The organism is Geodermatophilus amargosae (assembly GCF_041028265.1).
Taxonomy (GTDB): domain Bacteria; phylum Actinomycetota; class Actinomycetes; order Mycobacteriales; family Geodermatophilaceae; genus Geodermatophilus; species Geodermatophilus amargosae_A.
This window is the reverse complement of sequence record NZ_JABGCW010000013.1, coordinates 1-112,642: the sequence shown is the minus strand read 5'-3', so window position 1 is coordinate 112,642 and position 112,642 is coordinate 1. Positions and strand designations below refer to the sequence as shown.

General features: G+C 76.3%; 111 protein-coding genes, 1 pseudogene and 3 riboswitches (1 of these 115 cut by a window edge). Of the genes and pseudogenes, 61 read left to right on the top strand and 51 right to left on the bottom strand.

All coding sequences use genetic code 11. From position 1 onward, the window contains the following. A protein-coding gene (locus HLV61_RS16465; RefSeq protein WP_369257328.1) for a hypothetical protein crosses the window boundary here: on the bottom strand, positions 1-275 show its 5' portion. It extends 31 nt beyond the left edge of the window; 275 of the gene's 306 nt are visible here — the first part of the coding sequence; it begins with the start codon at positions 273-275; its stop codon lies off the left edge, out of view. A gap of 196 nt (positions 276-471) precedes the next feature. Here HLV61_RS16465 and HLV61_RS16460 point away from each other — a divergent pair, with 196 nt between their 5' ends. Genes HLV61_RS16460 through HLV61_RS16435 form a run of 6 tightly spaced genes read left to right on the top strand, consistent with a single transcriptional unit; the run spans position 472 to position 5,738 of the window. Then, the gene (locus tag HLV61_RS16460) at positions 472-1,383 is read left to right on the top strand and encodes an aldose epimerase family protein (protein ID WP_369257326.1); all 912 of its coding nucleotides are present in this window, start codon (positions 472-474) and stop codon (positions 1,381-1,383) included. 1 nt (position 1,384) lies between these two features. Further along, the gene (locus tag HLV61_RS16455) at positions 1,385-2,095 is read left to right on the top strand and encodes an MOSC domain-containing protein (protein WP_369257324.1); all 711 of its coding nucleotides are present in this window, start codon (positions 1,385-1,387) and stop codon (positions 2,093-2,095) included. Between the two features lie 16 nt (positions 2,096-2,111). After that, a complete protein-coding gene (locus HLV61_RS16450; RefSeq protein WP_369257323.1) occupies positions 2,112-2,327 on the top strand; it encodes an RNA-binding S4 domain-containing protein in 216 nt (71 codons plus the stop codon). Next, a complete protein-coding gene (locus HLV61_RS16445) occupies positions 2,324-3,787 on the top strand; it encodes an RNB domain-containing ribonuclease (protein WP_369257321.1) in 1,464 nt (487 codons plus the stop codon). The genes HLV61_RS16450 and HLV61_RS16445 overlap by 4 nt, the downstream gene beginning before the upstream one ends. Further along, positions 3,784-4,980 (top strand): pyridoxal phosphate-dependent aminotransferase, encoded by a 1,197-nt coding sequence (locus tag HLV61_RS16440; protein ID WP_369257319.1) that lies wholly within the window; start codon positions 3,784-3,786, stop codon positions 4,978-4,980. The genes HLV61_RS16445 and HLV61_RS16440 overlap by 4 nt, the downstream gene beginning before the upstream one ends. After that, positions 4,977-5,738 carry a nitrilase-related carbon-nitrogen hydrolase gene (locus HLV61_RS16435; protein ID WP_369257317.1) on the top strand — a complete coding sequence of 254 codons (762 nt, stop codon included), beginning with the start codon at positions 4,977-4,979 and terminating at the stop codon, positions 5,736-5,738. The genes HLV61_RS16440 and HLV61_RS16435 overlap by 4 nt, the downstream gene beginning before the upstream one ends. Here HLV61_RS16435 and HLV61_RS16430 read toward each other — a convergent pair. Further along, positions 5,735-6,775 (bottom strand): PRC and DUF2382 domain-containing protein, encoded by a 1,041-nt coding sequence (locus tag HLV61_RS16430; RefSeq protein WP_369257315.1) that lies wholly within the window; start codon positions 6,773-6,775, stop codon positions 5,735-5,737. The two genes, HLV61_RS16435 and HLV61_RS16430, sit on opposite strands and share 4 nt — an antisense overlap. 125 nt (positions 6,776-6,900) lie before the next feature. On the opposite strand from HLV61_RS16430, the gene HLV61_RS16425 reads away from it, so the two are divergent. The 3 genes from HLV61_RS16425 to HLV61_RS16415 all read left to right on the top strand — a co-directional run bounded on the left by HLV61_RS16425 (position 6,901) and on the right by HLV61_RS16415 (position 10,740). Beyond that, the gene (locus tag HLV61_RS16425) at positions 6,901-8,523 is read left to right on the top strand and encodes a CYTH and CHAD domain-containing protein (protein ID WP_369257313.1); all 1,623 of its coding nucleotides are present in this window, start codon (positions 6,901-6,903) and stop codon (positions 8,521-8,523) included. 161 nt (positions 8,524-8,684) lie between these two features. Next, on the top strand, positions 8,685-9,935 hold the full coding sequence (locus HLV61_RS16420) for a metallophosphoesterase (protein WP_369257311.1): 1,251 nt from the start codon (positions 8,685-8,687) through the stop codon (positions 9,933-9,935). Positions 9,936-9,999: 64 nt separating this feature from the next. Further along, entirely contained in the window at positions 10,000-10,740 is a 741-nt protein-coding gene (locus tag HLV61_RS16415; protein ID WP_369257309.1) for a GntR family transcriptional regulator, read from the top strand. On the opposite strand, the gene HLV61_RS16410 is transcribed toward HLV61_RS16415, so the two are convergent. Next, a complete protein-coding gene (locus HLV61_RS16410; protein ID WP_369257307.1) occupies positions 10,727-11,860 on the bottom strand; it encodes a phosphotransferase in 1,134 nt (377 codons plus the stop codon). The genes HLV61_RS16415 and HLV61_RS16410 overlap by 14 nt on opposite strands. Before the next feature lie 162 nt (positions 11,861-12,022). Between HLV61_RS16410 and HLV61_RS16405 the strand changes: the two genes are divergently transcribed. The 3 genes from HLV61_RS16405 to HLV61_RS16395 all read left to right on the top strand — a co-directional run bounded on the left by HLV61_RS16405 (position 12,023) and on the right by HLV61_RS16395 (position 13,330). Then, positions 12,023-12,493: a MarR family winged helix-turn-helix transcriptional regulator gene (locus HLV61_RS16405; protein WP_369257305.1), complete on the top strand. Its 471-nt coding sequence runs from the start codon at positions 12,023-12,025 to the stop codon at positions 12,491-12,493. Then, entirely contained in the window at positions 12,490-12,951 is a 462-nt protein-coding gene (locus HLV61_RS16400; protein WP_369257303.1) for an SRPBCC family protein, read from the top strand. Before HLV61_RS16405 ends, HLV61_RS16400 begins: the two co-directional genes overlap by 4 nt. A 115-nt stretch (positions 12,952-13,066) precedes the next feature. After that, a complete protein-coding gene (locus HLV61_RS16395) occupies positions 13,067-13,330 on the top strand; it encodes a GlsB/YeaQ/YmgE family stress response membrane protein (RefSeq protein ID WP_369257301.1) in 264 nt (87 codons plus the stop codon). Between the two features lie 24 nt (positions 13,331-13,354). On the opposite strand, the gene HLV61_RS16390 is transcribed toward HLV61_RS16395, so the two are convergent. Then, a complete protein-coding gene (locus tag HLV61_RS16390; protein WP_369257299.1) occupies positions 13,355-13,993 on the bottom strand; it encodes an MBL fold metallo-hydrolase in 639 nt (212 codons plus the stop codon). A 119-nt stretch (positions 13,994-14,112) separates the two neighbouring features. On the opposite strand from HLV61_RS16390, the gene HLV61_RS16385 reads away from it, so the two are divergent. Then, positions 14,113-14,379: a hypothetical protein gene (locus HLV61_RS16385; protein WP_369257297.1), complete on the top strand. Its 267-nt coding sequence runs from the start codon at positions 14,113-14,115 to the stop codon at positions 14,377-14,379. Between the two features lie 96 nt (positions 14,380-14,475). On the opposite strand, the gene HLV61_RS16380 is transcribed toward HLV61_RS16385, so the two are convergent. Beyond that, positions 14,476-15,273 carry an enoyl-CoA hydratase-related protein gene (locus HLV61_RS16380; protein ID WP_369257295.1) on the bottom strand — a complete coding sequence of 266 codons (798 nt, stop codon included), beginning with the start codon at positions 15,271-15,273 and terminating at the stop codon, positions 14,476-14,478. A 140-nt stretch (positions 15,274-15,413) separates the two neighbouring features. Here HLV61_RS16380 and efeU point away from each other — a divergent pair, with 140 nt between their 5' ends. The 5 genes from efeU to HLV61_RS16355 all read left to right on the top strand — a co-directional run bounded on the left by efeU (position 15,414) and on the right by HLV61_RS16355 (position 22,472). Continuing rightward, complete coding sequence (gene efeU / locus HLV61_RS16375) at positions 15,414-16,361, top strand: iron uptake transporter permease EfeU (RefSeq protein WP_369257293.1); 948 nt, start codon at positions 15,414-15,416, stop codon at positions 16,359-16,361. Then, positions 16,354-17,499, top strand: coding sequence for an iron uptake system protein EfeO (gene efeO, locus HLV61_RS16370; protein ID WP_369257291.1), 1,146 nt, complete (start codon positions 16,354-16,356; stop codon positions 17,497-17,499). Before efeU ends, efeO begins: the two co-directional genes overlap by 8 nt. A gap of 94 nt (positions 17,500-17,593) precedes the next feature. After that, complete coding sequence (gene efeB / locus HLV61_RS16365; RefSeq protein WP_369257289.1) at positions 17,594-18,901, top strand: iron uptake transporter deferrochelatase/peroxidase subunit; 1,308 nt, start codon at positions 17,594-17,596, stop codon at positions 18,899-18,901. A 258-nt stretch (positions 18,902-19,159) separates the two neighbouring features. After that, positions 19,160-20,893: a protein kinase domain-containing protein gene (locus tag HLV61_RS16360; protein ID WP_369257287.1), complete on the top strand. Its 1,734-nt coding sequence runs from the start codon at positions 19,160-19,162 to the stop codon at positions 20,891-20,893. Between the two features lie 19 nt (positions 20,894-20,912). Beyond that, positions 20,913-22,472 (top strand): protein kinase domain-containing protein, encoded by a 1,560-nt coding sequence (locus HLV61_RS16355; RefSeq protein ID WP_369257285.1) that lies wholly within the window; start codon positions 20,913-20,915, stop codon positions 22,470-22,472. 33 nt (positions 22,473-22,505) lie between these two features. Here the strand turns inward: HLV61_RS16355 and HLV61_RS16350 are convergent, their stop codons facing one another. Further along, positions 22,506-23,249: a hypothetical protein gene (locus HLV61_RS16350; protein WP_369257284.1), complete on the bottom strand. Its 744-nt coding sequence runs from the start codon at positions 23,247-23,249 to the stop codon at positions 22,506-22,508. Between the two features lie 199 nt (positions 23,250-23,448). Here HLV61_RS16350 and HLV61_RS16345 point away from each other — a divergent pair, with 199 nt between their 5' ends. From HLV61_RS16345 to HLV61_RS16315, 7 genes are all read left to right on the top strand, one after another. Further along, positions 23,449-24,732, top strand: a complete 1,284-nt coding sequence (locus tag HLV61_RS16345; protein WP_369257282.1) for a competence/damage-inducible protein A — start codon at positions 23,449-23,451, stop codon at positions 24,730-24,732. A 40-nt stretch (positions 24,733-24,772) separates the two neighbouring features. Then, positions 24,773-25,168, top strand: coding sequence for an SRPBCC family protein (locus HLV61_RS16340; protein WP_369257280.1), 396 nt, complete (start codon positions 24,773-24,775; stop codon positions 25,166-25,168). Between the two features lie 183 nt (positions 25,169-25,351). After that, entirely contained in the window at positions 25,352-26,980 is a 1,629-nt protein-coding gene (locus HLV61_RS16335; protein ID WP_369257278.1) for an acyl-CoA dehydrogenase family protein, read from the top strand. Between the two features lie 120 nt (positions 26,981-27,100). Continuing rightward, a complete protein-coding gene (locus HLV61_RS16330) occupies positions 27,101-29,200 on the top strand; it encodes a putative bifunctional diguanylate cyclase/phosphodiesterase (RefSeq protein ID WP_369257276.1) in 2,100 nt (699 codons plus the stop codon). A gap of 211 nt (positions 29,201-29,411) precedes the next feature. Then, positions 29,412-30,101 (top strand): NYN domain-containing protein, encoded by a 690-nt coding sequence (locus tag HLV61_RS16325; protein ID WP_369257274.1) that lies wholly within the window; start codon positions 29,412-29,414, stop codon positions 30,099-30,101. 40 nt (positions 30,102-30,141) lie between these two features. Beyond that, entirely contained in the window at positions 30,142-30,378 is a 237-nt protein-coding gene (locus HLV61_RS16320; RefSeq protein ID WP_163477540.1) for a hypothetical protein, read from the top strand. Between the two features lie 81 nt (positions 30,379-30,459). Continuing rightward, positions 30,460-31,110, top strand: a complete 651-nt coding sequence (locus HLV61_RS16315; protein ID WP_369257271.1) for a PilZ domain-containing protein — start codon at positions 30,460-30,462, stop codon at positions 31,108-31,110. Between the two features lie 6 nt (positions 31,111-31,116). Here the strand turns inward: HLV61_RS16315 and HLV61_RS16310 are convergent, their stop codons facing one another. After that, entirely contained in the window at positions 31,117-31,641 is a 525-nt protein-coding gene (locus tag HLV61_RS16310) for an ATP-binding protein (protein ID WP_369257269.1), read from the bottom strand. 117 nt (positions 31,642-31,758) lie between these two features. Here HLV61_RS16310 and HLV61_RS16305 point away from each other — a divergent pair, with 117 nt between their 5' ends. Beyond that, the gene (locus HLV61_RS16305; RefSeq protein ID WP_369257267.1) at positions 31,759-32,454 is read left to right on the top strand and encodes an ANTAR domain-containing protein; all 696 of its coding nucleotides are present in this window, start codon (positions 31,759-31,761) and stop codon (positions 32,452-32,454) included. Here the strand turns inward: HLV61_RS16305 and HLV61_RS16300 are convergent. Beyond that, positions 32,451-33,431 carry a nucleoside hydrolase gene (locus HLV61_RS16300; protein WP_369257265.1) on the bottom strand — a complete coding sequence of 327 codons (981 nt, stop codon included), beginning with the start codon at positions 33,429-33,431 and terminating at the stop codon, positions 32,451-32,453. The two genes, HLV61_RS16305 and HLV61_RS16300, sit on opposite strands and share 4 nt — an antisense overlap. Before the next feature lie 32 nt (positions 33,432-33,463). Continuing rightward, complete coding sequence (locus HLV61_RS16295; protein ID WP_369257263.1) at positions 33,464-34,828, bottom strand: APC family permease; 1,365 nt, start codon at positions 34,826-34,828, stop codon at positions 33,464-33,466. 337 nt (positions 34,829-35,165) lie between these two features. Here HLV61_RS16295 and HLV61_RS16290 point away from each other — a divergent pair, with 337 nt between their 5' ends. Together HLV61_RS16290 and HLV61_RS16285 are read left to right on the top strand one after the other, a co-directional pair. Beyond that, entirely contained in the window at positions 35,166-36,035 is an 870-nt protein-coding gene (locus tag HLV61_RS16290; protein WP_369257261.1) for a hypothetical protein, read from the top strand. An 861-nt stretch (positions 36,036-36,896) separates the two neighbouring features. After that, positions 36,897-38,978 carry a SpoIIE family protein phosphatase gene (locus tag HLV61_RS16285; RefSeq protein WP_369257259.1) on the top strand — a complete coding sequence of 694 codons (2,082 nt, stop codon included), beginning with the start codon at positions 36,897-36,899 and terminating at the stop codon, positions 38,976-38,978. Positions 38,979-38,990: 12 nt separating this feature from the next. On the opposite strand, the gene HLV61_RS16280 is transcribed toward HLV61_RS16285, so the two are convergent. The 6 genes from HLV61_RS16280 to HLV61_RS16255 form a co-directional block, all read right to left on the bottom strand. After that, a complete protein-coding gene (locus HLV61_RS16280; RefSeq protein ID WP_369257257.1) occupies positions 38,991-39,398 on the bottom strand; it encodes an ATP-binding protein in 408 nt (135 codons plus the stop codon). Positions 39,399-39,514: 116 nt separating this feature from the next. Next, a complete protein-coding gene (locus HLV61_RS16275; RefSeq protein WP_369257255.1) occupies positions 39,515-40,111 on the bottom strand; it encodes a thiamine phosphate synthase in 597 nt (198 codons plus the stop codon). After that, entirely contained in the window at positions 40,108-40,935 is an 828-nt protein-coding gene (locus HLV61_RS16270) for a thiazole synthase (protein WP_440284890.1), read from the bottom strand. The genes HLV61_RS16275 and HLV61_RS16270 overlap by 4 nt, the downstream gene beginning before the upstream one ends. A gap of 2 nt (positions 40,936-40,937) precedes the next feature. Beyond that, the gene (thiS, locus tag HLV61_RS16265; RefSeq protein WP_369257253.1) at positions 40,938-41,138 is read right to left on the bottom strand and encodes a sulfur carrier protein ThiS; all 201 of its coding nucleotides are present in this window, start codon (positions 41,136-41,138) and stop codon (positions 40,938-40,940) included. Next, the gene (gene thiO / locus HLV61_RS16260; RefSeq protein WP_369257251.1) at positions 41,129-42,280 is read right to left on the bottom strand and encodes a glycine oxidase ThiO; all 1,152 of its coding nucleotides are present in this window, start codon (positions 42,278-42,280) and stop codon (positions 41,129-41,131) included. The genes thiS and thiO overlap by 10 nt, the downstream gene beginning before the upstream one ends. Beyond that, positions 42,277-43,608, bottom strand: a complete 1,332-nt coding sequence (locus HLV61_RS16255) for a purine-cytosine permease family protein (protein ID WP_369257250.1) — start codon at positions 43,606-43,608, stop codon at positions 42,277-42,279. The genes thiO and HLV61_RS16255 overlap by 4 nt, the downstream gene beginning before the upstream one ends. Then, positions 43,598-43,710, bottom strand: a riboswitch (TPP riboswitch). Its footprint overlaps the gene before it by 11 nt. 76 nt (positions 43,711-43,786) lie before the next feature. On the opposite strand from HLV61_RS16255, the gene HLV61_RS16250 reads away from it, so the two are divergent. The 5 genes from HLV61_RS16250 (at position 43,787) to thiD (ending at position 47,354) form a co-directional block, all read left to right on the top strand. After that, positions 43,787-44,392 (top strand): TenA family transcriptional regulator, encoded by a 606-nt coding sequence (locus tag HLV61_RS16250; protein ID WP_369257248.1) that lies wholly within the window; start codon positions 43,787-43,789, stop codon positions 44,390-44,392. After that, positions 44,389-45,030, top strand: a complete 642-nt coding sequence (locus HLV61_RS16245) for a TenA family protein (RefSeq protein WP_369257246.1) — start codon at positions 44,389-44,391, stop codon at positions 45,028-45,030. Before HLV61_RS16250 ends, HLV61_RS16245 begins: the two co-directional genes overlap by 4 nt. Further along, positions 45,023-45,120: riboswitch (TPP riboswitch) on the top strand. (Overlaps the previous gene by 8 nt.) After that, the gene (thiM, locus tag HLV61_RS16240; RefSeq protein ID WP_369257244.1) at positions 45,113-45,898 is read left to right on the top strand and encodes a hydroxyethylthiazole kinase; all 786 of its coding nucleotides are present in this window, start codon (positions 45,113-45,115) and stop codon (positions 45,896-45,898) included. (Overlaps the previous riboswitch by 8 nt.) Further along, on the top strand, positions 45,895-46,530 hold the full coding sequence (gene thiE / locus HLV61_RS16235; protein ID WP_369257242.1) for a thiamine phosphate synthase: 636 nt from the start codon (positions 45,895-45,897) through the stop codon (positions 46,528-46,530). The genes thiM and thiE overlap by 4 nt, the downstream gene beginning before the upstream one ends. Next, positions 46,527-47,354, top strand: a complete 828-nt coding sequence (thiD, locus tag HLV61_RS16230; protein ID WP_369257240.1) for a bifunctional hydroxymethylpyrimidine kinase/phosphomethylpyrimidine kinase — start codon at positions 46,527-46,529, stop codon at positions 47,352-47,354. The genes thiE and thiD overlap by 4 nt, the downstream gene beginning before the upstream one ends. On the opposite strand, the gene HLV61_RS16225 is transcribed toward thiD, so the two are convergent. Then, entirely contained in the window at positions 47,351-47,953 is a 603-nt protein-coding gene (locus HLV61_RS16225; RefSeq protein ID WP_369257238.1) for a TetR/AcrR family transcriptional regulator, read from the bottom strand. The two genes, thiD and HLV61_RS16225, sit on opposite strands and share 4 nt — an antisense overlap. A 62-nt stretch (positions 47,954-48,015) precedes the next feature. On the opposite strand from HLV61_RS16225, the gene HLV61_RS16220 reads away from it, so the two are divergent. Next, positions 48,016-48,921 carry an alpha/beta fold hydrolase gene (locus HLV61_RS16220; RefSeq protein ID WP_369257236.1) on the top strand — a complete coding sequence of 302 codons (906 nt, stop codon included), beginning with the start codon at positions 48,016-48,018 and terminating at the stop codon, positions 48,919-48,921. A gap of 81 nt (positions 48,922-49,002) precedes the next feature. Here HLV61_RS16220 and HLV61_RS16215 read toward each other — a convergent pair whose 3' ends face one another. The 3 genes from HLV61_RS16215 to HLV61_RS16205 form a co-directional block, all read right to left on the bottom strand. Continuing rightward, a complete protein-coding gene (locus HLV61_RS16215; protein WP_369257234.1) occupies positions 49,003-50,301 on the bottom strand; it encodes an Nramp family divalent metal transporter in 1,299 nt (432 codons plus the stop codon). A gap of 207 nt (positions 50,302-50,508) precedes the next feature. Continuing rightward, complete coding sequence (locus HLV61_RS16210) at positions 50,509-51,138, bottom strand: superoxide dismutase (protein WP_369257232.1); 630 nt, start codon at positions 51,136-51,138, stop codon at positions 50,509-50,511. Further along, positions 51,027-51,581: a hypothetical protein gene (locus tag HLV61_RS16205; RefSeq protein WP_369257230.1), complete on the bottom strand. Its 555-nt coding sequence runs from the start codon at positions 51,579-51,581 to the stop codon at positions 51,027-51,029. Before HLV61_RS16205 ends, HLV61_RS16210 begins: the two co-directional genes overlap by 112 nt. Positions 51,582-51,656: 75 nt before the next feature. On the opposite strand from HLV61_RS16205, the gene HLV61_RS16200 reads away from it, so the two are divergent. The 3 genes from HLV61_RS16200 to HLV61_RS16190 all read left to right on the top strand — a co-directional run bounded on the left by HLV61_RS16200 (position 51,657) and on the right by HLV61_RS16190 (position 53,519). Next, complete coding sequence (locus HLV61_RS16200) at positions 51,657-52,175, top strand: VOC family protein (RefSeq protein WP_369257228.1); 519 nt, start codon at positions 51,657-51,659, stop codon at positions 52,173-52,175. Between the two features lie 74 nt (positions 52,176-52,249). Next, positions 52,250-53,053 carry an SDR family NAD(P)-dependent oxidoreductase gene (locus tag HLV61_RS16195; RefSeq protein ID WP_369257226.1) on the top strand — a complete coding sequence of 268 codons (804 nt, stop codon included), beginning with the start codon at positions 52,250-52,252 and terminating at the stop codon, positions 53,051-53,053. A gap of 22 nt (positions 53,054-53,075) precedes the next feature. Then, positions 53,076-53,519 (top strand): GNAT family N-acetyltransferase, encoded by a 444-nt coding sequence (locus HLV61_RS16190; RefSeq protein ID WP_369257224.1) that lies wholly within the window; start codon positions 53,076-53,078, stop codon positions 53,517-53,519. Here the strand turns inward: HLV61_RS16190 and HLV61_RS16185 are convergent. Further along, on the bottom strand, positions 53,503-53,949 hold the full coding sequence (locus HLV61_RS16185; RefSeq protein WP_369257222.1) for a rhodanese-like domain-containing protein: 447 nt from the start codon (positions 53,947-53,949) through the stop codon (positions 53,503-53,505). The genes HLV61_RS16190 and HLV61_RS16185 overlap by 17 nt on opposite strands. Before the next feature lie 127 nt (positions 53,950-54,076). Between HLV61_RS16185 and HLV61_RS16180 the strand changes: the two genes are divergently transcribed. Further along, entirely contained in the window at positions 54,077-54,742 is a 666-nt protein-coding gene (locus tag HLV61_RS16180) for a GntR family transcriptional regulator (RefSeq protein WP_369257220.1), read from the top strand. Continuing rightward, a complete protein-coding gene (locus HLV61_RS16175; protein WP_369257218.1) occupies positions 54,726-55,748 on the top strand; it encodes a 1-aminocyclopropane-1-carboxylate deaminase in 1,023 nt (340 codons plus the stop codon). Before HLV61_RS16180 ends, HLV61_RS16175 begins: the two co-directional genes overlap by 17 nt. Positions 55,749-55,766: 18 nt before the next feature. Here the strand turns inward: HLV61_RS16175 and HLV61_RS16170 are convergent, their stop codons facing one another. From HLV61_RS16170 to HLV61_RS16155, 4 genes are all read right to left on the bottom strand, one after another. Further along, positions 55,767-56,225, bottom strand: a complete 459-nt coding sequence (locus HLV61_RS16170) for a hemerythrin domain-containing protein (RefSeq protein ID WP_369257216.1) — start codon at positions 56,223-56,225, stop codon at positions 55,767-55,769. Between the two features lie 153 nt (positions 56,226-56,378). Beyond that, positions 56,379-57,077, bottom strand: coding sequence for an alpha/beta fold hydrolase (locus HLV61_RS16165; protein WP_369257215.1), 699 nt, complete (start codon positions 57,075-57,077; stop codon positions 56,379-56,381). After that, positions 57,074-57,280, bottom strand: coding sequence for a hypothetical protein (locus HLV61_RS16160; protein WP_369257213.1), 207 nt, complete (start codon positions 57,278-57,280; stop codon positions 57,074-57,076). Before HLV61_RS16160 ends, HLV61_RS16165 begins: the two co-directional genes overlap by 4 nt. A 37-nt stretch (positions 57,281-57,317) precedes the next feature. Beyond that, on the bottom strand, positions 57,318-58,340 hold the full coding sequence (locus HLV61_RS16155; protein ID WP_369257211.1) for an NADP-dependent oxidoreductase: 1,023 nt from the start codon (positions 58,338-58,340) through the stop codon (positions 57,318-57,320). Positions 58,341-58,441: 101 nt separating this feature from the next. Here HLV61_RS16155 and msrA point away from each other — a divergent pair, with 101 nt between their 5' ends. The 3 genes from msrA (at position 58,442) to HLV61_RS16140 (ending at position 61,218) form a co-directional block, all read left to right on the top strand. Next, positions 58,442-59,095, top strand: coding sequence for a peptide-methionine (S)-S-oxide reductase MsrA (gene msrA, locus HLV61_RS16150; RefSeq protein WP_369257209.1), 654 nt, complete (start codon positions 58,442-58,444; stop codon positions 59,093-59,095). Positions 59,096-59,173: 78 nt separating this feature from the next. Next, positions 59,174-60,091, top strand: coding sequence for a haloalkane dehalogenase (locus HLV61_RS16145; protein WP_369257207.1), 918 nt, complete (start codon positions 59,174-59,176; stop codon positions 60,089-60,091). Positions 60,092-60,102: 11 nt separating this feature from the next. After that, on the top strand, positions 60,103-61,218 hold the full coding sequence (locus tag HLV61_RS16140) for a class I SAM-dependent methyltransferase (protein WP_369257205.1): 1,116 nt from the start codon (positions 60,103-60,105) through the stop codon (positions 61,216-61,218). A gap of 5 nt (positions 61,219-61,223) precedes the next feature. Here HLV61_RS16140 and HLV61_RS16135 read toward each other — a convergent pair whose 3' ends face one another. From HLV61_RS16135 to uraD, 6 genes are read right to left on the bottom strand one after another with little or no spacing between them, the layout of a single operon-like run. Beyond that, positions 61,224-61,661, bottom strand: coding sequence for a GNAT family N-acetyltransferase (locus tag HLV61_RS16135; protein ID WP_369257203.1), 438 nt, complete (start codon positions 61,659-61,661; stop codon positions 61,224-61,226). 2 nt (positions 61,662-61,663) lie between these two features. Next, entirely contained in the window at positions 61,664-62,158 is a 495-nt protein-coding gene (locus HLV61_RS16130) for a phosphoribosyltransferase (RefSeq protein WP_369257201.1), read from the bottom strand. A 25-nt stretch (positions 62,159-62,183) separates the two neighbouring features. Beyond that, on the bottom strand, positions 62,184-63,089 hold the full coding sequence (gene pucL, locus HLV61_RS16125; protein WP_369257199.1) for a factor-independent urate hydroxylase: 906 nt from the start codon (positions 63,087-63,089) through the stop codon (positions 62,184-62,186). A 55-nt stretch (positions 63,090-63,144) separates the two neighbouring features. After that, positions 63,145-64,065: an arginase family protein gene (locus HLV61_RS16120; protein ID WP_369257197.1), complete on the bottom strand. Its 921-nt coding sequence runs from the start codon at positions 64,063-64,065 to the stop codon at positions 63,145-63,147. An 11-nt stretch (positions 64,066-64,076) separates the two neighbouring features. Continuing rightward, positions 64,077-64,394, bottom strand: a complete 318-nt coding sequence (gene uraH / locus HLV61_RS16115; RefSeq protein WP_369257195.1) for a hydroxyisourate hydrolase — start codon at positions 64,392-64,394, stop codon at positions 64,077-64,079. Next, the gene (gene uraD, locus HLV61_RS16110; protein WP_369257193.1) at positions 64,391-64,891 is read right to left on the bottom strand and encodes a 2-oxo-4-hydroxy-4-carboxy-5-ureidoimidazoline decarboxylase; all 501 of its coding nucleotides are present in this window, start codon (positions 64,889-64,891) and stop codon (positions 64,391-64,393) included. The genes uraH and uraD overlap by 4 nt, the downstream gene beginning before the upstream one ends. A gap of 45 nt (positions 64,892-64,936) precedes the next feature. Here uraD and aceB point away from each other — a divergent pair, with 45 nt between their 5' ends. The 5 genes from aceB to HLV61_RS16085 all read left to right on the top strand — a co-directional run bounded on the left by aceB (position 64,937) and on the right by HLV61_RS16085 (position 74,583). Beyond that, a complete protein-coding gene (gene aceB, locus HLV61_RS16105; RefSeq protein WP_369257191.1) occupies positions 64,937-66,508 on the top strand; it encodes a malate synthase A in 1,572 nt (523 codons plus the stop codon). Continuing rightward, on the top strand, positions 66,508-67,803 hold the full coding sequence (locus tag HLV61_RS16100) for a DUF6986 family protein (RefSeq protein WP_369257189.1): 1,296 nt from the start codon (positions 66,508-66,510) through the stop codon (positions 67,801-67,803). Before aceB ends, HLV61_RS16100 begins: the two co-directional genes overlap by 1 nt. Positions 67,804-67,824: 21 nt before the next feature. Further along, positions 67,825-72,906, top strand: a complete 5,082-nt coding sequence (locus HLV61_RS16095; protein ID WP_369257187.1) for a SpoIIE family protein phosphatase — start codon at positions 67,825-67,827, stop codon at positions 72,904-72,906. A gap of 100 nt (positions 72,907-73,006) precedes the next feature. Continuing rightward, positions 73,007-74,047 (top strand): anti-sigma factor RsbA family regulatory protein, encoded by a 1,041-nt coding sequence (locus tag HLV61_RS16090; protein WP_369257185.1) that lies wholly within the window; start codon positions 73,007-73,009, stop codon positions 74,045-74,047. Positions 74,048-74,079: 32 nt separating this feature from the next. Next, positions 74,080-74,583 (top strand): MarR family winged helix-turn-helix transcriptional regulator, encoded by a 504-nt coding sequence (locus tag HLV61_RS16085; RefSeq protein WP_369257183.1) that lies wholly within the window; start codon positions 74,080-74,082, stop codon positions 74,581-74,583. Between the two features lie 19 nt (positions 74,584-74,602). On the opposite strand, the gene HLV61_RS16080 is transcribed toward HLV61_RS16085, so the two are convergent. After that, positions 74,603-75,616 carry an ATP-dependent DNA ligase gene (locus HLV61_RS16080; RefSeq protein ID WP_369257181.1) on the bottom strand — a complete coding sequence of 338 codons (1,014 nt, stop codon included), beginning with the start codon at positions 75,614-75,616 and terminating at the stop codon, positions 74,603-74,605. 145 nt (positions 75,617-75,761) lie between these two features. On the opposite strand from HLV61_RS16080, the pseudogene HLV61_RS16075 reads away from it, so the two are divergent. Next, positions 75,762-75,956 (top strand): annotated as a pseudogene (locus HLV61_RS16075) (hypothetical protein); the annotation flags it as partial. A gap of 97 nt (positions 75,957-76,053) precedes the next feature. Further along, complete coding sequence (locus HLV61_RS16070) at positions 76,054-76,188, top strand: hypothetical protein (RefSeq protein WP_369257180.1); 135 nt, start codon at positions 76,054-76,056, stop codon at positions 76,186-76,188. Positions 76,189-76,202: 14 nt separating this feature from the next. On the opposite strand, the gene HLV61_RS16065 is transcribed toward HLV61_RS16070, so the two are convergent. Then, the gene (locus HLV61_RS16065; protein ID WP_369257178.1) at positions 76,203-76,736 is read right to left on the bottom strand and encodes an NUDIX domain-containing protein; all 534 of its coding nucleotides are present in this window, start codon (positions 76,734-76,736) and stop codon (positions 76,203-76,205) included. Positions 76,737-76,783: 47 nt separating this feature from the next. Between HLV61_RS16065 and HLV61_RS16060 the strand changes: the two genes are divergently transcribed. Then, positions 76,784-77,269, top strand: coding sequence for a J-domain-containing protein (locus HLV61_RS16060; RefSeq protein ID WP_369257176.1), 486 nt, complete (start codon positions 76,784-76,786; stop codon positions 77,267-77,269). Positions 77,270-77,352: 83 nt separating this feature from the next. On the opposite strand, the gene HLV61_RS16055 is transcribed toward HLV61_RS16060, so the two are convergent. Further along, on the bottom strand, positions 77,353-77,721 hold the full coding sequence (locus HLV61_RS16055) for a nuclear transport factor 2 family protein (RefSeq protein WP_369257174.1): 369 nt from the start codon (positions 77,719-77,721) through the stop codon (positions 77,353-77,355). A gap of 38 nt (positions 77,722-77,759) precedes the next feature. Further along, positions 77,760-78,158, bottom strand: coding sequence for a hypothetical protein (locus HLV61_RS16050; RefSeq protein WP_369257172.1), 399 nt, complete (start codon positions 78,156-78,158; stop codon positions 77,760-77,762). Positions 78,159-78,245: 87 nt separating this feature from the next. On the opposite strand from HLV61_RS16050, the gene HLV61_RS16045 reads away from it, so the two are divergent. Together HLV61_RS16045 and HLV61_RS16040 are read left to right on the top strand one after the other, a co-directional pair. After that, positions 78,246-79,097 (top strand): helix-turn-helix domain-containing protein, encoded by an 852-nt coding sequence (locus HLV61_RS16045; protein WP_369257170.1) that lies wholly within the window; start codon positions 78,246-78,248, stop codon positions 79,095-79,097. Then, positions 79,094-79,261, top strand: coding sequence for a hypothetical protein (locus HLV61_RS16040; RefSeq protein ID WP_369257169.1), 168 nt, complete (start codon positions 79,094-79,096; stop codon positions 79,259-79,261). The genes HLV61_RS16045 and HLV61_RS16040 overlap by 4 nt, the downstream gene beginning before the upstream one ends. A 46-nt stretch (positions 79,262-79,307) precedes the next feature. Here HLV61_RS16040 and HLV61_RS16035 read toward each other — a convergent pair whose 3' ends face one another. Both HLV61_RS16035 and HLV61_RS16030 read right to left on the bottom strand, forming a co-directional pair. Then, positions 79,308-81,191 carry a hydantoinase B/oxoprolinase family protein gene (locus HLV61_RS16035; RefSeq protein WP_369257167.1) on the bottom strand — a complete coding sequence of 628 codons (1,884 nt, stop codon included), beginning with the start codon at positions 81,189-81,191 and terminating at the stop codon, positions 79,308-79,310. Further along, on the bottom strand, positions 81,188-83,263 hold the full coding sequence (locus HLV61_RS16030) for a hydantoinase/oxoprolinase family protein (RefSeq protein ID WP_369257165.1): 2,076 nt from the start codon (positions 83,261-83,263) through the stop codon (positions 81,188-81,190). The genes HLV61_RS16035 and HLV61_RS16030 overlap by 4 nt, the downstream gene beginning before the upstream one ends. Positions 83,264-83,506: 243 nt before the next feature. Between HLV61_RS16030 and HLV61_RS16025 the strand changes: the two genes are divergently transcribed. Beyond that, positions 83,507-90,280: a DUF7507 domain-containing protein gene (locus tag HLV61_RS16025; protein WP_369257163.1), complete on the top strand. Its 6,774-nt coding sequence runs from the start codon at positions 83,507-83,509 to the stop codon at positions 90,278-90,280. Positions 90,281-90,468: 188 nt separating this feature from the next. Next, positions 90,469-91,338, top strand: coding sequence for a GGDEF domain-containing protein (locus tag HLV61_RS16020; protein WP_369257161.1), 870 nt, complete (start codon positions 90,469-90,471; stop codon positions 91,336-91,338). Here the strand turns inward: HLV61_RS16020 and HLV61_RS16015 are convergent. Next, a complete protein-coding gene (locus HLV61_RS16015; protein WP_369257159.1) occupies positions 91,335-91,769 on the bottom strand; it encodes a DUF1707 SHOCT-like domain-containing protein in 435 nt (144 codons plus the stop codon). The genes HLV61_RS16020 and HLV61_RS16015 overlap by 4 nt on opposite strands. A 56-nt stretch (positions 91,770-91,825) precedes the next feature. Continuing rightward, positions 91,826-92,242, bottom strand: coding sequence for a MarR family winged helix-turn-helix transcriptional regulator (locus tag HLV61_RS16010; protein WP_369257157.1), 417 nt, complete (start codon positions 92,240-92,242; stop codon positions 91,826-91,828). 64 nt (positions 92,243-92,306) lie between these two features. Between HLV61_RS16010 and HLV61_RS16005 the strand changes: the two genes are divergently transcribed. Next, positions 92,307-94,166: an ABC transporter ATP-binding protein gene (locus HLV61_RS16005; RefSeq protein ID WP_369257155.1), complete on the top strand. Its 1,860-nt coding sequence runs from the start codon at positions 92,307-92,309 to the stop codon at positions 94,164-94,166. Positions 94,167-94,193: 27 nt separating this feature from the next. Here the strand turns inward: HLV61_RS16005 and HLV61_RS16000 are convergent, their stop codons facing one another. From HLV61_RS16000 to HLV61_RS15990, 3 genes are read right to left on the bottom strand one after another with little or no spacing between them, the layout of a single operon-like run. After that, the gene (locus tag HLV61_RS16000; RefSeq protein ID WP_369257153.1) at positions 94,194-95,291 is read right to left on the bottom strand and encodes a winged helix DNA-binding domain-containing protein; all 1,098 of its coding nucleotides are present in this window, start codon (positions 95,289-95,291) and stop codon (positions 94,194-94,196) included. A 39-nt stretch (positions 95,292-95,330) separates the two neighbouring features. Continuing rightward, complete coding sequence (locus HLV61_RS15995; protein WP_369257151.1) at positions 95,331-96,161, bottom strand: SDR family oxidoreductase; 831 nt, start codon at positions 96,159-96,161, stop codon at positions 95,331-95,333. A gap of 45 nt (positions 96,162-96,206) precedes the next feature. Continuing rightward, entirely contained in the window at positions 96,207-97,112 is a 906-nt protein-coding gene (locus HLV61_RS15990) for a diguanylate cyclase domain-containing protein (RefSeq protein WP_369257149.1), read from the bottom strand. Between the two features lie 201 nt (positions 97,113-97,313). On the opposite strand from HLV61_RS15990, the gene HLV61_RS15985 reads away from it, so the two are divergent. Beyond that, the gene (locus tag HLV61_RS15985; RefSeq protein WP_369257147.1) at positions 97,314-97,868 is read left to right on the top strand and encodes a GNAT family N-acetyltransferase; all 555 of its coding nucleotides are present in this window, start codon (positions 97,314-97,316) and stop codon (positions 97,866-97,868) included. Positions 97,869-97,871: 3 nt separating this feature from the next. On the opposite strand, the gene HLV61_RS15980 is transcribed toward HLV61_RS15985, so the two are convergent. After that, positions 97,872-99,077, bottom strand: coding sequence for an EAL domain-containing protein (locus HLV61_RS15980; protein WP_369257145.1), 1,206 nt, complete (start codon positions 99,075-99,077; stop codon positions 97,872-97,874). Between the two features lie 172 nt (positions 99,078-99,249). Between HLV61_RS15980 and HLV61_RS15975 the strand changes: the two genes are divergently transcribed. Both HLV61_RS15975 and HLV61_RS15970 read left to right on the top strand, forming a co-directional pair. Then, on the top strand, positions 99,250-99,885 hold the full coding sequence (locus HLV61_RS15975) for a dihydrofolate reductase family protein (protein WP_369257143.1): 636 nt from the start codon (positions 99,250-99,252) through the stop codon (positions 99,883-99,885). 165 nt (positions 99,886-100,050) lie between these two features. Continuing rightward, positions 100,051-100,809 carry a thioesterase family protein gene (locus HLV61_RS15970; protein WP_369257141.1) on the top strand — a complete coding sequence of 253 codons (759 nt, stop codon included), beginning with the start codon at positions 100,051-100,053 and terminating at the stop codon, positions 100,807-100,809. Positions 100,810-100,818: 9 nt separating this feature from the next. Here the strand turns inward: HLV61_RS15970 and HLV61_RS15965 are convergent, their stop codons facing one another. Beyond that, positions 100,819-101,499 carry a response regulator transcription factor gene (locus tag HLV61_RS15965; RefSeq protein ID WP_369257139.1) on the bottom strand — a complete coding sequence of 227 codons (681 nt, stop codon included), beginning with the start codon at positions 101,497-101,499 and terminating at the stop codon, positions 100,819-100,821. Continuing rightward, complete coding sequence (locus HLV61_RS15960) at positions 101,496-102,641, bottom strand: sensor histidine kinase (protein ID WP_369257138.1); 1,146 nt, start codon at positions 102,639-102,641, stop codon at positions 101,496-101,498. Before HLV61_RS15960 ends, HLV61_RS15965 begins: the two co-directional genes overlap by 4 nt. 196 nt (positions 102,642-102,837) lie before the next feature. Between HLV61_RS15960 and HLV61_RS15955 the strand changes: the two genes are divergently transcribed. Together HLV61_RS15955 and HLV61_RS15950 are read left to right on the top strand one after the other, a co-directional pair. After that, positions 102,838-103,707, top strand: a complete 870-nt coding sequence (locus HLV61_RS15955) for an ABC transporter ATP-binding protein (protein ID WP_369257136.1) — start codon at positions 102,838-102,840, stop codon at positions 103,705-103,707. A gap of 28 nt (positions 103,708-103,735) precedes the next feature. Then, on the top strand, positions 103,736-104,557 hold the full coding sequence (locus HLV61_RS15950; protein WP_369257134.1) for a hypothetical protein: 822 nt from the start codon (positions 103,736-103,738) through the stop codon (positions 104,555-104,557). 104 nt (positions 104,558-104,661) lie between these two features. On the opposite strand, the gene HLV61_RS15945 is transcribed toward HLV61_RS15950, so the two are convergent. From HLV61_RS15945 to HLV61_RS15935, 3 genes are read right to left on the bottom strand one after another with little or no spacing between them, the layout of a single operon-like run. Next, positions 104,662-105,618 (bottom strand): HNH endonuclease signature motif containing protein, encoded by a 957-nt coding sequence (locus HLV61_RS15945; protein WP_369257132.1) that lies wholly within the window; start codon positions 105,616-105,618, stop codon positions 104,662-104,664. Positions 105,619-105,642: 24 nt separating this feature from the next. Then, a complete protein-coding gene (locus HLV61_RS15940; RefSeq protein WP_369257130.1) occupies positions 105,643-106,797 on the bottom strand; it encodes an acyl-CoA dehydrogenase family protein in 1,155 nt (384 codons plus the stop codon). Continuing rightward, complete coding sequence (locus tag HLV61_RS15935) at positions 106,794-107,660, bottom strand: hypothetical protein (RefSeq protein WP_369257128.1); 867 nt, start codon at positions 107,658-107,660, stop codon at positions 106,794-106,796. The genes HLV61_RS15940 and HLV61_RS15935 overlap by 4 nt, the downstream gene beginning before the upstream one ends. A gap of 71 nt (positions 107,661-107,731) precedes the next feature. Here HLV61_RS15935 and HLV61_RS15930 point away from each other — a divergent pair, with 71 nt between their 5' ends. After that, complete coding sequence (locus HLV61_RS15930) at positions 107,732-108,823, top strand: alkene reductase (RefSeq protein ID WP_369257126.1); 1,092 nt, start codon at positions 107,732-107,734, stop codon at positions 108,821-108,823. Between the two features lie 51 nt (positions 108,824-108,874). Here HLV61_RS15930 and HLV61_RS15925 read toward each other — a convergent pair whose 3' ends face one another. The 4 genes from HLV61_RS15925 to HLV61_RS15910 form a co-directional block, all read right to left on the bottom strand. Further along, positions 108,875-109,507: a transglycosylase SLT domain-containing protein gene (locus tag HLV61_RS15925; protein WP_369257124.1), complete on the bottom strand. Its 633-nt coding sequence runs from the start codon at positions 109,505-109,507 to the stop codon at positions 108,875-108,877. Between the two features lie 247 nt (positions 109,508-109,754). Further along, positions 109,755-109,911: riboswitch (cyclic di-AMP (ydaO/yuaA leader) on the bottom strand. A gap of 234 nt (positions 109,912-110,145) precedes the next feature. Then, complete coding sequence (locus tag HLV61_RS15920; protein ID WP_369257122.1) at positions 110,146-110,577, bottom strand: VOC family protein; 432 nt, start codon at positions 110,575-110,577, stop codon at positions 110,146-110,148. Next, complete coding sequence (locus HLV61_RS15915; RefSeq protein ID WP_369257120.1) at positions 110,568-111,440, bottom strand: TcmI family type II polyketide cyclase; 873 nt, start codon at positions 111,438-111,440, stop codon at positions 110,568-110,570. Before HLV61_RS15915 ends, HLV61_RS15920 begins: the two co-directional genes overlap by 10 nt. Further along, on the bottom strand, positions 111,437-112,642 hold a 1,206-nt coding region (locus tag HLV61_RS15910; protein WP_369257118.1), incomplete at its 5' end, for a cytochrome P450 family protein. The genes HLV61_RS15910 and HLV61_RS15915, both read right to left, overlap by 4 nt.

Below are 112,642 nucleotides of genomic sequence, written 5' to 3'. Positions count from 1 at the left end.
CGCCGACACCAGCCCGGCGTCGTGCGCCTCGCCCAACGCGGGCAGGTGCTCCGGCACCGGCCGTTGCCCACCAGCCGGGAGGCCTCGGCCGGCGAGAGCCGGCAGTGCCCGCGCAGCCAGGAGGCCATCGACCTCTGTCCGTCGCGCTCGGGCGCCTGGGACAACTCCGCAGCGCGCACGGAACGCGCCAGCCGGGCGTCGATCCGGTTGCGCTCGGCGACCAGCGCGGCGACGGCGTGGAGGACGTCGCCGCCGACCAGGTCACCCGAACACACGTACGAGGTCTCCCGCCGAGGATGCGCCCCCGCGACCTGGATCCGCAGCTCAGAACGCTGTCCCCGGATCCAGGAGGGACCTCGACGCCGCCAGACGGTCGCCGGTCGCGAGCGGCCGGTCCGCGGAGGACACGGCCCGCGCCGCTGGGCTGTGCCGCCTCGTCTGTGGTGGGGTGGGCCGGTGAGCGTCCCGCCCATGACCGCCTGGCCGTCCACCGAGCCGGCGGAGGTGGAGCTGGTCAGCGGCGGCGCCCGCCTCGCCGTCGACCTGCGCGGGGGAGGGCTGCGGGCCCTGACCGTCGGCGGCTGGGAGGTCCTCGACGGCTATCCCGCCGGCACGGTGCCCGCCGGGCGGCGCGGAGGCGTCCTGCTGCCCTGGCCCAACCGGCTCCGCGACGGGCAGTGGGCCTGGGAGGGCCGGCAGCTGCAGCTCGACGTCGCCGGACCCGGCAAGCCCGCCGCGCACGGCCTGGTCACCTGGCAGTCGTGGTCGGTGCTCGCCCGCCACGCGGACGCGGTCACGGTGGGCACCGTCGTCGAGGCACGGCCGGGCTATCCCTTCCGCCTGGCGGCGGCCGTCGACTCCGCCCTCGCACCCGGCCGGCTCACCGTCACCGTCCGGGTCCGCAACGCCGGCGACCGGCCCGCCCCCTTCGGCGTCGGCATGCACCCCTACCTCTCCGTCGGCGCTCATCAGGACGGCGGCATCGGCGACGCCGAGCTCACCGTCCCGGCGCGCACCGCCCTCGACCTCGACGGCGGCCTGCCCACCGGCACCCGCCGGCCCTTCGACGGCGCCGTCGGCCGGATCGGCGAGCGCGCCCTCGACGACGCCGTCACCGACCTCGAGCGTGACGACGACGGCTGGGCGCGCGTCCGGCTGCGCGGCGCCGCCGGGGCGCTGGAGCTCGCCGTCGACCGCTCCTGGCCGTGGCTGCAGGTCTACAGCGGCGACACGCTCCCGGAGGGGCAGCGGCGCCGCAGCCTCGCCGTCGAGCCGATGACCTGCCCGCCCAACGCGCTGGCCGACGGCGTCGACCTCGTCGTCCTCGACCCCGGCCAGAGCTGGGCGGGGACGTGGACGCTCTCGTGGACCGCGGGGGCCTGAGGTGCACGTCCAGGAGCTGTGGCGCTACCCGGTGAAGTCGCTGCAGGGCGAGCGGGTCGACGTCGCCGACGTCGGCCCCGAGGGCCTGGCCGGCGACCGCCGGTGGGCGCTGTTCGATGCGTCCACCGGCCACGGCCTCACCGCCCGCCGCCTGCCGGACCTGCTCTTCGCCTCCGGCCGGCTGCGCGCCGACGGCCGCGCGGAGGTGGTCCTCCCCGACGGCACGGTCACCGGCGACGACGCCGTCCTGTCCGACTGGCTGGGGCAGGCCGTGGCCCTCCGCGCGGCCGCGGACGTCCAGGGGCCGCGGCAGTACCTGGACCCGGTCGACGACGAGGACGGCGGGCCCTGGGACGCCTGGGAGGGGGCGTCCGGCTCGTTCCACGACAGCTCGCGCATCCGCGTCTCGCTGGTCTCCACCGGCACCCTCGGCACCTGGGACCGGCGGCGGTTCCGCGCCAACGTGCTGCTGACCGGGGAGGGCGAGGACGACCTGGTCGGGTCGGCCGTCCGGCTGGGGACGGCGGTGCTCGACGTCGTCAAGCCGGTCAGCCGCTGCGTCATGGTCACCCGCCCGCAGCCCGGCGGCATCGGCCGCGACAACGGCGTCCTCAGGACCATCCACCGGGAGCGCGGCGGCGCGCTGGCCGTCGGCGCCCTGGTGCCGGTGCCCGGCCGGGTGGCGGTCGGCGACGCGCTCGAGCGGCTCTGAGGGCACCATCGGGGTCGTGCGCACCGTCGAACTGCGCCCCGGCGAGGAGTCCATCCGCCTCGGGCAGCTGCTCAAGCTCGTCGACGCCGTCCCGACCGGCGCCCAGGTGAAGGACGTGCTGGTCACCGGCGACGTCCGGGTCAACGGGGAGCCGGAGGACCGCCGCGGCCGGCAGGTGCGCCGGGGCGACGTCGTCACGATCGCCGGTGCCGACGACGTGCGTGTCGCGTGACGGCCTCGGCGGGTTCCACGTGGAACGAGGACCGGATCCCCTTCACGGTGCCGCGCTGGCCGGAGGCCGCTCTCGCCGGGCCGGACTTCGACGCGATCCGTGCGGAGTTCGACGTCCCCGAGGACTTCCCGCCCGACGTGCTCGCCGAGGCCGAGCGGGTCGCGGCGGACCTGCCGCTGCCCGACCTCGACGCCACCGACCTGCCGCTGGTCACCGTCGACCCGCCGGGCAGCCGTGACCTCGACCAGGCCGTGCACCTCGCCCGGGAGGACGGCGGCTACGTCGTCCGCTACGCGATCGCCGACGTCGGCGCGGTGGTGGCGCTCGGGAGCGCGCTCGACGCCGAGGCCCGGCGCCGGGGCCAGACCCTCTACAGCCCCGACCGGCGCACGCCGCTGCACCCGCCGGTCCTGAGCGAGGGCGCGGCCAGCCTGCTGCCCGGCGAGGTCCGCGCCGCCGCGCTGTGGACCATCCGGCTCGACGCGGACGGCGGGGTGCGGGCGGTCGACCTGCGCCGCGCCCGCGTCCGCAGCCGCGCCCAGCTCGCCTACCCCGACGTCCAGGCGCAGGCCGACGGCGGCGCCCTGCCCGACCCGGTCGCCCTGCTGCCCGAGGTCGGCCGGCTGCTCGAGCAGGGCGCGGCCGCCCGCGGCGCGATCGAGCTGGGCACTCCCGAGCAGCAGGTGGTGCACGGTCCCGACGGCGGCTGGACGCTGGTCGCCCGCGCCGACCTCCCGGTCGAGGGGTGGAACGCGCAGATCTCGCTGCTCACCGGCCGGGTCGCGGCCCGGCTCATGCTCGACGGCGGCGTCGGCGTGCTGCGCACCCTGCCGCCGGCCCGCCCGGAGGACGTCGAGCGGCTGCGCCGGCTGGCCCCCGCGCTCGGGGTCGACTGGCCGGCCGGGGCCGGGGCGGGGCAGGTGCTCGCCGGCCTCGACGTCGCCGACCCCCGCTCCGCGGCGTTCCTGGAGGAGGCCGTCGCCCTGCTGAGGGGCGCCGCCTACACCCCGTTCGACGGCGCCCCGCCGGAGCAGAGCGGCCACGCCGGGGTGGGCTCGACGTACGCGCACGTCACCGCGCCGCTGCGCCGGCTGGTCGACCGCTTCGCCACGGAGGTCTGCCTCGCGCTGGCCGCCGGCCGCGAGCCCGACCCCGCGCTGCGCGCCGTCCTGCCGGAGCTGCCCGGGCTCATGGCCGCCTCCGACCGGCGCACCCGGTCGGTCGAGCGGGCCGCCGTCGACGCCACCGAGGCGTGGCTGCTGGCCGGCCGCGAGGGGGCGCTGTTCGACGCCGTCGTGGTCGACGCCGACGGCGATCGCGGCACCGTCGTCCTCCCCGAGCCGGCGATCCGCGCCCGCTGCGCCGGCACCGCGCTGGAGCCCGGCTCCCGCGTGCGGGTGCGGCTCACCGAGGCCGACGTCGCCCGCCGGTCGGTGCGGTTCGAGGTGGCCGGCGCGTGAGCGGGGAGCCGTACCTCGCCGAGCGCCTGCAGGGCTTCGGGACGACGGTGTTCGCCGAGATGAGCGCCCTGGCGGTGGCCACCGGCTCGATCAACCTCGGCCAGGGCTTCCCCGACACCCCCGGGCCGGCCGAGGTCCTCGACGTCGCCCGCGCCGCGATCGGCACGATGGCCGACCAGTACCCGCCCGGCCCCGGCACCCCGGAGCTCCGGGCGGCGATCGCCGCGCACGTCGAGCGCTTCCGCGGCCTGACCTACGACCCGGACACCGAGGTGCTGGTCACCGCCGGCGCCACCGAGGCGCTCAGCGCCGCGATGCTCGCGCTGGTCGAGCCCGGTGACGAGGTGGTCGTCTTCGAGCCGGTCTACGACAGCTACGCCGCGGCCGTGGCGATGGCCGGCGGCGTCCTCCGCCCGGTGCCGCTCACCCCGCCGCCGGCCGACCCGGGAGGCGCGGCCTGGACGTTCGACCCGGCCGACCTGCGCGCGGCCGTCACCCCGCGGGCGAGGCTGCTGCTGCTCAACACCCCGCACAACCCCACCGGCAAGGTCTTCCGCCGCGCCGAGCTGGACCTGGTGGCCGAGGTGGTCCTCGAGGCCGGTCTGCTGCTGGTCACCGACGAGGTCTACGAGCACCTGGTCTTCGACGGCGCGGCGCACGTCTCGCCGGCCACGCTGCCCGGACTGCGCGACCGGACGCTGGTGGTCGGCAGCGGCGGCAAGACGTTCAGCACCACCGGCTGGAAGGTCGGCTGGACCTGCGGGCCCGCGCCGCTGGTGGCCGCCGTCCGCACCGCCAAGCAGTTCCTCACCTACGTCAACGCCGGGCCGTTGCAGCCGGCGGTCGCCGCGGGCCTGGCCCTGCCGGACGCCTACTTCACCGGGATCGCCCGGGACCTGCAGCGGCGCCGCGACGTCCTGGTGGCGGGGCTGCGCGCGGCCGGCCTCCCCACGATCAGCCCGGAGGCCACCTACTTCGCGACGGTCGACGTCCGCGGGGTGCAGCCCGACGGCGACGGCCTGGCGTTCTGCCGCGCGCTGCCGGAGCGGGCCGGCGTGGTCGCGGTCCCGGCGGGGGTCTTCTGGACGGCGGGGCACGCGCACCTGGGCCGCCACCTCGTCCGGTTCGCCTTCTGCAAGCGCGACGAGGTGCTCGACGAGGCGGTCGCCCGCCTGGGGAGGATGGCGGCATGAGGTTCGGCGTGGTCCAGCACGACATCGTCTGGGAGGACCGGGAGGCCAACTACGCCCGGCTGGCGCCCCAGGTGGCCCGCGCGGCCGCCGCGGGAGCGGGGTTCGTGCTGCTCAGCGAGACGTTCTCGACCGGCTTCTCCATGACGCCGGGCATCGGGGAGCCCGAGGACGGCCCGTCGGCGGCCTTCCTGCGAGAGCAGGCCGCCGCGCACGGCGTGTGGGTGGCCGGCACCTGCCCGGAGATCGCGCCCGGTGCGGACCTGCCCTACAACTCCTTCGTCCTCGCCGGCCCCGACGGCACGGTGCACCGCTACCGCAAGCTGCACCCGTTCACCCACGGCGGCGAGGCTGAGCGCTACCGCGCCGGTGACGGCCCGGTGACGGTGACGATCGGCGGCCTGCGGGTCACCCCGTTCACCTGCTACGACCTGCGCTTCGCCGACGTCTTCTGGGCCGCCGCGCAGACCACGGACGTCTACCTGGTGACGGCGAACTGGCCCTCGACCCGCCGGCACCACTGGACGACGCTGCTGCGGGCGCGCGCCATCGAGAACCAGGCCTACGTGGTGGCCTGCAACCGGGTGGGCACCGGCGGCGACGGCCTGCACCACGCCGGCGACAGCCGGGTGGTCGACCCGATGGGCGAGGTGCTGGCCGCCGCCGCGGGTGGCGAGACGCTCGTGCTGGCCGACGTCGACGCCGCCGAGGTCACCGCCACCCGCGACCGGTTCGCCTTCCTCGCGGACCGCAGGGGCTAGCGGACCTGCGGGGACGTCGCCTGCGGGGACGTCGCCTGCGGGGACGTCGCCTGCGGGGAAGTCGCCTGCGGGGAAGTCGTCTGGTCGACGACGATCTGCTCCCGCTGCACCTGCTCGGTGATCCGCTCCTGGCCCTGCACGACCTCCGTGGTCAGCCGCACCCGCTCGACCGGCACGACCTCGACCGACACCACCGGGCGCTCGGCGTGCAGCACGATCTCCGCGGGCAGCCCGCCCGGGCCCGTGCCACCCGCCTGCACCGTCCCTCCCGTGGCGCCGTCCTGCAGCGTCCCGGTCCCGGCCTCGTACCCACCGCGGGCGGGGGACAGGGACTCACCGGGCACGTCGGGAGCGTCGAGCGGCACGTGCTCCACGCGGATCTCCTCGCGCCGGATCGGCACGGTCACCTGCACCTCCTCGGTGACCACGTACTTGACCAGCCGCACCCGCGTGGCCGCGACCTGCTCGGTCCCGACCCGCAGCCGCTCCTCGCTGCGGGTCATGGCGCCGTCGGTGGGGGTGGTGTCGGGCACGGCGTGCCGCGCCGCGCCCTCCGCGACGGGCGGTGGGGCGGCCTGCTCGGTGGTGGTGCGCATGCCGGCGGCCGGCACCGGGACGGGCCGGGTGCCCGCGTCGGCCACCGCCGTCTCCCCGCCCGCCGCAAAGGCGCTGCTGTCCGGGGCCCCACCCACGGGAGCGCCGGTCTGCGGAGCGCCGGCCTGCGTGCCGCCCGTCAGCCCGTAGTGCTCGCGCAGCGCGGTCTCCTCCTCGGGCCCGAGGTGGTCGCCGCCGGTGACGGGGGCGTGCTTCACGGTCTCCTTGTGCACCGGCACGGTGAGGACGCCGTCGTCGAAGGTGGCCTGCGTGGCCGGGACGATGGAGTGCTTCGTGCCGAACAGCCCGGTGCTCACGGCCACCCAGGTCGGTGCGCCGGTGCGGTCGTCGACGAAGAAGCTCTCGACGGTGCCGATCTTCTCGCCGTCGGGCCCCTGGACCGTGCTCCCGATCGCCGCGGACAGGTCTCGCTCGCTCAACACGCTGCTCGCCTCCTCCGTCGACGCCACGGTCTGGCGTCTTCCGCCGGGGAGTGCCCGGTCCGGAGTGCCGCGACACCCCTGGCACGCCTACGGTCGATCCCGACGATCACGACGAGGAGGCCGACGTGGGCAGCGGACAGATCGAGGTCGAGCGCAAGTTCGAGGCCGGACCGGACGTCGTCCTGCCCGACCTGACGACCGTGGACGGCGTGACGTCGGTCGGGGGCCCGGTCACCCACGAGCTCGACGCCACCTACTACGACACCCCGGACCTGCGTCTGGCCCGCTCCCGGATCACCCTGCGCCGGCGCACCGGCGGCACCGACGCCGGCTGGCACCTCAAGCTGCCGACCGCCGTCGCCGGCTCCCGCCGGGAGCTGCACGCGCCGCTGGGCACCCGGCGCACGCTCGTGCCCCGCGCGGTCACCGAGCCGGTGACCGCCGTGCTCCGCGGCGTCCGGCCGGGACCGGTGGCCACCCTGCAGACGACGCGGCAGGTCACCCACCTGCTCGGCGACGGCGGCACGGTGCTCGCCGAGGTCGCCGTGGACACGGTGACCGGTACGGCGCTGGCGCCCGACCCCGAGACCCCCGCGACCGTCACGACCTGGCGCGAGATCGAGGTGGAGCTCGTCGAGGGGGACGAGGCGCTGCTCGACGGCGTCACCGCGGCCCTGGCCGGCGTCGGCATCCGCCCCTCCGACGTGCCCTCCAAGCTCACCCGCGTGCTCGCCGACCGGCTGGCGGCGGTGACCCCGGTGCCCGCCGCCCCGCCCGCCGCGGACGCGGGTGCGCAGGGCGGGAAGAAGGGCAGGAAGGGCAGGAGGAAGCAGGCGGAGGCCTCCGGGCCGACCGCCGCCGCGGCCGTGCTCGGCGCCCTGCGCAACCAGGTCCGGGCGCTGCAGACCGCCGACATCGGCGTCCGCACCGGCGACCCCGAGGGCGTGCACGACCTGCGCGTGGCCTGCCGCCGGCTGCGCAGCATCCTCGCCGCGTTCCGGTCCGTCCTCGACCGCACCGCCACCGACCCCGTGCGCGACGAGCTGCAGTGGATCGGCGCCGCGCTCTCCGGCGCCCGCGACGGCGAGGTGGCCCTCGAGCACCTGAAGTCCGTCGTGGCCGCCCAGCCGGTCGTGCTGGTCCGCGGCCCGGTGGCCGCACGGCTGCAGCAGACCGAGGTCGCCGACGTCGAGCGGGGCCGCAAGGCGGCGGTGCGGGCGCTGTCGGACAAGCGGCACCTGGCGCTGCTCGACACGCTCGACGCCCTGCTGACCGACCCGCCGCTGGCCGGAGCCGCCGGTGAGCCCGCGCGCACCGTCCTCGCCGACGCCGTCAAGCGCAGCGGGAAGCGGCTGCAGGCGCGCATCGACGAGTCACGGGCGCACGAGGCCGACGACCCGGGCGCCCACGAGGAGGAGTCCGAGCACGCCCTGCACGAGGTGCGGAAGGCGGCCAAGCGGGTCCGGTACACCGCCGAGGTGGCCGCGTCGCTGCTCGGGGCGCCGGCCGAGGCCCTGGTGGCCTGCATGAAGGAGGTGCAGGACGTGCTCGGCGAGGCCCAGGACACCGTCGTCGCCCGGCAGTGGTGCGTGCGGCTGGCCACCGCCGCCGTCGGGGCGGGGGAGGACACGTTCACCTACGGCCGGCTGCACGCGCTGGAGGAGATGCGCGCCGAGCACGCCGACCAGCGCTTCTGGGCGCTCGAGCCCACCCTGCGTGCCGCGGTGAAGGCGGCCGCGAGGGCCTGACCGGGCGTACCGGCCGGCCCGGACGGGAACGTCCGGGCCGGGCCGAACGTCTCCCCTGACCGGGGCCGTCCCCGCCTCCACACCCCCGAGCCGGAACGAGGCCCGTCCTGTCCCTGATCGCGCTGCTGGGTTTCGGCACGGTCGTCCTGGTCGCCCTGCTGGTGCTCCACGGCTACCTCTGGTGGCGCCTGGTCCGCGGCACCACCCGGCCGGGACGGGCGCGGCGGCTGCTCACCTGGCTCACCGTCGTCCTGCTCCTGCTGCCCGCCGCCGCGGTGCTGCTGCGCCGCACCCTGTCCCTGGAGGCACAGGAGCCCCTGGCCTGGGTGGGCTTCACCTGGCTCGGCATCGCCTTCTACGCCTTCCTCACGCTGCTCGCCCTCGAGCCGGTGCGGCTGCTGCTGCGCCGGTGGTCCCGCCATGACGACGCAGTGGGAAGCCGCCCTGCGGGGCGTTCCGCCGGATGGGGCCCGGAGGCCTCCGCGAGGGAGGACGGGAGCGGCTCCACGCTGCTGGGGGACGGCACCGGGCCGCGGCGCGATCCGGAGGATCGCGTCGTCGTCGACCCCGCCCGGCGCCTGTTCCTCGCCCGCTCCCTCGCGGTCACTGCCGGCGCGGTGGCGCTCGGCACGGCGGGCACCGGCCTCTACCTGGCCAACTCCGCCCCGGTCGTGCGGCGCGTGCCGATCACCCTGCCCCGGCTGGACCCGGCCCTCGACGGGCTGCGCATCGTCACCTTCTCCGACGGCCACCTCTCGGCCACCTACGGCGGGCGGCGCTTCGAGCGGCTGGTCGAGACGGTGAACGCCCAGCGTCCCGACGTCGTCGCGATCGTCGGCGACCTGGTCGACGGCGAGGTCGACGAGCTCCGCGAGGAGGTGGCCCCGTTGGCGGACCTGGTGAGCGATCAGGGCGTCTACTTCGTCACCGGCAACCACGAGTACTTCGTCGACACCACCGCGTGGCTGCGGCACCTGTCCAGCCTCGGCGTCGACGTGCTGCGCAACGAGCGGGTCCCGATCACCCGCGGCGGCGCCTCCTTCGACCTCGCCGGCGTCGACGACCGCACCGCGGCGTCCTCCGGCCTCCCGGGCCACGGTGCGAGCGTCGACGCCGCCCTCGACGGCCGCGACGACGCCGTCCCGGTGGTGCTGATGGCCCACCAGCCGGTGCAGGTCGAGCAGGCGCGGGCCGCCGGGGTGGACCTGCAGCTGTCCGGTCACACGCACGGCGGGCAGCTGTGGCCCTTCGACTACGCCATCCGGCTCGACCAGCCCGCCGTCGAGGGGCTGTCCCGGCACGGCGACACGCAGCTCTACGTCACCTCCGGCGCCGGCTACTGGGGTCCGCCGATGCGGATCGGCGCCCGCCCGGAGGTCACCGTGGTGGAACTCCGGGCACCGCGCGGGTGAACGCGAGAGACGTCTCATACGACATGACGTCCGCAGACGTCTTCCCCCGCCTAGGCTGGCGGCCGTGACGGCAGCGACGGCGGGACCGAAGTACCTCTCGGTCCGGGAACACCTCCGCCGCCGCGTGGCCGCGATGCCGGAGGGCGCCCTGCTGCCCCCCGAGCCCACGCTGTGCGCGGAGTACGGCGTCAGCCGGATCACCCTGCGCCGCGCCGTCGACGGGCTGGTCGCCGACGGCCACCTCGTCCGCGAGCAGGGCCGGGGCACCTACGTCACCCGGCCGGCCATCCGGCACGAGTACCGCGAGAGCTTCGTCCACCGCATCGCCGGCTGGAGCTCGGTGATGGCCGAGCAGGGCGCGCAGGTGGGCACCGCGGTCCTGCAGCAGCGGGTGGTCCCCGCGCCCGCGACGGTCGCCGCCGAGCTCTCCCTCGACGTCGCCGAGGACGTCGTCGAGCTCGAGCGGCTCCGCAGCGTCGACGGCGCGCCCAACCACGTCGCGCACAGCTTCCTGCCCGCGGAGCGCTACCCGCGGGCCGCCGAGGAGGACTTCAGCGAGGGCTCGCTGTACGACTTCCTCCGGCGGGAGTACGGCGCCGACCTCGCGCACGCCCGCATCGTCGTCGACGTCGGCACCGCCGCGCCCGACGAGGCCGACCTGCTGCGGATCCCCGCCGGCTCCCCGCTGCTCGTCGTCCGCACCACCGTGCGCGACAGCGCGGGGAACCCGCTGGTGCACAGCTTCTCCCGGCTGCGGCCCGACGTGAGCCAGGTCGAGTTCGAGGTCTCGGTCACCGGCCGCTGAGCGGTGCCGGCCGGCGCTGCAGGTCCAGCACCATCCGCACGAAGCCGGCCCGCTCGACGGCGTGGGCGAGCAGCTCGTCGGTGACCGGTGCCCCCAGGTGGTCCAGCGGCAGGCTGGTGCACGGGTACCGGATGAGCGCCGCGGCGACCGCGGCGCGGTACAGCCGGTCGGCGGGCACCTCGAGCCCCTCGGCCGCCAGCCCGTCGGCGTGGGCGGCGACGGCGGCCTCGAGCAGCTCGGGCACCTCGTCGGCCGGCGCGGTCCCGGCCTCGGCCCGGCCGAAGACCAGCGGGACGACGTCGAACCCGGCCGGCGCCGGCGTGGCGGTGCCCCAGTCGAGCAGCACGAACGTGCCCGGCTCGGCCGGAGGGCGCAGGAGGTTGGCCGGGGTCGCGTCCCCGTGCGCGGGCAGCTCGGGCACGCAGCCCAGCTCGCCGACCAGGTCGGGCACGCGGCCGGCCAACGCCGCCAGGTCGGGACGCAGCCCGGCCACCTCGGGCAGGCACATCGCCGGGTGCGTCCACGTGTCGTCCGCGGCCAGCAGCGGCAGCGCGTAGCGACCCAGCCGGTTGGCGACGTAGTTGCCCAGGAAGGAGTCGCAGGGCACCGCGATCCGCGGCTCGCCCCGGCGCCGGGCCGCCGCGCGGCCCAGTGCGGTGGCCGCCTGCCGGACGTCGTCGGCGGTCCACGGCCGGTCGGTCGTCCCGACGTCCTCCAGCCACAGGGTGACCCGCTCGCCGGGACCCTCCTGGGCGTGGACGAGGGCCGGCATCCGCAGCCCGGGCGGCAGCGAGGCCGCCGTGCGGGAGGTGTAGACGTCGGCCTCGGTCCGCCAGGGGATCTGCGAGTCGATGTAGGCCCGGACCGGAGGGGGGATCTCCGGCGGGAGCCCCTCGATCGCCCGCTGCAGCTCCTTGGCCACCAGGGACAGGGGCACCGGCCCGCCGGCGTCCCGGGCGCGGACGGTGACGCGGGTCAGCGCCCGGGTGGTGGGCGCGGAGATGCGGTGCCGGATCGGCGTCGCCGTGACGTCGTCGACGGTCAGCCCGGGCCGGCCGGTCCAGCGCCGCAGGTCGGGCAGGAGGTCTCCGATGGTGGTCCCGCCGGGGAGCGGGGTCACCGCGGACGCCGGGCGCGCGGGCGGCGCATGTGGAGGGGACGGGGGTGGAGGGGACGGGGGTGGAGGGGACGGAACAGCGCCGAGAAGGGGGAGGTCGTCATCGCGGGGCTCCGTGGGAGGATGGTCAAGCCGCTTGTCTGACCTCCGAGATGGTGAAGCAGCTTGTCCGACCCTGTCAACGGAGAACCCCCCGTCCCCGTCACCGCCCTGCTCGAGCAGGCGATGACGCGGATCCGCGACGACCTCTACGCCCTGAGCGACGCGCGCTTCCCGGGCCTGCGGATGCGGCACTACCGGCTGCTGGCCATGCTGCCGCCCGACGGGGAGCGGCTCAGCCGTCTGGCCACGCACAGCGGCCTGACCAAGCAGGCGCTGGCCCAGGCGCTGGCCCCGCTGGAGGCCGGCGGGTACGTCGAGGTCCTGCCGGACCCCTCCGACGGGCGGGCCCGGCTGGTCCGCCTCACCCACCGGGGCCGCGAGGCCGACGAGGCGGTGCGCGGGCGGCTGGACGCCGTCGAGCGGGACTGGGCGCGCCGGGTGGGGGAGGAGCGCTACGCCGTGGCCCGGGCCGTCCTGGCCGACCTCGCACCTGGTCCGGCCGGATCGCCCGCGCCGGTTACCGTCGAGGCGTGACGACGGCCAGCGGGACCCGGGAGGTGGCCGCCCCGCGCAGCCGGGTGTGGCGGGCGCTGGCCGTGCTGGAGCCCTACTGCGCGGTGTGCGACGTCTCCTACGTCGTCGCGGGCGAGCGGTCCGGGGCCGGTGCCCGGTTCGTCTGCGTGCCCGGCCGGCTGGCCGGCGACGAGAGCCCGCGCGAGGGCGCCCCACGCGGTGAGATCGTCGAGTGGGAGCCCGAGCGGGTGGTCGCCACGAGGCTGGAGCTGACCCCCGAGACGTGGACGACGCGGATCGAGCTCGCCGACGCGGGCGCCGACCTCACCCGGGTGACCATCACGCTCACCCATGCGCCGCGGCGGCCCCGGCTGGCCGACCGGCTGGCCCGCCGGGCGATGCAGCAGCTGGTCCAGCGCACGGTCGACGGCGAGCTGGACAAGCTCCCGGCGCACGTGGAGCAGGTCACCGCGGGGTGATCTCCGTCCCTCCTCCGGGGGGTGCGCGCGTCAGTGCTGCCGGGACGGGTAGGGGAGCGGCAGGAGTGCCCGGCGACCGGCCGGGTGCCACATCCCCTCAAGTGGAGGTCTCGTCGTGATCGGTTTCCTCGTTGCCGGCCTCGTCATCGGTGCCCTGGCCCGGCTGATCGTCCCGGGCAAGCAGCACCTCGGCATCCTGGCCACCCTGGCCCTGGGTCTGGTCGGCTCGCTCATCGGCGGGCTGATCGCCCAGTTCTTCGGCACCGGCGACATCTGGGAGCTCAACGTCCTGGGCTTCGTCCTGGCCGTCGTCGCCGCCGTCCTGCTGATCGGTGTCGCCGAGGCCGTCTCCGGCCGCTCGCGCCGCCCCGTCCGCTGACGTCCGCGGGGGAGTCGGCCGGGCTCAGAGCTCGACCGACTCCCCTGGGGCCAGCCGGCCGTAGGGGGTGGGGGTCCCCGGGCCGCGCTCACCGAGCAGCCCGCCCATCAGCCCCAGACCCGTGTCGTTGAGCAGTCCGTCGTGCAGGGCCCACGCCTGGTCGGCGTCGACCGCCCGCACGTAGTCGATGACCTCCGACGCCTTGCACCACGGGGCGTGCAGCGGCACCAGCAGCGTGGCCACCGGCGTCCCCGGCACCGTGAAGGCGTCCCCGGGGTGGAAGACCAGGCCGCCGACCAGGAAGCCGATGTTGCGCACCCGTGGCAGCTCCGGGTGGACCACCTCGTGCCACTCGCCGTGCACCTGCACGTCGAACCCCGCGACGGTCACCGCGTCGCCGTCGCCCACGGCGTGCACCCGCCCGTCCGCGCCCCCGAGCTGGTCCGCGACGGACCGGTTCGTCCACACCTCGAGCGCCGGGTCGGCGTCCATCGCCACTCGCAGCCGGTCGGGCTGCACGTGGTCGACGTGCTCGTGCGTCACCAGGACCGCGGAGGCGCCGTCGAGCACCGCGGGGTCGGTGAAGGCGCCGGGGTCGATGACGAGCCGCCGGTCGCCGTCGCTGATCACGACGCAGGCGTGCCCGTGCTTCGTCAGCTCCATGACGTCAGCTCCATGAGCGCATCCTGCCGCCGCGGCCGCGCGGCCGCCGCGTCACCCGGACGGGTGAGCGGCGCGCTGCCCGGCTGACCCGGCGCCGGGGGCCTGCCGACCTCCCTGGCATGGCCCCCCTCGCTGACGCCCGCGCCGCCTCGACCGCCCCCACCGCGTTCGCCGCCACGACCCACGCCGCCGCTCGCAGCCGCGCCCACGGCCCGACCGCCGCCCTGTGGCACGCCGTCGAACTGCACCGCCCCGCCGCCGAGGTCGACGGCGCCTGCGAGCTCACCCTCTGCGGCACGCTGGCCCGCGTCTCGCTCGACGAGGAGTGGCCGACGTCGGCCCGCGACGTCTGCGTCCCCTGCGTCGTCCTCGCCGGCGGTCGCTGAGCTCCCCGCCCGCCGAGCCACGGCCCCGCTGAGCCACGGCCCGGCTGAGCCACGGCCCGGCTGAGCCACGGCCCCGCCGAGCCGCAGGCCCCCGGGTCAGCGGCCGGTGAACCGGGGCGGCCGCTTGGCGAGGAAGGCCTCGACCGCCTCGGCGTGGTCGGCGGTGCCGCCCAGCTCGGTCTGCAGCCGGGCCTCGAGCGCGAGCGTCGCCTCCAGCGAGTCGGTCGGCGCGGTGGCCAGCACCGTCTTCACCGCCCGGTAGGCCGCCGTGGGCCCGGCCGCGAGCCGCTCGGCCAGGGCCCGCGCCTCGCCGGCCACCTGGTCGGCCTCGACCACCCGGTGCACCAGACCCCACTGCAGGGCGGTCTCGGCCGGGAATGCGTCCGGCAGCAGCAGCAGCTCGGTGGCGCGCGCGACGCCCACGTTGTGCACGAGCCGGGCGGCCAGCGCCGAGTCGCTGGACAGGCCGATGCCGGTGAACGCCGTCGTGAACTTGGCGCCGGCGGCGGCGACCCGAAGGTCGCCGGCCATCGCCAGTCCCAGGCCGGCGCCGGCGCACGCCCCGTTGATCCCGACGACCACCGGCACCCGCAGCGCGGACAGCGCCAGGACCAGCGGGTTGTACTCGTCCTCGACCACCGACAGGGAGGTCGCCGCGTCCCCGCGCAGCGACTCGACGTGCTCGCCGAGGTCCTGGCCCACGCAGAACGCGCGGCCGGTGCCGGTGAGGAACACGGCGCGCACCGACCCGTCACCGGCGATCCCCTGCACCACCTCGAGCAGCTCGCGGCGCATCGCCCGGGAGATCCCCGGCTTCTGCAGCGTGACCGTCGCGACGCCCCCGGCGTCCTCGCGGGTCACCGTGGTGGCCGTTCCCGTCGTCGTCTCGGACATGGGTGCACCCTGCCACGGGCCCCGGTGCGGACGGGGGCGTCCCGGCCGCGGGGCTGGCCGGATCCGTCCCGGCGAGTAAGGTGTGCCTGCCCTCACTGCCGGATGCGGGGGCCACTCCGCTCCCGACAGATGGGTCAGTCATGGGCCAGGCGTTCCTCGCCAGCTACCTCATCGGCCTCCGTGAGGGCCTCGAGGCCACCCTGGTGGTCAGCATCCTGGTCGCCTACCTGGTCAAGTCCGGCCGGCGCCGTCAGCTGCTGCCCCTGTGGGCCGGCGTGGTCGCCGCCGTCGTGCTGTCGGTGCTCTTCGGTGCCCTGCTCACCTACACCCGGACCACGCTGCTGGCCGACTACCGCTCCCGCGAGCTGTTCGAGGCGATCACCTCGGTGCTCGCCGTCGCGCTGGTCACCTGGATGGTCTTCTGGATGCGGCGCACCGCGCGCCGGCTCAAGGGCGACCTGACCGGGAAGCTGGAGGCCGCGATCGGCGTCGGCACGCTCGCCGTCGCCGGGATCGCCTTCCTCTCCGTGGTCCGCGAGGGCCTGGAGACGACGCTGCTCTTCTACGCCGCCGCCCAGGGCGCCACCACGACGGCGACCCCGCTGATCGCGATCTCCGCCGGCGTCCTCACCGCCGTCGTCATCGGCATCGGCCTCTACGCCGGCGCCATCCGGATCGACCTGTCGCGGTTCTTCACCGTCAGCGGCGTCCTGCTGGTCTTCGTCGCCGCCGGGATCCTCAAGTACGGCATCCACGACTTCCAGGAGGCCGGCGTCCTGCCCGGTCTCGACGTCCTGGCCTTCGACATCTCCGGCGTCCTCGACCCGAACAGCTGGTACGGCGCCACGATCGCCGGGATCCTCAACATCACCGCGGCGCCCACGGTGCTGGAGATGGTCACCTACGTCGCCTACCTGCTGCCGGTCCTCGTCGCCTTCCTCTGGCCGGCCCGCACCCCCGCGGTCATCCCGGCCCCCGCGCCCGCCCCCGCGCCGAACGTGGTCGCGGACGCCTCCCCGCCCGCCGGCGCCACCCCGGCCCGGATCCCCTCCTCGCAGTCGGAGACCACCCAGCATGTCCGTGCGTGACCGCCGCCTCCCCCTCCTCACCGCGGGCCTGCTGGCCGCGCTGACGACCGCCGCCTGCAGCAGCCCCGACACCGGGTCCGGCGGCGCCTCGGGGGGGCAGGCCGCCGAGACCGTCCCCGTCGCCGCGTCCGACGACGCCTGCGACGTCGCCAGCAGCGAGCTGCCCGCCGGCACGCACCAGTTCCAGGTGACCAACTCCGGCAGCCAGGTCACCGAGTTCTACGTCTACGCCGACGGCGACCGGGTGATGGGCGAGGTCGAGAACATCGCTCCCGGCCTGACCCGCGAGCTGCTCGTCGAGCTGCCCGCCGGCGCCTACGAGGCGGCCTGCAAGCCCGGGATGATCGGCGACGGCATCCGCAGCGACCTCACCATCACCGGCGAGGCGGTCCAGCTGTCGGAGGACGAGACCCTCGCCCAGGCCGGCGCCGACTACCAGCGGTACGTGCAGAGCCAGACCGGCGCCCTGCTCGAGCAGACCACCGCCTTCGTCGACGCGGTGAAGGCCGGCGACGTCGAGGGCGCCAAGGCGCTGTTCCCGGTCGCGCGCACCTACTGGGAGCGCATCGAGCCCGTCGCGGAGGTCTTCGGTGACCTGGACCCGCTCATCGACGGCCGCGAGGGCGACCAGGCCGAGGGGGAGGACTTCACCGGCTACCACCGCATCGAGCAGGCGCTGTGGGTCGGCAACACCACAGAGGGCATGACCCCCTACGCCGACCAGCTGCTGGCGAACGTCCAGGAGATCGTCGACCTGGCCAACGAGACGACGCTGGAGCCGCTGCAGCTGGCCAACGGCGCCAAGGCCCTCCTCGACGAGATCGCCACGGGCAAGATCACCGGCGAGGAGGACCGCTACTCGCACACCGACCTGTGGGACTTCTCCGCCAACCTCGAGGGCTCGGAGGCCGCCGTCCAGGCGCTGCGCCCCTACCTCGAGGAGGCCGATCCCGACCTGGTCGCCGAGATCGACGAGCGCTTCGCCGCCACCGAGGCCGAGCTCGAGCAGTACCGCACCGACGGCGGCTGGACGCTGCACGACCAGCTCACCGAGGACCAGCTGCAGGGGCTGTCGGACAGCATCACCGCGCTGTCGGAGTCGGTCAGCCAGGTCGCGGCGGTCGTCGCCGACCAGTGACCCGCGCGACACCGGCGCCGGGACGCGCCGGTGTCCGCGGGGCGTTGGGACCGAGGACGCCGTCCCACCCGCGAGGGAGCACTGATCCCAGGACATGACGGAACCGACCGCTGAGCAGCCGGCCCCGCAGCAGCGGACGGCCGGGTTGTCCCGCCGCCGCCTGCTGGGCGCCTTCGGCGCCGGCACCGCCGGTGTCCTCGCCGCGGGTGCGGCCGGCGGCGTCATCGGCCGCGCCACCGCGGACGACGCGCCCGCGGCCGCTGCCGCCCCGACCGACGCGGTGCCCTTCCACGGCGAGCACCAGGCCGGGATCGTCACGCCCGCCCAGGACCGGCTGCACTTCGTCGCCCTCGACGTCACCACCGACAGCCGCGAGGACCTCGTCCAGCTGCTCGAGGACTGGACCGAGGCCGCCCGGCGGATGACCGCGGGCCGCGACGCCGGCCCGGTCGGTGCGGTGGACGGGTCGCAGTACGCGCCGCCCGACGACACCGGCGAGGCGATCGGCCTGCCGCCGTCCGGGCTGACGGTCACCGTCGGGTTCGGGCCCACGCTGTTCACCACCGCCGACGGCACCGACCGCTTCGGCCTCGCCGCCCGCCGGCCCGCCCCCCTGGTCGAGCTGCCCGCGTTCGCCGGCGACCAGATCGACCCCGCGATCAGCGGCGGCGACCTGTGCCTCCAGGCCTGCGCCAACGACCCCCAGGTCGCCGTCCACGCGATCCGCAACCTGGTCCGCATCGGCGCCGGCGTGGTGAGCGTGCGCTGGTCGCAGCTGGGCTTCGGCCGGACGTCGTCGACCAGCACCGGGCAGGCCACCCCGCGCAACCTCTTCGGATTCAAGGACGGCACCGACAACCTCAAGGCCGAGAACGGCAGCGCGCTGGACCGCTTCGTCTGGGTGGGCGACGGGGACGCCGACTGGCTGCGCGGCGGCTCCTACCTGGTCACCCGGCGGATCCGGATGCTCATCGAGCCGTGGGACAGCTCCTCGCTCGACGAGCAGCAGCGCACCATCGGCCGCACCAAGGGCAGCGGCGCCCCGCTCGGCCAGCGGGCGGAGTTCGACCCGGTCGACTTCACCAAGCAGGTGGACGGCGAGTTCGCCGTCCCGGAGACCAGCCACGTGTTCCTGGCCCACCCGACCAACTCGGGCACGGCGATCCTGCGGCGCGGCTACAGCTTCGTCGACGGCTCCGACGGCCTCGGCCGGCTCGACGCGGGGCTCTTCTTCATCGCCTTCCAGCGTGACCCGGAGACCGGCTTCGTGCAGGTGCAGCGCAACCTGCGGCTCGACGCGATGAACGAGTACGTCCGGCACACCTCCTCGGCCGTCTTCGCCTGCCCGCCGGGCGTGCGTGACGACGGCGACTGGTGGGGCCGCGCACTGTTCGAGGCCTGAGGGCCCGGCGCCGGGGCCGGCCCCGGCCGTTCGCCCGGCCGGCCCCGGCCGTTCGCCCGGCCGGCCCCGGCGCGTCGTCCGGCCGCCCCCGGCGTGTCCCCGTGTCGATGCCGAGCCGTGACGCACGGGACTCCCCTGACGGGTGGTGCTGCTGGGAGTATGTGTGGTCTCGGAGGTCCCGGGCACCTCTGCGGACGGGGGCGGGCGTCCGGGATGGACGGCGCCGACAGCAGGGTCGGCAGTGATGGGAGCGGTCCCGTGGTGGAACCAGGTCGCCGGATGCTCGGTGACCGCTACGAGCTCACCGGGCTCATCGCCTCGGGCGGCATGGGACAGGTCTGGCGCGGCACCGACGAGCTGCTGCACCGGCCCGTCGCGGTCAAGGTCCTGCGCAGCGAGTACACCGGCGACCCGACCTTCCTCGCCCGCTTCCGGGCCGAGGCCCAGCACGCCGCCGCCCTGAACCACGCGAACATCGCCGCCGTCTACGACTACGGCGAGACCACCGCCCGGGACACGGCCGGGGACACCGGCGAGACGCTGGCCTACCTCGTCATGGAGCTGGTCGAGGGGGAGCCGCTGTCGGCGCTGCTGCGCCGCGAGGGCCGGCTGGACACCGCCACGACGCTGTCGGTCCTGGGCCAGACCGCCGCCGCGCTCGCCGAGGCGCACCGCGCCGGGCTCGTGCACCGCGACGTCAAGCCGGGCAACATCCTGGTCCGCGCCGACGGCAGCGTGAAGATCACCGACTTCGGGATCGCCTGGTCGGCCGGCAGCGTCCCGCTCACCCGGACCGGCCAGGTCATCGGCACGCCGCAGTACCTCTCACCGGAGCAGGCCGAGGGGCACCTGGCCACCCCGGCCAGTGACGTCTACGCCCTCGGCCTGGTCGGTTACGAGTGCCTCACCGGGCACCCGGCGTTCGAGGGCGACAACGCGGTCACCATCGCGCTCAAGCAGCTGCGCTCGGAGCCCGAGCCGCTGCCGGACACGTTGCCGGTCGACGTCCGCACGCTCATCCGCCGCGCGCTGTCGAAGGACCCGGCGGCCCGCATGGCCGACGGCGCCGCGTTCGTCGCGGCGGTCGAGGACGCCCGCGCCGGCCGGCTGCCGGCCTGGGAGCCGCCGCCCGCCGCGGTGTCATCCGCCGTGCCGTCCGCCGTCTCCCCAGGGGCCGACGCCGGCCCGCCCACCCAGGCCGCACCGGCCCCGGTCCTGCCGGGCGCCCGGGGGCCGCGGCGCAGCAGCCCGCCGCCTGCCCGCCGCCGGGCCGCGACCGTGCTCGTGCCGCTGCTGGCGCTGCTGCTCGGCGCGGGGCTGGCCGCCGTCGCCTTCTCCGCCCTGACCGAACCGTCGTCGCCGACCGTCGTCGCCGCGCAGACGCAGGAGAGCGACGAGGGCGTGGTGCTCGAGGCCGGCGACTACGTCGGCCGCCCGATCGACGACGTCGCCACCCAGCTGTCCGCGCTGGGCCTCGGGGTGGAGCGCCGCGAGCAGGTGACCGGCTCGGCCGTGCCGGGCAGGGTGCTCGCCGTCTCGCCCGAGGGCGTGCGGCTCGAGCCCGGTGACGACGTCGTCGTCACCTTCGCCGTGGCGCCGGCCCGCAGCCGCGGCACCGGCCCGTCCGCCCCCCGGGGCAGCGACGACGGCGGGGTCTCGGTCGTGACCGGGGACAGCGCGCCCGCGCCCGTGGTCGAGCCGGTCCCGCCCGCGCCCGCCCCGGCGACCGGGGGGACCGCTGCGACGACCACCGACGCCGCCGCGCCGACGTCCAGCACGGCGGCCGGCTCGTCGACGACGGGCGGGTCCACCCCGACCTCGTCCTCGACGTCGTCGACCGCGGCGGCGAGCACGAGCACGAGCACGACCGCCACGGCCACCAGCAGCACCGGTGCGCCGACGCCGACGTCGACGACGGCCACGGCCCCCACGGCCCCCACCACGACGTCCCCCACTGACGACCCGGCCGCGGCAGTATCGACCGGCAACTGACCCGGTCCGAGGAGGTGTGATGGGCGCGAGCCCCGTGCGACGCGTCGTCGGCGGCCGGTACGAGCTGCTCGGCCTCCTCGCCACCGGCGGCATGGGGCAGGTCTGGCGCGGGCGCGACGCGCTGCTGGACCGGCCGGTGGCGGTCAAGCTGCTGCGCGCCGAGTACACCGAGGACGAGACCGTCCGCAGCCGCTTCCGCACCGAGGCGCAGCTGGCCGGCCGGCTGCTGCACCGCAACATCGCCGCGCTGTACGACTACGGCGAGGCGGTGACCGACGACGGCGAGGTCGTCGCGCACCTGGTCATGGAGCTCGTCGACGGCGAGCCGCTGTCGACGCTGTTGGCCCGCGAGGGGCGGCTGCCTCCGGACCGGGTGCTCGACCTCGTCGGGCAGACCGCCGCCGCGCTGGCCGCCGCGCACGCCGCCGGGGTCGTGCACCGCGACGTCAAGCCGGGCAACGTCCTGGTCGGTGCCGACGGCGTCGTGCGGATCACCGACTTCGGCATCGCCTGGTCGGCCGGCAGCGCGCCGCTGACCCGCACCGGCCAGGTCGTGGGCACCGCCCACTACCTCGCGCCCGAGCAGGCCGCCGGCGGCAAGGCGGGGCCGGTCAGTGACGTGTACGCGCTCGGGATGGTGGCCTACGAGTGCCTCGCCGGGCGCCGCGCCTTCGACGGCGAGCACCCGGTGCAGATCGCGCTGCGGCAGATCCGCGACGAGCCCGACCCGCTGCCCGCCGACCTGCCCGCACCGGTGGTGGAGCTGGTGGACCGGATGCTGGTCAAGGACCCCGCAGGCCGGCTCGCCGACGGTGCCGCGGTGTGCGAGGCGGTGGCCGCCGTCCGTGCCGGCCGGGCCCTCCCGCCCGCGCCGGTGCCGGTCACCGCGCCCCTGCCGGCCGGCGTCGCCCCGGCTGCGGCCGGTCCGCCGCCGCGACCGCCGCACCGGGCCGGGCGGGCGCTCGTCGGCGTGGCCACCCTCGCGGTCGGCGCGGCCCTCGGCATCGGGGTCCTGCAGGTGACCGGGGCGGGTCAGGCGCCGGTGACGACCGCGGAGGCCGGTCCGACCTCCTCCGACGGCGGCATCGACGTCCGCCGCGCGGACCTCGTCGGCCGCTCCGCCGACGAGGTGGAGGAGCAGCTGGTCTCCGCCGGGCTGCGGGTGCGCCGCGTGGTGGTGGAGACCGCGGACGGGTCCCCGGGGCTCGTCACCGCGGTGACCCCCGTCGGCCGGCTGGACGCCGGGGACACGGTCACGCTGACCGCGGCCGCGGCCGTCCCGGCGCGGTCGCCGTCCCCCACCACGGCACCCTCCCCGGAGCCCGCTCCGGAGTCCGTGTCGGAACCCGCTCCGGAACCCGCCCCGGAGCCGCAGCCGTCCTGGCCGCCCGTCTGGCCGTCGGCACCGGCCGGCGCGGCGACGGAGGTGGCCGACCCGCTCCCGACCACGCCCCCGCCCGTCCCGGCGCCCGAGCCGGCCACCCCCACGACCGACGAGGTCCCGGGGAACGGCAACGGCGGTGCCAACGGCAACGCGGGAGGCAACGGGCGGGGCAACGGCTGGGGGCGCGCCGGCTGAGCCGCCGGCGCCCCCGCAGCCCCCAGCACGGCGTCAGCGACGGCGGCCGGGGACCAGCCAGACGGCGGCGGCGACCGCGGCGAGCGCCATGGTCAGCACGAACCCGCGGTCGGTGTCGGCGCGGGGGAGGACGACGAGTGCCCAGAACACCGCCAGACCGGTGAGCCCGGCCAGCGCGATCCGCTCGGCGCCGGCCGGCCGCAGCCGCAGCGCCGGCACCAGGCGCACCGCGGCGGCGACCCCGCCGAGGAGCGCGCACAGGGTGGCGAAGACCGACCACGCCGGCACGTCGCTCCACAGGGACGGGCCCTCCGGGCGCAGGAGCAGGCCGAGCTGGAGCAGCGCGAGGCCGAGCGCGGCCAGGCCCGCGGCCACCAGTGCGACGCGGTCCCGCGGCGCCCGCGGCGCCCGCGGTGCGCGGGGGGCGCGGGGGGCGGCCGGGGTCTCCGGCCGGGGTGCGGCGGCGGCCGGCGGGGGGACCGGGGGAGCGCCCAGTAGGGAGTCGAGCGGGCCGGTCGGCTGCGGGCCGCCCTGCTCGTGGGGAGCGTGCTGGGCGTGCGCCGGGTCCGCCGTCGTCGCCGGCTGGGGCGTGGTCACCGGATAGGCCGGCGCGGGCATGGCCGACGGCGGGAGGGTGGCGGGGGCGGTCACGGGGACGGCGGTGTGCCCCTCGGGATGCGGGCCGGCGTGCGCGGTGGCGCCCGCGGCGGTCGCACCCTCCCCGGTCACGGGGATCTCCTGGGTGCGGGGGGCGGCCGGCGGGGGCGAGGTGGTCACGGGTGCTCTCTCCTCCAGGGACGACGGGCAGCCGGTCCGCGCGGGCGGACCGGTCCTTCCCCGCACGCTATCCGCGGCGCCCGGCCGGGACGGGGAGGTGCGACGGCGGGTCCGCCCGCCCCGCTCCGGTGGCCCCGTCCAGGGGCTTCCCCGAGCTCGCGAGAGGTGCGGAGGACGGGGTCCTTCTACTGTCGGCCGGGTGGGCACGCGCGCGGGCATCGTCGTCACCGGCACCGAGGTCCTGACCGGCCGGGTCGCCGACCGCAACGGGCCCTGGCTGGCCGAGGAGCTGCGCCGTTCCGGCGTCGACGTCGGCACGGTCCTCGTGGTGGGTGACCGGCCCGAGGACATGAGGGGGGCGCTGGAGTACCTCGCCGGCAGCGGCGTGGACCTCGTCCTCACCACCGGCGGGCTGGGACCCACCGCCGACGACCTCACCGCGGCGATCGTCGGCGAGGTGCAGGGACGCCCGCTCGACGTCGACCCGCAGCTCGAGCAGCGGGTCGCCGCCGTCGTCGAGGAGCTCATGTCGCGGACCGGCTGGCGGGCCGACCCGGAGGCGACGGCGGCCGGGGTGCGCAAGCAGGCGATGGTCCCGGCCGGCGCGATGGTGCTCGAGCCGGTGGGGACGGCGCCGGGCCTCGTCGTCCCGCCGGCCGACGGGCGCACCGGGCCGGTCGTCGTCGTGCTGCCCGGGCCGCCGTCGGAGCTGCAGGGCATGTGGCCGGCCGCGCTGGCCGCCGGGCCGGTGCGGGAGGTGCTGGCCGGGGCCGGTGAGCTGCGGCAGGGGACGATCCGGCTCTACGGCACGCTCGAGGCCCAGCTGGCCGCCACGCTGCGCGGGCTGGAGGACGGGCTCGGCGGCCTGGAGATCACCACCTGCCTGCGGGAGGGCGAGCTGGAGATCGTCACCCGCTTCGCGCCCGACGCCCAGCCGGCCTACGACCGGCTGGCCGCCGCGCTGGCCGAGGAGTACGCGGCGACGCTGTTCTCGACCGGGCCGACGCTCGACGACCTGGTGGCCGGCGCGCTGGCCGACCGGGGGCTCACCGTCGCCACCGCCGAGTCCTGCACCGGCGGGCTGCTGGTGGCCCGGCTGATCGAGCGGGCCGGGTCGTCGGCGTGGGTGCTCGGCGGCATCACCTCCTACGCCAACTCGGCGAAGGAGCACCTGGTCGGCGTGCCGGGGGAGATGCTGGCCCAGTTCGGTGCGGTGAGCCCGCAGGTGGCGCTGGCGCTGGCCGAGGGGGCGCGGGAGCGGTTCGGCGCCGACGTCGGCGTCGGGATCACCGGCATCGCCGGCCCCGGCGGCGGGACGCCGGACAAGCCCGTGGGCACCGTGCACCTGTGCGTCGTCGGCCCGTCCGGTCAGCAGGCGCGGTCGGTGCGGCTGCGCGGCTCGCGGACGGCGGTGCGCGAGCGGTCCGTCGTCCTGGCGATGCACCTGCTGCGGCACCTCCTGCTCGGCGGCCCGCCGGCGTGAGGGGACCGTGCCGGGTCCGGTCGGGGACGGAGGAGGTCGCATGGGCAGGGTGACACTGCACGCCACGGGTCCGCTGGCGCCGGCGGAGGCGTGGGAGCGTTACGCGGAGCCGGCACGGTGGCCGACGTGGGCGCCGCAGATCACCGGCGTCCAGGTGCCGGTGCCCCGGCTCGCCGCCGGGGTCGAGGGCCGTGTGCGGGGCCCGCTCGGGGTGACGGTGCCCTTCGTCGTCGAGTCGGTGGACGAGGCGGCCCGCCGGTGGGCCTGGACGGTCACTGCGGGTCCGGTGCGGCTGCACCTCGTGCACTGGGTGGCCGATGGTCCCGACGGCGGCAGCACGACCGGCCTGCGCATCCACGGGCCCCTGCCCGTGGTGGCCGCGTACGCGCCGCTGGCCCGGCTCGCGATCGGCCGCCTGGTCCGCCCGCTCGGCTGATCCGCGGGAACCGTCGCCCCCCGTGGGTTCGGGGTCCTGCACGAGGGAGCCGCCGGGTGACCTCGAGCCGGGCGGCGGCCCACGGCCGACGACCCGCCGCCTCCTGACGCAGCCGACCCCGTCGTTCCACGTGGAACGGGCGGACGGTGTGACCGCGGCGACCGGCGTCGTACGGTGCCCGGCGTGAGTGCGACGCACGAGGTCACCAACCAGGTCCCACCGCTGGTCGGCCACGACCCGATCGCCGGGGACGCGGCGCTGGCCGAGGCCTGCGTCCGACACGCCGACGAGGCGACGCTCGCCTCGCTGGCCGACCTCGGCGCGGTCGCCGGCGGCGAGCAGGCGCGCGAGTGGGGCCGGCTGGCCGACGAGAACCGCCCGGTGCTCCGCACGCACGACCGCTACGGCCACCGGATCGACGAGGTGGAGTTCCACCCCGCCTGGCACGAGCTCATGCGGACGGCGTTCGAGCACGGCCTCGCCGGTGCGCCCTGGGCCGCGGCCGACGCCGGCTACCGGCACGCGCACGTGCGCCGTGCCGTCGGCTACCTCGGCTGGACCCAGGTCGAGGCCGGCCACGGCTGCCCGGTGACGATGACCTACGCCGCCGTCCCGGCGCTGCGGGCCGCGCCCGCGCTCGCCGCCCGCTACGAGCCCGGCCTCACCGCGACCGGCTACCGGTCCGGCCTCACCGATCCCGTCGCCAAGCCCGGCCTGGTCGCGGGCATGGGCATGACCGAGAAGCAGGGCGGCTCGGACGTCCGGTCCAACACCACCCGCGCCGTGGCCAACGCCGACGGCGGCTTCGCGCTCACCGGCCACAAGTGGTTCACCAGCGCCCCCATGAGCGACCTCTTCCTCGTCCTCGCCCGGCTCGACGAGGGCGTGTCGTGCTTCCTCGTCCCGCGGGTGCTGCCCGACGGCAGCCGCAACGTCTTCCGGCTGCAGCGCCTCAAGGACAAGCTCGGCGACCGGGCGAACGCCTCCGGCGAGGTCGAGTTCGACGGCACCACGGGCTGGCTCGTCGGCGAGCCCGGCCGGGGCGTGCCGACGATCATCGAGATGGTCAACACGACCCGGCTGGACTGCGTCGTCGGCTCGGCGGCCACCGTCCGCGCGGCGCTCACCCAGGCGATCCACCACGCCCGCCACCGCTCCGCGTTCGGCGCGCTGCTGGCCGACCAGCCGCTCATGCAGAACGTGCTCGCCGACCTCGCCGTCGAGAGCGAGGCCGCCACGGCGCTGGCCATCCGGCTGGCCGCGGCGCTCGACGGCGGCGAGACGGCGTTCCTCCGGCTGGCCGGCGCCGCCGCGAAGTTCCTCGTCTGCAAGCGCACCCCGGCCGTCGTCGGCGAGGCGCTGGAGGTCCTGGGAGGCAACGGCTACGTCGAGGAGTCGGGCATGCCGCGGCTCTACCGGCAGGCCCCGCTGAACTCGATCTGGGAGGGCTCGGGCAACGTCATCGCCCTCGACGTCCTCCGGGCGCTGGGCCGCAGCAGCGAGTCGCTGGCCGCCGTCACCGCCGAGATCGAGCTGGCCCGCGGCGTCGACGCCCGCTTCGACGACGCGGTGGAGCGGCTCTCCGCCGAGCTCGGCGACCCCGAGGAGCTCCCGGCGCGGGCCCGCCGGGTGGCCGGCCTGCTGGCCCAGTGCCTGCAGGGCTCGCTGCTGCTCCGCTTCGCGCCGCCCGAGGTCGCCGACGCCTTCTGCGCCACCCGCCTGGGCGGGGACTGGGGATCGGTGCTCGACACGCTGCCCTCCGCCGTGCCCGCCGCGCGGATCGTGGAGCGATCGACGATCGGCCCTGCCTGACACCCGGGTGCTCCACTACTCTCGGGTAGGCATCGCGCACGGACCGACTTCCCATCGTCCCGGTCCGTCACCGGCACCTGCAGAGCGGGAGCCAGCGTGAGCCAGGGGGAGAGATCACGCGTGCACCTATCCGACCACGCAGGCGCGGCCGCACCACCGCACCTGCTGGCCAGCGTCCCGGACGCGGTCTACCACCTCGACCGCACGTGGCGCTTCACCTGGCTCAACGCCGCGGCCGAGTCGCTGCTGAACCGGCCGGCCGACACGGTGCTGGGCAAGACCGTGCTCGAGTGCATCCCGGACCTCCGGGGCACCGAGTTCGAGGCCGAGGTCCACGGGGCGCTGGAGGACGGCCGCCCGCGCGTCTTCGAGTACCTGCACCGGCCACGGGACCGCTGGTTCGAGGTCCGCGCCTCCGCGGACGCCACCGGCCTGGTCGTGTTCGTCCGCGACGTCGACTCGCGGCACCGCGCGTTCGCCGCCCAGGCGCACGCGCTGCGGCAGACCACCGCCGTCCTGGACGCCCTCCCCTCCCCGACCGTGCTGCTGGACCGTGCCGGCCGGATCCGCAGCGTCAACCGCAGGTGGGTGGCGGTCTCGGACGACGTGCGGGCGGGCGGCTGGGAGGTGGCCGAGGTGGGGGACGACTACCTCGCGCGGATCTCCCAGGGCGTGCCTCCCGGCGACTTCGCCCGCATCGCCGGGGGACTGGCCGAGCTCCGCGCGGCGCCGTCCGGGGGACCGACGCAGACCTTCGCCTGCGACTACTCGATCGGGCTCTCCGGCGGCCCCGCCTGGTGGCGGCTGCAGGCGGCGCGGGTGGAGGAGGACGGTCAGCTCGTCGTCACCCACACCGACATCAGCGAGCGGGTCCGCGACCAGCAGCGCCTGGTCTGGCAGGCCACCCACGACGACCTGACCGGTCTGCCCAACCGTGCCCGGCTCCTGGAGCTGATCGGGAAGGCGCTGGCCGACGAGGCCGCCCGCCCCGCGCTGCTCTTCCTCGACATCGACGGTTTCAAGACCATCAACGACTCCCTCGGCCACGAGGTCGGGGACGAGCTGCTGCGCCAGGTGGGCGCGCGCCTGGCGAACCAGGTCCGCCCCGGCGACGCCGTCGGCCGGCTCGGCGGTGACCAGTTCGTCGTCCTGGCGAGCTCCTGCGACACGTCCGAGGCGGCGTCGCTGGCCTTCCGCCTGCAGCGCTCCTTCGCCCGTCCCTTCATCGCCGCGGGCGTCTCGGTCCCGGTCTCGGCGAGCATCGGGGTCGCCGTCGCCCAGGCCGGCCTGCGCCACGCCCACCAGTTGCTCAGCGACGCCGACGCCGCCTCGTACGCGGCCAAGGCGGCCGGCCGCGACCGCGTGCACCTGTTCTCCCCCGGCCTGCGGGACGCCGCCCGCTGGCGCATGGACGTCGCCACCCGGCTGCGCGACGGCGCCCTCGACCAGTTCGTCGTCCACTACCAGCCGGTCGTGCGGCTGGACACCGGCGAGGTCGAGGGCGTGGAGGCGCTGCTGCGCTGGCAGCACCCCGAGCGCGGCCTGCTCGCGCCGGACGCCTTCCTCTCGGTCGCCGAGGAGACCGGCCAGCTCATCCCGATCACCCGCTGGCTGCTGCGCGAGACCACCCGGCAGGCCGCCGACTGGGCGCAGCAGGGCCTGCAGCTGCGGATGGCGGTCAACATCAGCGCCCGCCACTTCTCCACCGAGACGCTGGTGCGCGACGTCCGGACGGCGCTGCACCAGTCGGGCCTGGCGGCCGACCAGCTCATGCTCGAGCTGACCGAGACCTGCGTGGCCGAGGACCCGACCCGCGCCGAGGACCAGCTCGCCGTCCTGCGCGGCTTCGGCGTGCGGGTCGCGATCGACGACTTCGGCACGGGGTGGTCCTCGCTGGCCCAGCTCATGGCGCTGCCCATCGGGACGCTCAAGATCGACCGCTCGCTCATCACGGCCGCCGAGCGGCTGGCCGCCGGGGGCACCGGTGCGGTGCTCGGGGCGATCGTCGAGCTCGCGCACACCCTGGGCATCAAGTCGGTCGCCGAGGGCGTGGAGACCGCCGAGCACCTGCGGATGGTCCGCGAGGCCGGCTGCGACTCCGCGCAGGGCTACCTGCTGGCCCACCCGATGGCCGCCGGGGACGTCGAGGCCTGGGCGCACCGCGTGCAGGCCGGCGGCGGGGACTCCTGCGCCATGGCCCTGGCCGGGCAGCTGGGCTGAGGACCGGGGGGACGGCACTGCGGAGGGGGGAGCGGTGACCGGGTCGCTCCGGCGGCGGGCGGTCCGCCGGGCCACCGCGCCGGCGGGACCGCCGCCGGCCGCACCTCCCGCCGCACCTCCCGCCGCACCTCCCGCCGCACCTCCCGCCGCACCTCCCGCCACACCGGACGTGCCGGCCACGACGACGGGACCGACCGGGCAGACTGCCCCCGTGACCACGATCAGCGACGAGGCCCCCGTCACCGAGCCGCAGCCCGACGAGGGCCGCGGGCGGCCGGCGCTGGACCTGCTGATCTGGGACGCGCCCAACATCGACATGACCCTGTCGACGGTCATCGGCGCCCGGCCCACCGCCGCCTCCCGGCCCCGCTTCGACGCGATCGCGGCCTGGTTCGTCGACGGCGCCGGCGACCCGGCCACGCCCGACGCGCCCGAGGTCGAGGCGTGCGTCTTCGCCAACATCCCGCCGGTCGTCGGATCGCTGCAGCGCTGGGTGGAGGCGCTGCGCGGCTTCGGCTACGCCGTCTTCGCCCGGCCCAAGAGCCAGCCCGACGACGACATCGACCAGGCGATGCTCGACCACATCGAGGTCCGCGCGCACAGCCACCGGCTGCGGCGGCTGGTCGTCTTCTCCGGCGACGGGCGCAACTTCGCCGAGCCGCTCGAGGAGCTCGCGCGCACGGGCACGCAGGTCGTCGTCGTGGCCTTCAGCGAGGTGGCCGGCTACGCCATCAGCTCCGACGTCCTCGAGTTCATCGACATCGAGGACGTCCCCGGGGCCTTCGCCGCACCGCTGGACCGCGTCCGGCTCGACGCGCTCCCGCCGGACGGGGCCTGGCTGCGGCCCACCCGGAGCCTGCGCGACTTCGTCACGAACTGGACCGCCCGGCGCAGCGGCTGACGCCGGTGTCCGCCGGCCCGCGCCGGGGCACACAGGAGGCATGGCGGTCTGCGAGGTCTGCGGCAACGACTACGACATGAGCTTCGAGGTGGTGGCCCAGGGGGCCCGGCACACCTTCGACAGCTTCGAGTGCGCCATCCACCGCATGGCGCCGATCTGCGAGCACTGCGGGGTGAAGGTGGTCGGCCACGGCGTCGTCGTGGACGGCTCCTTCTACTGCTGCGCCCACTGCGCCCGCGCCGAACACGACGACGCACCGGTGGCCGACTCCGCCTGAGCCGCCCGGGACCCAGCGGCTACCGTGCCCGGGGGCCACGACGGCCCCCGGCCGCGAGGCCCGGACGCACCGGGGGAGCACATGGACGCCGCACGCGGAGACCTCGGACGCGGGGACACGGCGGGCACCGACCGGCCGGCCGCCGGGTCGGACGCGGAGGTCGTGCTCCCCGACCGCGGGACGGCGGTCGGGGGCTTCGTGCAGTCGTCGTCGGCCGGCGAGCTGCGGCTGCAGCTCGAGGGTGACCGCGAGGCGCCCGAGGTCGCACCCGGGGACGACGCCGAGGTGTCCTGGCGCGGCCCCGACACCCGCCGTGTGGGACCGGCGCGGGTCACCGCCGTCGAGGGCAGCACCTGGGTGCTCGCCCTCACCGGTCCGGGCGCGCCCAGCCAGCGCCGGCAGGCCGTCCGCGCGCTCGTCGTCGTGCCGGTCACCGCGCGGCACGGCGGGTCCGGCGTCGCCGGCGACACCGTCGACCTCAGTGAGTCCGGTGCCCGGGTGCTGCTGCGCGCCCGTCCGCCCGTGGCCGCCGGCGGGACGCTGACCCTCGCCGTCGCCCTGGACGACGGCGAGCTGGCGCTGCCGGCCCAGGTGGTGCGCAGCGAGGAGCGCGGGGCGCGCACCCTGGTCTCGCTGCGCTTCGTCGCGCCGGGCGAGCGGGAGCAGGACCGGCTCCGCCGCCGGGTGTTCCGGGCGCTGCGCGAGCAGAGCGCGCGGGCCGCCGGCCGCTGAGGGCGGTCAGTCGAACGGGATCTCCGGCGCGCGCGGCTCGGGCACCTGCTTGCCGATGCCCTCGATCGGCTGCAGGCCCGAGGGCAGCCGCGCCCACACGTGCTTGCGGCCCGGGCGCCGCTCGTAGCCGTAGTCGACCGACAGCTGCGCCACCAGGTGCAGTCCCATCCCGCCCAGTGAGGGGTCGCGGTCGACGGCGGGCACCGGCGGACGGTCGGGCGCCTCGTCGCTGAGGTCGAGCAGCCAGCCCGCGGGGCTGGCCACCACGAGCGCCCGGACGTCGCCGCCGCCGTGCCGCAGCGCGTTGGACGCCAGCTCCTCGAACACCAGCAGCAGCCCGTCGCGCGCGTCCTCGGTCGACGACGTGCTGACCGAGGGGTGGGCGATGCGGGCCCGCAGGTCGGAGCGCACCCGGGAGACCACGTGCATGGCCTCGAGCTGCCAGTGCCAGACGTCGCCGGCCACCGAGGGCACGTGAGCGCACGGCCACGCCTCCTCGCCCATCGCCTCCCCCTCGCGTCCGCTCCGCACGACCGGCGTCCATCCTGACCGAAAGCGCTCCCCGGCGCAGCGGCGGGGGCCCTCGTCCGCACCGGATCCCTGCTCCCGGGCTCCCGGTCCGGCCCCGCGCCGGGCAGGATGGCCGGCGTGGAGGACCTCTGGCGCGCGCTGAGCCGACTGCAGCTCGCCGACCGCGTGCTCGGTGACGTCCTCGGCGAGGTCACCCGGCTCGCGGCGGAGCACGTCCCCGGGGCCGAGTCGACGTCGATCACGCTCATCCGCGGGGACACCGCCACCACGGCCGCCCACCACGGCGAGATGTCCCTGGCCGCCGACGAGCTGCAGTACGACGAGGGCTACGGCCCCTGCCTCGACGCCGGGCGGGCCGGGGTGGTCCTGCGGATCGACGACACGCAGTCCGAGACCCGCTGGCCGGCCTACGTCGCCCGCGTCGTCGAGGTCGGCGTCCGGAGCTCGCTGTCGATGCCGCTGCCGTACCAGGGCACCACGATCGGCGCGCTCAACAACTACTCCTCGAAGCCGCGGGCCTTCGCCTCGGAGGAGTCCGCGCAGGCCGCCCGCGAGGTGGCCGAGGCGGTCGCGGTCGCCGTCGCCAACGCCGACGCGCACGCCCTGCTGGGCGAGCACGCCCGCAACATGGAGCTGGCGATGCAGTCGCGCGCGGTCATCGAGCAGGCCAAGGGCGTGCTGATGGCCCAGCGGCACGTCGACGCCGACGCGGCCTTCGACCTGCTGCGCGAGGCCTCCCAGCGCTACAACCGCAAGCTGCGCGACATCGCCGCGGGCATCGTCGACTCCGTCGTCGGGCCGCCTCGGCGCTAGGGCGCCTCAGCAGCGCCCCGGCCCACCGTCGCGGCGAGGCCGGCCAGCCGGCTGACGAGGAACTCGACCGCCGCGGCGCTGTCCACGGTCTCGGCGACGTCGACCGCGGTGGGGGAGTCCGACACCGACCGGCGGTCCACCAGCGTCTGCCCCCGGGAGGGCCCGTTCCCGGTGTCGACGACGACGTCGCGGCGGACGGTGCCCAGCGTGCCCGGCGCGATCGCCTCGGTCAGCGCCAGCGCGTCGTGCACGACGACGCCCGACGTCCCGTACGCCGTCCGGGCGTGGTCGAGGTACTGCTGCAGGATCGCCGCCGCCGCGGCCCCCACCGGCCCCGCCGCGGCGAAGCGGGCGACGCCGGCCTCGTCCAGCACGGTGGGCAGCGTGACGTCGAGGCCGACGAGCACCGTCGGGACCGTCGAACCGAGCACCCGCGCCGCGGCCTCCGGGTCGGACCACACGTTGAACTCCGCGGCGGCGGTGACGTTGCCGCCGCGGCCGGCCGAGCCGCCCATGAGCACCAGCCGGCCGATCCGTGCGGCCGCCTCGGGGTAGGTGGCCAGCAGCAGCGCGACGTTCGTCCACGGCCCGATGGCGGCCACCGTCACCGGCCCGTCGGAGGCCAGGAGCAGGTCGGCCAGCGCGACGACGGCCGGACGCGGGTCGACCGCGGCGGGGGAGGGCGGCAGCTCGACGCCGCCCAGCCCGGCGACGCCGTGCACGTGCCCGGCGCGTTCGGGCTGCGGGAACACCAGCGACTCGGCGGCGCCCGCGGCCACCGGGACGTCGGAGCGGCCGGCCAGGTGCAGCACCCGCAGCGCGTTGTCCGTCGTCTGCGGCAGCTCCACGTTGCCGTGCACGGTGGTGACCAGGCGCAGGTCGACCTCCGGGCTGGCCAGCGCCAGGAGGATCGCGAGGGCGTCGTCGATGCCGGGGTCGGTGTCGATCACCAGGGGCCGCGCGGGGGGAGGAGCCACCCGGCCATCCTCGCAACCGGTGTGCGGCCGGCTCAGCCGACCGGGGTGCGCTCCCGGGCCTCGGCCCGGCGCCTCGGCAGGGCGGTCACCAGGTAGAGCAGCACCCCGACGGCGAGCAGGATCCCCGCGAAGGCCCAGGTCCGGGCCTCCTGCTGCCAGAGCAGGACCAGGCACGAGGCGATCGCCAGCACCGGGACGACGAACGGCACCCGGAAGTGCGGCGCCTCGACCCGGTCGCCGCGCAGCACCAGCACCGCGGTGTTGGTGCTGATGAAGACGAACAGCAGCAGGAGCACCACCGTGTTGGCCAGCGTGGCCAGGTCCCCGGCCAGGCTCAGGCCCATGGCCACCAGCGTGGTGACGGCGATGGCCACCCACGGCGTCCGGCGCCGCGGCAGCACCCGTCCCAGGACGGCGGGCAGCAGGTGCTGCTCGGCCAGCCCGTACGCCATGCGGCTTGCCATGATCATGGTGAGCAGCGCGCCGTTGGCGACGGCGATCAGGGCGACGAGGCCGAACAGCCGGTCGGGGATCCCGGCGTCGGCGGCCCGCACCACCTCGAGCAGGGGCCCGCTGGAGCCGGCCAGGTCGCCGGGCGGGAGCACCACCGCCGCGGCGATGCCGACCAGCACGTAGACCAGGCCGGCGGTGAGCAGGGCGCCGAACAGCGCCCGCGGGTAGACCCGCCGCACGTCGCGGACCTCCTCGGCGACGTTGGCCGACGTCTCGAACCCGACGAAGGAGTAGTACGCCAGCAGCGCCGCCGACAGCACCGCCGTCCCCGCGGACACCCCGGGCGGGAACTCCACCGAGCGGCCGAGGTCGCCGTCGCCGCGGGACAGCACCACCGCGCCGAGGACGACGACGAGCACCAGGCCGGAGGTCTCCACCAGCGTCATCACCAGGTTGGCGCGCAGCGACTCCTGGATGCCTCGGGCGTTGAGCAGCGCCACGGCCAGCAGGAACACCAGCGCGGCCGGGGCGGCGGGGACGTCGAGGAACACCCCCAGGTAGTCGCCGGCGAAGGCCAGCGCGAGGCCCGCGGCACTGGTGACGCCGGCGGCGAGCATGCAGAAGCCGACCAGGAAGGCCACCACCGGCGAGCGGAAGGCACGCTCGGCGAACACCGCCGAGCCCCCGGCGCGGGGGTACTTCGTGACCAGCTCGGCGTAGGAGGCCGCGGTCAGCAGCGCCAGGAGCAGCGCGACCAGCAGCGGCACCCAGATCGCCCCGCCGACCTCCCCGGCGACCTCGCCGACCAGCGCGTAGACCCCGGCACCCAGGACGTCGCCGAGGATGAACAGGTAGAGCAGCGGGCCGGTGACGGCGCGGCGCAGCTTCGTGTCGGGCTCGTCGGCACTGGCCGGGGCGGTGTCGCCGGCGGGCTGGTCGGTCACCGATCGAGTCTGGGCAGCTCCGGGAGGCCCGGCAACCGGACCACACCGATCCGGGGATCCGGCGGGACGGGGCGACACGCCGGGCGCGGTGGCGCGTGTCCCGGGGTGACCGGAGCCCCCACGGCGGCCGTCCACGCTCGCCGGCCGTCGACGGGTCGACAAGGGATCGTCGTCAGCGCCCGGTGACCGAACCGCTGGTCAGGACCCCACAACGGTTGCGTCACGGGCTCTCCAGGGGGTGTCCCGATCGGCCGTCCCCGGGGCCCGCGGTCCCTACCGTTCCCCTCGTCCGCAGCACCTTCCCCTGCTGCGGACACAGACCCCCCAGGAGGACGGCATGGCGATCGACCGGGCACCTGCCCCGTCGTCGGCGACCCTGCCGGACGACCTGGGTCTGGCCGGTCTCCTCGGCCTGCTCGACCGGGCGCACGAGCTGCCGCAGCGCCGGCGCCCCCGGCGCGCGGCAGGGACCCGCTCACCGGGCGCGCCGCGTGCGCTGCGCCCGCTGCCGGTGGCCCGCCCGGTGCCGGTCCCGCGCACCCGCCCGGTCCCGCCGGTGCTCGTCCCGGCCGCCCCTGCCGAGGTCGCCCCCGTCCCGGCCTCCGTCGCGGTCGCCGCCGTCGTGCCCCCGCCGGTCGCCGCGCCCGGCCCCCGCTGGCGCGCCCGGCTGCGCGCCTCGGTGCGGCGGCTGGCGCTGTGGGGCGCGGGCCCGGACGGCGTGCACGCCGCCTGGCCGACCGCTCCCGTCGTCGTGCCGCCCGCCGGTCCCGGCCTGGTCCGCCGGCTGGCGCTGTGGGGCGGCGGCGCCGACGGCGAGCACCTGGCCTGGGGCCGTCCGCGCCCGGCCCTGGCCGCGCCGGCCCCCGCCCCCGCGCCGGACCGCGCTCCCGCGCCGGCCCCTGCCCCGAACGGCCCGGTGGTGCTCACCGAGCTCCCGAGCACCCCCACGGTCCGGCCCGCGGCGTCTTCCCCCGCTGCGGCGCCGTCCCCGGCCGACTCCGTCCGGCCGGTCCCGTCCCGTGCCGCCCCCCGCTCCGCGGGCCCGGCGCTGGCCCCGGCCGGCTGGCCGGCGCGGCCCGCCGCAGGGCGGCCCACGGCACGGGCGCCCGACCCGCCCGGCACCGCCGGTGCGGTGCGCACCCGGGGCGACCCGGGCGGGCACCCGGCGCGGGGCTCTCCCCGGCCGCCGCCACCGGCTCCCGACTGATCCGCAGCGCGCCCCCTCCCCGGGGACGTGCGTCCGCACCCTCGTCGACGTGCTCGACGGGCCCGGCCACCTCCTTCCCCCCGTGGGTGGCCGGACCGCCGGCCCGCTCCCCGAGCAGTTCCACCTCCCGGCCGACCACGGCCGCCCCTGGCCCTCCTCCGCGGCACCCCGCCGCCGACCGACCTCACCGCACGACGATCCGGCCTCGACCCCCGCCGACTGCCTCTGCCGAGGACAGCGCGCGGGCCCTCCAGGGAGGCCCCGGACCGCGGCGCGGCGCGGCGACCGGCAGCGGGTCCCCCCCGCCGCCGGCAGCAGACCCCTCCGCACGACGATCCGGCCTCGCCCCCCCGCCGACTGCCCCGCACGAGGGCAGCGCGCGGACCCTCCCGGGAGGCCCGGACGCCCGCGGCGCGGCTGCCCGGCGACGACCGCCGCAGCGTGGAGGACCGGGTCCTGCCGGTGCCCGGCGCGAGACGACCCGCCCCGTCGTCTCCCGGGTCTCCGACCGGCACGACCCGTCCAGCAGGCGACCGGCGACCGGGAACGGCCCGCCGGCCGAGGTGGACGCCCGCAGGGACCCGGCCGCGGTCGCCAGGCCCGGCGCCGCGACGAGGACGGTGGACGCAGGCCCCGGGCCCGGCGGCGGACCGCGACGAGACGAGACGGGACGAGAAGAGACGAGACGACGGGCGCTCCCGGGCGGCCCGACCGGCACCGAGGCCGGTCCGGCTGTCCTGGGGGCGCCCGTCCCCGTGCCGGTGAGGAGGTGTCGACTCCGGCACACCGGTTGTGATCCCCCGTCCCGGCATGGGACAAAGGACGGCGTACCACCGCTCCCAGGAATGGACCCCGCTGCCCGTGACCGTCCCCGAGCAGCGCCCGGGGTCGCCGGGGGCGCCACCCCTCCCGCTGAGCGTGCTCCCCGAGGACCCGGAGGTCGGCCGGCTGCGCTTCGAGCTGGCCATCGACGCCGCCGGCATCGGCAGCTTCGACTGGGACCTCCGCACCGGGAGGCTCTCCTGGGACGACGCGCTCCTGGCGATCTTCGGCTACGACGCCGGCGGCTTCGACGGGACGATCGACGGCTTCGCCGCGCGGCTGCACCCCGACGACCGCGAGCGCACCCTCGGCGCCCTGCAGGACGCCATCGACACCTGCGGCGCCTACGACGCCGAGTTCCGCGTGGTCCTGCCCTCCGGCGAGACCCGCTGGGTGCAGGGCCGCGGCCGCGCGCTGGCCGACGACCGCGGGACGGCGGTCCGGCTGCTCGGTGCCGGCCTCGACACCACCCGGCTGCGTGAGGGCGACGCCCGCGTGTCCCGGGTGCTCGAGACGATGCGCTCGGCGTTCTTCGCCCTCGACCGCGGGTGGCGCTTCACCTACGTCAACGCCGAGGCCGAGCGGGTGCTGCACCGCGGCCGTGACGAGCTCCTCGGCGGGGAGATCTGGACGCTCTTCCCGGCCGCCGTCGGTAGCGACTTCGAGGTCAACTACCGGGCGGCGATGGAGCGCGGCGAGGAGCGGGTCTTCGAGGCGTACTACCCGCCGCCGCTGGACGCCTGGTACGAGGTGCGCGCGTGGCCGGGGCCCGACGGGCTGTCGGTCTACTTCCTCGACGTCACCGAGCGCCGCGCCGCCGAGCAGCGGGCCCGCGACAGCGCCGCGCGGCTGGCCCTGGTCGCCGAGGTCAGCTCGCTCATGTCGGCGTCGCTGGGCTCCGGCGGTGCCGAGCAGCCGGCGCTGCAGCGGGTGGCCGAGGCCGTCGTCCCGGTGCTCGGCGACTGGGTGATCCTCACGCTGTCCACCGGCGAGGACGGCCGGATGCGCGACGTCGCGAGCTGGCACCGCGACCCCGCGCTGCGCGGCACCACCGCCGCCTACGCCGACCTGCGGCTGGCCTCGATCCCCCCGGACGCGCCGGTGCTGCGGGCCCTGGAGTCGGGCCGGCTGCTGACCGTCGCCGACGTCCCGGGGGCCATCCGCCCGACGCTGCCCGAGGGCGGGGTGCTCGAGGCCTTCGACGCGCTGGCCCCGCAGACGGCGGTCACGCTGCCGCTGCTGGCCCGGGGGCGCACGCTCGGCGCGCTCAGCGTGTACCGCGGCGCCGACCGGCCGGCCGCGAACGCCGAGGAGGTGGCGGCCGCCCGCGAGGTCGCCGACCGTGTCGCGCTGGCGCTGGACAACGCGCGGCTGTTCGACCAGCAGCGGCGGCTGGCCGAGGCGCTGCAGCGGAGCATGCTCACCGCGCCGCCGCAGCCCGACGACGCCGAGATCGTCGTCCGGTACCAGCCGGCGGTGCAGGTCGCCCAGGTCGGCGGCGACTGGTACGACGCCTTCCTGCAGCCCGACGGCGCCACGGTGCTCGTCATCGGCGACGTCGTCGGCCACGACATCGAGGCGGCCGCGACGATGGGCCAGCTGCGCGGCATGCTGCGCGGGATCGCCTACCGCGGTGACGTCCCGCCCGAGGCCGTCCTCGTCGAGCTCGACGGTGCCATCGACGCGCTGCGCATGGGCTCGATGGCGACCGCGGTGGTCGCGCGGGTGGAGCAGACGCCGGAGCAGCGGGCCGCCGGGACGACGACGCTGCGGTGGTCCAACGCCGGGCACCCGCCGCCGCTGCTGCTCCTGCCCGACGGCGAGGTGCGCGTGCTGGGCACCGAGCGCGGGCAGCTCGTGCTCGGCGTCGACCCGTCGGCCCCGCGGACGTCGGCGGCGGTGCAGGTGCCGCGCGGGTCGACGCTGCTGCTCTACACCGACGGGCTGGTCGAGGGCCGGGACCTGCTGCTCGACGACGGCATCGCGCTGTTGCGCGCGGCGCTCACCCGTCTCGCCGACCTCCCGCTGGACCGGCTGTGCGACGCGCTGGTCTCCCGGCTGCGCCCCGAGGGCCTCCAGGACGACGTCGCCCTGGTCGCCGTCCGCCTGCACCCCCAGTGAGGAGCGAGCACCTCACGCGGGAGGCAGGACCGCCCAGACGGTCTTGGCGTCACCGTCGACGTACCAGCCGTGCGCCGTGGACAGCTCGGCGATGAGGTGCAGGCCCAGGCCGCCCAGGGCGGGGTCGCGGTCGATCGCGGGGGTCGGCGGGGTGCACGCGTCGCCGTCGGACACCGCCACGAGGAAGGCGTTCCCGGTGCGCCGGACCGCCGCCTCGACGCGGCCGCCGCCGTGGCGCAGCGCGTTGGAGGCCATCTCGTCGAGCACGAGGACCAGCCGGTCGCGCAGGTCGGCGGCGCCGTCCACCACGTGCGACCGGCGCAGCTCGTCGCGCACGAGAGGCAGTTCGGAGACGTCGGTCAGCGCCCAGGACAGGGCGTCCCGGGCGGGCGGTGGTGACGCCGACGGCCAGCCGGACACGGCTGGTCCACGTCTCACGCGTCTGCTCCCCGTTGCCGTGCCCGCTCGTCGAGCGCGAAGTCGAACACCTGCGTATGGCTCGCCGGAGGGGTCGGCAAACGCCGCTGGGAGCAGCGTCACAGGAAGGAGGCGGCCAGCGCGGCGCGGTAGCCGGCGACGACGGCGGGGTCGCGCATCGCCGGGCCCATGACGGCGATCCCGTGCGCCCCGGCGGCGAGGCAGTCCGCCACGTCCCCGGGACGCACGCCACCGAGCGCGAGCACCGGCGGGGCGCCCCGGACCAGGGCCGCCAGCCCGGCCGGGCCGAGCGCCGGGCCGTAGCCGGGCTTGGAGGCGGTGGGCGCGTACGGGGACAGCGTCACCCAGTCGCAGCCCTCGGCCGCCGCCCGCGCCACCTCGGCCGCGGAGTGGCAGGAGCGGCCCACCAGCGGCGGCCGGACCGCCGGGAACGGGTCGGCGGCCGACAGGTGCACCGGCAGCCCCGCCGGGGCGTGCGCCGCCCCGGCCCACACGAGCTGCCCGCCGACCGGGTCGAGCACGGCCCGGAGGTCGCGCGCCAGCGCCCTCCTCCCGGCGGCGGGCAGGTCCTTGTCGCGCAGCAGGACCGCCCGCGCGCCGGCCGCCACGGCGCCGGCCACCACCTCCGGCAGCGGGCGGGACGCCTGCGAGCGGTCGGTGACGAGGAGCAGCCGCGGGACGGGCGCCGGGGTCACAGGGCGGGCAGCCCCTCGAACGACGTCGAGGCCTCCGCGTGCCAGCGGCGCGGGATCCGTCCGGCCAGCCGCGCCAGCCGGCCGCCCTCGACCGCCTGGCGCATGGCCAGCGCCATCCGCTCGGGATCGCGGGCGCGGGTGACCGCGGAGGCGAGCAGGACGGCGTCGCAGCCGAGCTCCATGGCCAGCGCGGCGTCCGACGCGGTGCCGATGCCGGCGTCGAGCACCACCGGGACCTCCACGGCCTCCCGCAGCAGCGCGACGTTGTGCGGGTTCCGGATGCCGAGGCCGCTGCCGATCGGCGAGCCCAGCGGCATGACCGCGGCGCAGCCGGCGTCGGCCAGGCGGCGGCCGAGCACCGGGTCGTCGGTGGTGTAGGCGAGCACGGTGAAGCCCTCGGCGACCAACTGCTCGGCGGCGTCGAGCAGCTCGACGGCGTCGGGGAGCAGCGTGCGGTCGTCGCCGATGACCTCCAGCTTGACCCAGTCGGTGCCGAACGCCTCCCGGCCCAGCCGTGCGGTGCGCACCGCCTCGCGGGCGGTCATGCACCCGGCGGTGTTGGGGAGCAGCCGCACGCCCGCGCGGTCGAGCACCTGCATCATCGAGCCGGTCGCCGACGCCTCCACCCGGCGCAGCGCGACGGTGACGAGCTGGGTGCCCGAGGCGCGGACCGCGGCCTCCAGCGACTCCAGGCTCGGCACGCCGCCGGTGCCGAGCAGCAGCCGCGAGGTGAACGTCTCGCCGCCGAGCAGGAACGGGTCGCCGGCCTCCTCGCGCGCGAGCGCGGGTGCGAGGTCCCGGGTGTCGAGCTCTCCTGTGGTCACGGTCAGCCTCCTGCGGTCGGGGCGAGCACCTCGACGGCGTCGCCGGGGGCCAGCCGGGTGTCCGCCCAGCTGCTGCGCGGGACGACGTCGCCGTTGCGGGCCACGGCCACGCGGTCGTGTCCTGCCGCCCGGGCCGCGACCAGGTCGGCCACGGTGGCGTCGTCGGCCAGCTCGGCCGGGGTGCCGTTGACGGTCAGCTCCACTGCGTCCTCCTCGTGGGCTCGATCCCGAAGCGGCCGGCGCCGAAGGGGACGGCGACCTCCGGCAGGGTCCCGGTGGCCAGCAGCTCGGCGGTGGCCTCCGCGGTCACCGGGGTGAGCAGCACGCCGTTGCGGTGGTGGCCGGTGGCCAGCACCAGCCCGGGCAGCGACGACGGCCCGAGCAGCGGCGCGTTGTCCGGCGTGCCCGGCCGCCAGCGGGCGAGCGTCTCGGTCAGCTCCAGCTCGGACACCTCCGGGACGACGTCGATCGCGTCGTGCAGCAGGTCGTGCACGCCGCCGGCGGTGACCCGCGGGTCGAAGCCGCGGTCCTCGCTGGTGGCGCCCACGACCAGCCGGTCCCCGCCGTAGGGGACCAGGTAGACGGACCGGCCGCGGACCAGGGCCCGCACGGTGCCCTCGAGCATCCCGCCCGCACCGGCCAGCCGCAGGACCTGGCCCTTGACCGGGCGCACCGGCAGCGGCGGGACGCCGGGCACGTCCCCGCTGCGCGCGCCGAGCGCGAGCACCGTGGCGCCCGCCGCGACGACGTCGCCGGAGGCCAGCCGCAGTCCCGCCGCGCGGCCGCCCTCGGCGACGACCTCCGCCACCCGGTCGCGCACGAGCACGACCCCGGTGGCCCCCGCGGCGGCCAGGAGCGCGGCGTGCACCGCCCGCCCGTCCACCGAGTGGTCGCCCTCGACCAGCAGCCCGCCGCGCACCCGGGTGGAGAGCGCGGGCTCGCGCCGGCGGGCCTCGCGCGGGGTCAGCCGGTGCGCGGCCAGGCCCAGCTCGCGCTGGAAGGCGTGCAGCGCGTCGAGCTCGCGGGCGTCGTCCTCGTCGAAGCCGGTCACCAGCGTGCCGACGGTGCGCAGCCCGACCGGCGTGCCGGCGGCGGCCTCGAGCTCGGCGGCGAAGGCCGGCCAGCGGGCGACGGAGTCCAGGCCCAGGCGCAGCAGCGGCTCCTCCCGGTAGCCGGCCTCGGTGACCGGGGCCAGCATCCCGGCCGCGGCGGCCGAGGCGCCGGTCCCGGGAGCGTCGTCGACGACGGTCACCGACAGCCCGCGGCGGGCGGCCCGCCAGGCCACGGCCAGTCCGATCAGGCCGCCGCCGGCGACCGCGACATCGGTTCCCGCGACGTCGGTCACCGCCGCCGGCCCGCCAGCGCGACCGGCAGCGTGAGCGCGACGGCCACGGCCAGCCCCACCAGCGACGCCGACCAGCCGTTGGCCGGGTCGATGCCGAGGTCGGCCTGCCGCGCGCTCCACCACGCCGTCCAGCCCGCGCCCGGCCCGGGGAAGTACGTGGGCAGCGTGAGCTGGTAGGCGACGAAGCCCGCGGCCCACGGCAGCAGGTACAGCGGCCGGGCCGGGGCGGTGTCGGAGGTGTCCCAGCGCCCGCGCGGGGTGAGCCGGTAGGCCACCAGCAGCACGCCGGCCAGCGGCACGAACACCGCGCCGATGAGGAAGAGGAACGGCTCGTAGGCGGCGACGTCGAGGGTCAGCGCGAGCAGCGTCGCGACCGTGCCCACCACGACGGCGAGCACCCGCCGGTCGGCCCGGGCGACGACGTTCTGCGCCGACACCGCCGTCGAGTAGAGGTTGGCGAAGGCCTCGTCGAGCTCCACGGCCACCAGCACGAGCACCGCCACGGCGCCCAGCGGGACCGCCAGCAGCGCGTCGATGACGTCGAGGCCTCCGCTGCCGTAGGCGGCCAGTGCCAGCACGCCCAGGGTGAACATGACGACGGTGGCCACGCCGTAGCCGACCGCCGCGCCGGCCCCTGCGGCCCGGGCGCTGCGGGCGTGGCGGGTGTAGTCGGCGGCCAGCGGCAGCCAGGAGACCGGCAGCGCGATGACGATGTCGGTGGCGGTCCAGAACGACGTCGCCCCGCCCCCCGCCACCGGCGGCAGCGGCTCGGCCAGGACCTGCACGAACAGGTAGACGACGGCGGCCAGCGCGGCCCACACCGCGTAGCGGGCCAGCACCCGGACGACGCCGAGCGGCCGCAGCGCCATGAGGGTGGCCAGCACGCCCGCGGCGACGACGAAGGGCCACCGCGGCGCGTCGAGCACCCGTGCGGCGGCCTCGGCGATGATCACGATCTCGAACGTCGCCCAGCCGATGCACTGCACGAGGTTGAAGGCCGTGGGCAGCCAGGAGGTGCGGCGGCCGAGCAGGCCGCGCAGCAGCACCATCCCCGGCACGCGCTCCCGCGCGCCGGCCGCGGCGACCGCGCCCAGCAGCACCGCCCCGATCGCCGCGCCGACGACGACGGCGGCGAGGGTCACCCCGAGCGGCCGCCCGGGCAGGACGACGAAGACCGCCGCCACCGGCAGCAGCACGCTGATGCCGAGGTTGGCCCACAGGCCCAGGGACTCGCCCAGGCCCAGCGTGCGCGGCGGCGCCTGCTCCAGGGTCAGGGGTGCCTCAGGTGTGCGGACGGCTGCGGTACGGACACGGTCCGACGTGCTCATGGCTGCTCCCTACGCCGGCATTACCCGGTCAGGTTCCAGCGGTCGGCGGCGCGCTCAGCCGCCCTCTCAGCCCGGTTGCCCCGAGCTCCCGCACATGGCGACGCCACCCTACGACGGGGTGCCGGGGGTCGGCCGAGCCGGGCGCGGCTCCTCCCCGCACGACGTAGGGTCGGCCGCCGTGCCGGTCGCCGACCTGCTCGCCCGCCACGCCGACGCGTGGCGGCGGGCCACCCGCCATCCGTTCCTCGACGCCGTCCGCGACGGCACGCTCCCGCCCGCCGCGTTCGACACCTGGCTGGTCCAGGACGCGCACTTCCTGACCGACCTGCTGCGCTTCCAGGCGCGGCTGCTGGCCCGCGCGCCCCGCCCGGCGCAGGCGGTGCTGGCGAGCGGGTGCGTCGCGCTGGTCGGCGAGCTGGACTGGTTCACCCGGATCGCGGCCACCCGTGGCCTGGACCTCGACGCGCCCCAGCTGCCGGCGACCATCGCCTACGGGGACCTGCTGTACCGGCTCGACGCCGCGGACGTCGGCACCGCCCTCACCGCGCTGTGGACCGTCGAGCGGACCTACCTCGACGCCTGGTCGGCCGCGCTGCCGGGCGCCGAGCAGTACCGCGCGTACGTCGAGCACTGGACGCTGCCCGGCTTCGCCTCCTACGTGGCCGGGCTGGAGGCGGCGGCCGACCGCGTGGCGGTCGACGCGGCGGGCCCGGAGGAGGACACGGTGTTCCTCGAGGTGGTGGCCGCCGAGACGGCGTTCTGGCAGACGGCGATGGACGCGTGAGCCTGTCGGCCGGCCTGTGGGCCGGCAGCGCCGACCTGGCCTCCGCCGCGCTCGCCTCCCCCTTCGTCGCCGGTGTCGCCGACGGCACGCTGCCGCGCGAGTGGTTCGCCGGCTACGTCGCCCAGGACGCGTTCTTCCTCGAGGCGTTCGCCCGTGCCTACGCCCTCGGCGTCGCGCACAGCCGCGACCGCGCGACGCTGGAGGCCTTCGCCGACCTGCTGGCCGGCGTCCGCGAGGAGCTGCGGCTGCACGACGGCTACGCCGCCCGGTGGGGCATCGACCTGGCCGCGGTGTCCCCGGCACCGGCGACGCTGGCCTACACCGAGTTCCTGCTGGCCACGGCCGCGCTGGGCGACCTCGGCGAGGTGGCTGCCGCGATGACGCCGTGCATGCGGCTCTACGCGCACCTCGGCCGGGCCCTGGCCCCCCGTGCGACCGGGCCGTACCGCGAGTGGGTGGACACCTACGCCGACCCCGGGTTCGAGGAGCTGACCGTCACGCTCGAGGCGCTGCTCGACCGCGTCGCCGCCGACACCCCGGCGGTGCAGCGGGCGTACCGCCGGGCGATGGAGCTGGAACTCGGCTTCTTCACCGCCGCCTGGGAGTCCGCGGCCTGGAGTACCTTCGCGGACCAGTGACTCGGGGTGTCCGCTGCCGCAGCGGACTGAGAACACACCCGTCGAACCTGTCCAGGTCATGCTGGCGAAGGGATGTCACGGCGTGGATGCCGCTGCTCTGACCGCTGCCCGATCGGCGCTCTCCGGCGCCGCTCCGCTCGTGCACTGCCTGACCAACACCGTCGTCCAGACGTTGACCGCCAACGCGCTGCTCGCCGTCGGCGCCGCCCCGGCGATGGTCGACGAGCCGCGCGAGGCCGAGGGCTTCGCGGCGGTGGCCTCGGCGGTGCTGGTCAACGTCGGCACCGTCAACCAGCGGACCGCCGAGGCGATGCGGCTGGCCGCCCGGTCCGCCGCGGGCGCGGGGACGCCGTGGGTGCTCGACCCGGTCGCGGTCGGCGGACTGGCCTTCCGCACGGACCTGGCCGCCGAGCTGCTCGGGTCCCGCCCGGCGGTCGTCCGCGGCAACGCCAGCGAGGTCATGGCGCTGGCCGGTGCGGGCTCCGGCGGGCGCGGGGTCGACTCCACGGCGTCGGCCGACGAGGCGCTCGACGCCGCCGTCGCGCTGGCCGGGCGCACCGGGGGAGTGGTGGCGGTGAGCGGCGAGGTCGACGTCGTCACCGACGGGTCCCGCACCGTGCGGATCGGCGGCGGGTCGGTGCTGCTCACCCGCACCACCGGCGCCGGCTGCGCACTCGGGGCGCTGGTCGCCGCCTACGTCGCGGCCACCGGCGACCCGCTGACCGGCGCGGTCGCCGCGCACGCGCACGTGGCGCTGGCCGCCGAGGCCGCGGCCGCCGTCGCCGCCGGCCCGGGCACCTTCGCCCCGCTGTGGCTCGACGCGCTCGATGCCGTGACCGACCTGTCGGCCGCGCAGGTGACCGCGTGAGGCCGCCGTTCGACCCGGCGCTGTACCTGGTCACCGACACCGGGCTGGCCGGGCCGCGCGGCGTGCCCGAGGTCGTCCGCGCGGCGGTGGCCGGCGGGGTCACCGCGGTGCAGGTGCGGGACAAGACGGCGTCGCGGCGGGAGCTGTACGCGCTCACCCTCGCCGTCAAGGAGGTCCTGGCCGGCACCGGAGTGGTGCTGTTCGTCAACGACGCCGTCGACGTCGCCCTGCTGGCCGGCGCCGACGGCGTGCACGTCGGGCAGGACGACCTGCCGGCCGCCGACGTGCGCGCGCTGATCGGCCCCGACCGGCTGCTCGGGCTGTCGGCCGGGTCCGACGACGAGCTGGCCGTGGCGCTGGCGCTGCCGCCGGGCACGGTCGACGTCGTGGGCATCGGGCCGGTGTGGTCGACGTCCACCAAGCCCGACGCCGGCACCGGTCTCGGGCCCGGGGGCGTGGCCGCGCTGGGTGCGAAGGCGGCGGCCGCCGGGCTGCAGTCGGTGGCCATCGGGGGCATCGACGTGCGGCGCGCGCCGCTGGTCACCGGGGTCGACGGTATCTGCGTCGTCTCGGCGATCTGCGCCGCGCCCGACCCGGCCGCCGCGGCGCGGGCCCTGCGGAGCGCCCGGTGACCCCCGTCGCGCTCACCGTCGCGGGCAGCGACCCCAGCGGCGGCGCCGGCATCCAGGCCGACCTCAAGACCTTCAGCGCGCTCGGCGCCTACGGCACCGCCGTCCTCACCGCGCTGACCGCGCAGAACACCCGCGGCGTCACCGGTGTGCACCCGGTGCCCGCGGCGTTCGTGGGCGAGCAGATCCGCACGCTGCTCGACGACGTGACCGTGCACGCGGTCAAGACCGGCATGCTCGGCACGGCCGGCGTCGTCCGCGAGGTCGCCGCGTGCCTGGCCGGCCGCGCCGCCGGGCCGGTCGTGTGCGATCCCGTCATGGTCGCCACCAGCGGCGACCGGCTGGTCGACGACGACGCGATCGCCGCCGTCCGCACCGAGCTGCTGCCGGTGGTCGAGCTGGTCACCCCGAACGTGCCCGAGGCGGCCGCGCTGCTCGGCGTCGCGCCGGCCGGCTCGGTCGACGAGCTGGCGGCGCAGGCGCAGGCGCTGCTCGAGCTCGGGCCCGGCGCCGTGCTGGCCAAGGGCGGGCACCTGGGCGGGCCGGAGAGCGTCGACGTCCTGGCCACCGCCGACGGCGTCGTCGTCACCCGCCGGCCGCGGGTGGACACCACCGCCACCCACGGCACCGGCTGCACGCTGTCGTCGGCGATCGCGGCGCTGGCGGCCCGCGGGGTCGGCGGCCCGGGGCGGTGGGAGCCGGCGGTCGAGCAGGCGCGCGACTACCTGCAGCGGGCGCTGGAGGCCGGGACCTGGCTGGGCGTCGGCTCCGGCCACGGCCCGGTGCACCACTTCGCCGGGATCTGGGACCGGCCGGCGCAGGGCTAGGTCGCCGTGAACAGCCGGTCGAGGCGGTACCGCACCACGCGCAGGGCGTCGTCGACGTCGCGCTGCCGGCCCAGCACGCTGCTGACCAGGCCGTTGGTGAGCGCGAGCAGGCTGACCACCTCGATGCGCGGGTCGATGCCGGCGGGCACGTCGCCGGCCTCGACGGCCGACGCGAGGACCCCGGTGAGCCAACGCTCCAGCGCGTCGGGGGCGTAACGGCCGTCCACCGCCTCGGTCGGGTCGGTGAGGCCGGCGGCGTAGTAGGCGGTCCAGGCCAGCTGGTCGGCGCGGCTGTCGTCGTCGGTGGGCAGGATCGCGCCGAGGACGACGTCGAACACCGTGCGCGGCGGCAGCCCGGTGCCGATCGCGGCCGCCCGCTCGCGCACCCGCCGGTCCAGCCGGGCGGCGAGCTCGGTGACGCCGGAGAGCATCAGGCTCCGCTTGTCGGTGAAGTAGTACTGCACCACCCGCAGCGAGACGCCGGCCTCCGCGGCCACCTCACGCATGGAGACCGCCTGCAGCCCGCGGGTGCTGGCGATGCGCAGCAGGGCGGCGGTGAGGTGCCGGCGCCGCTCGTCGTGGTCGGCCCTGCGCGGCATCGGCCTCCTTCGTGGTACATCTGTATCCTCATCAGGTCCGCATCGACTCCCCGGAGGCAGCCGTGACCATCCTGACCGCACGTTCCGGGGACCTCGACATCGCCTACGAGGTGCTCGGCGCCCCCGGCGGCGAGCCGCTGCTGCTGGTCATGGGCCTGGGCGCGCAGATGGTGGGCTGGCCCGACGGGTTCTGCGCCGAGCTGACCGCGCGCGGCTTCCGCGTCGTCCGCTTCGACAACCGCGACGTCGGGCTGTCCACCCACCTCGACGGGCCGGTGCCGAAGCGGGCGTGGTCGCGGGTGCCGGCCGCCTACACGCTGGCCGACATGGCCGGCGACGCGCTGGCGGTGATGGACGCCGTCGGCTGGCCGGCCGCGCACGTCGTGGGCGCCTCGCTCGGCGGGATGATCGCCCAGCAGCTCGCCGTCTGCGCGCCGGAGCGGGTGCTGTCGCTGACGTCGGTCATGTCGACGCCGTCGCCGCGGATCGGCCGGATGCGCCCGCGGACGGTGCTGACCCTGGTCCGGGAGGCCCGCCGGCTCGCGAAGGATCGCGGCCCGGCGACGACGCCGGAGGCGATGGCCGACTTCATGGTGGCGATGCAGGAGGTCACGGGCTCGCCCGGCTACCCGGCCCGGCGCGAGGACCACCTGGAGATGCTGCGGGTGGCCGTGGCCCGCGACGACTCGGGGCTGACCGGGCCGGGGGTCAAGCGGCAGAACGCCGCCGAGCGGATCGCGCCGGACCTGCGCCCCGCGCTCGCCGGGGTGCGGGTGCCCACCCTGGTGGTGCACGGCGACAGCGACGTGGTGATCCGCCCCGAGGGCGGGAGGGCGACCGCCGACGCGATCCCGGGCGCCCGCCTCGTCGTGCACCCGGGGATGGGCCACGAGCTGCCGCGGGCGCTGTGGCCGGTGCTCGCCGACGACGTCCGCGCCGTCGCCGACCTCGCCGCACCCCGCGCCTGAGACGGTCGAGATCGCGCGATCTCGTACGGATCCAGGGGTCCTGGCGTACGAGATCGCGCGATCTCGACGGGTCGGGCGCGGCTACCCGGCGACGAAGCCGATCAGCAGGTGGGCGTTGAGGCCGATGATCAGCGCCGCCACCACGCAGCCGACGGCGGTGGTGATCCGCCGGTTGGTCCAGCCGCCCATGAGGTCGCGGCTGCTGGTCAGCCACAGCAGCGGCACCAGGGCGAACGGGATGCCGAAGGACAGCACCACCTGCGACCACACCAGCGCCGTGGTCGGGTCGCCGCCGAGGACGAGCACCGCCAGCGCCGGGGTCAGGGTGATCAGCCGGCGGGTGAGGACGGGGATGTGCCGCTTGAGGAACCCGGCCATCACCACCTGGCCGGCGTGCGTGCCGACCGAGGAGGACGCGAAGCCGGAGGCCAGCAGCGCGAGGGCGAAGGCGATCGCCGCGCCGGCGCCCAGCTGGTCGCCGAGGCCGGCGTGCACGCCCTCGAGCGTGGTGGCCTGGTCACCGGAGCCGGTGAACAGCTGCGCGGCGACGACCAGCATCGCGGCGTTGACGAGCCCGGCCAGGCCCATGGCCAGCAGGACGTCGATGCGCTGGGCCCGCAGCAGCCGGCTGCGTCCCTGGTGCGTGCGGCCGGCGGTGACGACGTCGCCGTAGCGGCCGGGCGTGAGCGCGGAGTGCACGTAGATGACGTGCGGCATCACCGTGGCGCCGAGGATGCCGGTGGCCAGCACCAGGCTCTCCGGGCCGTCGAAGGACGGGACCATGCCGCCGGCGACCCCGCCGAGGTCGACCCCCGCGCCGACCAGCGTGTAGCCGAAGCCCAGCCCGATCACCAGCAGCAGCCCGGTGATGACCCGCTCGAAGGGCCGGTGCCCGCGGGACTGCGCCCCCAGGAGCACGAACGCGACGACGGCGGTGATCAGCCCGCCGATCGGCAGCGGCACCCCGAACAGCAGGTTCAGCGCCACGGCGCCGCCGACGATCTCGGCGAGGTCGGTGGCGATGGCGACCGCCTCGGCCTGCACCCACAGCCCCCAGGTGACCGGCCTGGGCAGCCGCTCGCGGCACAGCGTGGCGAGGTCACGGCCGGTCGCGAGGCCGAGCTTGGCCGTCAGCGACTGGATGAGCATCGCCATGAGGTTCGCGGCGACGATCACCCACAGCAGCGTGTAGCCGAACGAGGCGCCGCCGGAGAAGTTGGTGGCGAAGTTGCCGGGGTCGACGTAGGCGACGGCGGCGACGAAGGCCGGACCGAGCATCGGCCAGATCCGGCGGCGGCCCGTGGGTGCCGGCGGCGGGGTCTTGGGGGTGCCGACCAGCGTCGTCGGCAGGACGGCGGCCTCGGTCTTCGACAGGTACACGGGGGCCTCACAGGGCTGCGCAGCGGGGGCGGGGGGAGGGGCTCGTTCCTGCTCTGCCCGCCGGGGGTGTCACGGTCGGGCCAGGACGTGGCCCGCGCGGGCCGAGGTGAGCCTTGCCTGAGCCGTGCCTGAGCCGTGCCTGAGCCGTGCTCGGGCCGTGCCCGGGCCGTCCCGGGGCCGCGGCGGTACCGCGGCCCCGGGGCCGGCTCAGGCCGCCGGGACGACGAGCCCGGAGGTGGCGGTGCGGGCGGTGGTGAACCGGCGGGTGACGTCGGCCCAGTTGACGACGTTCCACCATGCCTTCACGTAGTCGGCCTTCACGTTCTGGTACTGCAGGTAGAAGGCGTGCTCCCACATGTCCAGCATCAGCAGCGGGACCTGGCCGACGGCGAGGTTCCCCTGGTGGTCGTAGAGCTGGAAGATCAGCAGCTTCTGGCCGACGGAGTCCCAGGCGAGGATCGCCCACCCCGACCCCTGCACCCCGTTGGCGACGGCGTTGAAGTGCGCCTGGAACGCCTCGAAGGACCCGAACTGGTCGGTGATCGCCGTGTCGAGCTCGCCGTCGGGCCGGTCGCCGCCGTCGGGGCTCATGTTCGGCCAGAACACCGAGTGGTTGACGTGCCCGGCGAGGTTGAACGCCAGGTTCTTCTCGTGCAGGTTCGCCGTGGCCAGCCCGTCGTTCTCGCGCGCCTCGGCGAGCTTCTCCAGCGCGGTGTTCGCCCCGGTCACGTAGGTCTGGTGGTGCTTGTCGTGGTGCAGCTCCATGATGCGGCCGGAGATGTGCGGCTCCAGTGCCCCGTAGTCGTAGGGCAGGTCCGGGAGCACGTACTCGGGCATGGGGTCTCCTCCGTCAGGCTGGGTGGACACTCCTCGTCCTGCCCGGTGGAGCTGACACGTCGGGGCCGACCCCTGGCCCGCGCGGGCCAGGACCGGGGGCCTTCGTCGCGCTGTCGGCCGCCCGTGACGCGGCGGGCGCGCTCCACGAGGGCGTCGATGCGGCGGGCGTACGCGCCGCGCCGGTGGACCCGCCCGCACCGGGGGCAGCGGGAGAGATGGGGCCGCGGCACGGGACGGACGGAGATGGTCGCCCCCGGGAGCGGACGGGCGTCCCGCGGGGCCGGGACGCCGTCGACGAGCACGGTGCGCACCTCCGTCAGCGGGACGCCGGCGGCCTGCACGAGGTGGCCGACGGTCGCGTCGGGGTCGGCGGTCGGCACCCGTCGGACGGCCGCGCGGTCGCGGGCCGGCAGCAGCGGCCGCAGGACGTCGTCGACCGTCACCGCGACCCTCCCCACGGGCAGCCCCACCCCGGTCAGGTACTTGAACGTTCATCAAAACAGGTGCACACTGGGGCCATGCCGGTCCAGCGCCTCAACCACGCCGTCCTCTACATCCGCGACGTCGAGCGAAGCACCGCCTTCTACCGCGACGTGCTCGGCTTCCGCGTGAAGGTGGAGATCCCCGGCCGGGCGGTGTTCCTGCAGGCCGAGGGCTCGACCAACGACCACGACCTCGGCCTGTTCGCCGTCGGCACGGGCGCCGGTCCGTCGCAGGCCGGCCGCGCGACCGTCGGGCTCTACCACCTGGCCTGGGAGGTCGACACCCTCGCCGAGCTCGCGCGCGTCCGGGACGCGCTGGTCGCCGCCGGGGCGCTGGTCGGCGCCTCCGACCACGCCACCACCAAGGCCCTCTACGCCCAGGACCCCGACGGGCTGGAGTTCGAGGTCTCCTGGCTGCTGCCGGCCGACCTGATCAGCGACGACGTCCGCGCGCAGGCCATGGCGATCCGCCCGCTGGACCTCGACGCCGAGATCGTCCGCTACGGCGCGCAGACCCGCGGCGGCCTCGGCGTCTCGGTGCCGCTCCCGTTCTGAGGGGAGGGGTCGGACCCCACCGGATCGGGCATGACGCGGGACGACCGCAGCCGCGACCCACCCCGGGAGTTCCCGTGACCCTGCCGACCGCCCGTCCCCTCGCCCTCGTCACCGGCGCCTCCAGCGGCATCGGCCTGGAGCTGGCCAAGCAGTTCGCCGAGCACGGCTACGACCTGGTCGTCGCCGCGGAGGACGACGAGCTCGACGCCGCCGCGGAGACGCTGCGCGGCCTGGGCGCCGCCGTCTCCCCGGTCCGCGGCGATCTGACGAAGTACGAGGACCGCGAGCTGCTCGTGGCCGCCTACCGGGGCTCGGGCCGGCCGCTGGCCGCCGCGGCCATCAACGCCGGCGTCGGCGTCGGCGGGGCGTTCGTGGACACCGACCTGGAGGCCGAGCTGGGCATCGTGGCGCTCAACTGCGGGTCCACGGTGCACATCGCCAAGCGGGTCGCGCAGGACATGGCCGCCGAGGGCGAGGGGCGGATCCTGTTCACCTCCTCGGTGGCCTCGCAGGCACCCCAGCCGTTCCAGGCCGTGTACGGCGCGAGCAAGTCCTTCGTGCAGCACCTGGCGCTGGCGCTGCGCGAGGAGCTGTCCGACCGCGGCGTGAGCGTCACCGCGCTGCTGCCCGGGCCCACCGACACCGAGTTCTTCGACCGCGGCGACCTCACCGACACCCGGATGGGCGCCACGGACAAGAAGGACGACCCCGCGCAGGTCGCCCGTCAGGGCTTCGAGGGCCTGATGAAGGGCGAGGCCTCGGTGTTCGGCGGGTCGCTGGCCAGCAAGGCGATGGGCCGGCTGTCCGCGCTCACGCCCGGCAACGTCGCGGCCAAGCTCAACCGGAAGATGACCGAGCCGGGCTCCGGCCAGAGCTGATCGCTCCGGCACGATCGGGGGCGTGACCGAGCCCGTCGAGGTGCCCGCCGGCCCGCTGCTGCTCCGTCCGTGGCGGGCCGGTGACGCCCCGGCGGTCCTCGCCGCGCTCACCGACCCGGTCGCCCGCGTGTGGAGCGCCCCCGGGCGGGTCGCCGCGCTCGGCGACGCCCGCTGGTGGGTCACCCGCCGCGCCGACGGGAGCGGCGGCGAGATCACCGCCTGGGCCGTCGTCGACGCGGCCGGCGGCGAGCTGCTCGGCTCGGTGGACCTGCACTCGATCGACCGGGTGGAGCGGGTGCACGCCGTCGAGGACCCGGCGTCGGGCCGGGTGGCCGAGAAGGCCGGCTCCACGTTCGAGGGCCGGCTGCGCCGCTCCTACCGGTACGGCGACGGCGTCGAGCGCGACGAGCCGCTGTGGGCGCGGCTGGCCGACGACGACGTCCCCGACCTCAGCACCCGCAGCTGACCGTCCGCGGTGCGGTGAGCGGGTCGACGTCGGGCCGGGTGAGGCCGTCGGCCGTCTCCACCGGCAGCCCCTCGCGGGCCCAGTACTCGAAGCCGCCGATCATCTCCCGCACCCGGTAGCCGAGCAGCGACAGCGCGAGCGCGGCCCGCGTGGCGCCGTTGCAGCCGGGTCCCCAGCAGTAGGCGACCACCGGGACGGACCGGTCCAGCTCGGCCCCCGCGCGCACGGCGACCTCCCGGCCGGGCAGGTGGACCGCTCCGGGGACGTGGCCCTGGTCCCAGGCCTCGCGGCTGCGGCTGTCGAGCAGCACGAAGCCGGGGGCGCCGGACTCCAGCGCGGCGTGCACGTCGCTGACGTCGGTCTCCACGGCCAGCCGGCGGGCGAAGTGTGCGGCGGCGTCGGCGGGTTCGGTGGTCCAGTCGCTGGTCACGACGCCGATCCTGGGGCCGGTCGCCGTCCCGGAGTGAGCCCCGTCCCTGCCACCGACCGCACCGGTCCGGCCCTTGTAGCGCAAACGGCCCTTGACGAAGGCGGCGCTGACATCTGAGATGTCAGTCATGGTCGCACCGCTCGCCCCCGTCGGCCGGGTGCTCCTGCGCGACCAGGCCCTGATGCGCATCCGGACGGCGATCGTCAGCGGCGAGCTGGCACCGGGGTCGGTGGTCAAGGACGCCGACCTCGCCGTCCGCCTCGGCCTGTCGGTGGCGCCGGTGCGCGCCGCGCTGGCCCGGCTGGTCGACGAGGGGCTCGTCGAGGCCAAGCCGCAGAGCCACACCCGGGTCACCCCGATGCGGCCGCGGCAGGTGCGCGACGCCGCCGGGGTGGTCCGGGCGATGCACGAGCTGGCCGCCCGCGAGGCCGCCGGGCGGACGACGGCCGACGACGTCGCCGCCATGCGCGGCGCCAACGCGCGGTTCGCCACCGCGGTGGACGCCGGCGACCTCGAGGCCGCACTGGACGCCGACGACGACCTGCACGCCGTCCTGCTCGCCCGCGCCGGCAACACGGCGCTGACCGCGACCGTCGAGCGGTTCACGCCGACGATCCGCCGGCTGGAGCGGGCCCGCTTCGCCGCGGCGCACGGCCGGGAGTCCGTCGTCCTGCACGACCGCCTGATCGCCGCGTGCGCGGCTGCCGACGTCGATGCCGCCGTCGCCACGACCACCGAGATCTGGACCGCGCTGCTGTCCGAACTGGAGGAGACCGATGACGGGCCTCGCTGACTTCCCCCGCACCCCGCTGCTGTTCGGGCCCTCGCCGGTGCACCGGCTGGACCGGCTGACCGCGCGGCTCGGCGGGGCCGCGGTCTGGGCCAAGCGGGAGGACTGCAACTCCGGCATCGCCTACGGCGGCAACAAGACCCGCAAGCTCGAGTACCTCGTCGCCGACGCGCTCGCGCAGGGCTGCGACACCCTGGTCTCCATCGGCGGCGTGCAGAGCAACCACACCCGGCAGGTGGCCGCCGTCGCCGCGCACGTGGGGCTGTCCTGCGTGCTCGTGCAGGAGAGCTGGGTGGACTGGCCCGACGCCGTCTACGACAAGGTCGGCAACATCCTGGTCAGCCGGCTGGCCGGTGCCGACGTGCGGCTGGTGAAGGCCGGGTTCGGCATCGGGTTCAAGGAGAGCTGGGAGACCGCGCTCGCCGAGATCGAGGCGCGCGGCGGGAAGCCCTATGCGATCCCGGCCGGCGCCAGCGACCACCCGCTGGGCGGGCACGGCTTCGCGAACTGGGCGATGGAGGTGGCGCAGCAGGAGGCCGAGCTGGGCGTCTTCTTCGACACCGTCGTCGTCTGCTCGGTCACCGGGTCGACCCAGGCCGGGATGGTCGCGGGGTTCGCGCTGCTCGAGGAGCAGGGCGGCCGGTCGCGGCGGGTGCTCGGCGTCGACGCCAGCGCCAAGCCGGCCGAGACCCGCGACCAGGTGCTGCGCATCGCCCAGCGGACGGCGCGCGCCATCGGCCTGCGGCGCGAGCTCACCCTGGACGACGTCGAGCTCGACGAGCGCTTCCACGGCGGCGTCTACGGCATCCCCGACGAGGCGACGATCCGCGCGATGGAGACCGCGGCGCGCACCGAGGGCATGGTCACCGACCCCGTGTACGAGGGGAAGTCGATGGCCGCCACGATCGACCTGGTCGGCCGGCGCGAGATCGACCCCTCGTCGACGGTGCTCTACGCCCACCTCGGCGGCCAGCCCGCGCTCAACGGCTACAGCGCGCTGTTCTCCTGAGGGAGAGAGCCAATAGCGCTACAAAGGCCCTCCACCGGCGCTCAGGAGCGCCGCGGTGCCGGGGAGGCGGTCCAGGGCGGCCGCGATCCGGCGCTCCTCGAAGGAGAAGTGCGACTCGACGACCGCGGCGAGCCCGTCCAGCTCACCGGCCAGCCGGGGTGAGGTGCCCGAGGCGGCGAGCTCGCCGGCCAGCTCCTCCACGCGGGCGAGGATGCCGCTGATCCACACGTGGTCCTCGGCCATCTTGGCCAGCACCGGCGCCAGCTCCGGGAAGCGCTGCGCCAGCGCGGGGAAGGCGCCGGCGTCCTCGCCGGTGTGGTGCGCGGTCAGCGCGGCGCAGAAGGCCAGGCAGTGCGCCGGCAGGGTGCGGCGGACCTGCGGGCGGGCGCCGGTGGCGGCCGCCGCCTGCAGGGCGCGCAGGTCGGTGCGCAGGGTGTCGTGGATGCGGCGCAGCTCGGCGCCGAGGGGAGAGGTCATGCGGGGTCCTGTCCAGGGGAGGTGCGGGAGGGGATGGGGACAGGACGACGACGGCGGGCTGCGGGCCCACCGCGGGCTCACCCGGCGGCCGGGGACCCGATCCGTGCGCGGCGCGAGGCCGACCCGGCAGTCACGCCGGCAGGCTAGCGGGGGTCACAGCGGAACGCCCAGGCCCTCCGGCGGCGACGCGTCCAGGGCCGCGCGGACGGCGCCGGGCATCGGCGCCAGGCCCGCCCCGGCCAGGACGACGTCGCGGACGAGCGCGTGCCACCGGCCGACCGCGCGCACCATCCCGTGCCCGCCGGGCAGCGTGAACCGGGCGACCCGCACGCCGGCCCGGTGCGCGCGGACGGCGAACTCCTCCGACAGCCGCGCGGGCACCCACCGGTCACCACGGCCGTGCGCCAGGACGACGGTGCGCCCGCGCAGGTGGGCGACCGGCTCACCCGGCGGCGTCCACGGCGCCAGCCCGCAGACGGCCGTCACCGACGGGTCGTCGCCGGCCCGCAGCACCGCCCGGCCGCCCATCGAGTGCCCGACGAGCACCACCGGCACGTCGCCGTGCCGCTCGCGGACCTGGTCCAGGGCCCAGCGGACGTCGGCGTACGCGTCGGCGGCCGCCCCGTTCCACCCGGCCACGCGGTAGCGCACCGTGTACGCCTCCACGCCCCGGGCCGCGGCGGCGCGGGACACCGCCTCCTGGACCGCGCGCATGCGGACCAGGGACAGCGCCCGCTCGCGGGGCGGCTCCACGCTGGCCAAGGTGCCGCCGTGCGCGAAGACGGCGACTGCACGCGTGGGCGCCGTCGCCGGGGTGTGGTCGAGAGCCGGGACCCGGGCCGCGGTCGTCACCGGCGCCGGCGGCCGCCACCGCGCAGCCGGGCCCGCGCCCGGTCGCCGAGGTCGCCGGCCTGCAGCAGCGCCCGACTGACCGAGGTGGAGCCGCCGCGCCGCTCGAGGGCGTGCCCGACCCGCCGGAGCAGCCCGGTGGCGAGGGGGACGACCACGGTCACGATGAGCCAGACGCGCAGGCGCCGGGTGAGGAAGAGCCACATGGACGGGCACTTCCCGGCACCCGCGGCGCGCAACCGCTCAGTCGGGGTCGGGCGCCAGCCGGACGACCATCTTCCCGGTGTTGGCCCCCTTGAGGAGGTCGAGGAAGGCGGGGACGGCGTCGTCGAGGCCCTCGTAGACGGTCTCCCGCACGACCAGCTCGCCCGAGCGGATCCAGCCGGACACCGTCTCGGTGAACTCGGCGCGCAGGTCGTTGTGGTCGCCCACGAGCAGGCCGGTCACCGCGAGCCGCTTGCTCACCATGAGCGCGCTGAAGTTCTTCGGCCCGGGCACCGCCTCGGTGGCGTTGTAGCCGGAGATCGAGCCGCACAGCGCCGCCCGGCCGTGCACGTGCAGCGCGCCCAGGGCCGCGTCGAGGTGCTCGCCGCCCACGTTGTCGAAGTAGACGTCGATGCCGTCGGGCGCGGCCTGCGCGAGCAGGTCCTTGACCCGCCCGCCGTGGTAGTCGAAGGCGGCGGTGAAGCCGATCTCGCGCAGCCAGGCCACCTTCTCCGCGCTGCCGGCGCTGCCGATCACCGCCGAGGCGCCGCGCAGCCGCGCGAACTGGCCGACCGCGCTGCCCACCGCCCCCGCCGCGCCGGACACGAAGACGGCGTCGCCCTCGCGGAACGCGGCCACCCGGAACAGCCCGGCGTACGCCGTCTGCCCGGGCATCCCGAGGATGCCGAGGGAGTAGGTGAGCGGCAGGTCCCCGGTGGCCGGCAGCTGCCGGACGGCGCGGGCGTCGAGGACGGCGACGTCGCGCCAGGCGGCGTCGGTGAGGACGAGGGTCCCCTCGGGCACGTCGGGGGAGCGCGACTCGACGACCCGGCCGACCGCGCCGCCCTTCATCACCTCGCCGACCTCCCACGGCGCGGCGTAGGAGGGACCCAGCCGCATCCGCCCGCGCATGTAGGGATCGACCGACATCGCGACCATCCGCACCACCACCTGGCCCTCGGCGGGGTCGGGGTGCTCGACCTCGACCAGCGCGAAGTCCTCGGGGGTGGGCTCGCCGTGGGGACGGGCGGCCAGGTGCCACTCGCGGGCGGTGATCGGCACGGGGCGCTCCCTGCGTCGTCGGATGGGGGTGCGCAGGTGATCCTGCCGCCGTCGCGCCGGCGGCGGACTGCCGGGTGGCACGCCCGTCCTACGCTCGGATCATGTTGTTCTCCCGGTACAAGACCCAGCCGGTGACGCAGGACGACGCGCTGCCGGGTCGCCCCGACGCGCTGCCGCACGTCCCGGAGACCCACGCGGTGAACGGCAACCGCATCCAGCCGCCGTTCCCCGAGGGGATGCAGACCGCCGTCTTCGGCGCGGGCTGCTTCTGGGGTGTCGAGAAGGTGTTCTGGCAGGTGCCGGGCGTCTACTCGACCGCCGCCGGCTACGCGGGGGGCTACACGCCGAACCCGACCTACGAGGAGGTCTGCTCGGCGCGCACCGGGCACACCGAGGTCGTCCTCGTCGTCTTCGACCCCGCGGTCATCAGCTACGGGGAGCTGCTCACGGTGTTCTGGGAGGACCACGACCCCACCCAGGGCATGCGCCAGGGCAACGACGTCGGCACCCAGTACCGCTCCGCGATCTACGTCGGCACCCCCGAGCAGGAGGCGGCGGCCCGCGCCAGCCGCGACCAGTACCAGGAGCGGCTGAAGGTGGCCGGCTACGGCGACATCACCACCGAGATCGCCCCGCTCGGCGACTTCTTCTACGCCGAGGACTACCACCAGCAGTACCTGCACAAGGTGCCCGACGGGTACTGCCCGGTGCACTCCACCGGCGTGAGCTGCCCCGTCGGCCTCCCCGGCGTCTGAGGGACCAGGCATAGGAAGCTCTTCGCACGTCTCGCGCCGCTGGACGTGCGTAGAGCTTCCTATGCCTGAGGGGTCTGCATGGACGTCGTCCGCACGCCGGAGGAGCGGTTCGCCGCGCTGCCGGACTTCCCGTACCCGCCCACGTACGTCACCTTCGACGCCGGCGACGGCACGATGCTGCGGGTCGCGGTGGTCGACGTCGGACCGCCCGACGGCGAGGTGGTGCTGCTGCTGCACGGCGAGCCGTCGTGGTCCTTCCTGTGGCGCCGGGTGGTCCCGGAGCTCACCGCCGCCGGGCTGCGCGTCGTCGCGCCCGACCTGGTCGGCTTCGGCCGCTCCGACAAGCCCACCGACCCGGCCGTCCACGGCTACGCCGCGCACGTGGAGTGGATGCGGCAGACGCTGTTCGAGGGACTCGGCCTGGTCGACGTCACGCTCGTCGGGCAGGACTGGGGTGGGCTGATCGGCCTGCGCCTGGTGGCCGAGCACCCCGACCGGTTCGCGCGGGTGGTGGTCGCCAACACCGGCCTGCCCACCGGCGACACCCCGATGAGCGAGGCGTTCCTCGCCTGGCAGCGCTTCGCCACGACGACGCCCGCCTTCGACGTCGGCCGCGTCGTCGCCAACGGCACGGTCACCGTGCTGCCGCCCGAGGTGATCGCCGCCTACGACGCGCCGTTCCCCGACGAGGCGTCCAAGGCCGGTGCCCGCGTCTTCCCGAGCCTGGTGCCGACGGCGCCCGACGACCCCGCCGCGGCGGCGAACCGGGCCGCGTGGGAGGTGCTCGCCCGCTGGGAGAAGCCGTTCCTCACCGCGTTCTCCGACTCCGACCCGATCACCGGCGGCGGGGACCGGGTGTTCCAGCGGGTCGTGCCCGGCGCGCAGGGCATGCCGCACGCCACCCTGCGCGGCGGCGGGCACTTCCTGCAGGAGGACGTCGGCCCGGAGCTCGGCCGCGTGGTGGCCGCGTTCGTCGCCGCCACGCCGCGCCGCTGACGGCGGCAGGGATGACCGTCTCCGCCGCCGAGGTGCTGGACCGGCTGCGCCGGGAGCCCGACGTCGAGGCGCCGGACCTGGTCGCCGTCGACGCCACCGACCGGCTGCTGCTCGACACCGCCGACCGGTTGTCCGAGCAGCGGGTGGTCGTCGTCGACGACGCGTACGGCGCGCTCACCCTCGGCGCGGTCGCGGCTGGCGCGCGCGACGTCCGCGTGTCGCAGGACCTGCTGGTCGGGGAGCGGGCGCTGGCGCTGAACGCGCAGCGCTGCGGGCTGACCGGCACCTACCGGTCCGCGCCGCTGGACGCCGGGCTCTTCGACGGCGCGACGCTCGTGCTGGCCCGCGCGCCCCGGGCCCTCGACGCGCTGCGCGAGCTCACCGAGCTGGCCGCCGCCGCAGCCGCCCCCGGCGTCACGGTGCTGGTCGGCGGGCGGGTCAAGCACATGACGCTCGGCATGAACGACGTGCTGCGGGTCGGGTTCACCGATGTAGCGGCCACCCTGGCCCGGCAGAAGTCGCGGGTGCTGGTGGCCCGCGGGCCGCGGCCGGGCGTGCAGCCCTCCTTCCCCCGCTGCCGGCACGACGACGCCCTGGACCTCGAGGTGTGCGCGCACGGCGCCGCCTTCGCCGGCACGCGCGTCGACGACGGCACCCGGCTGCTGCTCGGCGCCCTCGACGGTGCCGCTCCGGGGGCGCGGACCGCCGTCGACCTGGGCTGTGGCACCGGCGTGCTGGCCGCCGCCCTCGCCCGCGCCCGGCCCGACCTGACGGTGACCGCCACCGACCAGTCGGCCGCCGCGGTCGACTCGGCGCGGGCCACGCTGGCACGCGCCGGGCTCGGCCGCGTGGGCGTCCTGCGCGACGACGCCGCGTCGGCCCTGCCCGACGGCAGCGTGGACCTCGTCGTCTGCAACCCGCCGTTCCACCTGGGCGCGGCCGTGGTGACGGCGGCCGCCGACCGGCTGTTCTCCGCCGCGGCGCGGCTGCTGCGGCCCGGCGGGGAGCTGTGGACGGTCTACAACAACCGGCTGCCGCACCGCGCGGCGCTGCGGCGCATCGTCGGCCCGACCCGCACTGCCGCGAACGACCGGCGGTACACCGTGACGGTGTCGGTGCGCAGGTAGCCGGCTCAGAGGGTCAGGGCGAGGACCGGCTCGTCGTCGGCCATCTCGCCGGTGGGGACGAAGCCGAGCGACCGGTAGAACGGCGCCGGGCTGCCCTCGCCCTCCACCACGCTCACCCGCAGCACCGGCACGCCCTGCGCACGGACGTGCTCGGCGACCAGGGCCACCACCTGCCGGCCGATGCCCCGCCCCTGCGCGGAGGCGTCGACCATCAGCCGCCACAGCATGTGCCCGAGCTCCTCGGGGGAGTCCCAGAGCATCACGAAGCCGACCAGTCGGCCGTCCGCGCGCACCGCTCGGCACCAGGCCTGCGGGTACACGTACGCCTCGGCGAGGGACACCGCGTTCGGTGCGACGAGGTGCTCCTGGCCCGGCGCCACCCGCAGGTCGCACACCGCCCGGACGTTCTCCGGCGTGATCGGCTCGAGCTCGACGGCGGCCACGGCTAGTGGGCGGGGCGGCTGCTGCGGGTGCGCACCGGCGGCTGCGACGACCAGGGGAAGTCGATCCACGCGTCGGTGCGGCGCCACACGTAGTCGCACCTCACCAGCGACCGGGACTTCTCGTAGACGACGGCGGTCCGGACGTCGGAGACGTAGCCGGCGCAGAAGTCGCGCACCAGTTCCAGCGTCTTCCCGGTGTCGGCCACGTCGTCGGCGACCAGGACGTCCGCGCCGGTGAGGTCGACGGCGTCCAGCGTCGGCGGCAGCACCACCGGCAGGTCCAGCCGCTCGTCGACGCCGGTGTAGAACTCCACGTTCATCACGAACAGGTTCTTGACGTCGAGCGCGTAGCCCAGGGCCCCGCCGAGGAACAGCCCGCCGCGGGCGATCGACAGGATCAGGTCGGGCTCGAAGCCGTCGTCGGCGACCTGCCGGGCCAGCTCGCGGGCCGCCGTCCCGAACAGGTCGTACGTCAGGACCTCGCGCTCGTCGCTCATGCCGTCATCCCAGCAGACGTCACGCTCAGCAGAAGCCGGGCGTGCCCAGCCACGCGACCTCGGCGGGCGGGACGTCGTCGCGCAGCACGCTGCCCTCGATGAGGCCGTAGGGCCGGTCGTCGGCGTGGTAGACGAGCGTGTCGTCGACCCCCGGGGTGTTGGTCAGGCCGTAGGCCGACAGGTCCTGCAGGAAGTGGTGCTTGTTCGGCATGGACATCCGCACCTCGGCGACGTCGCCGAAGCCCTCGAGCACCGCCTCGCCCATCGCGTACAGCGTCTGCTGCAGGGCGAGGGAGTGGGTGGCGGCGAAGGTCTCGAGCAGCGTCGTCCGGACGCCGGTGAACAGCGCGTCCCAGTCGAGGTCGGCCGACGTGTACCGCCAGCGGGCGGTGACCGCGGTGGCCAGGACGCGGTCGCGGGTCTCGGGCAGGGTCGTGTAGCGGTCACGCGGGTAGCCCCAGAACTCCGAGCCGGTGGTCTTGAGGACGACGAGGTCGGTCAGGCCCGCCAGCACGTGCACGTCGCCCCCGTCGGCGGTGACGACCGCCGTCCGGACCTCCCCGCCGGGGCGCCGGAAGGCGTGCCCGTGCGGCTGCCCGCCGACGGCGATCCGCTCCCAGCCGTAGGACTCCACGGCCACCCGGGCGCCGGTGATCCAGTCGTAGGAGCCGGCGAGGTGGCGGGCCAGGCGCAGGCCGAACGCCTCCGGCGAGCCGACGCCGTCGCGGGCGAAGGCGAAGACGGTGTTCTTCTGCGCGTCGGTGGTCAGGACGTGCGCGTTGTCGCCCGCGGTGTGCGCGGCGGCGAAGTCCCCGCGCAGGCTGGTGCTGACGTTGAGATCCACCAGTTCGTGCCGGGGGGAGCTCCGGTCGACCGCGACGACGCGGACCTCCGCCTTCCCGTACTGGTTGGGCCCGAGCACGATCGCCATGCCCCGCAGCCTGCCCCACGCGGGTTGCGCCGGTGTTGCACGTGGAACCGGCGGGTCAGGGCAGCGCCGCGGCCACCTGCCCGGCGAGCCGGACGACCTCGCGGGCGCAGGAGCCGCCCGGGTCCTGCTCGGGGTCGTAGACCGCCACGCTCCAGCCGGCGCAGCCGGGTACCTCGAGCGCGCCCAGCAGCAGCTCGGTGAGCTCGGCCGGGCGCAGTCCGCCGGGGTCGTCCGGGACGCCGGGCAGTCCCTGGGCGGGGAAGACGACGGGGTCCAGGACGTCGAGGTCCACGTGCAGCCACCACCGGGGCGCCGTGGCGGCCACGTGCGCCGCCGCCTCCCGGCCGGCGGCCCGCGGGGCGGCTGTCACCTCGTCGGCGTCGCGCAGCCACACCCCGGCGTCTCGCAGCCACACCCCGGCGTCGCGCACCGAGCCGACGGCGGAGAGCGCCCGCCAGTCGCGGTCGCGCGGGCCGAGCACCGCCAGCGCCGCCGGGTCGAGGACGCCGCGGCGGCGGGCCAGCGGCCCGGTGAGCAGCCGCCCGGTCAGCCCGAGCAGCCCGATCTCGGTGTTGGCCGCCTCGCCGTCCTCGGAGACGTCCAGCGGCACCGCGTCCTCGTGGCCGTCGACGACCACCAGGCCGGCGGTCCCGGCCGCGTCCCGCAGGCCGGCGACCGACCCGAGCAGCAGCGCGCAGTCGCCGCCGTGGACGACCGGGAAGCGGCCGGCGGCGGCGGCCGCGGCGACCCGTGCGGCGAGCTGGTCGGTGGCCGAGACCAGGGCCGGCTCGTTGAGCAGGCCGCCGGCGGGGCCCCGCTCCGCGACGGGCTCCGGGAGCTCCAGCAGGGTGTCGCGCGCGGGGGAGCCGAGGGCCGCGGCGAGTCCGGCCCGCCGCAGGGCGCCGACGGCGAGGGCCTGGTTGCCGGGGCGGCCGTAGCCGTCGAAGGGCACGCCGACGAGCTCGACCTCCGGCACGGCTCCTCCCGTCAGCTGCCGCGGTAGGTGGAGTAGGCGAACGGGGAGAGCAGCAGCGGCACGTGGTGGTGGACGGCCGGCTCGGAGACGGCGAAGGTCAGCGTGACCTCCGGCCAGAACGCCCTCGTCCCGCGTGCCTCGAACCACGCGCCGGTGGCGAACACCAGCCGGTGCGGCCCGGCCGCCGTGGCCGCCTCGGTCAGCCGGCAGCGGCCGTCGTCGTCGGTCACGCCCTCGCCCAGCTGGGAGTCCCCCGCGAACAGGCGGACGGCGATCCCCGCCGCCGGCCGGCCGGCGACGGCGTCGAGCACGTGCGTGGAGACGCTCATCCGTCGATCAGCTCCTGCACCCGCAGCTCGGTGATCTGCGCCAGCTGCTCGACCACCTCGGCGCGCTCGGCGTCGGGGTCGTTGTCCAGCCGGCGGCGCAGCTCGGCGAGCATCTCCTCCGGCGACCGGCCGGCCGCGCGGATCAGGTAGACGTGCCCGAAGCGCTCCTCGTACGCGCGGTTGCCCTCGACGATGGCGGCGCGGGTGTCGTCGTCGGCGCCGCCCATCGCGCCCTGCTCGCGGCGGGAGGCCCGCGCCTCGGCCGAGGCGCCTTCCACCCGGTCGCCGATCCGCGGATGGGTGGCCAGCGCCAGCTGCACCTCGTCCCAGGGCAGCGCGCGGGCGACCTCCCCGGCGCGGCGGACCAGCGTGGCCGCGTCGGGGAACGGGCGGCCGGCGACGAGCCCGGCGGCGAAGCGCGGGGCGGCGTTGCAGCCGCGCAGCGCCTCGACGGCGGCGTCGGCGGGCTCGCTGTTGAACTCGTCGAGGCGGGACACGGTGACAGGATGGCAGCCCACCCGGGCCGGCAGAGGGGACGAGCGGTGACGGACGTGCGCGTGGAGGGTCCCGACGTCGAGCGGTCCGGGGAGGTGCTCACCCCCGAGGCGCTGGAGTTCGTCGCGGACCTGCAGCGCCGCTTCGGGTCCCAGCGCGACGCCCTGCTGGCCGCCCGGGCCACCCGGCGCGCCGAGATCGCCACCGCCCGCCGGCTCGACTTCCGCCCGGAGACCGCCGACGTCCGCGACGGCGACTGGCAGGTGCCCCCGCCGCCGCCCGGCCTGGTCGACCGCCGGGTGGAGATCACCGGGCCGACCGAGCCGAAGATGGCGGTCAACGCGCTCAACTGCGGCGCCGACGTGTGGCTCGCCGACCTCGAGGACGCCAACACCCCGCACTGGCGCAACGTCGTCACCGGGCAGGTCGTGCTGCGCGACGCCGTGCGCCGTGAGCTCGCCTTCTCCACCCCCGAGGGCCGGGAGTACCGGCTGCGCGAGGACGGCGACCTGCCCACGATCGTCCCCCGCCCCCGCGGCTGGCACCTCCCCGAGCGGCACCTGCTGGTCGACGGGCAGCCGGCGGTCGGTGCGCTGGTCGACGCGGGGCTGTACCTGTTCCACAACGCCGCCGAGCAGCTGTCGCGCGGCAGCGGCCCGTACTTCTACCTGCCGAAGATGGAGGGCCACCTCGAGGCGGCGCTGTGGAGGCTGGTCTTCGACGCCGCCGAGCGGTCGCTGGGGATCCCCGAGGGGTCGGTCCGCGCCACGATGCTCGTCGAGACCATCCCGGCCGCCTTCGAGATGGAGGAGATGCTGCACGCGCTGGGCAGCCACGCCACCGGCCTCAACGCCGGCCGCTGGGACTACCTGTTCAGCGTGATCAAGGTCTTCCGCGAGGCCGGGCCGGAGTTCGTGCTGCCCGACCGGGCGGCGGTCACGATGACCGCGCCGATGATGCGGGCCTACACCGACCAGCTGGTCGCCGTCTGCCACCGCCGCGGCGCCATGGCCATCGGCGGCATGGCCGCGGCGATCCCCAGCCGCAGGGACGCCGAGGCCAACGAGCGCGCGCTGGCGAAGGTCCGCGAGGACAAGACCCGCGAGGCCGGCGACGGCTTCGACGGCTCCTGGGTGGCCCACCCCGACCTCGTCCCGGTCTGCCGGGAGGCCTTCGACGCCGTCCTGGGCGACCGGCCCAACCAGCTCGACCGGCAGCGCCCCGAGGTGTCGGTGACCGCGGCGCAGCTGCTCGACGTCGCGGGCGTCCCGGGCGGGCGCACGCTCGCGGGCCTGCGCGCCAACGTCGAGGTGGCGATCCGCTACCTGGCCGCGTGGCTGGGCGGCAACGGTGCGGTCGGCATCCACGGCCTCATGGAGGACGCCGCCACCGCCGAGATCAGCCGCTCGCAGGTGTGGCAGTGGGTGCACGCCGGCGTCGAGCTGGACACCGGCGAGACGGTGACCGGCGAGCTGGTCCGCCGCGTGGTGGCGGAGGAGGTCGAGGGCATCGGTGACCTGCCGCACCTCGACGACGCCCGGCGGCTGTTCGAGCAGGTGGCGCTGGCGGAGGACTTCCCCGACTTCCTCACCCTCCCGGCCTACGACCTGATCGAGTGATGCTCGAGGAACGGGTCTACGCGGAGCTGGACCGCCGGCTCGCGCCGGTCGACGCCGCCCGCGCCACGGCCTATCCCGGCGAGCGGCCGGGCCGGCAGCCGGTGCACACCTGCTACGTCCCCGCCGACGCCGTCGTCCCCCGCTTGGCCTCCCGCTGGGGTGCCGCCGCGCTGGCGGCGCTCGACGAGCACGGTCTGCCCGACCTCGGGTACGACGCCGGCCTGCTCGAGCAGGTGCTGCCGCGGGTGCGCGCCAAGCTCGCCGCCGAGCCGGTGGAGGACCTGCGGGTCGACGCCGAGGACGGCTACCGCGGCCGTTCCGACGACGAGGACGACGACGTGCGCCGGGCCGCGGCCGCCGTCGCCGCGGACCTCGCCGACGGCACCGCCCCGCCGTCGCTCGGCATCCGCGCGAAGTCGCTGGAGGGGCCCACCCGCCGCCGCGGCGTCCGCTCCCTCGACCTCTTCCTCGCCTCCCTGGAGGCCGGGAGCGCGACGAAGGCCCCTCGGGGGGCCGCTACGAAGGCCCCCGTCGGGGTCATCAGCGCGACGACGGCCCCCCGGGCGACGGTCACGCTGCCCAAGGTCACCGACGTCGAGCAGGTGCGCGCCTTCCTCCCCGTCCTCGACGCGCTGGAGGACGCCCACGGCGTCGCGCTGGACCTGGAGCTGCAGGTGGAGACCCCCCAGGCGGTGCTCGGTGCCGACGGCGCGGTGACGCTGGCCCGCATGGTGCACGCCGCCGGCCCGCGGCTGACCGGCCTGCACCACGGCACCTACGACTACAGCGCGGCGCTGGGCATCGCGGCGGCGCACCAGTCCTCCGACCACCCCGCGCTCGACCTCGCCAAGCAGCTCATGCAGGTCGCCGTCGCGGGGACCGGCGCGCGGGCGGTCGACGGCTCCACCAACCTGCTGCCCGCCGGCCCGCGTGAGCAGGTGCACGCCGGCTGGCGGGTGCACGCCGGGCTGGTCCGGCGGGCGCTGGAGCGCGGCCTCTACCAGGGCTGGGACCTGCACCCCGCCCAGCTGGTCACCCGCTACGTGGCCACCTACGCGTTCTTCCGCGGCGCCCTGCCCGCGGCTGCCGGACGGCTGTCGGCCTACGTCGAGCGGGCCGACGCCGGGGTGCTCGACGAGCCGGCCACCGCGCGGGCGCTGGCCGGGGTGGTGCTGCGCGGGCTGGACTGCGGCGCCGTCGACGCAGGGGAGGTCGCCGCGGCCACCGGCCTGGAGCGCCCGGTGCTCGACGCGCTGGCCGGACGGGGTCCGGCGCGCGCGGGGAGCAGCGCTTAGGCTGCCCTCCGTGGTGGCACGGTGACGGGGAAGGCGCCCGACTCCGTGTTCACCGGTGGCGGGGAGGTGGGCCGGGAGATGGCCGCCCGGGACTGGGCGGACACCCCGTTCGGACCCGCCGGGCACTGGCCCCCGGCGCTGCGCAACCTCGTGCGCATCGTCCTGACCTCGCGGTTCCCGATGTGGGCCGCCTGGGGCCCCGAGCTGTCGTTCTTCTACAACGACGCCTACCGCCGCGACACGCTGCAGGGCAAGCACCCGTGGGCGCTGGGCCGTCCGGCGTCCGAGGTGTGGGCGGAGATCTGGCACGACATCGGCCCGCGGATCGAGTCGGTCCTGGCCACCGGCACCGCCACCTGGGACGAGGACCTGCTGCTCTTCCTGGAGCGCAGCGGGTACCCGGAGGAGACCTACCACACCTTCTCCTACAGCCCGGTCGCCGACGACGACGGCCGCACCGCCGGGATGCTCTGCGTCGTCACCGAGAACACCGACCGGGTGCTCGCCGAGCGGCGGATGGCCAGCCTGCGCGACCTCGCGACGGCGATCGCCGCGACGCGCACCGAGGCCGACGTGCTGGCCGCCGTCGGTGGGCAGCTGGCCCGCAACGACGCCGACCTGCCCTTCTCGGCCACCTACCTGGTGGACGACGACGGCACCGCGCGCCTGGGCACCGCGACCGGGCTGACCCCGGGCTCCCCGGCCGCGCCGCAGACCCTCACCGACGACGCGGTCTGGCCGCTGTCCCGGCTGCGCGCCGGCGAGCAGGCCGTCGTCGACCTCGACGGGGTCCCCGGACTGCCCACCGGCGCCTGGGCGCGCCCGCCGTCGCGGGCGCTCGCGGTACCGGTCGCCTCCCCGGTCGCCTCCCCGGTCGCGGACACTCCCGCGGTCGCCGGCTTCCTGGTGGTGGGGCTCAACCCGCACCGCGCCCTCGACGAGGCCTATGCCGGGTTCCTCGAGCTGGTCGCGGGCCAGATCGCCTCGGGCCTGGCCAATGCGGGCAGCCACGCGGCCGAGCGGCGCCGTGCGGAGGCCCTCGCCGAGCTCGACCGCGCCAAGACCGACTTCTTCAGCAACGTCAGCCACGAGTTCCGCACCCCGCTGACGCTGATCATGGGCCCGGTCGCCGAGCTGCGGGCCTCCGCGGCCGCGGCCGACCCGCGGGTGGCCGAGGAGCTCGAGGTCGTCGAGCGCAACGCGCTGCGGCTGCAGAAGCTGGTCAACACCCTGCTCGACTTCTCGCGCATCCAGGCCGGCCGCATCGACGCGCGGTTCGAGCCGGTCGACCTCGCCGCGACCACCGCGGAGCTCGCCAGCGTCTTCCGCTCCGCCGTCGACCGGGCCGGCCTGCGGCTGACCGTCGACTGCCCGCCGCTGTCGCAGCCGGTGCACGTCGACCGGGACATGTGGGAGAAGGTCGTCCTCAACCTGCTCTCCAACGCGCTGAAGTTCACCTTCGAGGGCGGCATCACCGTGCGGCTCCGGCAGGACGACGGCGCCGCGGTCCTCACCGTCGCCGACACCGGCACCGGCATCCCCGCCGCCGAGCTGCCCCGGCTCTTCGAGCGGTTCAGCCGCGTGTCCGGCGCCCGGTCGCGCTCCGGCGAGGGCAGCGGCATCGGGCTGGCGATGGTCCGTGAGCTGGTGGGCCTGCACGGCGGCTCGGTCGAGGTGCAGAGCGCACCCGACGTCGGGACGACCTTCACCGTCACCGTGCCGCTGGGCAGCGGGCACCTGCCCGCCGACCGTCTGGCGCCCGCGGTGGCCGAGCCGCCGGCGATCTCGCCCGGGGCCACGCCGTTCGTCGCCGAGGCGCTGCGCTGGGTGCCGTCGGCGGGCGACGACGCCCCCGCGGCCGCCCCCGGCTCGCAGGGCAGCCGCGCCGGCCGGGTGCTGGTGGCCGACGACAACGCCGACATGCGCGACTACGTGGTGCGGTTGCTCGCGCCGGTGCACGAGGTCCGTGCCGTCGCCGACGGCCAGGCGGCCCTCGACGCGGCCCTGGCCGACCCGCCCGACCTCGTCGTCAGCGACGTGATGATGCCGCGGCTGGACGGCATGCAGCTGCTCGCCGCCCTGCGCGCCGACGCCCGCACCTCCCGCGTCCCGGTGGTCCTGCTCTCCGCCCGCGCCGGCCAGGAGGCCGCCGTCGAGGGCCTCGCCGCCGGCGCCGACGACTACCTGGTCAAGCCCTTCTCCGCCCAGGAGCTGCTCGCCCGCGTCGACGCCCACCTGCAGCTCGGCCGCGCCCGGCGCGAGGCCGAGGAGCGGTTCACCACGATGGCCGACCTCGCGCCCGCGCTGATCTGGGTCGCCGACGGCACCGGCCGGCGCGAGTTCCTCAACGCCGCCTGGACGGCGTTCACCGGCCGCTCCGTGGAGGCCGAGCGCGGCGAGGGGTGGCAGGCCGGGCTGCACCCCGACGACGCCCGGCGCTACACCGCCACGGTGGCGGCCGCGACGACGGCAGGGGAGGGCTGGGAGGTCGAGTTCCGGCTGCGCCGCGCCGACGGCGCCCACCACTGGCTGCTCGAGCGTGCCGTGCCCATCGGCGGCACCGCCGGAGGCTGGGTGGGCAGCTGCACCGACATCAACGCCCGCTACCGGGAGACCGAGCGGCAGACGCTGCTCGCCGAGGTGGGCACGGCGCTGGACCGCGAGACCGAGGTCGACCGGCAGCTGGCCGGCCTGGCGCGGCTGGTCGTCGACCGCCGCCTGGCCGACGTCTGCACCGCGCGGGTCGTCGGCCCGGACGGGCGGCTGCGCTACGTGGGCCTCGCGGGCCTCGAGGGGGACGTCGACCGCCCGGCGCACCTGGAGCCGCACGGGGGACTGGGCGTCGAGGTGCTCGAGACCGGCGCCTCCGTGCTGCGCCCGCACCTGTCCGGCCCCCGCCACGACGGGATCCGCCTGGACCTGAGCTCGGCGCTGCTGGTGCCGCTCACCGTCCGCGGCCGGGTGCGCGCGGTGCTGGCGCTGGGGCGCCGCGACGACGCCCCGCCCTTCCACGACGACGACCGCGCGCTCGCCGAGGAGATCGCCGCCCGCGCCGCCCTGGCCCTCGACAACGCGCTGCTGCTGGCCGACGAGCGGGCCGCGGCGCGGCGCCTGGGACTGCTGCAGCGGGTCACCGCCGAGCTCTCGGCCGCCACCACGCCGGTCGAGGTGGCCAAGGCGGCCGCCGCCTCCGTCCTCTCGCTCACCGGCGAGGGCAGCAGGGTCGGCGTCTACGAGGTCGACGACGCCGGCCGCGCCCTGCGGCTGCTCGCGCGGTCCGGCCCCCCGGCCGACGACCGGGAGCGCTGGACCGAGATCCCGCTGAGCACGCCGGTGGCGGTCACCACCGCGGTCACCGGACGTCGCGCGGTGTGGATCGACGACGTCCCGGACCGCGGGGACGGCGGGCCCCGGTCGGTCGTGGCGCTGCCGCTGCTGGTCGCCGGCCGGGTGGTCGGCGTGGTCGGTGTGGGCGCTGCCGAGGCCGGCCGGCTGGGGACGGCCGAGCGCGGCATGCTGCTGGCGGTGGCCGAGCAGTGCGCCTCGGCGCTGGACCGGGCCCGCCTCTACCGGGCCGAGCAGGACATCGCCTCCGTCCTGCAGCTGAGCCTGCTGCCCGCCGCGGTGCCCCGGTTGGAGCGGCTCGCGCTGGCCGCCGAGTACCTGCCCGGTGCCGCGGGCACCTCGGCCGGCGGCGACTGGTACGACGTCGTCGAGCTGGGCGGGGGCCGGGTGGCCATCGCGGTCGGTGACGTCGTCGGCCAGGGTCCGGCGGCCGCGGCGGTCATGGGCCAGCTGCGCAGCGCGCTGTCGACGGCGCTGCTGCAGGGCTGTGCCCCGGCCGAGGCGCTGGAGCTGCTGGACCGCTTCGCCGCCCGGTTGCCCGGTGCGCTGGCCTCGACCGCGGCCTGCCTGGTGCTCGACTGGGTGGCCGGCACCGTGCGGTGGGCCCGCGCCGGGCACCTGCCGCCGCTGCTGGTGACCGACGGCGCGGCGACCTTCCTCGAGGAGGGCGGAGGCGCGGTCCTCGGCGCGCCGGGCCGCCGTCCGTACGTCGAGGGCGGCACCACGGTGAAGCCGGGGACGACGCTGCTGCTCTACACCGACGGCCTGGTGGAGCGCCGCGGCGAGTCCCTGGACACCGGCCTGCGCCGCGTGGCCGAGGCCGCCGCACGGCTGGGCGGCGCCGAGCCGCACCGGCTGACCCGCGCGCTGCTCGCCGAGGTGCTCGACGACTCGGCGCTGCCCGACGACGTCGCCGTCATCGCCGCCCGCCTCACCCCCGAGCCGCTGCACGAGGTGCTGCGCGCCGACCCCGCCCGGCTGCGCGGGGTGCGGCGCCGGGTGACCGCCTGGGCGCTGGCCGCCGGGCTGACCGGTGACTCCCTCGACGACCTGCAGCTGGCCCTCGGCGAGGCGCTGGCCAACGCCGTCGAGCACGCCTACGCCGCCACCGCCGGGGAGGGGCGCTGCGAGTACCGGCTCGAGCGGGCCGCCGACGGCAGCATCGACGTCTGCGTGCGCGACGAGGGCGTGTGGCGCCCGGCGCCGGCCGACCGGGGGCACCGCGGGCGTGGACTGGAGCTGATCTCCGCGCTGGCCGCCGACGTCGAGGTGGCCCGCACCGTCGACGAGCGCGGCGCCGCGGGCGCGGGCACCACCGTGCACTTCCGCTTCGTCCCGGCCGGCCCGGGTCCGGACGGGCCGGTGGTCCGGCGCGCCGGCGGGCCGGCCGACCCGGGGGCGGCGCGGCTGACGGTCGACCGCGGGTCCGGGACCGTCCGCCTGGCGTTCTCCGGCGAGCTCGACCTGGCCGCCGTCCCCGGCCTGCGGACCGAGGCCCTGCGTGTCCTCGACGACGTCCCCGACGGCACGCGGGTGCTGGTCGACCTGGAGGCGGTCAGCTACCTGGCCAGCGCCGGCATCGGCCTCATGCTCGAGCTGCTCCAGGTGGCGAGCGCGCGCTCCGTGGTCCTGCGGGTGCGCACCCGCGAGGGATCCGCGCCGGCCCGCGTGCTCGCGCTGGCCGGCGTGGAGCCCGGCGCCGGGCCGGGCCACGTGGACGGTCCGAGGCCCGTCGGGTCCACCCTCCGTGGGACCTGAGGGCCACCCCGGAGGCGCCGACCGGGGGACGTGCCTCACAATCGAGGACAAGGGGCCGGAGCAGTCCTGCCGGCAGTCGGTCGAGGGGCCAGTGGATCCAGTGGGTGAGGCCTCCGCCTCGCAGGCGGAGCAGGGGAGCGGCGCGGCCGCGCGGCACCTCCGCGCGCCGTCGCCGCACTCGGGCTTCGTGCACGGTGCCGCGCTCGTCTCCTCTCCGGGCGAGGCGGTCGCGGTGGCCGCCGCCTACGTCGAGGAGGGCCTGCGGTCCGGGGACCTGTCGGTCCTCGCCTGCGCGCCGGAGACCGTGACGGCCATCCGCCGGGCCCTCGGCGTGCGGTCCCGGGAGGTCGAGGAGGACGCCCGCGTCTGCCTGGTCGGCGCCCGCGCCCCCGATGCCATGGCCGTCATCCGGCAGCGGGTCGAGCAGGCCACCACGACGGGGTCCGGCCGGCTGCGGGTGCTCGCCGAACCCCTGTTCGGGTCCGATCCCCGGCGCTGGCGGGAGATCCGGCGGTACGAGGCGGCGGCGAACACGCTGGTGGACGGCGCGCCGGTGACGTGCCTGTGCCTCTACGACCGGGAGCACCTGCCGGCCGAGGCCCTCGAGACCGCGCGGCACACCCATCCGGAGCTGTGGACGGACGGCGTGCGGGTCGGCAACCCCGAGTACCGGGACCAGACGGCCGTGCTGCGCGACCTCGGCGCGGTCTGCGAGCCGTTGGAGGCAGCGGAGCCGGTCCTCGTCCTCGACGGCGCGCCGGCGCTGGCCGTCCTGCGCGGGGAGCTGCGGCGGGTCCTCGGCGCCGTCGTCCCCGACGGCGACCAGCGCGCCGACCTCTTCCTGGGCGTGAGCGAGGTGGCGGCCAACGCCTTCCGGCACGGACGGCGGCCGATCTCGGCGCGGGTGTGGGCCGACGGCTCCTCCGTCGTCTGTGCGATCACCGACTCCGGCACCGGCTTCAGCAACCCCTTGGCGGGCTTCGTGCCCGCGCACGGCGACGACCTCGCCGCCGGCGGGATGGGCCTGTGGCTCGCCCGCAAGCTGTGGGACTCCGTCGACCTGGTGGCCGGTCCGCAGGGGCTGACCGTCCGGCTGGCCACCGGTCTGGTGCACTCGGGTGAGGGGCGCGGCGCGGCTTGACGCTCGCGTTCTCTCACTGCTGAGGTACCGGCGTGGAGGACTCGGTCGACCTCATCCTCGAGCAGTGGTCCCGCGAGCGCCCGGACCTGGACTGCTCGCCCATGGGGATCATCGGCCGGATCACCCAGCTGCAGCGGGAGGTCCACCTCGCCCAGCGCGCGACGTTCGCCCGGCACGGCCTCGACGCGCCGTCCTTCGACGTCCTCGCCGCCCTCCGCCGGGCAGGGGAGCCCTACCAGCTGACGCCCACCGCGCTCATGCGCACGGCCCTGGTCACCTCGGGGGCGATCACCCAGCGGCTGGACCGGCTGGAGGAGAAGGGGCTGATCACCCGGACGCGCAGCGAGGCCGACGGGCGGGCCGTCGTCGTCACCCTGACCGCGGCCGGCCGGGAGGCCCTCGACGCGGCGCTGCCCGACCACCTGGAGACCGAGCGCGGCCTGCTCGCCGGGCTGTCGGAGGACGAGCTGGCCCAGCTCGCCTGCCTGCTTCGGCGGTTCCTCGTGACGCTGGGCCGGCTGCCGCAGCGTCCCTGAGAGCCGGCGACCTCGGGACTCAGTCGGCCGGCGGGACGTCCCCGGGCGCCAGGTCGGGGCGGACCCGCACGAAGCGCAGCGGGTGCCGGAAGACACCGGCGGTGAGCGCGGCGTCCGCGCTCACCTCGACGACGGCGGCCGGCTCCACCCGGGTGAGCGCCACCGACAGTCGCCCGCCGCCGAAGCGGCCGGTGCCGATCCGCTCGGGCCAGGGGTGGTCGGGGCCGGCGGGGGCGAGGACGGCGGCGAGCTCGGCCGACTGGGCGGGCGAGAGCGGACCGGTGCGCCCGACGACGACCAGCTCGCCGTCGCGGTAGCGGCCGGCCACCAGCTGGCTCGGCCGGTCGAGGGTCCCGATGACGCCGCCGGCCAGGACCTCCGTCGTCTCCCAGGACTTGACCTTGAGCCACTCGCGGCGGCCGCCGGCGTACCGGGTGGACGCGCCCTTGGCCACCAGTCCCTCGATGCCGAGGGGGCGCAGGTCCTCGGCCCAGCCGCGGGCCTCGTCGGGATCGGCGGTGACCGGGGACAGCTGCATCGGGGGAGCCCACCGCCGCGCGAGGTCCTCGAGTGCGGACCGGCGGCTGCGCAGCGGCCGGCGGCGCTGGTCCTCACCGCCGGCCGCCAGCAGGTCGAAGGCGACGTAGGACGCCGGGTGCGCGGCGGCCAGGGCGGCCACCCGGGAGGGCGCGGTGACCATGCGGCGCTGCAGCAGCCCGAAGTCGAGCCGCTCGCCGTTCCAGGCGACCACCTCGCCGTCGAGGACCGTCCCGGCCGGGACCTGGGCGAGCGCGGCCGCGGCGACGTCGGGGAAGCGGTCGGTGAGGTCGCGGCCCTGCTTGGACCACAGCCGGGTCCCGCCACGGCCGCGGACGACGACCAGCCGGTACCCGTCCCACTTGGGCTCGTAGCGGCAGCCGCCGGGCAGCGCGGACGCCGTCGGCAGGTCGCGCACCGACTTGGCCAGCTGCACCGCCACCGGACCGGCGAGGTCCGGCGGCAGGTCCGGCAACCCGGGGACGCTGAGCGGCACCCGGACAGCCTCGGGGCTCCACCCGCGCGGCGGAGGGCCCTGAACCGCGGGATCACCCGTTCAGGGCAGGTCGCCACGCTCCGCGACGCCTCCGCCCGGCGGCACGTCCGGAGCGACGCCGTCCAGGCACGATCGGGTCACGGCGGTGCGGCGGGGATCACCCGCGGTTCGGAAGCGGCCGGACCGAGGGACGTTGAGCTCTCAACGAGGTATTGCCCCGTCCCCGGAGGTCCCGGTGTCCCGTCCCGTCCTGCAGGTGGTCGCCGCCAGCACCCGTCCCGGCCGCCGCGGCATCGCCGTCGCCCGCTGGGTGCAGCGCCTGGCCGAGGAGCACGCCGGCTTCGACGTCGAGCTCGTCGACCTCGCGCAGGTGGGCCCGCCGGTGTTCGACGAGCCGGCCCGCGCTGCGGGCGCACACCGTCCCCGAGGCGGTGTCGGTGCCGTTCTCCGCCCAGTTCCTCGACGAGGAGGACGAGTTCGTGCCCGACACCGAGCTCGAGGCCGGCGGCACGGCGATGCTCGACGAGCTCGCCCGCGTCACCCCCGCCCTGCGCACCCTGCGCGCCGCGTAGGGGCCTTTGTCGCGCTAATGGCTCTCCCGGGAGAGCAGGAGCAGGGCGTAGGCGGCCAGCGACGGGCCGTCGGTGAAGCGGCCGTCCGCGATCATCGCCCGCAGCTCGGCCTCGGTCACGAAGGCCGCCACCATGTCCGCCTCGGTGGCCTCACGGGCCGTCGGGCCGGGCGTCAGATCGGTGGCCAGCCAGACGTCGAACTCCTGCGTGGACAGGCCGGGTGCGAGGTCGAGGTGGCCGAGGTGCGCGATCCGGGCGGCCCGCAGGCCCGTCTCCTCGGCGAGCTCGGCGCGGGCCAGCTCCTCGGGGGTCCCGCTGCTGCCGGAGGACCACGTGCCCTGGGGGAACTCCCAGGCGCGGCGGGCCACGGGGTGGCGGAACTGCTCGACCAGCCAGACGCCGTTCCGCTCGGCGGCGATCACCAGCGCGAAGTCGGGCTTCTCGACGACGGAGTAGACGCCGGTGGAGCCGTCGTCGCGCTCCACGACGTCCTCGCGCAACCGGATCCACGGGTTGCGGTAGACCTCCCGGCTGCCCGTCGTCCGCATGCGGCCGAGCCTCCCAGAGGCGGAGCATGGGAGCCGGAGGTGGTCGGGTGACCGAGCGCAAGCCGCCGGGGGTGTCGTTCGAGACCTGGGTCGAGCGGCAGATCAGCGGGGCCCAGGAGCGCGGCGACTTCAGCGGCCTGCCCGGTGCGGGCAAACCGCTGCCGGCCTTCGACCCCGACGAGACCGCCTACGACTGGGCGATCGCCAAGGCCCGCCGCGAGGGCATCCGGCCCGCGGAGATGCTGCCCCCGGGGCTGTCGCTGCGCCGGGAGCGCGACGAGCTGCCCGAGCGGGTGGCCGGGCTGCCGTCGGAGGGCGCCGTCCGGGCCGTCGTCGGGGACTACAACGCCCGGGTCGAGGCCTTCTGGCGCCGGCCGCAGCCGAGCCGGTGGTCGCCGGTGCCGGGCCTGGCCGACGTCGAGGCGCTGGTCGAGGGCTGGCGCCGGGACCGCCCGCCGCCCCCGCCCGTCGTCGAGGAGGCCGTCCCGGACATCCCACCGCGCCGCCGCTGGTGGCAGCGGCGGCGCCGGTGATCCCCGACGACCATGGCGCCGGGACCACTCCGGGAGCCCGGTGGGTGGTCCCGGCGCCATGATCGCGGCCGGGGGGTGACGGGTCAGGCGCTCGCGGGCACCCGGTCGAGGAAGCCGAGCACGGTGCGGATGCGCCCGTCCGCGCCGGTCACCGCGACGTCGGAGCCGATGACCGGCGCCTCGACGCCCTCGGGTCCGAGGTGCCACGTGAAGCGCACCTGGTCGTGATGGGCGTCGGCCTGGCCGGCCAGCCGGAAGACGAAGCCCGGGAACATCCCGTGCACGGCGGCGATGGTGGCGTCCAGCCCGTCGTGGCCGGCGACGTCGGCCATCGGGTCGGTGTAGGTGACGTCCTCGGCGAACACCTCCGCGATCAGCGCGCGCCGGGTGGCGGGGTCGGTCTCGTTCCAGGCGGCGAGGTAGCGGTCGGCGAGGTCGGGGGTGGCGGTCACGGCGGTTCTCTCCTTCGGGATGGGATGGGATGGGTGGGTCAGCGGGTGCGGAGGGCGTGGACCTGCAGGGCGGCGAAGCCGGCGACGACGCCGGCCTGCAGCAGCACCCAGGTGCTGCCGACGGCGGTGAGGTCGAACCGGCCGGCGACGACGGCGGCGACGCTGGCCGCCGCCCAGAGCAGGTTGGCGCCGACGACGACCTCGGTGGCGCCGGCCGAGATCACCGGGCGGGCCGCCACCAGGGCGACGCCGGCCCCGTAGGCCAGCAGGAAGGCGCCGAGGCCGCGCAGCACCCCGGACGGGACGCCGAGCAGGTCGGTCAGCAGCGGAGCGGCGGCCAGGTAGGCCGCCCCGTTGGCGCCCGTGACGACCGCGTCGAGACGCAGGGCCACACGGAGCAGGTCGAGGGTGCGGGGGCGGGTGGCTGTCGTTGTCATGCCGCAGACCGTGGCGCCGCGGGAGAGGCGGGTCGATTACCTCGCAGGTAGGCGACGCCGGACGCCGTCGTCACTAGCGTCGCCGTCGTGACCACCCTGACGCGCCCGCCGGTCGGTGAGCTGCTGCGCGTCTGGCGGCAGCGCCGCCGGCTGTCCCAGCTCGACCTCGCCAGCGACGCCGAGGTGTCGGCGCGGCACCTGAGCTTCCTCGAGACCGGCCGGGCGCGGCCGAGCCGGGAGATGCTGCTGCGCCTCGCGGAGCGGCTGGAGGTGCCGCTGCGCGAGCGCAACGAGCTGCTGCTGGCCGCCGGGTTCGCCCCCGCCTACGGCCGCCGCGCCCTCGACTCGCCCGACATGGCCGCCGTCACCCGTGCCCTGGACCTGGTGCTCACCGCCTACGAGCCGTACCCGGCCGTCGTCGTCGACCGGTCCTGGGAACTGGTGACGGCGAACGCGAGCGTGGCGCTGTTCCTCGACGGCGTGCCCCCGCACCTGCTGGAGCCGCCGGCCAACGTGCTGCGGCTGAGCCTGCACCCCGAGGGGCTGGCGCCGCGGATCGCCAACCTGCCGCAGTGGCGGGCGCACCTGCTGCACCGGCTCGGCCGCGAGGCGCACCTGACCGGCGACCCGGGGCTGGCCGCGCTGCACCGGGAGCTCGCCGCGCTGCCCGGCGGCACCGACCGCTCGACGCCGGACGGCATCGCCGTCCCGCTGCGGCTGCGCACCGACGACGGGGTGCTGTCCTTCCTGAGCACGGTGACCACGTTCGGCACCGCCGTGGACCTCACCGCCGCGGAGCTCTCGGTCGAGGCGTTCCTGCCCGCCGACGAGGTCACCGCCGAGGTGCTGCGCGCCGCCCGTTCACCCGTGGCGAACCCGCGCCTGCCCGCTCAGGACACGGGTAGGGGAGCGGTACCCGACCCCGAGGAGGACCGATGACCGAGGTACCCGGCACCGACCGCGACCAGGCGCGGGAGAACGTGCTCTCCGAGACGCCGCTCCGCCCGGAGGACATCGAGGAGGACACGTCCACCGAGGGCGACGAGGGCCAGACCGGCGACGACGTCAAGCCGACGCCGGGGAGCACCGAACCCCTCAGTTGAGCGGTCCGGGTGGCAGGAACGGCCGTTCCTGCCACCCGGAGCGCCGCTACAGGACGTCGAACTCGTTGGACGTCGCGCCGCCCGACAGCAGCGCGTAGCCCGGGCCGCGGTCGAAGAACGGCTCGTCGCCGGTCCGGGCGGCGCGCATCTCGTCGCGCAGGGCGGTGGTCGCGTCGAGGTCCGCCGTCCCGTCCTCGAGCACCGCGACGCCGTAGTCCGCGCGGGCGCCGGCCACCGACACCTTGCGCCAGGCGACGTCGCGCAGGACCTCCTCCACCGGCCGCTCCAGCGGGTCGCCCCACCCGCCGCCGCCGGTGGTGCGGATCCGCACGACGGTGCCGGCCGGCAGCGGCTCGGCGTCGGCCAGCGCGTCGACGTCGTGCTCGCCGGGGCCGCCCGGGTCCACGGTCACCTGGAACGGCCGCCCGGCGCGACCGCCGTTGACGCCCCAGCAGGACAGGATCGAGCGGTCGGCGATCGACATGAAGTGCGCGTCGCGCAGGACCCGGACGTGCTTCTCGTAGCCGCAGCCGCCGCGGTACCGGCCGGGCCCGCCCGAGTCCAGCGCCAGGCCCAGGCGCTCGACGCGCAGCGGGAAACGGGACTCGGTGAACTCCGTGGGCAGGTTCCGCGAGTCGGGGACGACGTGGATCGTGTCCTCGCCGTCGGCGTAGTAGCGCCCGCCCGAGCCGCCGCCGAGCACCTCGCGCATGAGGTAGGGCTGGCCCTCGAGGTCCGTGCCGTACACGCCGGTGTAGCGGATCGTCTCCTGGTCGGCGGGCATCCGGCCGCCGGTGGCCTTGGCGAGCACGCCCGCCAGCACGCCGAGCAGCCGCAGGATGACGAACGTGCGGGCGTTGGTCGGCGCCGGGAAGACCGGGGTGAGCAGCGTGCCCTTCTCCGGGAAGCGCATCTCGATCAGCGGGACGACGCCCTCGTTGACGTCGAGCTCGGCCATCCGCTCGGGTGTCTCGGCGAGGTTGCGCAGGATCGGCGCCAGCCACTTCTTGAGGAAGTTGCCGTCGGCGTAGTCGCCGCAGTGGTTGATCGGTCCCTTGGCCTGCGGGCCGGTGCCGGTGAAGTCGATGACCAGCGGGGTCTCCGCCGAGGAGTCCATGGTCAGCGTGATCCGCTGGCGGTGCAGCTTCGGCGCCTCCACGCCGTCGTGCTCGGCGTAGTCCTCCCACACGTAGGTGCCGTCGGGGATCTGCGACAGGATCTCCCGCCGGTAGACCTCGGTGGAGTTGGCCAGGATCGCGTCGAAGCAGGCCTCGACGGCGGACACGCCGTAGCGGTCGAACAGCTCACCGAGCCGCCGCGCGCCGGCCAGGCAGGCCGAGCACTCGGCGTCGAGGTCGGCGGCCAGCGAGTCGGGCATCCGCGAGTTGCGCGTCATGATCTTCAGCGCGCTCTCGTTGGGCACGCCGCGGTCCCACAGCCTGATCGGGGGGACCATCAAGCCCTCCTCGTACACGCTGGTGGCCGCGCTCGGCATCGAGCCGGGCACCGCGCCGCCGATGTCGTCGTGGTGGCCGAAGGCCTGGATGAACGCGACCACCCGCTGCTGCCCCGAGTCCGGGTCGGTGGCGAACACCGGCACGGTCACGCACAGGTCGGGCAGGTGGCCGATCCCGCCCTCGGAGAGGTAGACGTCGTTGTGGAAGAAGACGTCGCCCGGGTGCATCGTCCCGATCGGGTAGTCGCGCACCACCGGGTGCACGAGCGCCGAGTACGAGCGGCCGGTGAGCTTGCGCAGCAGCCGGTCGTGGATGCCGGCCCGGAAGTCGTGCGCGTCGCGGATCATCGGCGAGCGGGAGGTGCGGCCGATGGAGGTCTCGACCTCCTTCTCGATCGCGGCCAGTGTGCCGGCGACGATCTCGACGAGGACGGGATCGGCCTCGGTCTTGCCGTTCAGCAGGCTGGCGGTCACTGGCCCGACTCCTTCGTGAGCAGCAGGTTCCCGTAGGCGTCGACCGTGGCGGCGAAGCCGGGGTGGACCGGGACGGTGGAGCCGAACTCCTCGATGACGGCGGGGCCGCGGACGACGTCGCCGGGCGCGAGGGCGGTCCGGTCGAGGGTGGGGGTGTCCGCCCAGTCGTCGAAGAACACCCGGCGCGAGCCCGTGACGGCCCGGTCCGTCCCGCCCTCGCGCGGCTCGAGCTCGACCATGTCGGGACGGCGGATCGGCCCGATCCCGCTGACCCGCAGGTTCACCCACTCGACGGCCTGGCGCGGGTCGTCGGCGAAGTCGTAGCCGTAGAGCTGCCGGTGCGCGGCGTGGAAGGCCTGCGCGACCTCGTCGGTGGCGGCCGCGTCGAGCGCGCCGTCGGCGACGGGCACGCGGACCTCGAAGGCCTGGCCCACGTAGCGCAGGTCCGCCGTCCGCTGCATGCGCTGGGCGTCCCGGCCGAAGCCCTCGCCGTCGAGCGCCTTGCGCGCCTGGTCCTCCAGCGCGCCGAAGACCGACTGCACGCGGTCGAGGTCGAGGTCGGTGTGCCGCGACACCACCGTCTGCACGTAGTCGTTGCGGACGTCCACGGTGAGCAGGCCGAACGCGCTGACGTTGCCGGGGTTCGGCGGTACGAGCGTGCGGGGCAGGCCGAGGACGTCCATGAGCCGGCAGGCCAGCAGCGACCCGGAGCCGCCGAACGTCGTCAGCGTGAAGTCGCGGACGTCGAGGCCGCGGGCCACGGTGACCTGGCGCAGCGCGTTGGCCTGGTTCCACGCCGAGATCTCGAGGATGCCCAGCGCCGTGCGCTCCAGCGACAGCCCGAGCCGCCCGCCGAGCGCCTCGAGCCCGCCGCGGGCGGCCTCGACCGACAGCGGGATCTCCCCGCCGAGCAGGTGCGGGGGGATCCGGCCGAGGACGACGTGCGCGTCGGTGACGGTCGGCTGGTCCCCGCCCCGCGGGTAGCACATCGGGCCGGGGTCGGCGCCGGCCGACTTGGGGCCCACCTTGAGCGTGCCCTCGGGCGAGAGCCAGGCGATCGAGCCGCCGCCCGCGCCGACGGTGACGACGTCGATCATCGGGATCTTCGACGGGTAGTCGCCGACCGAGCCCTCGGTGGTCAGCGCGGGCTCGCCGTCGATGACCACGGTGACGTCGGTGGACGTGCCGCCGCCGTCGCAGGTGAGCACCCGGTCGAAGCCCGCCGTCCCGGCGATCAGCGCGGCGCCCAGCGCCCCGGCCGCCGGGCCGGACAGCATCGTGGTGATCGGCTGGTGGACCACCTCGGCCGCCGACAGCACGCCGCCGTTGCTCTTCATCACGTAGAACGGCACGCCGGGCGCGATCTCGTCGAGCCGCGTGCGGATGTTGGTGACGTAGGCGCCGACCTTGGGCTTCACCGCGGCGTCGACCAGCGTGGTCACCGACCGCTCGTACTCGCGGTACTCACGCAGCACCTGCGAGCTGATCGACACGACGGCGCCGGGGTGCTCCTCGCGCAGCACCTCGAGCATCGCCCGCTCGTGGGTGTCGTCGGCGTAGGCGTGCAGGAAGCAGACGCCCACGGTGGTGATGCCGGCGTCGCGGAAGAAGCGGGCGGCGGCGACGGCGTCGTCGCGGTCGAACGGGCGCACCTCGGCGCCGGTGTGGTCGAGCCGGCCGCGCACGGTGCGCACCAGGTCGGCGGGGACGATCCGCGGCGGCTTGACCCAGAAGTAGCTGTTGCCGTAGCCGTCGGGCACCGACTGCCGGGCGATCTCCAGCACCGACTCGTAGCCCTCGGTGGTGATGAACCCGATGCGGTCGAGCTTGCCCTCGAGCAGCTGGTTGGTGGCCACCGTCGTGCCGTGGCTGACCGCGGTGACCGCGTCGCCGGACAGGCCGAGCCGGCCGAGGACCTTGCGGACGCCGTTGAGGAAGCCCTCGGCGGGGTCGGCGGGGGTCGACGGCGTCTTGGTGGTCGCCGTCGCCCCGGTCTCCTCGTCGACGGCGACCACGTCGGTGAACGTGCCCCCGGTGTCGATCCCGATCCGCACCCGGCGCGCCGCTGCCATGTCCGGATACCTTAGTGGTGAGAGACCCATGCGGGAAGAGCCGCCACGTGGCGCCGCCGCACGGCAGGGCGATGGCAGGCCGTTGACCTGCGCAGTCGCCATGTCGATGCCCGAGGGGCGGTGGCCGGACTTTCTGCTCGCGACACGCTCCGGCGTCCCCGGGGGCGCGTTCCGCCGCTGACAGGTTGCGCACTCCCGAGTGACCGGCGTGGTCAGTGGGACGGGCGCACGGGGGAGGTCGACGTGGCGGAGCGAGGAGTGCGCGGACGCTCGCTGGTGTGGGGGGCGCTGGCCCTCGCCGCCGGGCTGTACGCCGGCGCGGTCGTCGCCGTCCTGCCCGCGGCCGCACCGGTCACCGAGGTGGTGACCGCCGCCCAGGACCCGGTGTCCTGCTCGTCGTCCGTGGCGCTGGCGAACGGCGGCTTCGAGCTGCCGGCCATCCCGGCCAACGACCTGGCCTTCCTCCACCAGAACCAGGTCCCGGGCTGGTACACGACGGCCACCGACCGGCAGATCGAGCTCTGGCGCAACTACCAGAACGTGCCGGCGGGGTCGGGCGCCCAGTTCGCCGAGCTCAACGCCAACCAGGTGTCCACCCTCTACCAGGACGTGCCGACCACACCCGGCCAGACGCTGCGCTGGGAACTGCAGCACCGCGGGCGCCTGGGCGTGGACACCATGGCCGTGCACATCGCCGTCCCGGGTGTGCTGCTGACCGCCGCCACCCGCCAGGGTGGCAACCTCAGCGACGGCAGGACCGCCTGGGGCACGCACAGCGGCGTCTACACCGTCCCCCTCGGCCAGACGACCACCCGCTTCGCGTTCCAGTCGGTCAGCGCGTCCGGGGGCAACACCTCGGTCGGCAACTTCCTCGACAGCATCTCCTTCGGCACCGGGCCGTGCCTGGTCACGACCGAGACGGTGACGACCCAGCGCGGTGGCACCACCGCGCAGGTGGGCGACGTGCTCACGTACACGGTCACCACGCGCAACGACGGCGGGAACCCGGCGCGGGCCACGGTCGTGACCGACGAGCTGCCGGCCGGCGTCGAGTTCGTGCCGGGGTCGATCCGCACCACCGCCGGCGCGGCGACCGTGACCCGCACCGATGCCGCCGGGGACGACGTCGCCGAGTACGACGCCGCGACACGGACCGTGCGGCTGCGGATCGGCGCCGGTGCCACCGCCTCGGCCGGCGGCGCCGTCGCGCCCGGGGAGGCGCACAGCGTCAGCTGGCAGGCGCGGGTCCGGCCGGCGGCCTCGGCGACCACCGTCAGCGACGACGCGACGGTCGGGTTCACCGACCCGCTGACCGGCACGGCCCGCACGTCCCGGTCGACGACGGTGAGCACCCCGGTGGGGGCGGCGGCCGACCTCGCCGTCTCGCTGGCGCAGAGCCCCGCCGCCCTCGTCGCCGGCTCCTCCACGACCTGGACGGCGACCGTCCGCGGCAACGGCCCGAGCACCGAGCCCGCCCCGGTCGTCTCCGTCAGCGTCCCGGCACAGCTGTCCGGCGTGACCGCGAGCAGCACCGGCGGCCCGTGCACGGTCGCCGGCGGCACGGTCACCTGCCGGCTGTCGGCCCTCGCGTCGAGTGTCGGCCGGACGGTGACGGTGTCGGGCACCGTGCCGTCCGGCTCGGTGCCGGGCACCCAGTACACGGTGTCGGCCGCGGCCACCGGCGACGCCCACGACCACGCCGCGGGCAACAACACCGCCTCGGCCACCTCGTCGGTCACCGCCTCCGCCGACGTCTCGGTGACGCTGGCCGCCGACCGGCCCCAGGGTGTCGCCGGCGGGACGGTCGTCTACACCGCCACCGTCCGCGGCGACGGGCCCTCCACCGCCCGTGGCGTGGTGCTGCTCGACGCGCTCCCCGACGGCTCGACGCTGCTCGGCGCGTCCGTGCCGGGCGGGTCGTGCTCGATGGCCTCCGGGTCGCGCTCGCTGCGCTGCACCGTGCCGGACCTGGCGCCCGGGGAGTCCGCGGCCGTGCGCATCGAGCTGCAGCTGTCCGCCTCCGGCGCGGGGGAGGTGGACAACGCGGTGTCGGTCTCGGTCACCACCCCCGACCCGGACGTCGCCGACCTCACGGCCGAGGTCTCCGGCGGCGGCACCCGGCTCGCCGACGTCGGCGTCGACCTGCAGGTGGATCCGCAGTACTCGACCGTGCGTCCCGGCGACAGGTTCCCCTTCACCCTCGTCGTCTCCAACGACGGCCCGTCCGACGCCACCAACGTCGTCGTGCGCGCCACCCTGGCACCGGGCGTCGTCACCGCCGCGATCTCCTACCCGGGCTGCACCCCGGGCGCCGGCTGCAGCATCCCGGTCCTCACGGCAGGGGAGCGACTGGTCATCACCGGCCAGGCGGTCGTGGGCCCCGCCGCCGAGGAGGGCACCGGGGGCGCGAGCGTCACCGCCGTCTCCGCCGTGCCCGACGGCAACCCCGGCAACGACACCGACACCGTCACCGCGGAGATCGTGCTGGAGGCCGACCTCGCCCTGTCCCAGACCGTGGAGAACGCCGCCGACCCGGGCTCCCCGGTCGTGCCGGGCACCGACGTGCGGACGCTCGTCACCGTCGTCAACGCCGGCCCTACCCGCGCCGAGAGCCTGCTGGTCAGCCAGGCGGTCGGCGCGGGGCAGGTGCTCCCCGCCAGCACGTCCTCGGCGGGCGGCACCTGCACGTTCTCCGGAACGGTCGAGGACGGCGTCGCCGTCGACGGCGGGGTCCTGCTGTGCACGCTGGGCGAGCTGGCCGCAGGCCAGACCTGGCAGCTGACCCACGTCGGACTGCTGCGCTCGAGCTGGACCGACGCGACGCTCACCCGGACGCGGACGGTGACCGCCGCCTCCGCCGACCCCGTGAGCGGGAACGACACCAGCAGCGTCACCGTCCCGGTGGAGCGGCGCGCCGACGTCGCGGTGGCCAAGACCGCCGACACCCCCGGCGTCGTCCAGAGCGACCCGGTCCGGTTCACCGTCACCGCCACCAACCTCGGCCCCTCCGACGCCCGCGACGTGCTGGTCCGCGAGGAGCCCCGCCCCGGCGTGCTGGTCTCCGGCGCGATGCCCTCGGCGGGTACGTACAGCGACTCCGACGGCACCTGGCGCATCCCCACCCTCGCCGCCGGCCAGACCGTGACGCTCGTGGTCGACGGCACCGCCGAGGCCGCGACGGACGTGGTCAACGGTGCGGTCCTGCTCGCCTCCGACGCCCTCGACCCCGCCTCGGGCAACGACGGCGCGACGGCGACCGTGGCGGTCACCCCGGCCGACCGCGAGCTGCGCGTGCAGACCCGGGCCGCCGTCCCGGCCGGGGCGGACCCCGCCGCGCTGCGCGCCGGGGACACCGTGGACCTCACCTACGAGGTGACCAACGACGGCAACGTCGTCGTGTCCGGGATCCGGCTCCAGGAGTCGCTCACCGGCGGCGGCGTCACGTGCCCGCGCGACCGGCTGGCGCCCGGGGAGACGATGACCTGCCGCGCCAACTCCACGCACCGCGTGACCCAGGGCGAGTTCGACCTCGGTGCGCCCGTCGCCAGCGTGGTGACGGCGTCCGGGCGGACGCCGGACCGCACCGCGGACCTGGACTTCGACCCGGTCCGCACCGAGCTGCCGCTGGCAGCCGGCGCGCCCGCGGTGGGGGTGACGCTCGTGCCCGACTGGGACGACGCCGACGGCGACGGCGCCCTCGACGCCGGCGAGACGGTCGTGTGGACCGCGGTCGTGGGGAACCGCGGCGACGTCACTCTGGCGGACCCGGTCGTCGACGCCCCGGGCGCCCCGGCGCTGACCTGTGACGCGGCCGTTCTGGCGCCCGGACAGAGCATGACCTGCGTCGCGTCGCCGTACACGGTGACCGCCGGCGACGTCCTCGCCGGGCAGCGGACCGTCACCGCCGGGGTGACGGCGACCGCCCGGCGGACCGGCTCCCTCGTGCAGGCTGCGCCGTCCTCGGCGGCCCTGCCCGACGACCCCCGCGCGGCACTGGGTCTCACGCTCACCGGAGAGGTTGCCCCGCCGGGCCGTCCCGACGCCGCGGACCTGGGCGACGCCGTCACCTGGCGGTACGTGGTGACCAACCTGGGCACCGTCACGGTGCGGGACGTCGCCGTCGACGACGCGGGCGCCGGCGCCGTGACCTGCGACGAGACCGTGCTCGCGCCGGGCGCCACGACCGGCTGCGCCGCCGTGCGCGGCCACGTCGTCGACGAGGACGACCTGCTGGCCGGGCGGCTGACCGGCCGCGCCACCGCCGCCGGCGTCCCGGCCGCGCTCGGCGGCACCGTCCGCTCCGCGCCCGCCGAGGACGTGGTCGGGCTGGCCGGCCTCGTCCGCTCCCTCGAGGTGACGGTGCGGGCCTCCGGCGGCAACCCGAGCGCGGTGCGCACCGGCACCGAGCTGCGCTGGGCGCACGGCGTCGCCAACACCGGCAACGTGACGATGCGGCTGGTCACCGTCTCGGACGACCTGCTGGGGCCGGTCGGCTGCGTCCAGGACGTCCTCGCCCCGGGGGAGGCCACCACGTGCACCGCCGGCGCCGGCCACCGGGTCACCCAGGCCGAGTTCGACGCCGGCCGGCCCGTGGGCGGCACCGCGTGGGTCTCGGGCGTCCCCGCGGGGTCGGACACCGTCCTGCCGTTCGGGCCCGCTTCCGATCCGGTCGCCCTGGCCGCGGCCGCGCCGGCCCTGACGCTGGTGTCCGTGCCCGACTGGGACGACCGGGGCGCCGCCGGGGTGCTCGAGGCGGGCGAGACGGTCCAGTGGTCGCTGCTGGTCACCAACACCGGCGACGTCACCCTGTCCGGCGTCAGCGCGAGCGGGTCGCTCGCCGGCCCCGCGACGTGCACGCCGGGCGTCCTCGCCTCCGGTGCCAGCGCGCGCTGCGGCACGGGCGCGCACACCGTCACCGCCGCGGAGGAGTCCGCCGGGACCCTGCACGACGACGCCGTCGCCTGGGCCGCCGACCCCCGGGGCGGGCCGGGCACGAGCGCCGCGGCGGCGAGCAGCGTGCCGGCGGCTGCTCGGCCGGAGGTGGTCACCGTCATCGCCGCCGAGGTGGTCGGCGGGACCGCACCGGCCGACCTCGGGGACCGCGTGCGCTGGCACTACACCGTGACCAACGTCGGCACCGTGCCGCTCGACGCGGTCGCCGTGCAGGACGCCCGCGGCGGGACGGTCACCTGCGACACCGCCTCCCTGCGTCCCGGAGGCGTGGCGCTGTGCACCGGCGACGCCCTCCGCACGGTCACCGAGGCCGACCTGCGGGCGGGTGAGGTGGGCACGGAGGCGACGGCCACCGCCACCTGGACCGCCGGAGGGGTGACCGAGACGTCCCCGTCGGCCGCCGTGGTGATGGCGACCGCCGCGCCGGTCGGCCGCCTGCAGCTCGCCGGGACAGCGACGGGGACCGCGACCGCCGTCGGCGACCGGATCACCTACCGGTGGGTCGTGTCCAACGCCGGCACGGCGACGATGACCGGCGTCGAGGTGGCCGACTCCGCCGGCGGCACGGCGACGTGCGCGGCGACGGTCCTGGCGCCGTCGGAGTCCACCGACTGCACGGGCGGCGAGGCGTACACCCTCGTCCAGGACGACATCGACGCCGGTCGGCCGGTCGGGCTCACCGCGACGGCCCTCGGCACACCGGGGAGCGGGTCGCCGGTCCGGTCCGGTCCGGCGTCCGCGCCCGTGGCCGTCCCGGCCGCCCGGCCGGCGCTGACCGCCGTCACGACGGCCGACTGGGCCGATGACGGCGACCGGGCACTGGAGGCGGGGGAGACCGTGACCTGGACCGTGGCGGTCACCAACACCGGCGACGTCACGCTCGAGGACCTCCGGGTGAGCGACCCGCAGCTGTACGTCGGCTGCCCGGTCAGCCGGCTGCCGGTGGGCCGGACGGAGCGTTGCGTCTCCGACCCCTCCGTGCTGACGGAGGGTGACGCCACCGCCGGCGAGCGCGCCACCACGGCCGAGGCCTCGGCGGCCTCCGTGCGCGACGGCGCGGTCGTGCACAGCGGTCCGGCCGGCGCACGCGTGTCCACCGCCCCGGCGCCGTCCCTCGCGCTCACCTCGGTCGCGCTCGTCGGCCCGCCGGCACGGCAGGCCGCCGCCGACCTCGGGGACACCGTGACGTGGCGCCTGGTGGTCACCAACACCGGCAACGTCCCGGTCACCGGCATCACCGTCACCGGCGCTTCGGGCGCCCTCGCGGGTTGCGCCACGGCGGTGCTCGCGCCGGGCGGGTCGGCGGAGTGCGCCACCGACGGGCACGTCGTCACCGAGGCCGACCTCCTCGCCGGGCAGGTCGGGGCCGACGCCGTCGCGGTCGGCACGGCCGCGCTGACCGGCGCCGAGGTGCGCTCGCCGTCGGCGACGGGCGCCGTCCCGACCGCCGCTCCGCGTGCGGCCGTGGACCTCGCCCTGGAGCACCAGCGGGTGTCCGGCGACGGGACGGCGACCCTCCGGCCCGGCGCCCTCGTGCGGACCCGCTACCAGGTGAGCAACACCGGCACCCTCACACTGACCGGCGTCGCCGTGACCGACACCGTGACCGGGCCGGTCAGCTGCGGGCAGACCGTGCTGGCGCCGGCGCAGTCGACCACGTGTGCCGCCGACCGGCCGCGCGAGGTGACGGCCGACGACGTGGCCGCCGGGCACCTCACGAGCTGGGCGACGGTGGCCGCGGTCTCCGGCCTGGGGACGGTCGGGGACGACGCCATGACGACCGAGGCCGTGCCGCCGGGGCCGCAGACGCCGGGGCCGCAGACGCCGGGGCCGCAGACGCCGGGGCCGCAGACGCCGGGGCCGCAGACGCCGGGGCCGACTGACGTCCCGGCGACGACGGCGCCGGCCGGGGACGCCTCCGTCCCGGACGCCGCCGCCCCGCACACCGCCGCGCTGGCGAGGACCGGTGTCGAGGTCGCGGCGCACGCGGGGACGGCCGGGGCCCTGGTCCTCGCCGGCGCCGCCCTGCTGCTGGTGGCCCGCCGCCGGCGGGGGGACAGATGAGACCGGTCGGGATCCGGCACCGCGCTGCACCGCATCGACGCTGTCGTGTGCGCGTGGTCTCATGCCAGCGGTGCGCCGTGGGACGGCGCAGGTCCGAGGAGGGCGGCAGGTCCGAGGAGGGCGGCATGGCCGAGGGGTGCGGCATGGCCGAGGGGTGCGGCAGCGACGACGACGGCGTGCTGGGCTAGGTGGACGGCCGGCTGGCGCTCGAGTTCGTCGAGGGCACCGACGCCCTCGTCTGCGTCGTCGACGGGGACGGGCGCGTCCTGCTGGCCAACCCGGCGCTGCAGCGGTTCACCGGGCGCACGTCCGACCAGCTCCGCGGGCGCCTGTTCGTCGACGTCTACGTCGTCCCGGAGCACCGGGAGCTGGCGCTGGACGCCGTCGCCCGGGCCGTCGCCACCGGGCGGGCCCACCCGCAGGAGGGGGACTGGCTGACCGCCGACGGTGGCCGGCGCCTGATCTCCATGCAGAACAACGTGCTGACCGATCCCGGCGGGCGCCCCTACGCCGTCGCCTGCGTGGGCATCGACGTCACCGACCAGCGGCGGCGCGAGGCGCAGCTCTCGGAGCGGGCGCGCACCGACCGGCTCACCGGGATCCCCAACCGGGGCACCTTCTTCGAGGAGCTGGCCGCCCACCTCGGCCCGGCGGCCGGGCCGCCGTGCGGGGTGCTGTTCTGCGACCTCGACGGGTTCAAGGGCGTCAACGACGTGCACGGGCACGCGGTCGGTGACGCCGTGCTGGTCGAGGTCGCGGCCCGGCTGCGGGCGCTGGCCGGGCCGGACCGCCTGGTCGCCCGCTTCGGCGGGGACGAGTTCGTGGTCCTCTGCCCCGGGTGCGACGATCCCGTCCTCGCCGAGCTCGCCGCCGCGGTGCACGAGCGGGTCGGCGCGCCGGTGCCCACCACCGCCGGACCGGTGGCCGTCGGGATGAGCATCGGCAGTGCCGTCGGCCGGCCCGGCCAGACCCCGGACGAGGTGATCACCCGCGCCGACCGGGCGATGTACGGGGCCAAGACCCGCCGGAGCCGCCGGTCGGCGCGACCGCCGGACTAGCGGGGGCGGCCGATCCCGGTGGCGTACAGGACGGCGAGGACCGCGCCCGACGGCGCGAACCAGATGAACCACGGGTAGGCCGGGTCGCCGCTGCCGAGCGACACCAGCAGCCAGACGACGACGTTCACCGCCACCGCGGCGGCCCACACGGTGGTGAGCACCCGCATCGCCGTCCCGCCGCCGGTGTCGGAGAAGACGCGGTGCCGCGGCACGGGCGGTGGCGGGGGCGGGGCGGCCGGCGGCTCGGGCAGGTCGCGGGTGACGCGGTCGAGCTCGCCGCGGGTGCGGGCGGCCCACACCGCCTGCACCCGCTCGTCGAACTCGTGCAGGTCGAGCTGGCCGGCGCCGACCGCGCGGTGCAGCCGGTCCTGGACGACCTTCCGCTCGACGTCGGAGACGCGGAGCTCCTCGGTGCGCACCGGCTCGTTCATGCCCAGCATCGTGGCACCACGGCCTCCCCCGTGGGGTCCGCCGACCGGTGGACGCGTCAGTCCAGCAGGGCGCGGAGCAGGCGGGCGAGCTCGGCGCGGTCGGCGGCCGGCAGCCGGGCGAACAGGTCGCGGGTGTCGGCACGGCGCGCGGCGTCGACTTCGGCCTGCACCCGCCGTCCCTCGTCGGTGGCCCGCAGCAGCACCGCCCGCCGGTCGGTCGGGTCGGGGCTGCGCTCCACCAGCCCCCGCTCCTGCAGCGCGTCGGCGACCTCGGTGGCCGACCGGGGCGCGATGTGCAGCGCCTCGGCGAGGTCGGACGGCCGCGCGTCCTCCCGGGAGACCACGACCCGCAGCGCGCGGGCCTGGTGCGGTGACAGCGCCCACGGGGCGAGGACGTCCCCCCACCGCCGGCGCTGGGTCCGGGCGACGCGCATGACCAGCTCGGCGATCTCCGCGCCGTCGTCGTCTCCCACGGGGGAATGGTAGCGGCGATACTGTGGTTGCCACACCGTGAGGTGACCTCAGCAAAGTCAGGAGGTGGTCGCCATCAGCGAGATGGCCCGGGGCCGCGGGAGCGGCTCCCCACGGGGCGGGTCCGGGCGGACCGTCGACCCCGCCGACCGGGCGCAGCTGGACCGCGCGCCGGTCTCCCTGCGCCGGGTGACGGCGTTGTTCCGCCCGTACCGCTGGCAGGTCGGGACCGTGGTGGCGCTCATCGCCGCGTCCTCGACCGTCGCGCTGGCGACGCCGTTCCTCGTCCGGCTGGTCATCGACGAGGCCCTGCCCCGCCAGGACGTGCGGCTGCTCGTGTGGGCGGTCGCCGCGATGGTCGCCGTCACCGGGGTGACCGCCGTCCTCGGCGTGCTGCAGACCTGGCTGTCCACCACGGTCGGCCAGCGGGTGATGCACGGCCTGCGGACCGCGGTGTTCACGCACCTGCAGCGACAGTCGCTGGGCTTCTTCACCCGCACCCGCGGGGGCGAGGTGCAGTCGCGGCTCACCCACGACATCGGCGGCATGCAGTCGGTGGTCACCTCGACGGCGACGTCGCTGGCGTCCAACGCCACGACCGTCGTCGGCACCGTGGTCGCGATGGTGGCGCTGTCCTGGCGGCTGTCCCTGCTCTCGCTGATCGTGCTGCCGCCGGCGATCGCGCTGACCCGCAAGGTCGCGCGGATGCGCCGCGCGGTCACCGCGGAGCGCCAGCGGCACCTCGCCGACCTGCACGGCCAGGTCGAGGAGGGGCTCTCGGTCAGCGGCGTGCTGCTCGGCAAGACCCTCGGCGCCGGGCCGGCCGCGTCCCGGCGGTTCGCCGCGACGTCGGAGGACCTGGTGGGCCTGGAGGTCCGCTCACAGCTGGCCGGCCGCTGGCGGATGGCCTCGATGAGCGTCGTCTTCGCCGGCATCCCCGCGCTGATCTACCTGTTCGCCGGACTGCCCGCGACCTCCGGCGGCATGACCATCGGCACGCTGGTCGCGTTCACCGCGCTGCAGGGCACGCTGTTCCGCCCGCTCATGGGCCTGCTCGACGTCGGCGTCTCGGTGACCAGCTCGATGGCGCTGTTCAGCCGCGTGTTCGAGTACCTCGACCTGCCGGTGGAGGTCGACGACCCGGCCGAGCCGGTGGAGCTCGACCCGGCCTCGGTGCGCGGCGAGGTCCGCTTCGAGCACGTCGACTTCTCCTACCCCGACGGCGCCCGCCCGGCGCTGACCGGCGTCGACGTGACCGTGCCCGCCGGGACGACGCTGGCCCTGGTGGGGCGGACCGGCTCGGGCAAGTCGACGATGGCCTCGCTGGTCGCCCGCCTGGCAGACCCCACCGCCGGCCGGGTGACGATCGACGGCGTCGACCTGCGCGACCTGCGGCTGGCCACGCTCGCCCGGGTGGTCGGCGTCGTGGCGCAGGAGACCTACCTGCTGCACGCCACCGTGCGGGAGAACCTGCGGCACGCCCGGCCCGGGGCCACCGACGCCGAGATCGAGGCCGCCGCCCGCCGGGCGCAGGTGCACGAGGTGATCGCGGCGCTGCCCGACGGCTACGACACCGTCGTCGGCGCCCGCGGGCACCGGTTCTCCGGCGGGGAGAAGCAGCGGCTGGCGATCGCCCGCACGCTGTTGCGCGACCCGCGGGTGCTGGTGCTCGACGAGGCCACCAGCGCGCTGGACACCGCCACCGAGCGGGCCGTGCAGGCGGCGCTGGACGAGGCCCGCCGCGGCCGGACGACGATCACCATCGCCCACCGGCTGTCCACGGTGCGCCACGCCGACCGGATCGCCGTCCTCGACGACGGCCGGGTGGTCGAGTCCGGCACGCACGCCGAGCTCGTGGCCCGCGGTGGCCGCTACGCCGGACTCGTCGCCGCCGGCGACTCCGCCGGGGACCTCCTCGCCGCCTAGCGGGCCTCCATCGCTACGAAGGCCCCGTCAGGCGACGTCGACGGCCTTGAGGCGGACGCCGCGGAAGGCGGCCAGCCGCTCGGCCTGCTCCTGCACGGCGGCTCGGACGGCGGGGGAGAACGGCTGCCACGGCTCGACGGCGACCGTCAGCGACGAGCCGGCCTTGCGCGGGCGCCACACCCCGGCGATCGCGCCGCCGGCGAGGACGGCGCCCGGCCGCCCGAGCACCGGCCACAGCTCCTTGCGGCGGGCGGGGTCGGCGATCGTCTCGCGGTCGCGGCCCTGCAGGAACAGGTCGAACGGGCCGAGCAGCCGGGTGACCGGCGGCGCCGCGGCGCCCAGCCGGCCGGCGTCCTCGGCCAGCAGCCAGCGTCGCTGCCCCTCGACGGTCACCTCGACGGCGTCCTCGGGCCAGTGCGCCGTGACCTCCGTGACCGGCGCGTCGAGGTACCCGGCCACGTGCTGGGGCGTGGCCGGACCGAGCAGGTGCAGGTACGCCCGGACGACGTCGAGCCGGCCGGGTACCGTCTCCGCCGGCGCGAACCCGGGCACCGGCTGCAGCACCGGCGGCGAGGTGCCCGGCTGCAGTTCCAGCCCCGCGCGCAGCGCCGCCAGCCGGAAGGGCTGCTCCCACACGTGGACGGCGTCGCAGGGCACGCAGAACCGGTTGTAGGGCTCCGGCCCGCCGTCGGTCATCAGGGCGTCCGACAGCCGCCGCGACGTCTCGCCCTTGACCATCGGCGCGGTGACGATCTCCCGCATCCGCCCGGCGATCGTGTCCAGCGCGGTGAGCACCGGGACGTCCGCGGCCTTGAGCGGCCGGGCCGCGTCGAAGATCCGCTTGGCCGCGTCGGCCTCGGAGAACGGCGCGGTGGCGGTGGCGACGGCGGGCAGGTCGGCGCGGCGGTAGAGGTGCGGGGCGCCGCGCAGCGTCCAGACCGTGGTCAGCTCCCCGGGCTCGGGGACGACGCCGCGGATCGCCAGCGCCCACAGCCCGCCGTCGGGGCCGGTGTCCTGCACGCCGAGGTCGAGGACGGCGGTGTCGGCCACGGTCCCGGACTCCCGGTCCAGCTGCTGGGCGGTGATCCGGGCGGCCAGGACGTCGCGGGCGGAGGCGGTCGGCACGCCCGGCACCCTAGGGCGCGCCGACCCCGGCCCGGGACGTCAGTCGCGCCGGCCGTGCGCGGCCACCGACAGCGGCTCCCACTCCCGCCAGGTGGCCAGCCGGGACTCGTAGTCGCGGGTGGCGATGGCCAGCGGTCCGTCGCCGAGGAAGACGCGCAGCGGCGGCTCCTCGGCGTCGACGAGCTGCAGCAGGGCGTCGCGGGTGGCCGTCGGGTCGCCGGGGCTGGCCATCCGCCGGGCCCGCTGCTCGGCGGCCCGGACGCGGAAGTCGTCGTAGGCCGGGTGCTCCGCCGCGTGCTTCGCCGAGGCGCCGCCCCAGTCGGTGGAGTAGCCGGCCGGCTCGACGATCGTGACCCGGATGCCGAAGCCGGCGACCTCCTGGGCGAGCGCCTGGCTCATGCCCTCCAGCGCCCACTTGGACGCGTTGTAGATCCCGATGTTCGGGAAGGCGCTGATGCCGCCGATCGACGAGATCTGCAGGACGTGGCCCGAGCCCTGCGCCCGCATGACCGGCAGCGCGGCCTGGGTGATCCACAGCGCGCCGAAGAGGTTGGTCTCGAACTGCGCGCGGGCCTCGTCCTCGGAGATCTCCTCGATCATCCCGAACTGGCCGTAGCCGGCGTTGTTGACGACGACGTCGAGCCGGCCGAACCGCTCGGCGGCCCGCTGGACGGCGGCGACGTCGGCCGCGCGGTCGGTGACGTCGAGCTGCAGCGGCAGGACGGCGTCCCCGAAGCGCTGCACGAGGTCGTCGAGGGTGGCGGTGTCACGGGCGGTGGCGGCGACGGAGTCCCCGCGCTCGAGGGCGGCGATCGCCCACTCGCGGCCGAAGCCGCGGGAGGCGCCGGTGATGAACCAGGTCTTCGGCATGTCCGCGGACAGCACCGTCGCGGGCCGGGCTGTTCCCGCACCCGGTCAGGACGGCGGGGCCGCTGCTCCCCGGTGGACGCGGCGGAGGCTCTTCACCCCGTACATGGCCATGTCGGCCCGCGTCATCACGGTGTCGGGGTCCTCGCCGGGGCTCCCGACGGCCGTCCCGGTGCTCGCGCCGATCCGCACCTCGTCGCCGTCTCCAGACGCGGAACCGACGACGTCGAACGGCGCGGCCAGGACCGCCTCGAGCCGCCGCGCCCGTGCCCCCAGGGCGCCGGGGTCGGTCCCGCGCGTGACGAGCACGAACTCGTCACCGCCCAGGCGGGCCACGACGTCGTCGGGTCCGGCGATCTCGCGCAGGCGTCCGGCGACGGCCACGAGCAGCCGGTCGCCGGCGGCGTGCCCGTAGCGGTCGTTGACCTCCTTGAACCCGTCGAGGTCGCAGAACAGCAGTCCGCAGCCGTCGCCGGTCTCCACGTGCAGGCGGGCGGCGAGGACGGCGAACAGGGCGCTGCGGTTGGCCAGGCCGGTGAGCGGGTCGGTGACCGCCTGCCGGCGCACCCGGGCCTCCCGCTCGCGGTGCGCGGTGACGTCGATGCCGATGAAGGCCACGGCGTAGGGAGTGCCGTCGTCGCGGGTCAGGACGCTGGTCTGCAGCTCGATCCGCCGCCGGTCGCCGTCCCCGGTGAGCCAGTCGACCTCCCCGGGGATGGCCGGACGGCCGGACAGGACCATCGCCACCGCGGCGCGGGCGAGCTCGACCTCCTCGGGGAGGGTCACGACCTCCCAGAAGCGAGCGCCGACCAGTTCCTCGCGGGTGCGTCCGGTGAACCGCTGCAGCGCCGGGTTGGCCAGCAGGACCCGCCCGCCGCCGTCGCAGACGAGCACCAGGGCGGCCGTCGCCTCCACGGTGGCCCGGGACAGGCCGTCGAGCGCGGGGGCCGTCACGGACACGGTGGCCCCGCGCTGGGGGCGCCCGGGTGGGGACGTCCGTCGTGATGCGTGCACCGTGGGTCTCCTCGGGAGGACTGCCGTCCCCCTCCTCATCGACACCGGGAGGTCCCGGCTCGAGGGCGTGTACCCCGACGGGGTGGGTCCGAGTGGCGGGAACGGCCCTCTCCGGCGTGCGGGCGGGGTTAGCGTGGCGGTGTGCTCGACGGGCCGGTCACCTTCCGCCCGCTGACCCGCGCGGACCTGCCGCTGCTGCAGCGCTGGCTCACCGAGCCGCTGGTGGCGCGGTGGTGGGCGCACGAGACGACGCCCGAGGCGCTGGAGGCCGACTTCGGCCCGTGCATCGACGGTACCGACCCCGCCGAGGTGCTGCTGGCGCTGACCGGCGGCCGGCCGTTCGGGCTGGTGCAGCGCTACCGGATCGCCGACTTCCCCGAGTACGTCGAGGAGCTCGCGCCGGTGGTCGACGTCCCGCCGCGGGCGCTCTCGATCGACTACCTGATCGGGGAGCCCGACGTCCGCGGCGGGGGGGCGGGCGCGGCGATGCTGGCCGCGTTCGTGGCGGAGAGCTGGGCGGCGTACCCGGAGGCCGACGCCGTCCTGGTGCCGGTGGCGGCCGGCAACGTCGCGTCCTGGCGGGCCCTGGAGAAGGCCGGGTTCACGCGGGTCGCGGCGGGCCCGCTGACGCCGGACAACCCGGTCGACCCGCCCGACCACGCCGTCTTCCTGCTCCGGCGGCCGGCCGGGGGGTGACGGTCAGGCCGGCTGGCGCACCGCGGTCCGGGACGGCGCGACGGAGGTGAGCGCCTCCGGCGGTCCGGGACGGCCGAAGTACCAGCCCTGGCCGAGGTCGACGCCGAGGTCGCGCAGCCGGGTCGCCTCGTCGGCGGTCTCGATGCCCTCGGCGACGACCTTCACACCGCAGCCGTGCCCGAAGACGACCAGCGCCTCCACGAGCTTGGACAGCACCGGGTCCACGTGCAGGCCGCTGACGATGCTGCGGTCCATCTTGATGACGTCGGGGTCGGTCACCACGATGTGCCGCAGCGAGGAGAAGCCGGCGCCGACGTCGTCGATGGCCAGCCGCAGCCCCGCCGCGCGGAAGGGCATCAGCGTGGTGGTGAGCGCGTCGTAGTCCTCGACCGGGTCGTGCTCGGAGAGCTCGAGCAGGACGCGGTCCAGCGGCAGGTCGGCGAGCAGGGCGGGGAAGGCGGGCGTGAGCAGGGTCTGCGGGGAGACGTTCATCGCCACGTAGCCGCTGACCCGGTCCAGGAGCGCGGCCGCGCCGCGGAGGGCCAGCAGCTCCATCTCGTGGCCGCGGCCGATGCTGTGTGCCTCCTCGAAGACGACGTCGGGGCCCTTGCCCCACTCGCGCGGGAAGCGGCTGAGCGCCTCGGCGCCCACGCGGGCGCCGGTGGCCAGGTCGACGATCGGCTGCAGGACGACGCTCGGGCCGCCGGCGGCCACCAGCGGGTCGAGGCGGCCGTCGATGTCGTCGCGCCGCTGCTGCGCGCGGACCTCCGGCTCGATGATCACCGAGGCCGCCGAGGCGAGGACCTTCATGAGCGCCTCGTCGCGGCCGGACAGCTCCTTGTCGGAGGTGAACCCGAACGCGCAGAAGGTGCCGTAGAGGCTGCCGTCGGAGAGCGTGACCGGCGTCGAGACGTAGCTGCGGATGCGCGGGATGCGGGCCGAGGGCAGCGACATCGCCACCGGGTGGCGGGTCACGTCGTCGATGACCGCGGGCAGCCGCCCGTCGAGGATGGCCTGGCAGAACGAGGTCTCCTGGACCTGCTTGTTCTTCTCCTGCACCAGCAGCGGCACCCGGGTGTCGACCACCTCGAGGTGCTGCGTGGTGCCGTCCAGGCGGCTGAGGAACGCCACGCTCATGTGCAGCGACTTCCGGGCCGTCCGCAGCAGCTCGGCGATCTGCTGCTCGGCCTCCGTGCGCTGTCGGGCCATCGGGGTGCTCCTCGTCCGTGAGGGATGTCGGTGCTCCTTCGACACCGGTCGTGCACGACTGGAGCGGACCTCCCGGCGACTCACCCGGACCGATGAGTCGGGAGGCCGTCCGCCGTCTCCACCCCGACACCGACACACCGACACCGACACCGCCTGCCGCCAGGAGAGACCGATGCGCCCGCTCACCGTCACCACGTTCCTGACCCTCGACGGCGTCGCCCAGGCCCCGGGCGGTCCGCAGGAGGACCCCTCCGGCGGCTTCCCGTACGGAGGCTGGCTCGTGCCCTTCGCCGACGAGGCGTTCGGGCAGCAGATGGACGCCTGGTTCCGCGGCGCCGAGGACTTCCTGCTCGGCCGGACGACCTACGAGATCTTCGCCGCGCACTGGCCGCACGTGGACGCCACCGGCGACCCGGTCGCGCAGGCGCTGCAGACGAAGACCAAGCACGTCGCCTCGCGGACGCTGACGTCCCTGGACTGGAGCTCGGCCCGGCTGCTGGGCGCGGACGTGCCGGCCGCCGTCCGGGGGCTCACGGCCGCCGACGGCGGCGAGCTGCAGGTGCACGGGTCGGTCGGGCTGGTGCAGACGCTGCTCGCCGAGGACCTGGTCGACGAACTGCGCACCGTCGTCTTCCCCGTCGTGCTCGGGCAGGGCAAGCGGTTGTTCGAGGGCGGCGCCGCGCCGCGCACCTGGGAGCTGGTCTCCTCGGTCCAGACCTCCACCGGTGCGGTGATGACCGCGCACCGGCGGGTCGGCGAGGTGCGGACCGGTTCGTTCGCCCTGGAGGACACCGACTCGTCGGTTTGAGCATCCTACTGACATCGGGGTACGGTGCTCCCGACTCGGTTGGACCGTCCAACCGGGTCGGGAGGAGGAACCCGTGGACGTCGCCACCACCGCCCCGGTCATCGGGGTAGACCGGGGCCCGGACGCCGTCGACCTCGACGACGCGGCGCTGTACCCGGCGCTGTCGTGACCACCGCAGCCGTGGACCCCGCCGTCACGACCGCGCTGGTCTTCGACCCGAGCTGGCGGTCGTTCACGCACGTGCAGGGCGGGCTGGTGGTCGGGCACCTGGTGGCCGCCGCCGCGGACCTGGCCGGCGCCGCCCCGCGCGCCGTCACCGCGCACCTGCTCGCCGGCGTCGAACCGGGGGTGGAGACGGCGGTCGACGCCGTCGCCGACCGGGCCGGGACCACCGGGAGCGTCCGGGCCACCATGGCCCAGCACGGGCGGGTGCTCGCCGTCGCCCAGGTGCTGACGCTGGCCCGCCCGGCGTCCCCGGTCGGCGAGTTCCCGGTCCCGGCGCCCGGGCCCGGGGTCCGCGACGGCGTGCCGTTCGAGCTCCCGCGGGAGCTGGTGCCCATCGCCGACCACACCGAGATCCGCGCGCTGGGCTCCTCGCGCCCGCTGGCCGGGGGCCCCGAGCCACGGCTGTCGGCGTGGGTGCGCATCGACGGCGACCTCGCGCCGCTGGTGCAGCTCGGCGTCCTGCTCGACGCGCTGCCGCCGTCGCTGTTCGCCGTCCGCACCGCGCCGGCGGCGATGCCGACCGTCGAGCTCACCGCGCACCTGGCCGGCCCGCCGCCGGAGACCGGGGCCTGGGTGCGCATCGACCAGGTGACCACCTGGGCCGACGGCGACGTCGCGGTCGACGACGCCGAGGTGCGCGCCGTCGACGGGTCGCTCGTGGCCCGCGCCCGCCAGACCCGCCGGCTGCTGTCCCGCTGACGCGGGTGCTCAGCCGTCGAGCAGGCCGGCCTCGTGCGCGAGGATCGCCGCCTGCGTGCGGTTGGCGAGGTCGAGCTTGGTGAGCAGCCGCGAGACGTAGGTCTTCACGGTGGCCTCGCTGACGAACAGCCGGCCGGCGAGCTCGGCGTTGGACCCGCCGCTGCCGAGCAGGGTGAGCACCTCGCGCTCGCGGTCGGAGAGCGCGGCCACCCGGTGCAGCGCCTCGGCCCGGCGCGGGGTGGCCCGGCTGTCGACGTAGGAGGCGATCAGCCCGGCGGTGACGGCGGGGGAGAGGGTCGCGGTCCCGTCGGCCACGGCGCGCACGGCGGCCGCGATCTGCCGGGGCGGGGTGTCCTTGAGCAGGAAGCCGGCCGCCCCGGCGGCCAGCGCGGCGTAGACGTACTCGTCGACGTGGAAGGTGGTCAGGACGGCGACCTGCGGCGGGTCGGGCAGCGCGAGGATCTCGCGGGTGGCGGTCAGGCCGTCCACGCCGGGCATGCGGACGTCGGTGAGCACCACGTCGGGCCGCAGCTCGCGGGCCGCGGCCACCCCCGCGGCGCCGTCGCCGGCCTCCCCGACGACGTCGATGTCGCCGGCCGCCTCCAACACGGTGCGCAGGCCGAAGCGGACCAGCTCCTCGTCGTCGACCAGCAGCACCCGGATCCGCCGCGTGCCGTCCTGCCCGCTCACGCCGGCAGCACCGCCTCGACGCCGAAGCCGCCGTCGAGCCGCGGTTCGGCGGTGAGCCGCCCGCCGAGGGTGCGGACCCGCTCGGCCAGCCCCACGAGGCCGAAGCCGCCACCGGGGACGGCGGTCGGGGTGCGGGCCGGTGGGCCGTTGACCACCCGGACGCACAGCTCCCCGGGCCGCCGCTCGACGCCCACGCGGACCGGCGCGTCAGGGGCGTGCCGGCCGGCGTTGGTCAGCGCCTCCTGCACGATGCGGTACGCCGCCCGGCCGACGACGGGGTCGACCGGCGCGGTCCCCTCCGCGGGCCCGGTCCAGGTGACGACCATCCCGGCCTCGCGCGCGGACCCGACCAGCCGTGGCAGGTCGGCCAGCCCTGGCTGCGGGCCCAGCGGCGCGGCCTCGTCGACCTCCTCCGCGCGCAGCACGCCGACCATCTGCCGCAGCTCCTCCAGCGCCTGCCGCCCCGCGGTCTGCACCTGGCCGGCCAGCAGCTCCACCCGCTCCGCGTCCCCGGCGGCCACCTCGATGGCGCCGGCCTGCAGCACCATGAGGCTCACCCGGTGCCCGACGGCGTCGTGCATCTCGCGGGCGATCCGGGTGCGCTCGGAGACGACGGCGCTGCGCGCCAGCAGCTCCCGCTCGGCCTCCGCGCGCACGGCCCGCTCGCGCAGCGCGGCGAGCAGCAGGGCGCGGGTCCGCTGCCAGATCCCGAGCGCCGCGGGCAGGACGAGGGCGATGGCCACCCCGCCGAGGGCGCCCACCGCCTCGTTGGCGGTGCCGATGGCCCAGGGCTGGACGAGCGCGACGGTCCCGAGCACGCCCGCCGCGATGCGCACCGGCCACCGGCCCTCGTAGCGGCCGACCGCGTAGGCGGTGAGCAGCAGGCCGACGGTGAGCGCGGGGACCAGCATCCCGAGGGCGGCGCTGACGACGAACGGCACCACCGGCGCCGACCGCCGGAAGAGGAGCAGGGTCGCGACCAGCAGCAGGCCGCCGACGACGAGGACGGCGTCCGGCGCCAGGCGGGCCTCCGGGCTCACGACCCCGACCACGACGGTCGCGGTGCTCAGCAGCGCGATCAGGACCTCGAACCCGATGCTCCGCGCGCGCAGGCCCGGCCAGATCCGCTCCCGGAGCCCCATGGCCCGGCAGCGTAGGGCGGGCGGGAGCCGTCGCGGGTCGCCCGTCGGTCGCGGTCCGACGTCCTCTTCCGGATGACACGGGATCGCCCGCTCGTCGCCGCAGGTCGAGCCCCGCGGCCGACGCGGGCGGGGTGCCGGGGCGGCCACTCTCGTCGTCGTGACCGGACCGCCCGGTCGAGACCCGCAGGAGGTCCCCGTGATCGAGGTCAGCGGACTGACCAAGCAGTACGGCTCCCGGACCGTCGTCGACGACGTGTCCTTCGTCCTCGAGCCCGGCACCGTGACCGGGTTCCTCGGACCCAACGGCGCCGGCAAGAGCACCACGCTCCGGATGATGACCGGGCTCGTGGCGGCCACCGCCGGCAGCACCCGCATCGACGGGCGGCCCTACGACGCGCTGGCCAACCCGGCCGCCGTCGTCGGCACCCTGCTCGACGCCTCCGCCGTCCACCCCGGACGGACCGGACGGACCCACCTGCGGCTGATGGCCGCCACCGTCGGGGTGCCCGCCGCCCGGGCCGACGAGGTGCTCGAGCTGGTCGGGCTTCCCGACGCCGCCGGTCGCCGCATCGGCGGCTACTCCCTCGGCATGCGGCAGCGCCTGGGCATCGCCGGCGCGCTGCTGGCCGACCCGCCCGTGCTGGTGTTCGACGAGCCGGCCAACGGCCTGGACCCCGAGGGCATCCGGTGGATGCGCGACCTGCTGCGCGGCCACGCGGCCCGCGGCGGCACCGTGCTGCTGTCCTCGCACCTGCTGGGCGAGGTCGAGTCGACCGTCGACCGGCTGCTCGTCATCGGCGCCGGCCGGATCGTCGCCGACGGGCCGGTCAGCGACCTGCTCGGCAGCGAGGGCACGGCCGTGCACGCCGCCGACCCGGCGGCGCTGAGCCGGGCGCTGGAGACGGCGGGGTTCCACGTGCAACACGGGGCCGACGGCGCGCTGGTCGTGCCCGGCGCCGAGCCCGGCGACGTCGGCGCGGTCGCCGCGGCCGGCGGCCACGTGCTCACCGACCTGCGCCCGGTCCGCCGCGGCATCGAGGACCTGTTCTTCCAGCTCACCGCCTGATCCCTCCTCCCCTCATCGGAGATCCGTCATGACCACCAGCACCTCCACCACCGCCGCCGCCGCCTCCTCCGCCTCCTCCTCCGCCCCCTCCTCCGGCCCCTCCTCCTCCGCCGTCCCCGCCGTCCGTCCTCCGGTGCGTGCCGGCGGGCCGTCGCCGGCCGCCCTCGTGGGCATCGAGGTGCGCAAGTCCCTGTCCACCCGCTCGGGCCGCTCGCTCGCCGTCGGCGGGATGCTGCTGGCGCCGGCCGCCACCGCGGTCGTCGCGGCCGCCAGCGACGAGACCCTCGGCTCGGTCACCGGGCCGCTCGGCGTCATGGGCGTGCTCACCGGCCTGGTGCTGCTGTCGCTGGGCGTGCTGGCGACCGCCGGCGAGTGGAGCCACCGCACCGTGCAGACGACCCACCTGCTCGTTCCCCGCCGCGGCCGGGTGCTGGCGGCCAAGGCGGTCGCCGTCGCGCTGCTCGGCGCGGTCGCCGCAGCCGTCGCCGCGGCGCTGACCGTGGCCGTGCTGGCCGGTCTGGCCGACGGCGCCTCCTGGGACGGCGCCGGACGCGCCGTCGGGGTGTTCGTCGCCGCCGGTGCGGTGTTCGCCGTGACCGGCGCCGGCGTCGGGGCCGCGCTGGCCAACACGCCGGCCGCGATGACCACGCTCTACCTGCTGGTCCTCGGCGTCCTGCCGATCGTCCGGACCTTCCAGCCGGAGGTCGGCTCGAAGGCGGACCCGGCCGAGGCGGTGCTCGCCCTGTCGCAGGGGCAGGCCGTGACCCAGTCGGTGCTGGTCCTGACCGGGTGGGTCGTCGTCAGCCTGGTCGCCGGGGCCGTCGTCACCCGCCGCCGCGCGGTGGCCTGACCCGCAGGACCCCGTCGAGTCCCGCCAGGGCGGTCCCGGCTCCGGCCGGGACCGCCCTCCGCGTGCGCGTTGCCCGGGAACGCCCCCGGGGTCGGGCCACGGGGTCAGGCCGCGGCCGACAGCCCTCCGGCGTTCTCGGCCCGCAGCCGGCGCTCGAGGTCGCGGTTGCCGAGGAGGACCCCGACGACGTGGGCCAGGCTCATCGGCCCGCCCCCGACGGCCCGCGTGCCGGGCAGGTCGGGTGCCCGGTCGGGGAACAGCAGCCGGGTGACCGAGGACGGGTCGCCGGCGTCGGGTCGGTGCCGCACCGGTGAGCTGCCGGGATCGTCGGCACCGGTCGCGGAGGCGACGTCCACCCGGCCCCACACCCGGCGCCCGTCGGGCGTGACGGCGACGAGTTCGCCCGCCCGCCGGGTCATGCCCGGGTCGAGGTCGTGGGCCGGACCGTGGCCGGCGTCGCAGAGCAGCACCGTGTTGCCGACGTCGGTGGCGCCGCCGTGCAGCCAGTGCCGCAGGTGGTGGGCGTGCAGGCGCCCGATCCGCCGCGCGGGGCAGCCCGGGCGGGCACAGCCACCGTCGCGCCGGAACAGGGCCCACCGCTGCGCCCGGGTGGCGAAGCGCCGGGCCCGGCCCACGGGCAGCGGCTCGCGGCGGCGCGGCAGCATCGTCACCACCGTGGCCTCGCAGGGCATCCGCCGGACCCGGGTGGCGTGCAGCGGCGGGCCACCCTCCAGATGGGCCCGGCCGGCGGCGGCGTCGGCGAGGACCGCGGCGTCGACGTGCACGACCACCTCGCGCCGCGGCGGGTCGCCGGCCCTCCGGTCGACCTCCGGCAGGGCCGCGGCGAGCCGGACGGCCGCGGCGCACCGGTGCTCGGCCGTCCGTTCGCGGGCCGGCGCCACCTCGTCGAGGTCGTCCACCGGCTCGTCCACCGGAGAGGCCGCACCGTCCCGTTCCGCCGCCTCGCGCTTCGCCGCGGCCCGCTCGCGGCGGGCCGTGCGCTCGATTCCCGCGTCGATGCCGGCGAGGAGGGCCGCATCCTCCTCGGCGTCCAGGCGCATCCGGACGTGCAGCGTCCCGTCGCGTCAGTCCAGACCACCCCGGGCGACCAGCTGGCGGGCGATGACGTCGCGCTGGATCTCGTTGGTGCCCTCGCCGACGATCATCAGCGGGGCGTCGCGGAAGTAGCGCTCGACGTCGAACTCGGTGGAGTAGCCGTGCCCGCCGTGCACCCGGATGGCGTCCAGGGCCACCTTCATCGCCGTCTCCGAGGCGAACAGCTTCGCCATCCCGGCCTCCAGGTCACACCGCTGCCCGGTCTCGTACCGCTCGGCGGCGTACAGGACCAGCTGCCGCGCGGCGGTGAGCGAGGTGGCCATGTCGGCGAGCAGGTTGCCCACCGCCTGGTGCTGCCAGATCGGCCTGCCGAAGCTCTCGCGGTCCTGGGCGTAGCGCAGCGCGTCGTCGAAGGCGGCCTGCCCGACGCCGAGCGCGCGGGCGGCCACCTGGATCCGGCCGGTCTCCAGGCCGGTCATCATCTGCGCGAACCCCCGGCCCTCGACGCCGCCGAGGACGGCGTCGGCCGGCACCCGGTACCCGTCGAAGACCAGCTCGCAGCTCTCCACGCCCTTGTAGCCGAGCTTGGGCAGGTCCCGGGAGACGCCCAGACCCGGCCCGTGCTCCACCAGGAGCACGGAGATCCCGCGGTGCCGCGGCTGCGCGTCCGGGTCGGTCTTGCACAGCAGCGCGATCAGCTGCGACCGGCGCGCGTTGGTGATCCACGTCTTCGCGCCGTCCACGACGTACCCGTCCCCGTCCCGCCGTGCGACCGTCCGCATCGCCTGCAGGTCCGACCCGCCGCCGGGCTCGGTCAGCGCCATCGTCGCCCGCACCTCCCCGGTGGCCATGCGCGGCAGCCAGCGGTCCTGCTGCTCCGGGGTCCCGAACGCCACCAGCAGCTTGGCGACGACGGTGTGCCCGCCCATCGCCCCGGCCAGCGACATCCAGCCGCGCGCCAGCTCCGCGGTGACCATCGCGTAGCAGGGCATCGACACCGGCGCCTCGCCCCACGGCTCCGGCACCGCCAGCCCGAAGACGCCGAGCTCCTTCATCCGCCCGATCAGCGCCTCGGGGTAGGTGTCCGCGTGCTCCAGCTCGCGCACCACCGGTCGCACCTCGCGCTCGACGAAGGTGCGCACCGTGCCGACGACGTCGCGCTCCTCGGCGCTCAGCGCGGTCACCGGGCAGCCCCCAGCACCGCGGTCCCGGTGACCGACGCCGGCTGCCCGGCCGCCGCGGCGGTCAGGTCGACGCGGTCGCCGTCGAACCGGCCGGTCGCGCGCACCGGCGTGCCCGCGTACGCCGGCCGGGTCAGCCGGTGGGCGAAGGAGGTGACGGACCGGGCTGGTGCGGACCGGCGCGGCACCTCGAGCAGCAGCAGCGCGAGCAGCGGCCCGTGCACCACCAGCCCGGGGTGGCCCTCGACGCCCGTGGCGTACGGCTGGTCGTAGTGGATGCGGTGCGCGTTGTAGGTGAGCGCGCTGAAGCGGAACAGCAGGGCCGGGTCGGGCAGCACCTCCACGGCGGGGCCCGCGTCCGGGACGCCGGCCGGCGCCCCCGCCCCGGCCGGCGCCGGTGAGGACCCGGCCTCCTGCGAGCGGTAGACGACGTCCTGCTCCTCGGTGACGCGCAGCGCGCCGTCCTCCCGGTACTCGCTGCGCACCGTCACCAGCAGCATCTCGCCGCTGCGGCCGGCCTTGACCTCGCAGCCGGCCAGCGACGACGTCCGCTCGACGGGCGACCCCACCCGCAGCGGCGCGGTGACCTCCAGCCGGCCGCCGGCGATCATCCGGCGCCGGTGCGGCAGCGGCGGGAGGAAGTGCCCGTCGCGGGGGTGCCCGTCCTCGCCGAGTTCCGCGGTGGCCGGGGAGTCGAGGAAGGTGAACACGTGCCAGCCCGGCGGCAGCGGGTCCCCGTCGGCGAGGGGCGGCGCGGGCCGGTCGAGGAGGGCGGCGAAGGCGGTCGCGGGCCCGGGCAGGACGACCGCCGCGTCGGTGACCGGGGCCGGGGACCAGCCCGCGACGGCAGCGCTCAGGGAGCTCACCGGGCCATGGTGCCGGGTGGCCGTGCCGCCTGTGACGCCGCCCGCACCGCGGAATGGACCGGCTCCCCGCGGTGTCGCACTCGGACGTGGACCTGTTCTCCCCCGTGACCCTCGGCGACCTCGATCTCGCCAACCGCGTGGCCATGGCGCCGCTGACCCGCATGCGCTCCGGCGACTCCGGCGTCCCCGGTGACCTCGTCGTCGACCACTACGCGCAGCGCGCCTCGATCGGCCTGATCGTCACCGAGGGCACCTATCCGAACCACGAGTCGCAGGCCTTCGTCGGCCAGCCCGGCGTCGTCACCGACGAGCAGGTGGCCGGCTGGCGCCGCGTCGCCGAGGCGGTGCACGCCCGCGGCGGCCGGATCGTCATGCAGGTCATGCACGGCGGGCGGGTCACCCACCCCGACACCAACGGCGGACGCCGCGTCGTCGCCCCCAGCGCGATCGCCATCGACGGCGTGGCCCGCACGTCGACCGGCAAGCACCCCTACCCGGTGCCGCACGCGCTGACCACCGAGGAGGTCCGCGACGTCGTCGCCGACTTCCGCCGCGCCGCCGAGCGGGCCGTCGAGGCCGGCCTGGACGGCGTGGAGATCCACGGCGCCAACGGCTACCTGCTGCACGAGTTCCTCGCGCCGTCCTCCAACGTCCGCGACGACGAGTACGGCGGCTCGCCGGAGAACCGCGCGCGGCTGGCGGCCGAGGTCGTCACCGCCGTGGCCGAGGCGATCGGTGCCGGCCGCGTGGGCCTGCGCATCTCGCCGGAGCACGGCATCCAGGACGCCCTCGAGCCCGACCGCGACGACGTGCTGGCCACCTACGGCGCGCTGCTCGACCGGCTGCGCCCGCTGGGCCTCGCGTACCTGAGCGTGCTGCACCGCGAGCCGGCCGGCGACCTCGTGCAGGAGCTGCGCCGCCGCTCCGGCACGCACCTCATGGCCAACAGCGGCTTCTCCACGGTGACCACGCGGGACGAGGCGGTGGCGCTCATCGAGGCCGCGCACGCCGACGTCGTCGCCGTGGGCCGGCCGGTGATCGCCAACCCCGACCTGGTCGAGCGCTGGGCCGGCGAGCACCCGGAGAACGAGCCCCGGACGCACCTGTTCTACGCACCGGGCGCCGAGGGCTACACCGACTACCCGGCGCTGCGCGCCGGCTGACCGGGCCCCGGGAGCCCCTCCGGCACCGGAGGGGCTCCCGGGGTCAGGGGATCAGTACCAGTTGTTGGCCTGGAAGTGGGCCCAGGCCGCGCAGGCGCTGCCGTAGCGGTTCTCGATGTAGATCAGCCCGGCGTCGACCTGCAGGAAGGGGTCCGACGTCTTGGCGATGCCGGTGCCCGCCCAGGTCCCGTTGAGGAACTGTGCGATGCCGTACGCGGTGCTGGTGGGGTTCTGCGCGGTGGGGTTCCACCCGCTCTCCGCCTCCCAGAGCTGCTCCAGGCAGCCGAACTGGGTGGTGTCGCCCCCGAGCCCGGCCAGTGCGTGGGCCTTGTACGCCTGCTCGCCCGTGGCGGCGGGCGCAGGTGCCGGCGCAGGAGCCGGAGCGGGAGCAGGGGCCGGGGCAGGGGCGGGGGCGGGGGCGGGGGCAGGGGCCGGGGCCGGGGCAGCAGCAGGTGCCGCCGCCTCGGGCGCCCACGGGCCGTCGCCCCGGTTCCCGTCCCAGCCGCCGCCCCACTGCCCGGTGGAGCCGCGGTCGCCGGGATCCCGTTCGTCGGCCTGGGCGACGGCCTGCCCGCCGAAGGCGAGCGCGAGGGTCATGGCCCCCGTGGCGGTCAGCAGGTGCAGGGCGCGGCGGCGCGGACGCGCGTGGCCGGGGGTGGTCTCGAGGTCGGTGCGTGCGTGCATGGAGTCGTCCTCCTGGAGGGCACGGTCGCCGGGCGCCGTCAGCGGACGGCGCCACGGTGCTCGGGGATGGGCTGCGGCACGGGGCCTGGGTGGGCAGGGATCAGCAGCCGGGCGCGCGGCACCGGCCGGACCAGCGATCCGGCTGCAGGCACGTGCGACGGCTGGGTGTGCAGGTGGGTGGCAGGCGGGAGCGCGACGGTCCCGGACCTGGGCGCGCGGGGGCACGGGCCCCAGGCGCGGCTGTTCTCCGTTCTCCCCGGGCCGCCTACCAGGTGAGCTGACGGGTTCGGGCTGGGAGTGCCCTACCCGCTCCCGGAGGGCCGGGAGCGGGACTCACCCCGGTGGTGCAGGTGGGTCCCCGGCTCGCACCCACGGTGGAGGGTGCGACTCGGCGGCATCCGGCACGGGTCCCCGGGACGGGGACGAGACGACCGGCCGGACGCCGAAACCGTAAGGACGGGACCGGTCCGTGACAATCTCGTGACCTGATCCGGGGCGCCGCTCGACGCGACAGGCCGACGCCACGCCGGGGGCCGCGCTCGGGGGGTCACTCGCCGCTACCGCCGACGTCCTCCGCGCACGGCGGCGACCGCCGGGACCCGGGGTCCCGGCGGTCGCCGCGTCTCACTGCCCGGAGGTCACCCGGTCCGGGCGGGTGGGCCGCCCCGGAAGTCGGCGTCCGGGTGTGAGTGGGAGATGAGGCCGACGACGTTGCCGAACGGGTCGACGACGGCCACGCTGACCACCGGCCCGTGGGGCGTGGGCGGGATCCACTCCTTGGCGCCCATGGACGTCAGCTTCGCCAGGACGGCGTCGAGGTCGTCGACGGTCCAGTGCCCGACCGCTCCGCCCGGCTCCATCGCCGCGCCGGGCGGAGCCGTGGCGCTGGTGGCGATCGCCAGCCGGGTCCCCTCGTCGATGGCGAACGCGGCGTAGCCCAGCTGCCCACCGGGGCCGGGCCGGGTGAAGACCGGCCCGGTGCCCAGGAACTCCGTGTACCAGTCCGCGGCCGCGGCCACGTCGTCGGCCCAGTAGGTGATCGACGCGATGCCGCGCAGGGTCACGTCCACGACGAGGGCTCCTCCTCCGCCTGCACCGGCTCGGGGTCCCCGGGCTTCCAGTCCGGAGCCGTCCAGCGGTGGAACACCCGGGCCACCGAGTCGCGCGGGCTCTGCCACGTCTCCGGCTTGTACGGGCTGACGTAGGGGGCGAGGGCCGCCATGACCTTGCCGAAGGCCGGCCGCATCGACTCGTGGTTCTCCCGGACCGCCGCGGCCTTGACCCGGTCCTGCTCCAGGAGGTGCACGAAGACGTCCTCCATCGAGTACAGCCAGCGGCCGGTCACGCCGGTCTCCCTCGGCAGGTCGCCGGCATCGGACTCGGCGAACACCCGGGCGATGTCGGCCTCGCTGCCCGGCGTCATCCGCTGGACGATCACGGTCATCTCCCGGTCGGGGGAGACCTCGCCCTCGGGGACCCAGCTGTAGAACTGCTTGGCCACGGAGTGCGACGGGTTCTGCCAGTAGCTGGGGTAGGGCGTCACGTACGGGGCGATGGCCTCCGCGATCGCCTGGAACGCCGGCAGGCCGCGGCGCTGCCCCGAGATCTCCGGGTCCTCCTTGCGCTCGATGACGTGCAGGTACAGGCCCTCGTACGACAGCAGGATCCGTCCGACGACGCCGAGGTCCTGCGGCCGGGTGGTCCGGTCGTAGTAGGCGAAGACCGGTCCCACCTTGTCCTCGCTGCCGGGGGCCATCCGGCAGACGATGACGTTGCGGAACGGGCGCCACGTGCTCGAGCCCCAGCTCGGGGGCGACGAGGACGTGTTCGTGAACTCGACCGTGTCGTTCGCCCACGGCGCTTCCGTGGGCGTGGTCGACGGGTCGGCCGCGGGGTCGGCCGACGGGGTGGCCGGAGGCGTGGTCTGGGTCATGGGGTACCTCCTGAGGTGGGTGTGGGGGTGAAGCGGAGCGGGAGTTCGAGCAGGCCGCGGAAGGCCGAGGCGGCCGGCAGCCACTGCAGCTCCTCGACGGGGACGTCGAGCCGCAGGTCGGGCAGGCGGACGAGGATCCGGCGCAGCGCCGTCGTCGCCTCGAGCCGCGCCAGGGCGGTGCCGAGGCAGTAGTGGATGCCGTGCCCGAAGGCCATGTGCGGGGTGTCCCCGCGCCGGAGCCGGAGGTCGTCGGGGTCCTCGGTCAGCTCCGGGTCGTGGTTGGCCGAGCTGAGCACGACCGTGACGATGGAGCCCGCCGGGACCGGGACGCCGCCGATCTCGAGGTCCTCGGTGGCGAACCGGAAGCTCGACACCGGGACCGAGCCGTCGAAGCGCAGCAGCTCCTCGACGGCGTCGGGCAGCAGCGCGGGGTCGGCGCGCAGCTCGGCCAGCTCCGCGGGGTGGGTCAGCAGCGCCACCACGGCGTTGCCGAGGAAGTCGGAGGTCGTCTGGTAGCCGGCGAACAGCAGGAGGAAGCAGGTGGAGACCAGCTCGGCCTCCGACAGACGGCCGTCACCGTCGCGCGAGGCGATCAGCGCGCTCACCAGGTCCTCACCGGGCTCGCGGCGCTTGGCCGCGACCAGGCCGGTGAAGTAGGCGTGCAGGCGCTCCTGGGCCTGGCCGATCGCGGCCCGGTCCTCCTGGGGACTGCGCCCGCCGGTGCCCACCGTCCGGATGACCTGGGTGCCGGCCAGGATCTCCTCGTGGTCCTCCTCGGGGATCCCGAGCAGGCTCCCGATCACCGAGAGGGGCAGCCGCAGCGCGAAGTCGTCGACGAACTCGGTCCGGCCGTGCGGCGCCATCCGGTCCAGCAGCCGCTCGACGATCTCCTCGACCCGGGGGCGCATCGCCTCGATCCGCCGGGGGGTGAAGGCCTGCGTCACCAGCCGGCGCAGGCGGGTGTGCTCCGGGGGGTCGGAGTTCAGCATGTTGGTGTTGATCTGGCGGGCCTTCTCCCCGAACACCTGCAGGTAGGTGTCGCCGGCCCGGTACAGGTCCTTGGACAGCCGCGGGTCGGACAGGGCCTGGCGGGCGTCCGCGTAGCGGGTGACGAGGTAGGAGTCGAAGCGCGGCGTCCGCACCCGCACGACCGGCCGCTCGGCACGGAGCATCGCGTAGACGGGGTAGGGGTCGGCACGGAA

Bases quoted from the DNA above. Each gene is read 5' to 3' on its own strand.
- HLV61_RS16390 (WP_369257299.1), bottom strand. From the start codon at position 13,993: ATGGAGCTGACGAAGCACGGGCACGCCTGCGTCGTGATCAGCGACGGC.
- HLV61_RS16315 (WP_369257271.1), top strand. From the start codon at position 30,460: ATGGACGCCGCACGCGGAGACCTCGGACGCGGGGACACGGCGGGCACC.
- HLV61_RS16065 (WP_369257178.1), bottom strand. From the start codon at position 76,736: ATGCGGACGACGGGCAGCCGGGAGGTCTACCGCAACCCGTGGATCCGG.
- HLV61_RS16160 (WP_369257213.1), bottom strand. From the start codon at position 57,280: ATGTGGCTCTTCCTCACCCGGCGCCTGCGCGTCTGGCTCATCGTGACC.
- efeB (WP_369257289.1), top strand. From the start codon at position 17,594: ATGACGGAACCGACCGCTGAGCAGCCGGCCCCGCAGCAGCGGACGGCC.
- HLV61_RS15945 (WP_369257132.1), bottom strand. From the start codon at position 105,618: ATGCGCCTGGACGCCGAGGAGGATGCGGCCCTCCTCGCCGGCATCGAC.
- efeU (WP_369257293.1), top strand. From the start codon at position 15,414: ATGGGCCAGGCGTTCCTCGCCAGCTACCTCATCGGCCTCCGTGAGGGC.
- HLV61_RS15975 (WP_369257143.1), top strand. From the start codon at position 99,250: ATGCGCCCGCTCACCGTCACCACGTTCCTGACCCTCGACGGCGTCGCC.
- HLV61_RS16100 (WP_369257189.1), top strand. From the start codon at position 66,508: ATGCTCGAGGAACGGGTCTACGCGGAGCTGGACCGCCGGCTCGCGCCG.
- HLV61_RS16030 (WP_369257165.1), bottom strand. From the start codon at position 83,263: ATGGCAGCGGCGCGCCGGGTGCGGATCGGGATCGACACCGGGGGCACG.
- HLV61_RS16355 (WP_369257285.1), top strand. From the start codon at position 20,913: ATGGGCGCGAGCCCCGTGCGACGCGTCGTCGGCGGCCGGTACGAGCTG.
- HLV61_RS16340 (WP_369257280.1), top strand. From the start codon at position 24,773: ATGGGCAGGGTGACACTGCACGCCACGGGTCCGCTGGCGCCGGCGGAG.
- HLV61_RS15925 (WP_369257124.1), bottom strand. From the start codon at position 109,507: ATGCACGCACGCACCGACCTCGAGACCACCCCCGGCCACGCGCGTCCG.
- HLV61_RS16050 (WP_369257172.1), bottom strand. From the start codon at position 78,158: ATGACAACGACAGCCACCCGCCCCCGCACCCTCGACCTGCTCCGTGTG.
- HLV61_RS16015 (WP_369257159.1), bottom strand. From the start codon at position 91,769: ATGAACGAGCCGGTGCGCACCGAGGAGCTCCGCGTCTCCGACGTCGAG.
- HLV61_RS16460 (WP_369257326.1), top strand. From the start codon at position 472: ATGACCGCCTGGCCGTCCACCGAGCCGGCGGAGGTGGAGCTGGTCAGC.
- HLV61_RS16200 (WP_369257228.1), top strand. From the start codon at position 51,657: ATGCCGGTCCAGCGCCTCAACCACGCCGTCCTCTACATCCGCGACGTC.
- HLV61_RS16385 (WP_369257297.1), top strand. From the start codon at position 14,113: ATGGCCCCCCTCGCTGACGCCCGCGCCGCCTCGACCGCCCCCACCGCG.
- HLV61_RS16290 (WP_369257261.1), top strand. From the start codon at position 35,166: ATGGCGATCGACCGGGCACCTGCCCCGTCGTCGGCGACCCTGCCGGAC.
- HLV61_RS15950 (WP_369257134.1), top strand. From the start codon at position 103,736: ATGACCACCAGCACCTCCACCACCGCCGCCGCCGCCTCCTCCGCCTCC.
- HLV61_RS16180 (WP_369257220.1), top strand. From the start codon at position 54,077: ATGGTCGCACCGCTCGCCCCCGTCGGCCGGGTGCTCCTGCGCGACCAG.
- uraH (WP_369257195.1), bottom strand. From the start codon at position 64,394: ATGAGCGTCTCCACGCACGTGCTCGACGCCGTCGCCGGCCGGCCGGCG.
- HLV61_RS15915 (WP_369257120.1), bottom strand. From the start codon at position 111,440: ATGACCCAGACCACGCCTCCGGCCACCCCGTCGGCCGACCCCGCGGCC.
- HLV61_RS16140 (WP_369257205.1), top strand. From the start codon at position 60,103: ATGACCGTCTCCGCCGCCGAGGTGCTGGACCGGCTGCGCCGGGAGCCC.
- HLV61_RS16380 (WP_369257295.1), bottom strand. From the start codon at position 15,273: ATGTCCGAGACGACGACGGGAACGGCCACCACGGTGACCCGCGAGGAC.
- HLV61_RS16145 (WP_369257207.1), top strand. From the start codon at position 59,174: ATGGACGTCGTCCGCACGCCGGAGGAGCGGTTCGCCGCGCTGCCGGAC.
- HLV61_RS15995 (WP_369257151.1), bottom strand. From the start codon at position 96,161: ATGCCGAAGACCTGGTTCATCACCGGCGCCTCCCGCGGCTTCGGCCGC.
- HLV61_RS16175 (WP_369257218.1), top strand. From the start codon at position 54,726: ATGACGGGCCTCGCTGACTTCCCCCGCACCCCGCTGCTGTTCGGGCCC.
- HLV61_RS16320 (WP_163477540.1), top strand. From the start codon at position 30,142: ATGGCGGTCTGCGAGGTCTGCGGCAACGACTACGACATGAGCTTCGAG.
- HLV61_RS16130 (WP_369257201.1), bottom strand. From the start codon at position 62,158: ATGAGCGACGAGCGCGAGGTCCTGACGTACGACCTGTTCGGGACGGCG.
- HLV61_RS16170 (WP_369257216.1), bottom strand. From the start codon at position 56,225: ATGACCTCTCCCCTCGGCGCCGAGCTGCGCCGCATCCACGACACCCTG.
- msrA (WP_369257209.1), top strand. From the start codon at position 58,442: ATGTTGTTCTCCCGGTACAAGACCCAGCCGGTGACGCAGGACGACGCG.
- HLV61_RS16255 (WP_369257250.1), bottom strand. From the start codon at position 43,608: ATGAGCACGTCGGACCGTGTCCGTACCGCAGCCGTCCGCACACCTGAG.
- HLV61_RS16040 (WP_369257169.1), top strand. From the start codon at position 79,094: ATGACCGAGGTACCCGGCACCGACCGCGACCAGGCGCGGGAGAACGTG.
- HLV61_RS15980 (WP_369257145.1), bottom strand. From the start codon at position 99,077: ATGGCCCGACAGCGCACGGAGGCCGAGCAGCAGATCGCCGAGCTGCTG.
- HLV61_RS16435 (WP_369257317.1), top strand. From the start codon at position 4,977: ATGAGGTTCGGCGTGGTCCAGCACGACATCGTCTGGGAGGACCGGGAG.
- pucL (WP_369257199.1), bottom strand. From the start codon at position 63,089: ATGGCGATCGTGCTCGGGCCCAACCAGTACGGGAAGGCGGAGGTCCGC.
- HLV61_RS16210 (WP_369257232.1), bottom strand. From the start codon at position 51,138: ATGCCCGAGTACGTGCTCCCGGACCTGCCCTACGACTACGGGGCACTG.
- HLV61_RS15960 (WP_369257138.1), bottom strand. From the start codon at position 102,641: ATGGGGCTCCGGGAGCGGATCTGGCCGGGCCTGCGCGCGCGGAGCATC.
- HLV61_RS16225 (WP_369257238.1), bottom strand. From the start codon at position 47,953: ATGCCGCGCAGGGCCGACCACGACGAGCGGCGCCGGCACCTCACCGCC.